The sequence below is a fragment of the Microbispora sp. H10949 genome (genome assembly GCF_014161435.1).
Classification (GTDB): domain Bacteria; phylum Actinomycetota; class Actinomycetes; order Streptosporangiales; family Streptosporangiaceae; genus Microbispora; species Microbispora triticiradicis.
Genome location: NZ_JABBWZ010000004.1, coordinates 57,672 through 173,014, shown reverse-complemented (window position 1 = coordinate 173,014; position 115,343 = coordinate 57,672). Strand labels below are relative to the sequence as shown.

At 71.0% G+C, this 115,343-nt stretch carries 96 protein-coding genes, 1 tRNA gene, 1 pseudogene and 2 CRISPR repeat arrays (2 of these 100 cut by a window edge); of the genes and pseudogenes, 54 read left to right on the top strand and 44 right to left on the bottom strand.

Features of this window, described 5'->3' with window-relative positions:
• Positions 1 to 835, top strand: partial view of an NAD-dependent DNA ligase LigA gene (gene ligA, locus HHX40_RS11230; RefSeq protein WP_182880510.1) — the 3' portion only. It extends 1,250 nt beyond the left edge of the window; the window shows 835 of its 2,085 coding nt (coding positions 1,251-2,085); the start codon falls outside the window, past its left edge; it ends in the stop codon at positions 833 to 835.
• Between the two features lie 228 nt (positions 836 to 1,063).
• Here ligA and HHX40_RS11225 read toward each other — a convergent pair whose 3' ends face one another.
• Positions 1,064 to 1,705: a hypothetical protein gene (locus HHX40_RS11225; protein ID WP_182880509.1), complete on the bottom strand. Its 642-nt coding sequence runs from the start codon at positions 1,703 to 1,705 to the stop codon at positions 1,064 to 1,066.
• Positions 1,706 to 2,306: 601 nt separating this feature from the next.
• Between HHX40_RS11225 and HHX40_RS11220 the strand changes: the two genes are divergently transcribed.
• The 5 genes from HHX40_RS11220 to HHX40_RS11200 all read left to right on the top strand — a co-directional run bounded on the left by HHX40_RS11220 (position 2,307) and on the right by HHX40_RS11200 (position 9,759).
• Positions 2,307 to 2,810, top strand: a complete 504-nt coding sequence (locus tag HHX40_RS11220) for a hypothetical protein (RefSeq protein ID WP_182880508.1) — start codon at positions 2,307 to 2,309, stop codon at positions 2,808 to 2,810.
• Positions 2,810 to 4,210, top strand: a complete 1,401-nt coding sequence (locus HHX40_RS11215; RefSeq protein ID WP_182880507.1) for a hypothetical protein — start codon at positions 2,810 to 2,812, stop codon at positions 4,208 to 4,210. Before HHX40_RS11220 ends, HHX40_RS11215 begins: the two co-directional genes overlap by 1 nt.
• A 278-nt stretch (positions 4,211 to 4,488) precedes the next feature.
• A complete protein-coding gene (locus HHX40_RS11210; RefSeq protein ID WP_396787854.1) occupies positions 4,489 to 5,823 on the top strand; it encodes a VWA domain-containing protein in 1,335 nt (444 codons plus the stop codon).
• Between the two features lie 10 nt (positions 5,824 to 5,833).
• The gene (locus HHX40_RS11205; protein ID WP_111697253.1) at positions 5,834 to 6,949 is read left to right on the top strand and encodes an ATP-binding protein; all 1,116 of its coding nucleotides are present in this window, start codon (positions 5,834 to 5,836) and stop codon (positions 6,947 to 6,949) included.
• Complete coding sequence (locus HHX40_RS11200; RefSeq protein ID WP_182880506.1) at positions 6,946 to 9,759, top strand: DUF5682 family protein; 2,814 nt, start codon at positions 6,946 to 6,948, stop codon at positions 9,757 to 9,759. The genes HHX40_RS11205 and HHX40_RS11200 overlap by 4 nt, the downstream gene beginning before the upstream one ends.
• Positions 9,760 to 9,874: 115 nt before the next feature.
• Here the strand turns inward: HHX40_RS11200 and HHX40_RS11195 are convergent, their stop codons facing one another.
• Complete coding sequence (locus tag HHX40_RS11195) at positions 9,875 to 10,528, bottom strand: hypothetical protein (RefSeq protein WP_182880505.1); 654 nt, start codon at positions 10,526 to 10,528, stop codon at positions 9,875 to 9,877.
• Between the two features lie 256 nt (positions 10,529 to 10,784).
• Between HHX40_RS11195 and HHX40_RS36500 the strand changes: the two genes are divergently transcribed.
• Complete coding sequence (locus HHX40_RS36500; RefSeq protein ID WP_182880504.1) at positions 10,785 to 11,117, top strand: BRCT domain-containing protein; 333 nt, start codon at positions 10,785 to 10,787, stop codon at positions 11,115 to 11,117.
• Between the two features lie 110 nt (positions 11,118 to 11,227).
• On the opposite strand, the gene HHX40_RS11185 is transcribed toward HHX40_RS36500, so the two are convergent.
• The gene (locus HHX40_RS11185) at positions 11,228 to 11,797 is read right to left on the bottom strand and encodes a TetR/AcrR family transcriptional regulator (RefSeq protein WP_182880503.1); all 570 of its coding nucleotides are present in this window, start codon (positions 11,795 to 11,797) and stop codon (positions 11,228 to 11,230) included.
• An 89-nt stretch (positions 11,798 to 11,886) separates the two neighbouring features.
• Here HHX40_RS11185 and HHX40_RS11180 point away from each other — a divergent pair, with 89 nt between their 5' ends.
• Positions 11,887 to 12,852 (top strand): ketopantoate reductase family protein, encoded by a 966-nt coding sequence (locus HHX40_RS11180; protein ID WP_182880502.1) that lies wholly within the window; start codon positions 11,887 to 11,889, stop codon positions 12,850 to 12,852.
• Between the two features lie 5 nt (positions 12,853 to 12,857).
• Here HHX40_RS11180 and HHX40_RS11175 read toward each other — a convergent pair whose 3' ends face one another.
• On the bottom strand, positions 12,858 to 14,006 hold the full coding sequence (locus HHX40_RS11175; protein ID WP_182880501.1) for a hypothetical protein: 1,149 nt from the start codon (positions 14,004 to 14,006) through the stop codon (positions 12,858 to 12,860).
• A gap of 297 nt (positions 14,007 to 14,303) precedes the next feature.
• Here HHX40_RS11175 and HHX40_RS11170 point away from each other — a divergent pair, with 297 nt between their 5' ends.
• The gene (locus HHX40_RS11170) at positions 14,304 to 15,137 is read left to right on the top strand and encodes a hypothetical protein (RefSeq protein ID WP_310738035.1); all 834 of its coding nucleotides are present in this window, start codon (positions 14,304 to 14,306) and stop codon (positions 15,135 to 15,137) included.
• Positions 15,134 to 15,511 (top strand): GntR family transcriptional regulator, encoded by a 378-nt coding sequence (locus HHX40_RS11165; RefSeq protein WP_111697243.1) that lies wholly within the window; start codon positions 15,134 to 15,136, stop codon positions 15,509 to 15,511. The genes HHX40_RS11170 and HHX40_RS11165 overlap by 4 nt, the downstream gene beginning before the upstream one ends.
• Positions 15,512 to 15,756: 245 nt before the next feature.
• Here the strand turns inward: HHX40_RS11165 and eda are convergent, their stop codons facing one another.
• The 3 genes from eda to edd are packed head-to-tail and all read right to left on the bottom strand — an operon-like array spanning position 15,757 to position 19,267.
• Positions 15,757 to 16,374 carry a bifunctional 4-hydroxy-2-oxoglutarate aldolase/2-dehydro-3-deoxy-phosphogluconate aldolase gene (gene eda, locus HHX40_RS11160; RefSeq protein WP_111697242.1) on the bottom strand — a complete coding sequence of 206 codons (618 nt, stop codon included), beginning with the start codon at positions 16,372 to 16,374 and terminating at the stop codon, positions 15,757 to 15,759.
• A complete protein-coding gene (locus tag HHX40_RS11155) occupies positions 16,374 to 17,429 on the bottom strand; it encodes a glucokinase (RefSeq protein ID WP_182880500.1) in 1,056 nt (351 codons plus the stop codon). Before HHX40_RS11155 ends, eda begins: the two co-directional genes overlap by 1 nt.
• Entirely contained in the window at positions 17,426 to 19,267 is a 1,842-nt protein-coding gene (gene edd / locus HHX40_RS11150) for a phosphogluconate dehydratase (protein ID WP_310738034.1), read from the bottom strand. The genes HHX40_RS11155 and edd overlap by 4 nt, the downstream gene beginning before the upstream one ends.
• Before the next feature lie 244 nt (positions 19,268 to 19,511).
• On the opposite strand from edd, the gene HHX40_RS11145 reads away from it, so the two are divergent.
• The 4 genes from HHX40_RS11145 to HHX40_RS11130 all read left to right on the top strand — a co-directional run bounded on the left by HHX40_RS11145 (position 19,512) and on the right by HHX40_RS11130 (position 24,164).
• Positions 19,512 to 20,663 (top strand): ROK family transcriptional regulator, encoded by a 1,152-nt coding sequence (locus HHX40_RS11145; protein ID WP_182880498.1) that lies wholly within the window; start codon positions 19,512 to 19,514, stop codon positions 20,661 to 20,663.
• Positions 20,664 to 20,979: 316 nt separating this feature from the next.
• Positions 20,980 to 22,395 carry a PQQ-dependent sugar dehydrogenase gene (locus HHX40_RS11140; RefSeq protein WP_182880497.1) on the top strand — a complete coding sequence of 472 codons (1,416 nt, stop codon included), beginning with the start codon at positions 20,980 to 20,982 and terminating at the stop codon, positions 22,393 to 22,395.
• 338 nt (positions 22,396 to 22,733) lie between these two features.
• Positions 22,734 to 23,522 (top strand): ion transporter, encoded by a 789-nt coding sequence (locus HHX40_RS11135; RefSeq protein WP_182880496.1) that lies wholly within the window; start codon positions 22,734 to 22,736, stop codon positions 23,520 to 23,522.
• Between the two features lie 45 nt (positions 23,523 to 23,567).
• Positions 23,568 to 24,164, top strand: coding sequence for an HD domain-containing protein (locus HHX40_RS11130; protein WP_182880495.1), 597 nt, complete (start codon positions 23,568 to 23,570; stop codon positions 24,162 to 24,164).
• A 29-nt stretch (positions 24,165 to 24,193) separates the two neighbouring features.
• Here HHX40_RS11130 and HHX40_RS11125 read toward each other — a convergent pair whose 3' ends face one another.
• Complete coding sequence (locus HHX40_RS11125) at positions 24,194 to 25,159, bottom strand: zinc-binding dehydrogenase (RefSeq protein WP_182880494.1); 966 nt, start codon at positions 25,157 to 25,159, stop codon at positions 24,194 to 24,196.
• Between the two features lie 126 nt (positions 25,160 to 25,285).
• Between HHX40_RS11125 and HHX40_RS11120 the strand changes: the two genes are divergently transcribed.
• A complete protein-coding gene (locus HHX40_RS11120; protein WP_310738033.1) occupies positions 25,286 to 25,882 on the top strand; it encodes a helix-turn-helix domain-containing protein in 597 nt (198 codons plus the stop codon).
• A gap of 49 nt (positions 25,883 to 25,931) precedes the next feature.
• Here HHX40_RS11120 and HHX40_RS11115 read toward each other — a convergent pair whose 3' ends face one another.
• From HHX40_RS11115 to HHX40_RS36490, 5 genes are all read right to left on the bottom strand, one after another.
• Positions 25,932 to 26,498, bottom strand: coding sequence for an AAA family ATPase (locus tag HHX40_RS11115; RefSeq protein ID WP_182880493.1), 567 nt, complete (start codon positions 26,496 to 26,498; stop codon positions 25,932 to 25,934).
• Positions 26,495 to 26,767, bottom strand: coding sequence for a hypothetical protein (locus tag HHX40_RS11110; RefSeq protein WP_307801173.1), 273 nt, complete (start codon positions 26,765 to 26,767; stop codon positions 26,495 to 26,497). Before HHX40_RS11110 ends, HHX40_RS11115 begins: the two co-directional genes overlap by 4 nt.
• A 57-nt stretch (positions 26,768 to 26,824) precedes the next feature.
• Positions 26,825 to 28,186: a S8 family peptidase gene (locus HHX40_RS11105; RefSeq protein ID WP_182880492.1), complete on the bottom strand. Its 1,362-nt coding sequence runs from the start codon at positions 28,184 to 28,186 to the stop codon at positions 26,825 to 26,827.
• A gap of 100 nt (positions 28,187 to 28,286) precedes the next feature.
• Positions 28,287 to 29,918: an LCP family protein gene (locus HHX40_RS37620; protein WP_182880491.1), complete on the bottom strand. Its 1,632-nt coding sequence runs from the start codon at positions 29,916 to 29,918 to the stop codon at positions 28,287 to 28,289.
• 473 nt (positions 29,919 to 30,391) lie between these two features.
• A complete protein-coding gene (locus HHX40_RS36490) occupies positions 30,392 to 31,339 on the bottom strand; it encodes a neutral zinc metallopeptidase (protein WP_310738032.1) in 948 nt (315 codons plus the stop codon).
• A gap of 1,276 nt (positions 31,340 to 32,615) precedes the next feature.
• Between HHX40_RS36490 and HHX40_RS11090 the strand changes: the two genes are divergently transcribed.
• On the top strand, positions 32,616 to 33,485 hold the full coding sequence (locus HHX40_RS11090; RefSeq protein WP_111697233.1) for a LysR family transcriptional regulator: 870 nt from the start codon (positions 32,616 to 32,618) through the stop codon (positions 33,483 to 33,485).
• A 120-nt stretch (positions 33,486 to 33,605) separates the two neighbouring features.
• Positions 33,606 to 34,487, top strand: coding sequence for a dihydropteroate synthase (gene folP / locus HHX40_RS11085; RefSeq protein ID WP_182880489.1), 882 nt, complete (start codon positions 33,606 to 33,608; stop codon positions 34,485 to 34,487).
• 48 nt (positions 34,488 to 34,535) lie between these two features.
• Here the strand turns inward: folP and HHX40_RS11080 are convergent, their stop codons facing one another.
• From HHX40_RS11080 to HHX40_RS11070, 3 genes are all read right to left on the bottom strand, one after another.
• Positions 34,536 to 36,005, bottom strand: a complete 1,470-nt coding sequence (locus HHX40_RS11080) for a pyridoxal phosphate-dependent decarboxylase family protein (RefSeq protein WP_182880488.1) — start codon at positions 36,003 to 36,005, stop codon at positions 34,536 to 34,538.
• Positions 36,006 to 36,025: 20 nt separating this feature from the next.
• Positions 36,026 to 37,390 (bottom strand): ATP-binding protein, encoded by a 1,365-nt coding sequence (locus HHX40_RS11075; RefSeq protein ID WP_182880487.1) that lies wholly within the window; start codon positions 37,388 to 37,390, stop codon positions 36,026 to 36,028.
• A 161-nt stretch (positions 37,391 to 37,551) separates the two neighbouring features.
• Positions 37,552 to 38,226, bottom strand: coding sequence for a response regulator transcription factor (locus HHX40_RS11070; RefSeq protein ID WP_111697230.1), 675 nt, complete (start codon positions 38,224 to 38,226; stop codon positions 37,552 to 37,554).
• Between the two features lie 135 nt (positions 38,227 to 38,361).
• Between HHX40_RS11070 and HHX40_RS11065 the strand changes: the two genes are divergently transcribed.
• Genes HHX40_RS11065 through HHX40_RS11055 form a run of 3 tightly spaced genes read left to right on the top strand, consistent with a single transcriptional unit; the run spans position 38,362 to position 41,556 of the window.
• A complete protein-coding gene (locus tag HHX40_RS11065; RefSeq protein ID WP_182880486.1) occupies positions 38,362 to 39,504 on the top strand; it encodes a LolA family protein in 1,143 nt (380 codons plus the stop codon).
• Complete coding sequence (locus HHX40_RS11060; protein ID WP_182880485.1) at positions 39,501 to 40,505, top strand: ABC transporter ATP-binding protein; 1,005 nt, start codon at positions 39,501 to 39,503, stop codon at positions 40,503 to 40,505. The genes HHX40_RS11065 and HHX40_RS11060 overlap by 4 nt, the downstream gene beginning before the upstream one ends.
• A complete protein-coding gene (locus HHX40_RS11055) occupies positions 40,492 to 41,556 on the top strand; it encodes an ABC transporter permease subunit (RefSeq protein WP_259403478.1) in 1,065 nt (354 codons plus the stop codon). The genes HHX40_RS11060 and HHX40_RS11055 overlap by 14 nt, the downstream gene beginning before the upstream one ends.
• Here the strand turns inward: HHX40_RS11055 and HHX40_RS11050 are convergent.
• Positions 41,493 to 42,512: a helix-turn-helix domain-containing protein gene (locus HHX40_RS11050; protein ID WP_182880484.1), complete on the bottom strand. Its 1,020-nt coding sequence runs from the start codon at positions 42,510 to 42,512 to the stop codon at positions 41,493 to 41,495. The two genes, HHX40_RS11055 and HHX40_RS11050, sit on opposite strands and share 64 nt — an antisense overlap.
• A gap of 109 nt (positions 42,513 to 42,621) precedes the next feature.
• Here HHX40_RS11050 and HHX40_RS11045 point away from each other — a divergent pair, with 109 nt between their 5' ends.
• Positions 42,622 to 43,650 (top strand): saccharopine dehydrogenase family protein, encoded by a 1,029-nt coding sequence (locus HHX40_RS11045; protein WP_182880483.1) that lies wholly within the window; start codon positions 42,622 to 42,624, stop codon positions 43,648 to 43,650.
• 103 nt (positions 43,651 to 43,753) lie between these two features.
• Positions 43,754 to 44,224, top strand: coding sequence for a hypothetical protein (locus HHX40_RS11040; protein ID WP_111701258.1), 471 nt, complete (start codon positions 43,754 to 43,756; stop codon positions 44,222 to 44,224).
• On the opposite strand, the gene HHX40_RS11035 is transcribed toward HHX40_RS11040, so the two are convergent.
• From HHX40_RS11035 to HHX40_RS11025, 3 genes are read right to left on the bottom strand one after another with little or no spacing between them, the layout of a single operon-like run.
• Complete coding sequence (locus HHX40_RS11035; RefSeq protein WP_182880482.1) at positions 44,154 to 44,954, bottom strand: ABC transporter ATP-binding protein; 801 nt, start codon at positions 44,952 to 44,954, stop codon at positions 44,154 to 44,156. The genes HHX40_RS11040 and HHX40_RS11035 overlap by 71 nt on opposite strands.
• A gap of 21 nt (positions 44,955 to 44,975) precedes the next feature.
• Entirely contained in the window at positions 44,976 to 45,764 is a 789-nt protein-coding gene (locus HHX40_RS11030) for an ABC transporter permease (RefSeq protein ID WP_310738031.1), read from the bottom strand.
• A 6-nt stretch (positions 45,765 to 45,770) separates the two neighbouring features.
• Complete coding sequence (locus HHX40_RS11025) at positions 45,771 to 46,565, bottom strand: ABC transporter permease (RefSeq protein WP_182875186.1); 795 nt, start codon at positions 46,563 to 46,565, stop codon at positions 45,771 to 45,773.
• Between the two features lie 235 nt (positions 46,566 to 46,800).
• Between HHX40_RS11025 and HHX40_RS11020 the strand changes: the two genes are divergently transcribed.
• Complete coding sequence (locus HHX40_RS11020) at positions 46,801 to 47,781, top strand: alpha/beta hydrolase (protein ID WP_182880481.1); 981 nt, start codon at positions 46,801 to 46,803, stop codon at positions 47,779 to 47,781.
• A 408-nt stretch (positions 47,782 to 48,189) separates the two neighbouring features.
• Positions 48,190 to 49,005 carry a hypothetical protein gene (locus HHX40_RS11015; RefSeq protein WP_182880480.1) on the top strand — a complete coding sequence of 272 codons (816 nt, stop codon included), beginning with the start codon at positions 48,190 to 48,192 and terminating at the stop codon, positions 49,003 to 49,005.
• 98 nt (positions 49,006 to 49,103) lie between these two features.
• Here HHX40_RS11015 and HHX40_RS11010 read toward each other — a convergent pair whose 3' ends face one another.
• The 4 genes from HHX40_RS11010 to HHX40_RS10995 are packed head-to-tail and all read right to left on the bottom strand — an operon-like array spanning position 49,104 to position 55,843.
• Positions 49,104 to 50,339: a DUF3322 and DUF2220 domain-containing protein gene (locus HHX40_RS11010; protein ID WP_182880479.1), complete on the bottom strand. Its 1,236-nt coding sequence runs from the start codon at positions 50,337 to 50,339 to the stop codon at positions 49,104 to 49,106.
• Positions 50,336 to 53,674, bottom strand: coding sequence for an ATP-binding protein (locus HHX40_RS11005; protein WP_259403504.1), 3,339 nt, complete (start codon positions 53,672 to 53,674; stop codon positions 50,336 to 50,338). Before HHX40_RS11005 ends, HHX40_RS11010 begins: the two co-directional genes overlap by 4 nt.
• Positions 53,675 to 53,676: 2 nt before the next feature.
• A complete protein-coding gene (locus HHX40_RS11000) occupies positions 53,677 to 54,348 on the bottom strand; it encodes a DUF4194 domain-containing protein (protein ID WP_182880477.1) in 672 nt (223 codons plus the stop codon).
• Positions 54,341 to 55,843: a DUF3375 domain-containing protein gene (locus tag HHX40_RS10995; protein WP_182880476.1), complete on the bottom strand. Its 1,503-nt coding sequence runs from the start codon at positions 55,841 to 55,843 to the stop codon at positions 54,341 to 54,343. The genes HHX40_RS11000 and HHX40_RS10995 overlap by 8 nt, the downstream gene beginning before the upstream one ends.
• A gap of 199 nt (positions 55,844 to 56,042) precedes the next feature.
• Between HHX40_RS10995 and HHX40_RS10990 the strand changes: the two genes are divergently transcribed.
• Positions 56,043 to 56,717 carry a DUF2637 domain-containing protein gene (locus HHX40_RS10990; protein ID WP_182880475.1) on the top strand — a complete coding sequence of 225 codons (675 nt, stop codon included), beginning with the start codon at positions 56,043 to 56,045 and terminating at the stop codon, positions 56,715 to 56,717.
• 285 nt (positions 56,718 to 57,002) lie between these two features.
• Complete coding sequence (locus tag HHX40_RS10985) at positions 57,003 to 57,524, top strand: hypothetical protein (protein WP_220499006.1); 522 nt, start codon at positions 57,003 to 57,005, stop codon at positions 57,522 to 57,524.
• Here HHX40_RS10985 and HHX40_RS38165 read toward each other — a convergent pair.
• Positions 57,418 to 57,963 carry a transposase gene (locus HHX40_RS38165; protein WP_396787766.1) on the bottom strand — a complete coding sequence of 182 codons (546 nt, stop codon included), beginning with the start codon at positions 57,961 to 57,963 and terminating at the stop codon, positions 57,418 to 57,420. The two genes, HHX40_RS10985 and HHX40_RS38165, sit on opposite strands and share 107 nt — an antisense overlap.
• Before the next feature lie 263 nt (positions 57,964 to 58,226).
• On the opposite strand from HHX40_RS38165, the gene HHX40_RS10975 reads away from it, so the two are divergent.
• Positions 58,227 to 58,718, top strand: coding sequence for a hypothetical protein (locus HHX40_RS10975; protein WP_182880473.1), 492 nt, complete (start codon positions 58,227 to 58,229; stop codon positions 58,716 to 58,718).
• Positions 58,702 to 59,244, top strand: coding sequence for a hypothetical protein (locus tag HHX40_RS10970; RefSeq protein WP_182880472.1), 543 nt, complete (start codon positions 58,702 to 58,704; stop codon positions 59,242 to 59,244). Before HHX40_RS10975 ends, HHX40_RS10970 begins: the two co-directional genes overlap by 17 nt.
• Before the next feature lie 101 nt (positions 59,245 to 59,345).
• Here the strand turns inward: HHX40_RS10970 and HHX40_RS10965 are convergent, their stop codons facing one another.
• The 3 genes from HHX40_RS10965 to HHX40_RS10955 all read right to left on the bottom strand — a co-directional run bounded on the left by HHX40_RS10965 (position 59,346) and on the right by HHX40_RS10955 (position 61,708).
• Positions 59,346 to 59,927, bottom strand: a complete 582-nt coding sequence (locus tag HHX40_RS10965) for a hypothetical protein (RefSeq protein ID WP_182880471.1) — start codon at positions 59,925 to 59,927, stop codon at positions 59,346 to 59,348.
• Between the two features lie 121 nt (positions 59,928 to 60,048).
• Entirely contained in the window at positions 60,049 to 61,407 is a 1,359-nt protein-coding gene (locus tag HHX40_RS10960) for a helix-turn-helix domain-containing protein (RefSeq protein WP_182880470.1), read from the bottom strand.
• Between the two features lie 94 nt (positions 61,408 to 61,501).
• The gene (locus tag HHX40_RS10955) at positions 61,502 to 61,708 is read right to left on the bottom strand and encodes a hypothetical protein (protein ID WP_182880469.1); all 207 of its coding nucleotides are present in this window, start codon (positions 61,706 to 61,708) and stop codon (positions 61,502 to 61,504) included.
• 310 nt (positions 61,709 to 62,018) lie between these two features.
• Here HHX40_RS10955 and HHX40_RS10950 point away from each other — a divergent pair.
• From HHX40_RS10950 to cas2e, 14 genes and pseudogenes are all read left to right on the top strand, one after another.
• Positions 62,019 to 62,276, top strand: a pseudogene (locus tag HHX40_RS10950) (heavy metal translocating P-type ATPase); the annotation flags it as partial.
• A 254-nt stretch (positions 62,277 to 62,530) separates the two neighbouring features.
• Positions 62,531 to 63,229: a CRISPR direct-repeat array (repeat unit 28 nt; unit sequence GGAGCATCCCCGCGGGCGCGGGGCCGAC).
• A 235-nt stretch (positions 63,230 to 63,464) separates the two neighbouring features.
• On the top strand, positions 63,465 to 64,145 hold the full coding sequence (locus HHX40_RS10945; RefSeq protein ID WP_182880468.1) for a hypothetical protein: 681 nt from the start codon (positions 63,465 to 63,467) through the stop codon (positions 64,143 to 64,145).
• Complete coding sequence (locus HHX40_RS10940) at positions 64,138 to 66,228, top strand: ATP-binding protein (RefSeq protein ID WP_182880467.1); 2,091 nt, start codon at positions 64,138 to 64,140, stop codon at positions 66,226 to 66,228. The genes HHX40_RS10945 and HHX40_RS10940 overlap by 8 nt, the downstream gene beginning before the upstream one ends.
• A 59-nt stretch (positions 66,229 to 66,287) precedes the next feature.
• Positions 66,288 to 68,321: a hypothetical protein gene (locus HHX40_RS10935; protein ID WP_182880466.1), complete on the top strand. Its 2,034-nt coding sequence runs from the start codon at positions 66,288 to 66,290 to the stop codon at positions 68,319 to 68,321.
• 314 nt (positions 68,322 to 68,635) lie between these two features.
• A tRNA-Leu gene (locus HHX40_RS10930) sits at positions 68,636 to 68,707 on the top strand.
• A 1,693-nt stretch (positions 68,708 to 70,400) separates the two neighbouring features.
• Entirely contained in the window at positions 70,401 to 73,241 is a 2,841-nt protein-coding gene (cas3, locus tag HHX40_RS10925) for a CRISPR-associated helicase Cas3' (RefSeq protein WP_220499005.1), read from the top strand.
• A gap of 301 nt (positions 73,242 to 73,542) precedes the next feature.
• Complete coding sequence (locus tag HHX40_RS38160; protein ID WP_182880465.1) at positions 73,543 to 74,010, top strand: transposase; 468 nt, start codon at positions 73,543 to 73,545, stop codon at positions 74,008 to 74,010.
• Between the two features lie 207 nt (positions 74,011 to 74,217).
• The gene (casA, locus tag HHX40_RS10915; RefSeq protein ID WP_182880464.1) at positions 74,218 to 75,894 is read left to right on the top strand and encodes a type I-E CRISPR-associated protein Cse1/CasA; all 1,677 of its coding nucleotides are present in this window, start codon (positions 74,218 to 74,220) and stop codon (positions 75,892 to 75,894) included.
• A gap of 7 nt (positions 75,895 to 75,901) precedes the next feature.
• Positions 75,902 to 76,495, top strand: coding sequence for a type I-E CRISPR-associated protein Cse2/CasB (casB, locus tag HHX40_RS10910; RefSeq protein ID WP_259403477.1), 594 nt, complete (start codon positions 75,902 to 75,904; stop codon positions 76,493 to 76,495).
• A 36-nt stretch (positions 76,496 to 76,531) separates the two neighbouring features.
• Entirely contained in the window at positions 76,532 to 77,656 is a 1,125-nt protein-coding gene (gene cas7e, locus HHX40_RS10905; protein WP_182880462.1) for a type I-E CRISPR-associated protein Cas7/Cse4/CasC, read from the top strand.
• Positions 77,641 to 78,450 (top strand): type I-E CRISPR-associated protein Cas5/CasD, encoded by an 810-nt coding sequence (cas5e, locus tag HHX40_RS10900; RefSeq protein ID WP_220499004.1) that lies wholly within the window; start codon positions 77,641 to 77,643, stop codon positions 78,448 to 78,450. Before cas7e ends, cas5e begins: the two co-directional genes overlap by 16 nt.
• Positions 78,451 to 78,457: 7 nt before the next feature.
• Positions 78,458 to 79,210, top strand: a complete 753-nt coding sequence (gene cas6e / locus HHX40_RS10895) for a type I-E CRISPR-associated protein Cas6/Cse3/CasE (RefSeq protein ID WP_182880461.1) — start codon at positions 78,458 to 78,460, stop codon at positions 79,208 to 79,210.
• 7 nt (positions 79,211 to 79,217) lie between these two features.
• Positions 79,218 to 80,249 (top strand): type I-E CRISPR-associated endonuclease Cas1e, encoded by a 1,032-nt coding sequence (cas1e, locus tag HHX40_RS10890; protein WP_182880460.1) that lies wholly within the window; start codon positions 79,218 to 79,220, stop codon positions 80,247 to 80,249.
• A complete protein-coding gene (cas2e, locus tag HHX40_RS10885) occupies positions 80,246 to 80,554 on the top strand; it encodes a type I-E CRISPR-associated endoribonuclease Cas2e (protein ID WP_182880459.1) in 309 nt (102 codons plus the stop codon). Before cas1e ends, cas2e begins: the two co-directional genes overlap by 4 nt.
• Positions 80,555 to 80,572: 18 nt before the next feature.
• A CRISPR array of direct repeats spans positions 80,573 to 82,794; the repeat unit is 23 nt; unit sequence CCCCGCGCCCGCGGGGATGCTCC.
• A 138-nt stretch (positions 82,795 to 82,932) separates the two neighbouring features.
• Here the strand turns inward: cas2e and HHX40_RS10880 are convergent.
• The 9 genes from HHX40_RS10880 to HHX40_RS10840 all read right to left on the bottom strand — a co-directional run bounded on the left by HHX40_RS10880 (position 82,933) and on the right by HHX40_RS10840 (position 91,944).
• Positions 82,933 to 83,931, bottom strand: coding sequence for a hypothetical protein (locus HHX40_RS10880; protein WP_220499003.1), 999 nt, complete (start codon positions 83,929 to 83,931; stop codon positions 82,933 to 82,935).
• 92 nt (positions 83,932 to 84,023) lie between these two features.
• Positions 84,024 to 84,851, bottom strand: a complete 828-nt coding sequence (locus tag HHX40_RS10875) for a thiopeptide-type bacteriocin biosynthesis protein (protein ID WP_182880457.1) — start codon at positions 84,849 to 84,851, stop codon at positions 84,024 to 84,026.
• An 18-nt stretch (positions 84,852 to 84,869) separates the two neighbouring features.
• The gene (locus tag HHX40_RS10870; protein WP_220499002.1) at positions 84,870 to 86,081 is read right to left on the bottom strand and encodes a lanthionine synthetase C family protein; all 1,212 of its coding nucleotides are present in this window, start codon (positions 86,079 to 86,081) and stop codon (positions 84,870 to 84,872) included.
• Between the two features lie 20 nt (positions 86,082 to 86,101).
• Positions 86,102 to 89,146 (bottom strand): lantibiotic dehydratase, encoded by a 3,045-nt coding sequence (locus HHX40_RS10865; RefSeq protein ID WP_182880455.1) that lies wholly within the window; start codon positions 89,144 to 89,146, stop codon positions 86,102 to 86,104.
• Between the two features lie 75 nt (positions 89,147 to 89,221).
• Positions 89,222 to 89,398: an FxLD family lanthipeptide gene (locus tag HHX40_RS10860; protein ID WP_150935661.1), complete on the bottom strand. Its 177-nt coding sequence runs from the start codon at positions 89,396 to 89,398 to the stop codon at positions 89,222 to 89,224.
• A gap of 59 nt (positions 89,399 to 89,457) precedes the next feature.
• Positions 89,458 to 90,666 (bottom strand): methyltransferase, FxLD system, encoded by a 1,209-nt coding sequence (gene fxlM, locus HHX40_RS10855; protein WP_182880454.1) that lies wholly within the window; start codon positions 90,664 to 90,666, stop codon positions 89,458 to 89,460.
• 267 nt (positions 90,667 to 90,933) lie between these two features.
• The gene (locus HHX40_RS10850) at positions 90,934 to 91,269 is read right to left on the bottom strand and encodes a hypothetical protein (protein WP_182880453.1); all 336 of its coding nucleotides are present in this window, start codon (positions 91,267 to 91,269) and stop codon (positions 90,934 to 90,936) included.
• Entirely contained in the window at positions 91,266 to 91,532 is a 267-nt protein-coding gene (locus HHX40_RS10845) for a hypothetical protein (RefSeq protein WP_182880452.1), read from the bottom strand. Before HHX40_RS10845 ends, HHX40_RS10850 begins: the two co-directional genes overlap by 4 nt.
• Positions 91,533 to 91,551: 19 nt before the next feature.
• Complete coding sequence (locus HHX40_RS10840) at positions 91,552 to 91,944, bottom strand: hypothetical protein (RefSeq protein WP_182880451.1); 393 nt, start codon at positions 91,942 to 91,944, stop codon at positions 91,552 to 91,554.
• A 437-nt stretch (positions 91,945 to 92,381) separates the two neighbouring features.
• On the opposite strand from HHX40_RS10840, the gene HHX40_RS10835 reads away from it, so the two are divergent.
• Complete coding sequence (locus HHX40_RS10835) at positions 92,382 to 93,269, top strand: phosphotransferase family protein (RefSeq protein WP_220499001.1); 888 nt, start codon at positions 92,382 to 92,384, stop codon at positions 93,267 to 93,269.
• On the opposite strand, the gene HHX40_RS10830 is transcribed toward HHX40_RS10835, so the two are convergent.
• Entirely contained in the window at positions 93,263 to 94,654 is a 1,392-nt protein-coding gene (locus HHX40_RS10830) for a hypothetical protein (protein ID WP_182880450.1), read from the bottom strand. The two genes, HHX40_RS10835 and HHX40_RS10830, sit on opposite strands and share 7 nt — an antisense overlap.
• A gap of 463 nt (positions 94,655 to 95,117) precedes the next feature.
• Between HHX40_RS10830 and HHX40_RS10825 the strand changes: the two genes are divergently transcribed.
• Both HHX40_RS10825 and HHX40_RS10820 read left to right on the top strand, forming a co-directional pair.
• The gene (locus HHX40_RS10825; RefSeq protein WP_182880449.1) at positions 95,118 to 96,704 is read left to right on the top strand and encodes a serine/threonine-protein kinase; all 1,587 of its coding nucleotides are present in this window, start codon (positions 95,118 to 95,120) and stop codon (positions 96,702 to 96,704) included.
• Between the two features lie 62 nt (positions 96,705 to 96,766).
• Entirely contained in the window at positions 96,767 to 97,567 is an 801-nt protein-coding gene (locus tag HHX40_RS10820) for an ABC transporter ATP-binding protein (RefSeq protein WP_111699508.1), read from the top strand.
• Between the two features lie 201 nt (positions 97,568 to 97,768).
• On the opposite strand, the gene aceA is transcribed toward HHX40_RS10820, so the two are convergent.
• A complete protein-coding gene (gene aceA / locus HHX40_RS10815; RefSeq protein WP_182880448.1) occupies positions 97,769 to 99,061 on the bottom strand; it encodes an isocitrate lyase in 1,293 nt (430 codons plus the stop codon).
• Between the two features lie 244 nt (positions 99,062 to 99,305).
• On the opposite strand from aceA, the gene HHX40_RS10810 reads away from it, so the two are divergent.
• Both HHX40_RS10810 and HHX40_RS10805 read left to right on the top strand, forming a co-directional pair.
• Complete coding sequence (locus tag HHX40_RS10810; RefSeq protein ID WP_259403476.1) at positions 99,306 to 100,778, top strand: helix-turn-helix domain-containing protein; 1,473 nt, start codon at positions 99,306 to 99,308, stop codon at positions 100,776 to 100,778.
• A 16-nt stretch (positions 100,779 to 100,794) separates the two neighbouring features.
• Positions 100,795 to 101,595 (top strand): inositol monophosphatase family protein, encoded by an 801-nt coding sequence (locus tag HHX40_RS10805; protein WP_182880447.1) that lies wholly within the window; start codon positions 100,795 to 100,797, stop codon positions 101,593 to 101,595.
• A gap of 25 nt (positions 101,596 to 101,620) precedes the next feature.
• On the opposite strand, the gene HHX40_RS10800 is transcribed toward HHX40_RS10805, so the two are convergent.
• A complete protein-coding gene (locus HHX40_RS10800; protein ID WP_111699506.1) occupies positions 101,621 to 102,220 on the bottom strand; it encodes a TetR/AcrR family transcriptional regulator in 600 nt (199 codons plus the stop codon).
• 140 nt (positions 102,221 to 102,360) lie between these two features.
• Here HHX40_RS10800 and HHX40_RS10795 point away from each other — a divergent pair, with 140 nt between their 5' ends.
• The 5 genes from HHX40_RS10795 to HHX40_RS10775 all read left to right on the top strand — a co-directional run bounded on the left by HHX40_RS10795 (position 102,361) and on the right by HHX40_RS10775 (position 108,843).
• Positions 102,361 to 103,566, top strand: a complete 1,206-nt coding sequence (locus tag HHX40_RS10795) for an MFS transporter (protein ID WP_182880446.1) — start codon at positions 102,361 to 102,363, stop codon at positions 103,564 to 103,566.
• Positions 103,567 to 103,600: 34 nt separating this feature from the next.
• Positions 103,601 to 104,566: a glucosyl-3-phosphoglycerate synthase gene (locus HHX40_RS10790; RefSeq protein ID WP_310738030.1), complete on the top strand. Its 966-nt coding sequence runs from the start codon at positions 103,601 to 103,603 to the stop codon at positions 104,564 to 104,566.
• A 56-nt stretch (positions 104,567 to 104,622) separates the two neighbouring features.
• Positions 104,623 to 105,834 (top strand): acyl-CoA dehydrogenase family protein, encoded by a 1,212-nt coding sequence (locus HHX40_RS10785; RefSeq protein ID WP_182875168.1) that lies wholly within the window; start codon positions 104,623 to 104,625, stop codon positions 105,832 to 105,834.
• Between the two features lie 116 nt (positions 105,835 to 105,950).
• On the top strand, positions 105,951 to 108,206 hold the full coding sequence (locus HHX40_RS10780) for a hypothetical protein (RefSeq protein ID WP_182880444.1): 2,256 nt from the start codon (positions 105,951 to 105,953) through the stop codon (positions 108,204 to 108,206).
• A gap of 133 nt (positions 108,207 to 108,339) precedes the next feature.
• Positions 108,340 to 108,843: a patatin-like phospholipase family protein gene (locus HHX40_RS10775; RefSeq protein WP_182880443.1), complete on the top strand. Its 504-nt coding sequence runs from the start codon at positions 108,340 to 108,342 to the stop codon at positions 108,841 to 108,843.
• Between the two features lie 2 nt (positions 108,844 to 108,845).
• Here the strand turns inward: HHX40_RS10775 and HHX40_RS10770 are convergent, their stop codons facing one another.
• Entirely contained in the window at positions 108,846 to 111,545 is a 2,700-nt protein-coding gene (locus HHX40_RS10770; RefSeq protein WP_182880442.1) for a DUF6493 family protein, read from the bottom strand.
• A 115-nt stretch (positions 111,546 to 111,660) separates the two neighbouring features.
• Between HHX40_RS10770 and HHX40_RS10765 the strand changes: the two genes are divergently transcribed.
• Entirely contained in the window at positions 111,661 to 112,188 is a 528-nt protein-coding gene (locus tag HHX40_RS10765; RefSeq protein ID WP_111699495.1) for an NUDIX hydrolase family protein, read from the top strand.
• Between the two features lie 36 nt (positions 112,189 to 112,224).
• Here HHX40_RS10765 and HHX40_RS10760 read toward each other — a convergent pair whose 3' ends face one another.
• Positions 112,225 to 112,815 (bottom strand): DUF4291 domain-containing protein, encoded by a 591-nt coding sequence (locus tag HHX40_RS10760; RefSeq protein ID WP_182880441.1) that lies wholly within the window; start codon positions 112,813 to 112,815, stop codon positions 112,225 to 112,227.
• A gap of 41 nt (positions 112,816 to 112,856) precedes the next feature.
• Positions 112,857 to 114,023, bottom strand: a complete 1,167-nt coding sequence (locus HHX40_RS10755; protein WP_182880440.1) for an MFS transporter — start codon at positions 114,021 to 114,023, stop codon at positions 112,857 to 112,859.
• A 142-nt stretch (positions 114,024 to 114,165) separates the two neighbouring features.
• Here HHX40_RS10755 and HHX40_RS10750 point away from each other — a divergent pair, with 142 nt between their 5' ends.
• Positions 114,166 to 115,152: an ArsR/SmtB family transcription factor gene (locus HHX40_RS10750; RefSeq protein WP_182880439.1), complete on the top strand. Its 987-nt coding sequence runs from the start codon at positions 114,166 to 114,168 to the stop codon at positions 115,150 to 115,152.
• A 6-nt stretch (positions 115,153 to 115,158) separates the two neighbouring features.
• Here HHX40_RS10750 and HHX40_RS10745 read toward each other — a convergent pair whose 3' ends face one another.
• A protein-coding gene (locus tag HHX40_RS10745) for a glycosyltransferase family 4 protein (protein ID WP_182880438.1) crosses the window boundary here: on the bottom strand, positions 115,159 to 115,343 show its end. The gene runs 991 nt beyond the window's last position; the window shows 185 of its 1,176 coding nt (coding positions 992-1,176); the start codon falls outside the window, past its right edge; it ends in the stop codon at positions 115,159 to 115,161.

Sequence of the window (115,343 nt, the reverse complement as noted above, 5' to 3'; positions counted from 1 at the left end):
CCCGACCTGCGACGGTGAGATCGACACCTCCCAGGAGCGGTGGAGGTGCGTGCGAGGCCGGAACTGCCGCGCGATCGCCTCGATCCGGTACGCGGTCGGCCGCGACCAGCTGGACGTGGAAGGGCTGGCCGACAACCGCGTCCAGCAGATGCTGGACGCCGGGCTGATCGCCGACTTCGGCGACCTGTTCTTCCTCACCCGCGAGCAGCTGCTGGGCCTGGAGCGGATGGGGGAGGTGTCCACCAACAACCTCCTGGCCGCCATCGGCAGGGCCAGGACCAGACCGCTGAGCCGGGTGTTCTGCGCGCTCGGCGTCCGGGGGACGGGGCGCTCCATGAGCCGCCGCATTGCCCGGCACTTCGGCACGATGGAGGCCGTCCGTGCGGCCGACGCCGAGGGGTTCCAGAAGGTGGACGGCATCGGCCCGGAGAAGGCGCCCGTGATCGTCGCCGACCTGGCCGAGCTGTCCGACCTCATCGACAAGCTCGTCCGGGCCGGGGTGAACATGGTGGAGCCCGATGCGGCGGCGCCCGCCGGTGACGAGGGCACGACCACCCCGACGTCGGGTGAGGACGAACCGGGTGCTCTGCCGCTGACCGGGATGACGGTCGTGGTCACGGGCGCGATGAGCGGGCAGCTGGCGGCACTGTCCCGCAACCAGATGAACGAGCTCATCGAGCGGGCCGGAGGCCGGGCGTCCTCCAGCGTCTCGGCGAAGACCTCGCTGGTCGTCGCAGGAGACAACGCGGGGTCCAAGCGGGCGAAGGCCGAGTCCCTCGGTGTGCGGATCGCTTCCCCCGAGGAGTTCGCCGAGACGGTCGCGCACCTGTTGTAGGCGACCCTGCTCGTCCGCCGGCGCCCCGGGGCTCGGGCTGGGACACCGTACGGTTGTCGCATGTCGGCGCCGCCGTACCACTGACCGGATCCGTCGCTCGCGGCCCGGAAACATCACATCCACAGATAGTTGATCTTCGGCACGCCTTGGACTGGCAGGTGATCACGTAGCGCCATCACGGGACAGAACCCGTGCACTGGACAGACCTGGGCGCACCTGCTGTACCCATCAAAGTGTCTTTACGGCCAGAGCGTGGGCCTGACGAATGGCGTCCTCAAGCACAACCTGCTGGTTGGCCAGATCGTCAGACAGCGGGAGCACGACGAGGCGGACCTCGATGAGGTAAGCACTGAGACGAGCAAGGGCGACCCACGTAGTCGGATTGGACCCTGACTCGTCCACCAGGCGGTAGGCCACGGCCCGTTCACTCGGCGGATGGGACAACGCGGTGCGCTGATATCGCGCGGTCCATGTGGTTCGTCCGTCACTGAGTCGCAGGGTGTGGCATTCCGCAGGTGGATCGGCGGACAGGTGGCGCAGGGTGGAGTCGGAGGCGTACACGATCGCCTCGCTCAGGATCGGCCCTCCGAATGCGCCTTTCGTCGTGTCGACCAGGAAAGCACCGCCAAGAATGCCGTCGAGCCCCTCATGGAGCGAGTCGGTGACGCTCCAGATGCCCTGCGTCCACTGACGGCACTCACGTTGATTCACGGGCGGGGCACCTACCTGGGTCTCCCCGATGGTGGCGATCCGCCCGGAGGTGAACGGCGCGGCCTCCGGAGGCAGTTGCTGCATGGTCTTCGCGTCGCGGAATCGGCGTAACAGCGCCCGTCGCACGAGGTCGCCGCGGCTACCCGTCGGCAACGTCACGCTGGCGGGCGGCGGAGTCTTGGGGATCTGCGGATGAAGCGACAGGCTACTTGGCCACACACGGGGGGCTGAGGATGTTGCCGGGTGGGTGCCGCCAGGAGTTTCCCCGCCACAGGCCATGACTGTGAGGCCGAGTGCGATCGCAGCGACCCTTACGCACCACCAGCCGCGCAAGGGTGCTGCGAGCTTGTGCGGCCTCATCGCAGGTTCCTTCCGCCGAACAGACCGTACCGAGCTACACGGACCATGCATTTGCCCTTTGCCCTTTTCGTTTGCTGGAGGGGCACGGGCCAGAGGGTGAGCGCCGTGGCACCCGCCCTCCGGTGCCCGGCACCTGACCACCACCCCAGAGCGATACCGGCAACACTTCTCGACCAGCGCAGCAACGTGACCGTCGCCACCAATCAGAACTCCCGCCGGCTCTTCTGCGGCCGCCGCAGCGACCTGCATGACCAACGATGCGATCGAGCGGCAACTCCGCACGCATCGCCACAGGTGCCATCGGTCGGCCACGGTATCCATCCGAGCCCGGCATGTGTCTTTTCGCAGGCCGGGTGAGGGCGTACCGGTTTTGTCGGGACCGGCCAGTACCTTCCGGATCATGAATGACCGTTCCCCCGACGGCGAAGCCGTGTGGGCGCACCGCAGCAGGCTGCGTGTGATACCGCCGGTCCAGCCCCGCAAGCTGGCGAAGGTCCCCTTCGTCGAGCTGGCGGACGGCCGGCTGCAGGGCGTGGTGTCGAGCGGCTCGGACATCAGCCGGGTCTACGTCTCCTCCATCGCCGCGGGCACCCACAACTACAACTGCAGCACCAACAACAACCGCCCCTGCGGCGGCCTGTACGGCTCGCCGTGCAAACACCTGCAGGCCCTCACAGCCGAGGCCGTGCTGCAGTACGGCCTCGATCGCGTGGCCACGTACCTGCGGGTAGAGGTTCCGGAGGGCGCCGACCTGATCGCTTGTCTGAGTGGTGGGCACGAGCCCGCCCCCGCCGCCATGGTGTTCAGCCGCTTCCTGCGCCACCTGGCCTATCTGGAGGTGCCGGCGACCACCCTGCCGATCCCCGAGATGCACTGGTTTCCGTCCGAGGGGGCGGTGCGCTGATGCTCGCCGTACAACTGGCCGGGCTGCTCGACGGCGACCCGGAGGGCACGAGGGAGGCGCTCGCCCTGGTCGACGGGTTCGACGACGCCCTGGTGCACGGCCTCGCCCGGCTCTCCGAGGAGCGGGCCGAGGCGCCGGCCGCCCTGGCCGGGGCGTTCAGCGCGACCCCGATCGGCGACCGGCTGGCGGAGGCGGCGGCCAAGGTCGCCTCGGGCTTGATCACCGAGGAGCACCTGACCGCGCTCGCGGGCGGCCGGGCCGCGCTCTTCGGAGCCGTCCACGACGCCCTGCTCGCCGATCTCGACGCGGCGCTCGGACGCGAGCGTGCGCCCTGGTACCCGGCGCCGCGGTCCGAGCAGGACACAGCCGCCAACCTGCTCGGTGGAGCCCGATCCTGGCTGCGCGAACTGGCCATCACCGGCTGGCGCGGCGTCGACCACGACCTTGTCTCCGCCGTCGACCGGATCACCGAAGGGCTGACGGTCGTGCCGGGACTGCGCAGGCTCGCCGTGCTCTTGGACGGTTTCGCCGCCGAGCTGCGCGCCTCCTGCCCCATCGGCACGATGGAGCATCTGCCGGTGAGGCGCTGGGCCGACCTGTGGACCCGCGCCCTGCTGCTGGCTCAGGACGGCGTCCTGCCCGGCGAGCCCCGGGCCGTGGCCACGGTGTCCGGCCGGCTGCTGATCCTCGGCGTCGACGTGCACGAGCACGGAACCGCGGTCCAGTTCCAGGTCCACGCCGTGCTGGAACCCGCGGACGGTGGTCAGGCCCGGCTGGTGCGCACGAGTGTCACGGCGGCCAAGGTCGACACCATCGTCGGGCCCGCGCTGTGGAAACTGGCACACGATCACAAGGTCCTGCTGGCCGCCCTGGCCGGCCACCTGTCCCTGGAGGTCACGGACCTGCCCCTGCTCGACGGCGGCGACGTGATCTGGCACGACGACCGGGCGTCCCTGGGCAAGCCGGCCGACCCGTTCACCACCGCGCGGCTGCACCTCGCCGGGGTGCTCGCCCCCGCGGCGCCGCCGCTGGAGCGGGTCCCGGTACGCATCGCCGAACCTGTGCTGATCGAGGGCTACGAGGTGACCGGCGACGGCTCGTTCGACCTGGGCGGATCAGTGCTCGCGGTGGATACCGCCCGGCTGCCCGGCTGCGGCCCGCTCGCCCCGAAGCTGGTCGCGGGCTCCTCCGCGTGCGTCGGCCTGGTCCGCTGGGACGGCGGGCGCTGGCTGCTCCAGCCGCTGGCCGTTCAGGCGAAGGTCAAACGGGAGATCGTCGCCGTGGGCACCGGCGACTGGGCGCAGGGCCCGACCGACCCCAAGGTGGTCAAGGCCGAGGCCAGGTCGGGAGACGCGGTCGCCGTGCTGCGCGAGCGGGCCGGACGGTTGCTGCGGCAATGAACGACCACAATCCTACCGACGACGATCTTCCCGTGCGGAACCCGGGTGAGCGGGACATAGCGGGCATCGAGGCGCCGGGCGACGACCGCGCGGCGAGTGGAGGTGTCATGACCGGTGACCGCGCTTCTCAGCAGATCGTGGCCGAAGGCGGCACCACGAACGGCCGTGCCGTGATCGACGGCGGCACGACGGACCGGAACCGGCGTCAGGTGCTGTACTGGCGGTTGCTCGCGCGCCTCTTCGCCCCCGAGGAACAGCCGGCGTTGGAGACGGCGAGCATGGCGATCGCCGGGGATCTCGGGCTGCCCGCCGCGGTGCTCGATCCCTCCGTCTCGATCGAATCGCTGGTGCAGCGATTTCCGGAGCTGGCCGCCGAGTTCCAGAACCTGCTCGCGCCGGGGGAGGACGCCCCCGGTGACGAGGTGCGCAGTGCCGCGCTGATCTCGAAGCTGCTGCTCAACGTCTTCGCCACCGGTACGGGCGACGTCACCGCCACGCAGCTCGCGACCTGGCAGCAGGACGCCGCCTGGTTCAAGCAGGCCATGTGCGGCGGACAGGGACCAGGCACGGGGACCGGGCAAGGGACGGGCTCCGCGGCGGGACCTGGCGCGGGGGCCGGCGCCGCGTCCGGAGCGGGCCCCGGATTCGGGGCCGGGTCGGGGTCCGGGGCGGGAGCTGGTGGCGGACCCGGGGCGGGATTTGGGGCGGGCGACGGGCTCGACCCCGAGCTGGCCCGCGCACTGGCCGACCTGGAGGGCGACCTCGTCCGCCGGATGCAGCTGCGCGAGGTTCTGGCCGACCCGGCCCTGGCCAGGCGGCTCACACCGAGCATGTCACTCGTCGAGCAGCTCCTGCGAGACAAGTCGAACCTGTCCGGCGTGGCTCTGGCCAACGCCAAGGCGTTGATCCGCAGATTCGTCGACGAGGTCGCCCAGGTCCTGCGCACACAGGTCGAGAAGGCCAGCGTGGGAGAGATCGACCGCTCGGTGCCGCCCAAACGGGTGTTCCGCAACCTCGACCTCGAACGGACGATCTGGAAGAACCTCACCAACTACAACCCCGAGGATCGGCGGCTCTACGTCGACCGGCTGTACTACCGGCGCACCGCGCGGCGTACCACTCCGGCCCGCATGATCGTGGTCGTCGACCAGTCCGGCTCCATGGTCGACGCGATGGTCAACTGCACGATTCTCGCGTCTATCTTCGCCGGGCTACCCAAGGTCGACGTTCACCTGATCGCGTACGACACGCGGGCGCTTGACCTCACCCCGTGGGTGCACGATCCGTTCGAGGTGCTGCTGCGCACCCAGCTCGGCGGCGGCACCGACGGCACGGCCGCCCTGGCCGTCGCCCACCCGAAGGTCACCGACCCCCGTAACACGGTGGTCGTGTGGATCTCGGACTTCTACGAATGGAACTGCGACGGCGTCTACGCCGGAATGGAGGCGCTGCACCGATCCGGCGTACGGCTCATTCCGGTGGGCTCGGTGAGCAGTGGCGGCCAGCAGAGCGTGAACCCGTGGTTCCGGCAGAAGCTCAAGGATCTTGGCACGCCCGTCATCTCCGGCCACATCCGCAAACTCGTGCTCGAACTGAAGAACTTCCTCGCCTAAGGAGACTTTGATGACCAATGAGATGCTCCGTGCGCCTGCCGAGGTGAAGTACGCCGAGGAGCTCGACTGGCTGGAGTCGATCGACGACGGCCCCAAGCCGTTCTCCTGGCGGCTCAGCCCGCGGATGGTCCGGCTGTTCGTGCTCGGCTCCGAGCGTTCCGACGGCCTGGACAGGGAGATTCCGCAGAAGTGGTTCGGCGACCGCAGCTTCGTCGAGCGCAGCATCGTCACACTCGCCTCCGACCGCGGCCTGCTGCTGATCGGTGACCCCGGGACCGGCAAGAGCTGGCTGGCCGAGCTGCTCGCCGCCGCGATCTGCCGCAACTCCACCCTGGTCGTGCAGGGTACGGCGGGCACCACCGAGGACCACATCAAGTATTCCTGGAACGTCTCGATGGTGATCGCAAAGGGCCAGTCGCGGGAGTCGATGATCCCCTCGCCGATCATGACGGCGATGGAACAGGGCGTGATCGGCCGGTTCGAGGAGCTGACCCGCTCAACCAGCGACGTGCAGGACGCGCTGATCTCGATCCTGTCCGAGAAGTACGTCTCCATCCCCGAGCTGGACACCGACAACACCGTGTTCGCCAGGCCCGGGTTCTCGATCATCGCCACGGCCAACAGCCGGGACCGCGGGGTGAACGACCTTTCCTCGGCGCTGAAGCGGCGGTTCAACTTCGTCCGCATCCCGGTGGTGACCAGCAAGACCAGCGAGGCGGAGATCGTCCGCTTCCGTACGACGGAGCTGCTGCGCCGGCACCGGATCGAGCTGGACGTCCCGCCCACGCTGCTGGACATCCTGCTGCAGAGCTTCGCCGACCTGCGCGCAGCCGCCGCGTCGGCCACCAGTGAGGACGAGAAGCTGGAGTCGGCTCTGTCCACCGCCGAGCAGATCGGCGTGCTGGAGGACGCCATCCTGCACAGTCACTTCTTCGGTGACCGCACGCTGCGTGCCGAGACTCTGGGCGGCTCCCTGGTGGGCTCGCTGGCCCGGCGGGCACCGGAGGACCTGGCGATCCTCAACAAGTACTGGCACGGTGTGGTCGAACCACGCAGCAAGAAGGACGGCGGCGAGTGGACGAGCTTCCTCGAGGGCGGCCGTCAGACCATCTCCACGCTGTCATGAGTACGTTCGACGCCCTGCGCGGGCAACTCCTCGCCGCCGCCGAGACGTTCTCCGGCGGCGCGGGCGCCCTGTCGGGCATCCTGACCGGCATGGTCGACGACGTCGACCGGATGCTGCGGGAGGACCTCGAGATTTTCCCGGTGTGTCACCACTCGCCGGCCTCCGCGCTGGCGATGGCTCTGCGGCTGCGGGACAAGCGGCCCAAGGTCGTCTACCTGGAGCTGTGCGAGGACCTGCGCCCGCTGCTGGAGGAACTGCGCAACTGCCGGCTGCCCGTGGCGCTACAGGCGTTCGCCACTCAGCTCGACGGCTTCCCGGCCGGCTCTGGACCGCTCAGCGTCGTGGCGCCGGTCACCGAGGCGTCCGCCGAATACCAGGCGATCGCGTACGCGCTCGACACTCCGGACGTGGAGCTGGTGCTGGTCGATCGCTCGGTGGACCACGTATTCCAGTGGGAGCCCGGCGCCTCGGACGGCCCGGCCACGTCCGGGAACGACGCCGGGAGCGAACCGGAGGACCTCGACGAGCACGGTGAAGAAGCGGCGCTGCACGGGGACTCCGTCGGCGTCGAGATCGGCGACCTGCGCCCCCGCTTCGCCGAGTTGGAGGCCCACCTGCTGCATCACGGCAAGGTCCGGCACTGGTCGGAATGGTGGGACCAGTACGTCGAGCAGCCGCTGACCGGTGCGGACTACGACACCTACCGGCAGGCTATGGCGTTGATCGGCAGCCTGTTCCGGCGGCTGCGCCCCGCGCAGGACGACCGGCTGGCGATCGACGAGGAACGCGAACGCTACATGTGGACGCGGATCCGCGAGCATCTCACCATCTCCGGAGCCGACCCGGCCGACTGCCTGTACGTATGCGGGGCCTTCCACGCCGTCAGCGAAATCACCGAGTTCGGTCTGACGTCCGACGCGGCCCCCTACACGATCACGCCGCGCACCGGCACCCGCTGGCTGTACGGGCTCATCCCATCCAGCCACTCGGCGATCGAGGCCCAGTTCGGCCTGGCCCAGGGATCGGTGTCGATCGCCGCCGCCACCTGGGCCAAGGCGATCCGGCGGGCCGGTGCCACGCCGTACCGGCTGAAGGGGCAGCAGGACAGGCGCGCCCGCGCCAAGGCGGTCAAGGCCGCGCCGCCCGACGTCGCCGGGCCGGCCCGCGACCGGCTCGCCGGGTTCCTGGCCACCCCGCCCGTGCTGGACGACCTGGACGAGGACGAGCTGCGTGGGTGGTGCGTCGACATCGTGCGGCTGGCCCGACGCAACGGCTATCTGGCCAGCACGGCCGACGCCATCGCCGTGTTCGAGACGTCGATCTTGCTCGCCGGCCTGCGTGGCCGGGCCAGGCCCGCGCCGTACGACTTCGCGGACGCGGCGGTGACCTGCATCGAGAAGGACGCCGTGCCGGGCCGCCGGGACGTCCGCCGCCTGTGCGAGATCCTGCTGGGCGGTGACCGGATCGGCGTGGTCGGCTACGAGGCGCTGCCTCCGCTCGCCCGCGACGTGTACGACCGGCTGGAGCCGCTAGGGCTGGACCTGAGCCGGCGTACCCAGCAGCGGGTGCTGCTCGACCTGAAGGCGGACCCGGAGCTGGAGCCGTGCTCGGACGTGCTGTGGAAGCTGCGCTACCTGCTGCCCGACGACGCGGTACGGCCGATCATGGGGGCCAGGCGGCTCGGCGAGCGGCCGATTCAGGAAAGCTGGGATCTGGCGATCGGCCGGCACCAGCGGTCGATCATCGAGCTGGGCTACGAGGGCGTCACTGTCGAGCAGGTGCTGGAGCAGCGGCTACGCCGCAAGGTCTGGGAGCCCCGTGCCACCGCCGGAGACGCACTCGCGGCCGTGGAGGACGCCATCCTCTACCTCGGCAGCCGCCGGTTCGCCGACGAGCTCGGTAACCGCGCGGTCGAGTTGCTGGCCGCAGAGCGCACGGTCGACGACGCGCCCGAGGTGCTGCGCCGGATCCGGCGGCTGCTGGCCCACTTCCGGGCCACGCAACCGGAACTGCCGACTTGGTGCGAGGCGTTCGTCACGGCCGGATACGCGCACTACTGCACGCTGCTGCCCACCGCCTTCGCGGACGACGACACCGGCCTACGGCAGGTCGGTGCCATGCTCGGCTTCCTGTTCACGCTGGAGAGCCTCGCGCTGGCGCTGGGCTGCGACCGGGCCCAGCTCGAACTCGCCATACGGCAGTCACACCCGGAGGCCCCCGCCAAAGTGGCCCTGCTCTGGGCGGCCAAGACTCAGCTGGGCCTGCTGCCGCGGGACGAGTTGCGCGCCAGGTGTGATGAACTGCTGGCCAACCCGCTCGTCGTTCCCGCCTTCCCGCTCTACCTGAGCGGGTTCGTCCAGGCGCTCGAACCGGTCCCGGCCCTCGCGCCGTTCGTGGTGGAGGCGCTGTCCAAGGCGTTCGCGCGGCTACCCGACTCCGTTCTGCTGCCGTGGCTGCCGACGCTGATCACGACGCTGCGCAGGCACGCGCAGGAGCTGGTGCCGGTGCTCGTCCGGGAGGCGGGCCGCACCTTCCCCGGTAACCTCGCCGAGCTGGACGGGTGGACGCCGCCGTGGGAACGGCCGGCCGTACCGGCCGGGCGGGCCCGCCCGGCCGCCGTACTGAGCGGGCCGGTCGCCGCGCTGCTGGCCCGGCACCCGCAGGCGTGCGACGCCGTGGCGGCCCTGCTCGTTTGCCCAGCCGAATGGCCCGACGTCGACGGCCCGGAGCTGGGAGGCGCCGAGGTGCGGGAGCTGCTCGCCCGTCACCCCGCCACGACCGACGCGATCGTCGCCCTGCTCTGCGACTGAGTCCCCCTGTGCCAAGCCGCCGCCTGGCGGTAGCGACCTGCGGCGGACCACCCGCACGTCACCCGCATCCTCCCGACGCCTATCGAGGTCTGGTTCCCGACAACCCGGACAGGCGTCAGTGCGCGCCGTCCGGGATCAGCGACGGCCTGGCCTCGACGAACCGGAGCGGGGCCGAGCCGTACCGCCGCCGCAGCTGCGCCGAGGCGCGGGCCACGGAAGTGGTGCCGACCTCCACGGCGGTGCCGTCGTGACGCGCGGTCACCGACGTGATGGGCACCCCGCGCCGGCCCCAGTAGGCGATGTCGCGGCGCACCCGCGCGGCCAGTGCGTCCAGCTCCCGCGCCGCATGGGGCGCGTAGCGCGTCTTGATCGGCGCTTTCGGGAAACGGGCGCGCAGCGCCGCGTCGAGGGCGGGCGACGGGCGCCGGTAGACGATCAGGCCGCCTCCCGTGGGCGCCAGGGCGACCCCGGCATACTGACGGGGGAAGTCGCGCCGCAGGGCCGCGTCGATGCGGTCGGCCAGCCTCGCGAGCTCCACCTGACCGGGGTGCGGCGCACCGGAGGCGGACGGGACGTCACCCGCGGCGGCGGGGCCCGTCGACGCGCAGGCCACCGCCGTGACAGCACCGAGGGCCAGGGTCCCGAGCAGGACGACTGCGATCCTGCGGGCTGCCTTCGCGCCGCGCCGCGCGGCCCGCGGCGCTTCACCGGCCCGGGAAAGCGCCGCGGCTTCGTCCGGCAGGCGGCCCCGCCGCTCATACAGGTCCATGTCCCCGCGCTCCTTCCCGGGCGGGCCGTCCTGCCCGCCTGTCGTCGTCAGCGTACGAGTGCGGCGGGGGCGGGGCCGGCGAAACGCGCCGGCCCCGCCCCGCGCGAGCCCCGTGCCGGGCCCGGAGGTGCGTACGGTCAGCCGACTTTGATCGCGATGCCTGGGAACGCGGTGGTCGCGTTGGCCCACGGCGCGTAGTAGAACCGCCAGGAGCCTGAGCGACCTCATCGACAAGCTCGTCCGGGCCGGGGTGAACATGGCCGAGCCCGATGCGGCGGCGCCCGCCGGTGACCAGGGCGGCACGACCACCCCGGCGTCGGGTGAGGACGAGCCGGGCGCTCTGCCGCTGACCGGGATGACGGTCGTGGTCACGGGCGCGATGAGCGGGCAGCTGGCGGCACTGTCCCGCAACCAGATGAACGAGCTCATCGAGCGGGCCGGAGGCCGGGCGTCCTCCAGCGTCTCGGCGAAGACCTCGCTGGTCGTCGCAGGAGACAACGCGGGGTCCAAGCGGGCGAAGGCCGAGTCCCTCGGTGTGCGGATCGCTTCCCCAAAGGAGTCCGCCGAGATGGTCGCGCACCTGTTGTAGGCGACCCTGCTCGTACGCCGGCGCCCCAGGGCGCGAGCGTCGCATGCCGGCGCCGCCGTACCACTGACCGGACCCTTCGCTCGCGGCATGCGACCTCGTGTCGCACCTTGTCACAGCGGGCGGCGCAGCCCGTCCAGCACGAGGGTGATGACATCGTCGGCCTCGGCCCGCCAAGCGGGGCGGTCATGGGCCGCACCGATGCCGTGCAGCGCCATCATCACGGCACCGGCATCCACGTCGTCGCGAACGGCGCCGTCCCGCACGGCGGCGGCCACCAGGCCGGTGACAGCCTGCTCCAGCGCCAGGCTGCCCTCGGCGAGGGCACCCGAGCGATCGGCCATGAGCGTGGCCAGCGTCCGGGCCAGGCCCTTGTGGGCACCTATGTGGTCGACCATGCCGCGCAGGAAGGTCGCCAGAGCCTCCGCCGCGGGCAGCGTGTCCTGTAGTCGGCGGGCGCGGTCGCACAGCGCGGCGACTTCCCCGTGGTAGACCGCCTCGGCCAGCGCCTCCCGGGTGGGGAAGTGGCGGTACAACGTGCCGGTGCCCACCCCGGCCAGGCGTGCGAAGTCGTCGAAGCGCAGGTCGAAGAACTCGCCGGCGTCGAAGATCTCTCGTGCCTTGGCGATCAGGACATCGCGGTTGCGTTGGGCGTCGGCCCGCAGTGGCTTGCCGGCGGTCATGGGCTACCTCGCGTTGACAAGTGGAGATGGTCTCCATATTTTGCAAGTGGAGATTGTCTCCGAATCGATCGTACCCCACGAGGTGCAGCGTGAAGATCCTGATGTTCGGCCGAGGCGTGATCGCCACCGTCTATGGTTGGGCCCTGCAACAGGCGGGACATGACGTCGAGTTCTACGTCCGGCCGGGCCGCGCGGCGACGTACGGAGACGCGGTGGACCTCGACCTGATCGATATGCGGCGCCGGGTGTGGGGGCGGCGCGTCGTCGAGAGGTGGCCGGTGCGCTGCCGCGAGGCGCTGGAGCCGGACCACGACTTCGACCTGATCGTGCTCAGCGTGCCGCACCACCGCCTCCCGGAGGCGACGGCCTTCCTGTCCCCGCGTGTCGGCCAGGCCACGGTGCTGGTCTTCGGCAACCTCTGGACCGAGCCGCCGGCCGCGATCGGCGCTCTCCCCGTCGACCGGATCGCCTGGGGCTTTCCGCAGGCCGGTGGCGGTTTCGGCGCGGACGGCGTGCTCCGTGGGGCGCTGCTGCCGTCGGTCGTCTTCGGCACTCTCGGCCGGCCCCCGACCGACCGTGAGCGGGCCGTGCGCCAGGCGTTTCGCGAGGCCGGGCTCCGGCTCAAGGAGCGGCCTGACTTCCGCGGCTGGCTGTGGGTCCATTTCGCGTCGGACGCCGGCTTGTTCTCGCAGGGCCTGCGGCTGGGTTCCCTGTCAAAGCTGGCCGGGGCGACGGGCGACCTGCGCGAGGCGCTGCTGGCCGGCCGCGAGCTTCTGCCGCTCCTCGAGGCGCGAGGCGTCGACCTGCGCCGTCACCGGGGCGGTGTGCTGCTGTTCCGTGCGCCCACCTGGCTGACGGCCCCCGCGCTCGCCTGGCTGACCGCTCATGTCGCGCTCTTGCGCGTGAGTTTCGCGGCGCACTCCGACCCCGAGGCCGAGGAACCGCGTGAGGTCTGCCGGGCCACCCTGGCCGAAGCACGACGGCTGGGCATCTCGGTACCGCGCCTGGAAGCGGCGGAACCGAACTTCGCCCGTGAGGGGACGAGCCTAGCCTGAAGGCTCTAGCCGTCGTAGCGGAAGACGACGTGGCCCTGGGGAGGTCGCCGGTTGAAACCCGCGGCCAGCGCCGAACCGGTACCCGGGACGGCGACGAGGTCCGACCACTCGAATCCGCTCGACACGGGAGTCACGGTCTGGCGGATCAGCTTCCGGCCGGTGTGGCGCAAGGAGTCGACGGACAAGGTGGTGTAGGCATAGGGATCCTGCCCGTCAGGCGTCGCCGTGATCGACTGCCGGTACGAGGCCGCGAGCACACCGCCCCGACCGTCGGGGGCGAGGTCTCGGATGACGTCGCCGGGCAGGCGGATCTGGTGCCATTTCGCGCCGTCCCAGTGGAGCAGGACGGCTCCGGGCTGGGACCAGTCACCCTGCTGGAACCCCGCGGCGACCCAGACGTCCTTCGCTCCCGAGGTGACCAGCGCGTCGAGCCGGAGCTTCACGGGCCCGTACGCCGGGGTGGGGGCGGCGGGCACGGCTGTCACGGGCAGTCGCACCCTGCTCCAGGCCAGACCGTTCCAGCGCATTACGGACGAGGGCCCGAAGCCCCAGATGTCGCCCGGCGACCGGACGCTGATGCCCTTCAGAGTGGCGGGGAAGGGCAGGCTCGTCCAGCGGCCGCTGTGGAAGCGCTTGAAGAACCCCTTCCCTGTGCGGTCGTCACGGCCCAGGATCCACGTGTGCGTCGCGTCGAGGACCTCCAGGTCGGTGATCGAAGTGCGGCCCGAGCCCATGAGCCGCCATCGGCTGCCGTCCCAGCGCGACAGCACCGACCGGGTGGCGGCCGAGACGTCGCCTGTCCCCGGGGCGACGGCCGTGCCGGCGGCCCACACGTTGACCGGGGATGAGGCCTCGACCAGCGTGACCTCTCGGAGCGGGAACCCCGTGGGCCCCGCGGGGTTCGCGGCCGTCGCCCACCTGCGCCCGTTCCAGTGCTTGATCAGGGGAGCCGTGAAGTAGGAGCCGTTCCTCGGGTCCAGCGTCCCGGTCCTGCGCGCGCCCACGGCCCACGCGTCGGCGGGGCCGGTGGCGGCGAGGTCGTCGACGATCGAGCCGGACCCGCCGCGCAGGCTCACCTGCCACCCCGGCGCCGGATCGGCGGCGGCCGAAGAGACCGGAGCGAGGCCGACGCCGGCCGCCAGCACGAGGGCCAAGAGGATGCGATAACCGTCCACACCAAGGAGACGGCGATCACGGGCCCCCGGTTGCGCCTCCGAAGGTGAACAGTAGGCGTCGAGCGCCCTCGGATACGAGCCAGGCCCCCCTCGACAGGAGACGCACCGGCCGGTGCCCTCGTGAGTGAACACGGTGAGCACGCGCGTAGGCGGCGTGGAACGCTCGCCGCACGGGACCTCAAGCCGGCGACGTCCCGGCGAGGGTCACGGGGCGTTGACTTTGTCTCAAGGCATGTCTCATGATATTGCTACAAACCTTGCGACAAAGGAGGAGTCGTGGCCCATGAACCGTTATCGGACACCAGCCCGTCGGCGCCTGCGACCGACCTGCGATTGGCGGACGCATGGCTGGCCCGGCACGGCCTGTCCGGTGCCCGCCCGACCCCGCTGCTGGCCAGCCGGCTGGCGGTCCGGAGCCGCGCCCGCCTCGCAGCTCACCTCATCCTGGCCGTGCTGATCATCGCGAGCGCGCTCGCCGCGGCCTACGACCGGCTCGCCAGTTCCGCCTTCGGCGGCTTCCAGCCGTATCGACCGCTGCCGCTGCTGGTCCTGACCGCGCTGGTGGCCGTGCTGCTGCTCGCACAGTCGCTGCTCGACTGGTGGGTGCGACGCGTCGATCAGCGGGCGGGCGCGACGCTGTCCCGCAGGGCCGCCCATCCGATCCAGCCCAGCTGGCGGGCCGTGCTCGGCCTGCCGTACGCCGTCTTCGCGGTCGCCACGTTCGCCGGTGCGATGGTGCTGGCCTGGAGCGCCCTGGCCGTTCCCGACCCCACCGTGCGGCAGCTGGCCGTCGTCCTGCTGATCGGCCTGCTCGGCGTGACAGCCATCACCGCCGTGCAACTGCGCCACCTGCTGCGGCGCCCGGTCGTGGCGGAGGACGAGGAGTCGCTGACCGCCGACGTCATCATGCGCGTCGAGGACGCCCGCGATCTCACCACGCCGAGCGTGCAGTGGTCGCTGCCCATGGTGCTGCTGTTCGGCACCGCGCCCGGCTGGTGGAGCGCCGCTGCGGTCGCCAACGTGATCGTGGGCATGGTCGTGTGCGTCGCGCTCCGTGTCAGGACGCCGTCGAGCGCGACGGTGGCCCGGCGGGTGACGAGCGTCCGATGATCGTCATCGATGCGGCCTCGCCGGTGCCGCCGTTCGAGCAGCTGCGGGCCCAGCTCGCCCGGCAGATTCAGGATCGCACGCTTGCCGTGGGCACCCGCCTTCCGACCATCCGCCAGCTCGCGGCCAACCTTGGCCTGGCCGTGAACACGGTCGGCCGGGCGTACCGGGAGCTGGAGGAGGCAGGACTGATCGAAACGCGCGGGCGGGCGGGTTCGTTCGTGTCGGCCGCCGGCGAGGACGGCCTGGAGCGGGCCCGCCGGGCCGCCGCCGACTACGCGGCCGTGATCGCCAGCGTGGGCATCGACACGGGCGAGGCGATCCGCATCGTGCAGGCGGCGCTGACCTCTGGGACGGTGACACCGGCCTCGTCATGACCGCGGCCCGGCCTTGAACGGAGAGGGCCCGCACGCCGCGGGTGAGCGGCGCACGGGCCCGGAGTCCATGAACGTGTGGCCGGGTCACGGTCCACGAGCATGGCCACCGGCGTCACCGAGGGAGGGTGGCTCGGCCGGCGAGCTTGTGCGGTCGGGCGCGGGAAGGCCCCGGGCCCCGGGGCCCGCTCGGGGTCCCGGCGCGGCCCGGAGGGCCGGTCGGGGGATTCCGTGCGGGCGAAAAGGGCTCAGGGACGCAGCGCCGCGGCCTCGGCGGCGAGCTTCTCGATCCTCGCGAAGTCGCCTGCGGACACCAGGCTACGCGGTGTCAGCCAGCTTCCGCCCACGCACCCCACGTTGGACAGGGCCAGATAGGACAGCGCGCTCGCGGGGGTGATCCCGCCGGTGGGGCAGAACCGGACGTCGGGCAGCGGGCCGCTCAGCGCCTTGAGGTAGGAGACGCCGCCGGCCGGCTCCGCCGGGAAGAACTTCAGCTCACGCACGCCGCGCTCGGCCAGCGTCATCGCCTCGGTGGCCGTGGCCACGCCCGGCAGGAACGGCACGCCCGAGGCGAGCATGGCCGCGAGCAGCCCGGGGGTGGTGCCGGGGGAGACGAGAAACCGGGAACCCGCCGCGACCGCGGACTCCACGTCCTCCGGCGACCGTACGGTGCCCGCACCGATCACGGCCTCCGGCACCTCGGCGGCGATCCGACGGATCGCGTCGAGGGCGGCCGGGGTGCGCAGCGTCACCTCGATCACCGGCAGGCCGCCCGCCACCAGCGCCCGGGCGAGGGGGACGGCGCTCTCCGCGTCGTCGAGGACGACCACCGGGACGACCGGCGCGAGGTCGAGAAGGTTGCTCATCACAGCTCCACTTCGGGGAATCGTTGGGCGAGCCAGGCGGCCGCACCCGTCAGCGCCGGCTGCTCGGCGACGATCAGCGAGGTCGGGATCGCGGCGGCGTAGTCCGTCAGCGCCGGAGCGGTCGTCTCGAACCGGGCCCGGAACGCGCTGCCCGGGATGCGCGCGGCCAGCCGGGGCAGCACGCCGCCGCCCAGGTAGACCCCGCCCCGCGCGCCGAACGTCAGGGCCACGCCGCCGGCGAACCCGCCGAGCAGCGCGAGGAAGACCTCCACGGTCTCGACGCACAGCGGGTCGTCCGACGAGGTGATCTGCGCCGCCGTCAACCCGGGCGCCGCGGCCCCGGCCGCCGTCGCCCGGGCTCCCGTCGTCAGGGTACCCGCCGTCCGGGGCGTCTCCCGGGCCGTCTCCTGGGGAGCCGTCCGCGCGTCCGGCGCGACGCCGCGTACGAGCGCGAGGCCGCGGTGCAGGCGCGGCAGCCCGGTGCCCGACAGCAGGTGCTCGGCGTCCACGTACGGCAGGCCGTCGGCGCGCAGCGCCCGCACGATCTCCATCTCCAGGTCCGTCACGACCGGGACCGCGACGTGCCCGCCTTCGCCGGCCACGGGCAGCCAGCCCTCCCGTACGGGGACCAGCCCCGCCACCCCGAGCCCGGTGCCCGGGCCCAGCACGGCCTTCGTCAGGCCGGGCGACGGCGGGGGGCCGCCGAGCGACACGAGATCATCGCCCGCGAGGTGGGGCAGCGAGATCGCGAGGGCCTCGAAGTCGTTGAGGAGCACCGTACGCGGGATGCCCAGGTCGTTCACGGAACCCGACCATCCCGCGTTCGTCAGCCGGTACCGGTCCCTGTCGACCGGACCGGCGATCGCCAGGCACGCGGCCCCCGGCCGAACTCCGCCCGCATGGTCTGCGAGATAGGCGGCTACGGCATCGGCAAGGCCGAGATGCTGGGAAACGTCGAGTACGGTTACCGCCTCCGGCTGCCCTCCGCGCCGGGTCACCAAACCGAACCGGGCGTTGGTGCCGCCCACGTCGGCGACCAGCCAGGGCAGGCTCACGCGGTGCCCCCGAAGACGCTCGCGCCGCGCTCGGCGGGACCGACCGTACGGCGGAAGGAGGCGAACAGGTCGCGGCCGGTGCCGGTCCACTGCTCGTCGGTCAGGGGCGCGCCCTCGGGCGTGCGTCCGGTGAGGTCGGCGAGCACGGTGAGCGTCCCGGCGGTGGAGTCGAGGCGGATCACGTCGCCGTCGCGCAGCAGCGCGATCGGCCCGCCGTCGGCGGCCTCGGGGGAGAGGTGGATCGCCGCGGGGACCTTCCCCGAGGCGCCGGACATGCGGCCGTCGGTCACGATCGCGACCTTCTGGCCGCGGTCGAGCAGCACGGCCAGCGGCGGCGTGAGCTTGTGCAGCTCCGGCATGCCGTTGGCGCGGGGACCCTGGTAGCGGACGACCGCGACGAAGTCCCGCCCGTTCAGCTCGCCCCGGTCGAACGCGGCGAGCAGGTCGAGCTGGTCGTCGAACACCAGGGCCGGGGCCTCGATGACCAGGTGCTCGGGCTTGACGGCGGAGACCTTGCTCACCGCGCGGCCCAGGTTGCCCGACAGCATGTGGATGCCCCCGTCGGGGGAGAACGGCTCGGCGACCGGCCGCAGGACGTCGGGGTCGGTGCTGGGCTCGGTCCGCTCCTCCCACACCAGCACGCCCTCCTTCAGGGCGGGAGCCGTGCGGTAGTGGCCGAGGCCGCGCCCGGCCACGGTCAGCACGTCGGCGTGGAGGAGCCCGGCGTCCAGCAGGTCGCCGATGAACACCGCCATGCCGCCCGCGGCGTGGAAGTGGTTCACGTCCGCCTGGCCGTTGGGGTACATCCGGGTGATCAGCGGCACGACCTTGGACAGGGCGGCCATGTCATCCCAGGTCAGGGTGATCCCGGCGGCGGCCGCCATCGTGACCAGGTGCATCGTGTGGTTGGTGGAGCCGCCCGAGGCGAGCAGCGCGACGACCGCGTTGACGATCGCCTTCTCGTCCACGACCTCGCCGAGCGGGGTGTACTCCGCGCCGTGCGGGGTGATCTCCACGGCCCGCCGCGCCGCCGCCCGGGTCAGCGCCTGCCGCAGCTCGGTGTGCGGGTTGACGAACGTCGCGCCCGGCAGGTGGAGCCCCATGACCTCCATCAGGAGCTGGTTGGAGTTGGCGGTGCCGTAGAAGGTGCAGGTGCCGGGGGAGTGGTAGGAGGCGGCCTCGGCGTCGAGCATCTCGCCACGGCCGATCTTGCCCTCGGCGAAGGCCTGCCGGGCCCGGGCCTTGACCTTGTTGGGCAGGCCGGAGGTCATCGGCCCGGCGGGCACGAACACCGCGGGCAGATGGCCGAAGCGTAACGCGCCGACGAGCAGACCCGGGACGATCTTGTCGCAGACCCCGAGCAGCAGGGCCGCGTCGAACATGTCGTGCGACAGCGCGATCGCGGTCGCCATGGCGATCAGGTCGCGGCTGTAGAGGGACAGCTCCATGCCGGCGCGGCCCTGGGTCACGCCGTCGCACATCGCGGGCACGCCACCCGCCACCTGCGCCACGCCGCCCGCCTCGCGGACCGCCCGCTTGAGCTCCGGCGGGTACGTCTCGTACGGCTGGTGCGCCGACAGCATGTCGTTGTACGACGTCACGATGGCCACGCCGGGCTTGGCCGCGCCCCGCAGGTCGAGCTTGTCCTCGGCCGGGGCGGCGGCGAAGCCGTGGGCCAGGTTGGCGCAGGCGAGCCGCCCCCGGGCCGGCCCCCGCTCGCGCAGTTCGGCCCCGGCGCGACGCACCCGCTCCAGGTAGGCCCGGCGGGTGTCGCGGCTGCGCGTGACGACGCGGTCGGTGACCTCGGAAACCACGGGGGAAACCACGGGGTCAGTCACGGAAGGTCCTCCTCGTGCCGGGCGCGGCCGCTGCGGCGGGTCCTGCTTCCGCCGGAGCCCCCTGGCGCCGGCGAGGTCGATCTCGTGCCCGGCCCGACGCCACGTCCGCTGACCGGGCGAAGGCGTCGATCCGGCACAGGAGGGACAGTATCGGGTAGTTATGCCAGTTATCAAGCCTAGTTTTGTAACTCGAAATGAATAAGTCATTGAACTTCGGTGAGCGCGTGTGCTTCACTTCTGCTTGATGTCACGTTTAGCCACTCCTGGTGAAGTCCTCCAGCTCATCCGCAGCGGGGAGGCGGTGACGCGCGCCGACATCGGCCGCGTGACCGGCCTGTCCCGGCCGGCCGTCGCGCACCGCGTCTCCGACCTGCTCCAGCGCGGGCTGATCGTGGAGGACGCCGAAGGGCCGTCCACCGGCGGCCGCCCGCCCATGCGGCTGCGGTTCCACGCCGGCGGGGGAGTCATCCCGGTGGCCTCGCTCGGCGCCCGCCGCACCCAGATCGCGATCTGCGACCTCGCGGGGGAGGTGCTGCACCGCACCGACATCGACATCGACGTCGAGGAGGGCCCCGGCGTCGTGCTCCCCCTGCTCATGGACACCTGGGAGAAGCTGCTGGACGGCCGCGGCGACGTGGCCGGCATCGGCCTCGGCGTCCCGGCCACCGTGGAGTTCGCGGCGGGACGGGTCGAAAGCGCCCGCGTCATGGCGAGCTGGACCGGCGTGGTGATCCCGCCCGTCATCGCCGAGCGGTTCGGCGTGCCCGTGCTCGTCGACAACGACGTGAACGTCATCGCGATGGGCGAGCACCGGAGCGTCTACGCCGCCGAGCTCGACGACCTGTTGTTCGTCAAGGTCTCCACCCGGATCGGCGCGGGAGTGATCTCCGGCGGCGGCATCCTGCGGGGCGCGCTCGGCGCGGCCGGAGAGATCGGGCACATCCCGGTGCGGGACGGCGGCGGCGTGCTGTGCCGCTGCGGCAACCTCGACTGTGTCGACTCGGTGGCCAGCGGCACCGCGATCCTGCGCGACCTGCGCGCCAAGGGCCGCGACGTCGCGTCCCTCGCCGACGTGACCGCCCTGGTGCGGGCCGGCGACGCCGAGACCATGGCCGTCGTACGGCAGGCGGGCCGCTGGCTGGGCGAGGTCATCTCCGGTGCGGTCAACCTGCTCAACCCCGCCGTCGTGGTCCTCGGCGGCGACGTCGCCGAGATGTTCCAGCCGCTGGTGTCGGGCGTACGCGAGATCGTCTACCGGCGTTCCACCCAGCTCGCCACCCGCAGCCTGCGCATCGAGCGCGGCCGCCTCGGGCCGGGCGCCGGGATCACCGGCTGCGCCCTGATGGTCCTCGACCACGTGCTGTCCGCCCAGGCCGTCGACGCCGCCGCCCGCTGACTCCGCCACCCGCTGAGCCCCGGCGCGCGCTGATCTCGGACGCTTCCGCCGGCATGCCGGGCCCGGCTCCTCCGAACGGCCGGTACGACTCCGCCAGGTGGCCCGTCCGGCTGACCCAGCAGGCGAGACCGGCCGGGCCGGGCGGCCACCATGACGCGCCCATGGACGGAGTCCGCGCACCCCGCTGATCCACCACGGTGGGAGTCGTCGTGAGACCGCCGTCGAAAGGTCATGCCGTGGAACACGCGGATCCTCCGGGTCAGCCACTTCGCCGGCCGCCGGGCCGTTCGTCCTCGCCGTCGCCGGGAGGTGCGAGATGTCCCCGGAGGTGAGGCGCCGCCGGTTGGCGCGGATCGCGGTCCGCGCCCTCCTCGCGCTGGTCCTGCTCGCCGTCCTCGCGACGGCGGGGGTCTTCGCCGCCGTCCGACGGGGCGGCCCGCCTCAGACGGAGGCGCGCCTCGGGGCGGATCCCCGGCTCGAGGAGCCGGACACGTTCCCCATCCCGAAGGTCGAGGCGCCCGACGTCGTGGGCTGGCCCGCCGGCGTGACGCCCACCGCGCCCGAGGGTTTCACCGTCACCCGGTTCGCGGGCGGGCTGGATCACCCTCGCTGGCTCTACCTGCTTCCCGGCGGCGACGTGCTCGTCGCCGAATCCGCCACCTCGCCGAAGCCCGCCGAGTCGATCGTGATGGGCGTGCTGTCCTGGTTGCGCCGCAACGACGGCGCGACGCGGGAACGGAGCGCGAACCGGATCACCTTGCTGCGGGACACCGACGGCGACGGCGTCGCCGATTTCCGCGGCACGTTCCTCGACCACCTCAACCAGCCGTTCGGCATGGCCCTGCTGAGGGCGGCGCCGCCGTACGCGGTCGAACCGGATGCTCCGCCGGGCACCGAGGCCATGTTCTACGTCGCCAACACCGACGGCGTGTGGCGCTTCCCGTACAGGCTCGGCGACACCCGGATCACCGCTCCGGGAGAGAAGATCCTCGATCTGCCGGCCGGCGGATACAACAACCACTGGACCCGCAACCTGTTCGCCGCCGCAGACGGCTCCAAGCTCTACGTCACGGTCGGGTCGGGGAGCAACGCGGGCGAACACGGCCTGGAGGCCGAGCGCGGCCGCGCCGCCGTGCTCCAGGTCGATCCCGGCGGAGGCGGCGCACGCGTCTACGCGTCCGGGATCAGGAACCCCAACGGTCTCGGCCTCGAACCGGCCACCGGAACACTCTGGGCGGTCGTCAACGAACGCGACGTGCTCGGCGACGATGTATCCCCCGACTACCTGACGAGAGTCCGCGACGGCGACTTCTACGGCTGGCCGTGGAGCTACTGGGGTCACCACGTCGACGACCGGGTCACGCCCGCACGCCCGGACCTGGTCGCCAGGGCGTCGCGACCGGACTACTCACTGGGTGCCCATACCGCCCCCCTGGGGCTCGCCTTCTCCACGGGGACCGCGTTTCCCCCGGCCTACCGGGGCGGCGCTTTCATCGGTGAGCACGGGTCCTGGAACCGCGGCGACCCCGTCGGATACAAGGTCGTCTACGTGCCGTTCGCCCATGGCATGCCCAGCGGCAGGCCGCGGGACTTCCTCACCGGCTTCAAGCCCGACCCCGGCGACAGCACGACCTATGGACGCCCCGTCGGAGTCGCCCTCGACAAGGCGGGAGGCCTCCTGGTCGCCGACGACGCGGGCGACACCGTCTGGCGCGTCGCCCCGCGCAGGTGACGAGATCCAATGAGCCGTCGCCTGGTTCCACGGCCGCCTGTGCCGGACCGGTGGCGGGTCTGTGCGGGACCGCGTCGATCGCCGGGGCGGCGCACGCGCCGAGGGGTGGCACGGCCGCCAGGATCAGGGCTCCGTGACGGGTCATCCGTCTCCGTCCTCTCCGTCCACCATGCGTGGACGTGACCTTCATCGTGGCCGCCGAGCTCTTCCGTACGCCGCGCACCGGCACCGGGACGTGACCACGAAAGCGGCCCGGCCCGGGCGTGCCGCGCGGAGACGGAGATGTCGGCCGGTGGCACTAGGCTCTGTGGCGATCTTCCCTCCCCCAGGAGTCCTTCGTGCGTGAACGTGTCCGCCGGGTGATCGAGTCGCCGCGGTTCCAGCAGGCGATCACCGTGGTGATCCTGATCAACGCGGCCACGCTGGGCGTCGAGACCTCTGCCGAGGCGGTCGCCCGCTACGGCACGGCCCTGCACGTCGCCGACCACGCCGCGCTCTACGTCTTCGTCGCGGAGATCCTCGCCAAGGCCTACGTCTACCGATGGCGCTTCCTCCGCGACCCCTGGAACGTCTTCGACACCCTGATCATCGGCGTTTCGTTCCTTCCCACGGCGGGCGGGCTGTCGGTGCTCCGGGCCCTGCGCGTGCTGCGGGCGCTGCGGCTGATCTCGGTGGTGCCGTCGCTGCGGCGGGTGGTCTCCGCGCTGCTCACCGCCATCCCCGGGATGACCTCGATCGTGGTCCTGCTCGGCCTCGTGTTGTACGTCGCCGCGGTCATGGGCACCAAGCTGTACGGCGCCTCCGCACCCGAATACTTCGGCGACCTGCCGACCTCGCTGTTCACCCTGTTCCAGGTCATGACCGGGGACGGCTGGTCGGACATCAACCGCGAGGTCATGGACACCCACCCCTCGGCCTGGGTCTACTTCGTCGTGTTCGTGCTGGTCTGCACCTTCGTCGTGCTCAACCTCTTCATCGCGGTCGTGGTCAGCGCGATGGAGGAGGAGAGCCAGGAGGAACGCCGAGCCGAGCGCCGGGAGGACGTCGAGGTGCTGGCCGAGATGGCCGCCCTGCGCGCGGAGATCCAGGGCCTGCGTCAGGCCATCACCGACCGCGTCCCCTCCTGAGGAGGGGTCTCAGGGCTCATGATCGTCGGTTGCTAGACTCCGCGCATGCGGCTTCCGACGGACGCTGAGATCCGTGCGCTGCACGAGAGACACGCGCCCTCGGAGGAGGCGTTCGACCTCGTCCACACGCACTGCGAGATCGTCTGCGCGATCGCCCTGCGACTGGCCGGCCGCGCCGGGCTCGACGTCGACGCCGAGCTGGTGCGGGCCGGAAGCCTCCTGCACGACATCGGCGTCTACCGGCTCTACGACGGGGACGGACGGCTCGACCACGCGGGTTACGTGCGCCACGGGATCCTCGGTCACGAGCTGCTCCGCGCGGAGGGCCTGCCCGAGAGCCTGTGCCGGTTCTGCTCCCACCACACCGGTGTGGGGATCAGCCGGGAGGACGTGCTGCGACAGGGGCTGCCGCTGCCGCCCCGCGACTACCTCGCGGAGTCGGCCGAGGAAGAGCTCGTGATGTTCGCGGACAAGTTCCACAGCAAGACCGACCCGCCGAGATTCGTCACGGCCGACGCCTACGCGGCCCATGTCCGCCGGTACGGCGAGGACAAGGCCGACGTGTTCGCGTCGATGCGCGCGGTCTTCGGCGTCCCCGACCTGGGGCCCCTCGCCGCCGCGTACGGCCACGAGATCGTGTGACCTGCGACGCGTGGACTACACGGTGAGGACTACGGGGTGAGGACGATCCTGCCGAACACCTCGCCGGCGTCCATCTTGTAGTGCGCCGACACGGCCTGTTCCAGCGGCAGCACCTCGTGCACCACCGTGCGCAGCTCGCCGCGGCTCGCGGCGGCGAACTGCCCGGTCCGCACGGCCCGCCGCTCGGGTGCGGCCACGGTGTCGGCGCTGAAGGTGGCGAAGGACGTCGACTTCCGGAACGCCGCCATCATCGTCGTGCCGAAGTCCGCGGGCGGCTGCCCTCCGACGGCGCCGACGACGACCATGCGGCCGTTCGGGTTGAGCATGGCGAGGAAGGAGGGCAGGTCCGGGCCGGCTACGACGTCGACGACGACGTCGTAGCCGGCGGGAGCAGCGTGCCTGCCGCCGTCGCCGGAGCGGTCCAGCACGTGGGTCGCGCCGAGCGCGCGCAGGCGCTCGCCGCGCTGGAGCGACGAGGTCGTGACGGCCACCGCGCCGGCGCCGCCGCGCGCCGCGAGCTGGACCGTCGCGATCCCGATGCTGCCGGCCGCGCCGCGCACCAGCACCGACTCGCCGGGCGCGAAGCGGGCATGGGAGAGGCCGAAGTGGGCCACCACACCGGAGCTGCCGAGCGTCACCGCGTCGACGGCGGACAGGCCGGCGGGGAGGGGGACGATCTCCTCGACCGAGGCGATCGCCTGTTCGGCGTAGCCGCCGCCCAGCCCGGTGAACGCCCACACCCGCCGGCCGATCCACGAGGCGTCGACGTCGTCGCCCACGGCGACCACGGCGCCCGCCACCTCACTGCCGGGGATGTGGCCCTTCTCGAAGCCGTAGGCGGCCAGGGCGCCACTCCGGATCAGGGCGTCGACGCCGCCGACGCCGATCGCCTCCGTGGCGATCAGCACCTGCCCGGCGGCGGGAGCCGGGGCCGTCTGGTCGATGAGCGCCAGGCCTTCTGGACTTCCGAACTCCCGGATCGCGACTGCCAACACTGTCGTCTCCATCTTCTGGGATGGGCCGTTACCGGCCGGATGCTGGGAATGCTCCACGACGCGCGGCGGCGTCCGTGCTCTCGGACCGTAACGGACGCCGCCGTCCACTTGACTAAAGTGAGAGCGGTGACCGACCCTCCGCCTCACATCCTGCGTTCCGACGCCCTGGACAACCGTGAGCGCATCCTCGGCGCGGCTCGCGCGCTGTTCGCCGCCGAAGGCCTGGACGTCCCGATGCGGGAGATCGCCCGGCGCGCCGGAGTCGGCCCCGCCACCCTGTATCGCCGTTTCCCGACGAAGCAGACGCTGGTCACCGAGGCGTTCGAGGACGAGATGCGCGCCTGCCACGCCATCGTCGACGAGGGGAGTGCCGACCCGGACGCGTGGCGCGGCTTCCGCCTCGTCGTCGAGAAGATCTGTGACCTGCACGCACGCAACCGAGGCTTCACCGAGGCCTTCATGGCGGCCTATCCCGGTCAGGTGGATCTCGCGGCGGGCCGTGAACGCACGCTGAACGCGATCGCCGGACTCGCCCGCCGCGCCAAGAAGACCGGTCACCTGCGCGCCGACTTCGTCCTGGACGACCTGATCCTCATGCTCTCCGCCCACCGGGGCATCCACGCGACGTCGGAGGCCGTCCGGATCGCGGCGTCCAGGCGCTTCGCCGCGCTCGTGATCCAGGCGTTCCAAGCCGTCCCCGGAACGATCACCGCTGACGCGTGACGCACCGCCGGCACCCGGAGCGCCGCTCGGGAACGGGTGAGGACGCCGCTTACCTGCTCACCAGGAGCCGGTCGATCTGGGCCTCCAGCGGGGGCGCGCCGAGGCGGTTGTCGATCTCGTCGTACGGCACGGCGGGCGGTTCGTCGACCCGGATGGCGCGCAGGTAGTCGGCGAACCTCTCCAGTTTCTGCCCGTCCCTGGCGAGACCCCGGCGCACCAGCCGCTCGCGCAGCGTGGGGCCGTCGGAGCGGATCCAGAGAAGGCGCACCTCCGGGCCGCCCAGGGCCTCCACCCACGCGTGCCAGCGCGCCGCGTCGTGCACCTGGGAGGTGAACGGACCGCCCAGCATGACCGGGCAGCCGTGGGAGCGGATCTCCCGGGCGGTCGCCGTCATGCCGTCGTACTCGAACCGCTTGACGTGCTCGTCGTACCACGGCCCTTCGCGCTCGCCCGGCGGCCTGCCGTACGCGGCGAGGGTCGCCCCGACGAAGCCGCCGTACATCGTGTCCTTGTCGAGCAGGGCGGGGACCGGGTCGAGGCGGGCCAGCAGCAGATCGCAGACCGTCGACTTGCCCGCCCCCGGCGGCCCCGACACGATCCAGATGGTGCCGGTCATCGCGGCGGGCCGTACGGCTCGATCGGCGGATCGGAGTACGGCCCGCCGTCCGCACGCGGACGGTCCCCGCCGCGCGGTCCGGCGCCGGTGTCGCCCACGCGCCGTCCCGCGCTCTCCGTCACCCGCAGGACGTACAGGTTCCTGCGGGGGTCGACCGGCACCAGCCCGTACGCGGTGTCGACCTCGTCCTCGGCGAGGTCGAGATGCCGCATGGCCGACTCCAGGGTCGCGGGTGCGGGCAGTCGCACGGTGATCAGCACATCGGCCACGGGTCCGCCTTCCCCTGTCGTGTACGACGCCGCCCGGCCGGGGCCACGCGGCGGCTCTCAGGCGGCCTTGGCCGCCCGGCGGCGCAGCGCGGCGATGACGCCGGCGGCGTCGACCACGCCGTACCCGTAGTCGTGGTCATACCCTACGGCACTGCGGTCGTCGGCCGTCCGCCGCAGCAGGGTCCTGAGCTGGGCCGGCGAGAGCGTGGACGACGGCCACCGGGTGCGGACGGCGGCGACCAGCCCCGCCGCGACAGGGCAGGCCGCCGAGGTGCCGGAGTCGGGCTCGGTGTCGCCGAGCGCGCGGGAACCGGTGAAGTGGGTGTAGGCGCACAGATCCGGCTTGCGCGCGGCCAGCCGCCCGGGGCCCTGGGAGGAGTAGCCGACGCGCGTCCCGCCCGTGTCGATCCCGCCGATGGACAGGGCACGCGGGTGGGAGTTGGCCCCGACGATGGGCCGGTCCGGGTAGGCGCACCTGCTGTCGCGGCACTGGGTGCCGCAGTTGCCCGCGGCGAACAGGATGTCCGCCCCCGCCTCGGCCAGGCTGCCCACGATCAGGTTGAACGGATGGGCGGGGTTGTCGGAGTAGTTGCCGGGATGGCCGGGCGGGAAGTCCCAGCGCGGCGAGAACGACCCCCAGCTGTTGGTCACGACGAGCGCCCGGGACTCGGCCGGCTGGGCGTCGAGGACCTCGCGCAGGTGCGCGTACGCGGCGATCGCGTCGGACAGCAGGCCGTCGAGCGTCGAACCGCCCTGCCGCCGCGACAGCAGCACGGGCACGTCGACGAGAGACGCCTTCGGCGCGGCGATGAGCGCGTCGAAGGCGCACATCGAACCGTGGTCGACCGCGAAGTCCCCCGGCGTTCCGGAGACGCTCTTGGGGTTCCAGCTGCGTTCGTGATCGACGGTGACCTCCCGGCCGCGCGCCGCGGAGACGTACGCCGCGTTGATGCCCGTGTCGATGACCGCGAGGGGGACGCCGGAGCCGTCCAGGCCCTCGGCCGCGAGATCGGGCAGGCACAGCAGCCGCTCGACGTCGTGCCAGTCGCCCACGGGAGGGTCGCCTGCGCAGGTGAGCGTGGTCTCGATGGCCGGGTCGGCGTACACCGCGACCACGTCGCGGCGGGTCGCGGGCAGCAGTGCGATCCTGCTGGTCAGCTCGTCGTCGGCGATCTCCCCGCGGACCACGACGGAGGCGTCCTGCGGCGCCATGGAGAAGATCAGGGGCTGGTTGAGCGACAGCGGGTCCCCGCCGGGGACCGCGGGCATCGGATGGGGCACGGCCACCGGGGCGTACGAGTGGTCGATGACGATCCCGGGCAGATCGTCGGCCACGTCGGAGGCCGAGGACGGGACCGACGGGTCGGCGACGGCGGCGACCACATCGGGGGACGGACGCAACTGGATGAGTACGCGCACGACGGTTCCACTTCGTGACGGGGTAGATACGTTACGTGACAACCCTGCTGCATACCGTCGGCGCCGTCCATGGCTTCGCGGGAAATCCTCAGCGGCGCGGTCAGAAGCCGCACAGCTCCGCGAGGGTCTTGGCGGCCTTGTCGTTCGGGGTGGGGGTCTTCCTGCCGCCCGCGTCGGCCACGATCGGCGTACGGGACGGCGACGGGGTGGACGAGACGGCGGACGAGGGGGACGCGCCGGGCGAACCGGAGGCGGACGCGGAGGCCGTGCCGGAGGCGCCGGCGGTGACCATGGGGGAGGCCGTCGCCGCGATGGGAACCTGGTCGGCCATGGACTCGCGGATCGCCTTCTTCGTGAGCTCCCTGATCTTGTCCCAGTCCGGGTTGCCGGTGTGAATGAGCGGCGGCACGAACTGGAGGCTGGTGATCTTGGCGCTGCGCACCTTCATGCCGAGCGGCACGAGGTGCTCCAGCAGGTCGCGGGGGATGTCGGTGCGGAACATGTGGCGGGCCGCGGCGGCGATCCTGGTGAAGTTCGCGAGGACCTTGGACGGGGTCGCCTGCTGGGCGAGCGCGCCGATGACGCACCGCTGGCGGGACATCCGGGCGAAGTCGTCGCTGTCGACCCGGGAACGGCCGTACCAGAGCACCTCCTCGCCGCTCAGCCTCCGGTAGCCGGCCCTGATGGTCCCGGCCGTGCCGAAGTGGCCGCCCCACTTGATGTCCCGCTCGACCCGGATGTCGAGGCCGCCCAGGGCGTCGATCATGGCCGCGAAGCCGAACATGTCGACCATCGCGTAGTAGTCGATGTGCAGGCCGAGCGTGTAGCCGATGGCGTCCTTCAGCGCCTGCGCGCCCCGGTTCTTGCCCCCCATGACCTGCGGGTTGTTGTCGGCGTAGTACCAGACCGAGTTGAGCAGGCCCTCTCCTTCGATGTTGAAGCCGTCGGGGAACACCTTGTGCAGGGGACTGCTCGCGGGGAAGCGGACGTACTGCAGGTTGCGCGGCAGGCTGAACAGGACGGTGTTGCCGGTCGCGACGTTCACGCTCGCCACGGTCATCGAGTCGGTGCGCACCCCGACCCGGTTGCCCGCGGCGTCCCCGCCGACCAGCAGGAAGTTGACGCGCTTGCGGCCGTCCCAGGGGTCCTCGGCCCGGATGGGGGAGGGGGTCGTGCCCTCGACCGGGGCCATCACCGCGTCGAGGGTCTGGCTCGCGGTCCTGATGTAGCCCGCGGTGACCGCGAACGGCGCCATCACCGACACGCACAGCACGCCGGCGACGATCCCCGCCACCACCTGCCCGGTCTGCGACAGCCGCTGCGGGCGGAGCGCCACGAAGGACAGGACCACCAGCGCGAACCAGGCGAGCGCGCAGACGGCCGCGCCCACCATGATGGCGGTGAGCGTGCTGGGGCGCACCACCGCGCCCGCGTTCCCCACCAGCCGCCAGGCCACGACCGCCAGGGCGGCCAGGGCGGCGCCGAACGTCACGAGCAGGGCGATCCCGGTCCGGCGCTTGCCCGCCCGCAGGTGCGCCGCGCCGGGTACGAAGGCCGAGAGTGCGGTCCAGCCGATGAGGGAGGCGGGGGTCAGCGGCGGCCCGAAGCGCGGCGCTCCGCCGCGCGGCCTCGGGGCCGGGTGGGAACCGCCCGGGGCTCCGTAGGGTCTGGGAGCTCTGGGCTCTGCCGGGGCCTGAGGGCTTCCGGAGGACTCGTCCCGGGTCCCTGGCACCGTGTCGTCCCGGGACTCCGCCCGGGCCGCCTGGGAGCCTGACGGAGGGCCCGGCGGGGAGCCTGGGAAGGCCTCGTTCCGGAGCCTTCTGGGGATGGTCGCGTCGTGAAGATCCTCGTGCGCTGCCCCGGGGGAGCCGTGAGGGGCTTCGCCGGGTGCCGGCGAGGGGCCGGGGGCGGCAGAGGAGCCGGAGGCCTCGGCACGCGCTCGCGAGGGGCCGCGGGAGTCCTCGCGCCGTCGCGACGAGCCGGTGGCCTCGTCGCGTGAAGGCGGCGGGCCGGGGGTTTTGCCGCGCTCCCCGTTCCCGCCACGCTGACCTTCGCGCCGACGCTTCCGGGAACCCCCGGCCGCGTCAGCGGGACCCCCGCCGCGCATGGCTCACCGCTCTTTCCTCCGTGGCTTGGCTAGGGATTCTAACCACCATATCCGGACAAGGTAGACGTAAACCTGGAGATAGGAGTCGGGGTCGACCGTCAGGAGACGGACGCGGAGCCGACTACCCAGGTGTTGCACTGGTAGGCCATCGGCCGGGTGTAGCCCTGGCGGAACCAGGCGGCGTTGCTGCGCGTGTTCCCGTGGTCGCGCGGCCCTCCCGGCGGGTCGCCCAGATGGCTGTAGGCCCACAGGAGCGTGTTGCGCCGGGTGCCGTCGATGGGATAGGTCGCGGCGACCGACCGCATGAACATGCCGCCGAAACAGGTCGCCTGCAGTTCGTGCCGCCGGCTGAGGGCCATCCTGCCGCTGCGGGAGCTCGAGTTGACCGTCTGCTGCCACCAGGAGTCGGAGATGCCCGACACGTTCTGGAGATGATGTCCGTACTCGTGGGCCATCATGCTGATGATGATCCCGTTCCAGGAGCCGAGCGGGCCGTACTCCCGGGCCATCGCCGAGGTGGACGCGTAGATCGTGCTGTTGCTCGGGCAGTAGTAGGGCACGTTGCTGCCCGGAGAGGGGTAGTCGCCGCAGGCGCCCCTGCCCTTCCGGGCCGCGATCATGTAATGCGGGGGAGTCCAGGGGATGCCCGCCCGGGTGAGCGCCGGCGCCCAGGCGTTGCCCATGCACCTTCCCGTCTTCAGGATCAGGGCCTTGAACTGGGCGTGGTTGTAGATGCTGGCGTTGCCGGCCGGGCAGTTCGTCCTGGCCGGCGAACCGGCGCGGTAGAGACTGTTGCTCTTGGCCGTACGGTTCAGCGTGGGCGTCGTCGGACGCCTCGTGGCCTGGGACGTCGGCTTGGCGGACGGCCTGGCCGGCGCCGCGGTGTCGTCCTCCCGGGGCTCCCGCGAAGGGAGCGGGGGAAGGCTGTAGGTGGGCAGCGCGATCGGGGAGACCGGGTCCTCGGCGCGGGAGACGCGCGCCATCGCGCTCGCGACCACGACCAGCACGAACACGAGCGCGAGCATGCCCATCAGCGCGACGATCACCGCTCCCCCGGACGACCGGCGACGGGGCGGCCGCCACGCGGGCGGCGGGTAGGGGGCGGCGGGCCCGCGCGGAGGCGGCGGAGGTTGCGGCGCCCATTGCGGTCCCGGCGGAGGCGGGGGTGCCTGCTGAGGCGGCGCCCCGTGGAAGGGTGCCCCTTGGGGTGGCGCCGCCTGGAAGGGAACCTGCTGGGGTTGTGGTGCTGCCTGGAACGGCGGGCCTTGGGGCGGTGCTGCCTGGAACGGTGCTCCTTGGGGCGGCGGCGCCCCCTGGAAGGGTGCTTGTTGCGGCGGCGCCCCGTGGAACGGTTGTCCCTGCGGCGGTGCGGCCGGGAACGCCGCTGCCTGCGGTGCTCCCTGGAACGGCGCGCCCTCAGGTGCTGGGTAGGGCGCGCCCTGAGGCGCCGGGTAGTAGGGCTGTCCCTGGGACGGCGCTCCCTGGGGCTGTGTCCCCTGGGGCAGGCCCTCTAAATGGTGGCCCGCGCTCTGTGTCGGTGACGGCGGAGGTGCTGCCGGGGATTGCGGATAGGACGGCATGGGGGGCGGGTTCCCATAGGGCTGCCGACCCTGACCGTAAGCGTGCGCGGCCGGGTCCTGCCGATCCTGACCGTAAGGGTGCGCGGCCGGGTCCTGCGGATTCCGCCCGGGGGCGTACGCGGCCGGGTTCGGCGGAGGCGCCGGGAAAGAACCGTTCGGAGGAAACCCGCCGGAGGCCGGGGGCTGCGGAACGGGTGGATAGGGGGCGCCCTGGGGCGGGCCGCCGTATGGGGCGGCCTGCGGGTGGCCGCCGTACGGGCCGGGCGGAGGATGGGCGCCCGGCGGATAGGCGACACCCTGATGCCGTCCGCCTTCCGGATAGCGAATGCCGTTGCCCTGTCCGCCTTCCGGATGCCGTCCGCTTTCCGGAAAGGGAATGCCGTAGGGCTGCGGGCCGTCCCAATCGCCCGTTCCGGTTGGCCCGGTCCAACCCCCGTTCGGGTAACCCGCGCCGATTTGTGCCCCGGATTCCGGTCCGGGGGTCCAACCGGCCGATTCCTCCGGTTGCGACCCTGATGGCGGGCCCGAAGGCGGCCCTGAATAGGGAGAAGACCCCCCGGGCGGCTGCTGGGGAGGGTACTGCTGCGCCACGACTTTGCCCCCTTCGTGGATTTGGGGCAGAAGGATACTCGTTTCTCATCCATCACGGATGTAGCAGATACCGGGCACAATCCGTAATCGGCCGACGTGATCTCTGCGATGTTCCGGAATCGCCGGGCTCGTCTGCCCTAGCGTTTTTGGCATGAATCTGCAGCAGCTCCGTTACGTGGTCGCCACTGCGGAGCACCGCACCATGACCGATGCCGCCCGATCGCTCTATATCGCGCAGCCCGCTCTGTCGCGCGCGATTCGCGACCTGGAACGTGAACTCGGAATGACGCTTTTCGCGCGTTCCGGCCGTGGGGTCGTCGTGACGGCCCAGGGCCGCCGGGTCGTGAAGCTGGCTCGCGAGGCCCTCGACGCGGTGGCCGAGATCGAGGCGTTCGCGACCCAGGGCCACTCCTCCGGGGCCGAGTTACGGATCGCGTCCACTCCGAGCCTGGAGCCCGGCCTCGCCGGGCGCCTGTTGCCCGCGTACGCCGCCGAGCACCCCGGGATACGAGTGCAGATCGTGCGGTGCGAGGGCCGGGAGGCGGTGGTCAGCGCGGTCCGCGAACAGCGTGCCGACCTCGGCCTGACCGACCTTCCGGTGCCCACCGACCTGGTGAGCCATCCCCTGGAACGCCAGGAGATCGTGCTGATCTCCCCGCCCGGCCTCGACCTGCCCGATCCCCTCCCCGTGACGCGGCTGAACGGCATGCGGCTGGTGCTGCCCGCTCCCGGCAGCCCGCGCCGCAGGGAGTTCGACCAGATCTTCGCCACACACGGGGTGCGCCCGATCCCGGCCGTCGAGTCCGACGAACGCCGCGGCTGGCTCCGCGCCGTACGGGAGGGCCGGGCCTCGCTGCTGTGGTACCGGGGCATGGCCGAGCAGGCGGTCAGGGCCGGACTGGTGGTCCGCTCACTCGACCCGTCGCTGCGTAAGATCATCGCCGTGGTGCACGCGCGGCGGCGGCTGCCCGCGATGGCGCAGGACTTCCTCGCCCTGGCCGAGGGCGGCTCGGCGGCGTGACCGCGCCTCTTCCTTTGTTTGGATCGTTCCACTCTTTCCGAACAGAGGGCGCGTGGACCGTGCCTCCGCCGCCCGGCGCCGGAGCGGAACCCGGGGCGCCGGTTTAGTAGGGTGACGGCGATGCCGAACTCGCCGAAACCCGCCGCGGTGCCCGGCCCGCCATCCGTACTGCGCCTGCGCGGCCGTGCCTTCGGTCCCGGCGACTTCGCGGTGATGGCCGTGGTCAACAGGACTCCCGACTCGTTCTACGACAGGGGGTCGACCTATGCCTTCTCCGCCGCCGTGGACGCCGCCTCCCGCCTCATCGCGGACGGGGCGGACATCGTGGACATCGGCGGCGTCAAGGCGGGTCCCGGCACGGACGTCGACCCGGCCGAGGAGATCCGCCGGGTGGCCGACGTCGTCGCGGCGGTACGCGAGCGGCACCCCGAAGTGATCATCAGCGTCGACACCTGGCGGTCGGAGGTCGCCAAGGTCGTCGCGGAGGCGGGGGCCGACCTGCTCAACGACACCTGGGGCGGCGTGGACCCCGGCCTCGCGGAGGTCGCGGCGGCGTACGGCGTCGGCCTGGTGTGCGCGCACGCCGGGCGGGTGGAGCCGCGCACCCGGCCGCACCGCATCGCGTACGGCGACGTGGTGGCCGACGTGATCGCATACACGACGGCTCTCGCGGAGCGGGCGGTCGCGGCGGGGGTCCGCCGCGACGCGATCCTCATCGACCCCGCCCACGACTTCGGCAAGAACACCTGGCACTCGCTGGAGGTCAGCAGGAGGCTCGGCGAGATGACCGCCACGGGCTGGCCGGTGCTCGTCGCCGTCTCCAACAAGGACTTCGTGGGCGAGGCGCTGGGCGGGCTCCCGGTCGAAGAACGGCACGCCGGCACCCTGGCCACGCTCGCGGTCTCCGCGCTGCAGGGCGCGCGGGTCTTCCGGGTCCACGACGCGGCGAGCGCGCGTACGGCTCTCGCCGTGGTCCGCCGCCTCGCCGCCGCCCACTCCTGAGCCGCCTGCTCCGCGTCGCTCAGCCCTGAAGGGGCCCGGCGACTCCGATCACGCGGGCGGGGAGTAGGTCACGGACAGGAAGCGGAGAAGGATCGCCTCACGGGTCGCCGCAGGCAAGGCGTCGAGAATCGCGTTCACCACCGCCATTTCGGGCGCCATCTCGGGCGCCGTCCCGGGCTGCGCCGCCGGGCCGTCCCCGGCCGGCAGGCCGAGGGCGATCCCCGCCGACGCGGCCAGCTCGGCGAACGTGGCGTCGTCCAGCGCGTCGAGATCGAGGGACGCGATGAGCTCGGGCAGACCCTCGGGCACCTCGGCGGGCCCGCGCCGCCGGGCCGCCTCGGCCGCCTCCTCGATCACTTCCAGCATCGCGTCCACCCCCGCCAGCGTCACGCCGGTGACCGTGATGTGGATGTTGGCCGGGATCCCGGCGTACGACAGCTGCGGCTGGAGGAACCAGCCCCGCCTGCGCGCCTCGTCGGCGAGCACGAACACGTCCACCTCCGGCGACCCGGCGATCGCGACCAGCGCGGCCTCCGGCTCGCCCAGCACCCGCAGGCCGGGGATCTTCCGCACGCCCTCGGCCAGCCGCCTCGTCGCCTCCAGCGTCCGGCGGCCCAGCTCCCGGTAGCCCTCCCGGCCGAGGGCCTCCAGGGTGGCCCAGGCCCCGCCGAGCGGCCCGGCGGAGCGCGAGCTCTGCACGGTCGCGTTGACGATCGTGTATCCGGGCCAGGCCGCCGAGGCGAAGTAGGCCCGGCGGCGTAGCTCCGCGTCGCGGAAGAGGAGCACCGACGCCCCCTTCGGCGCGTACCCGAACTTGTGCAGGTCGCAGGAGATCGAGGTGACGCCGGGCACGGCCAGGTCGAACGGCGGGATCGCGGCCCCCGCCTCGCGCAGCCACGGCAGCAGCCACCCGCCCACGCAGGCGTCCACGTGGCACAGCACGCCGCGCGAGGCGGCCAGCGCGGCGATCTCGCCGACGGGATCGACCACGCCCTGGGGGTAGGACGGCGCCGAGACCACGGCCAGCGCCGTGCGCTCGTCCAGCGCGTCCCCGAACGCCGGGACGGAGGCGCGGTAGGTGACCGGATCCACCGGCACCGGCACGATCTCCATGCCAAGGTAGTGCGCGGCCTTGTGGAACGCGGGGTGGGCGGTCACGGGCAGCACGACCCGGGTGGCGCCGGGGCGGGCGTCCCGGGCCGCCTTCACCGCCAGCATGATCGACTCGGTGCCGCCGCTGGTGAAGATCCCGGGCGCGCCGGGCCGTCCGAGCGTCTCGGCGACCGCCCCGACCACCTGCCGCTCCAGTGCGACCATGCTGGGGAAGGCCGTCGGGTCGAGCATGTTGACCTCGAGCATCTCCGCGTACGCCCGGTGCGCCGCCTCGTGCACCTCCGGCAGGCCGGTGTCGTAGACGTAGGCCGTCACCTTGCCGCCGCGGACCGGCAGGTCGGCGGCCCTGAGCGAGCTGAGTTCGGCGAGCAGTTCGGCGGCGGGCCTGCCGTGGTCGGGAAGCATCGGTCTCCTATCGGGCGGTCTCAACGTGCCAGGGGGAGCCGCACGACGGCACGCAGTCCGGGGGAGGCGTCCTCCAGGTGGACCGTACCGCCGTGGGCCTCGACCGTGGTGCGCACGATCGCGAGACCGAGCCCCGCGCCGCCGTCGTCGCGGCTGCGCGCGTCGTCGAGCCGGGTGAACCGGTCGAACACCCGCTCCCGGTCCTCGGGCGGGATGCCCGGCCCGTCGTCGGTGACGGTCAGTTCGGCGACGCCGGCTCCCGCGGCTCCTCCGGTTCGCACGCCGAGCCGGACCGCCGAGGCCGCGTGGCGCAGCGCGTTGTCGACCAGGTTGGTGAGCACCCGCCGCAGGTCCAGCTCGTCGCCGAGCACCACGGGCGCCGGGCCGGGCGCGGCGTCGGAGCCGAGGTCGAGATCGAGGCCGAGGTCGTACCGCTCGGCGGTGCGGCGGGCCAGGACGCCGAGGTCGACCGGCTCCCGCCGGCTCAGCCGGCCCTCGTCGAGCCGCGCCAGGGCGAGCAGGTCCTCGGCGAGACGGGACAGCCGGAGGGTGTCCTCCAGCACGCCCTCCGCCGTCTCGGTCCAGTCCTGCCCCTCCGGATGGCTGAGCGCCACCTCCAGCTGGAGCCGGATGCTCGCGAGCGGGCTGCGCAGCTCGTGCGCGGCGTCGGAGACCAGCGCCCGCTGGCGGGCCTCGGCCTCCTCCAGCCTTCCGAGCATGTCGTTGAGGGTCGTGGCGAGCGCGTGCACCTCGTCACGCGCCTCGGGCACCGGCAGCCGCCGCGATCGCGCCGTGCCGCCCACCGCGGCGGCGCCCCGCCGCAGCAGCGTGATCGGCCGCAGCGTGCGCCCGATGACCAGCCACGAGGCCGCCGCGAGCAGCGCGAGCAGGAGCGGCATCCCGACCAGCAGCACGTGCCCGGTGGTCACCAGGCTGCTCTCCACCTCGGTGAACGACCGCGCCACGATCACCGTGACGCCGTGGTCCGCGCTGAGCACCCGCACCCGCAGCGGCCCCGGCAGCGCGTACGGCCGGCCGTTCACGAACTGGGGGGCGCCGGTGCGCGCGGCCGACTCCCGCGCCCGCGCCGGCAGCAGCGGGACCAGGCGGTCGGTGTCGGACGTCGCGTCGACGATCCGCCCGTCCGGGCCGAGCACCTGGACGATCGTGTTGTTCACCGAGGTCACCGGGTCGGGCAGCCGGCCGGCGTCGGACAACGCGACGATCTCGCGGCCACGCTGGTAGACCTGGTCGTCGATGTTCCGGATCAGGGACTCGCCGAGCACCACGACGAACACGTACGCCGACACGGCGAGGGCGAGCGCCAGCACGGCGGTCGCGGTGGCGGTGAGCCGGAACCGCAGGCTCCGCCGCCGCCACCACACGAACGGGCCGCCCGTCCGCCCCGGTTCCCCGGGCCGAGCGGGCTCCGATGCCCCGGGCCGAGCGGGCCCTGATTCCCGGCGCCGCGCGGGCCTGGTGGCGGCCGGCGTCGCCGTGGCGGACGGGCCGGGTGCGAGCGGGTGTGCGGATGGATCGGGCACGGTCAGCCTCCGTCGCCGGAGAGCCGGTATCCGGCCCCCCGCACCGTCCGCAGGGCGGCGCGGCCGAAGGGCGCGTCGATCTTCCGGCGGAGATAGCCGACGTACACCTCGACCACGTTCGGATCGGTGTCGTAGGTGTCCCACACGTGCTCCAGGATCTCCGGCTTCGACACCACCTCGCCCGGCCGCCGCATCAGGTACTCCAGCAGGGCGAACTCCCGGGGCGTCAGCTCGATCGGGGTGTCGCCCCGGGTGACCAGCCGGACCGCGGGGTCGAGCGACAGGTCGCCCGCGCGCAGCACCGCGGGCCTGCGTCCGCCGCCGCGGCGCAGCAGCGCCCGGATGCGGGCGACCAGCACCACGTAGGAGAACGGCTTGGTGAGGTAGTCGTCGGCGCCGAGGTCGAGCCCGTCGGCCATGTCGTACTCGCCGTCCTTGGCCGACAGCATGAGGATCGGCACCCAGTTCTCCTCCGCGCGCAGCTGCTTGCACACGTTGTAGCCGGACAGACCGGGCAGCATGATGTCGAGCACGACCGCGTCGTAGTCGCCGGCGCGGGCGAGGTGCAGGCCCTCGTTCCCGTCGTGCGCCAGGTCGACGGCGAACCCCTCCGCCTGCAGCCCGCGGCGCAGCGCCTCCGCCATCCGCCGCTCGTCCTCCACCACCAGAACCCGCATTGCCCCATAGTGGACCATTTCGCCGATGGCGCGGGGCGGCGCCTGAGAGGGCTCTCAGCCGGTCTCAGCGTCGGCTCAGGAGTGGTCCGGCAGTCTCGGGCTGTCAGGTTTTCCGCGCATAGTTGGAGATGTGAGATGGCGAAGAAAGCTCGTGTCGTGAGGTGGGGGATTCCGGTGGCGGCGGCGGCCGTGGTGGCCGCGGCCGTGGGGGCCGGTCCGGTGATCGCGTCGGTGGGCGGCGAGCCGTCCCTGCCGGACAGGACGGCGGAGCAGTTGCTGGCCGATGTGGCGCGCACCTGGCAGCACGGCCCGATGCCGCAGATGTCCGGCACGATCGTCGAGACCGCGTCGCTCGGCCTGCCCTCGCTGCCCGGCCTGTCCGGGCCGGGGCCGTCCGGGGCCTCGCCGGTGTCCCTGCTGTCCGGGTCGCACCAGCTCAAGATCTGGTACGCGGGGGAGAATCGGTTCCGCATCATGCTGCCGGGGGAGATGAGCGAGACCGACCTCATCGCCGACGGCGACAAGGTGTGGCTGTGGGACAGCGCGGCGAACAAGGCGACCCGCCTGACCGCCCCGGCCGCCCCCGGCGGGACGGCCACCCCCTTCCCGCTGCCGTCCCGCCCCGCGTCGCTGCCGACGACGCCGGAGCAGGCCGCGCGGGAGGTGCTGAAGGCGGCCGGGACCGACACCGCGATCAGCGTCGGCGACGACGTCACGGTCGCCGGGCGGGGGGCCTACCAGCTCGTGCTGACCCCGAAGTCGTCCGACTCGCTGGTCAGGGACGTCCGGGTGGCCCTCGACGGTGAGACGATGATGCCGCTGCGCGTCCAGCTGTACGCCAAGGGGGCCGCCGAGCCGGCGTTCGAGGTCGGTTTCGAGACGCTGTCCTTCACCAGCCCCGCCCCGGAGAACTTCGCCTTCACGCCCCCGCCGGGGGCGAAGGTCGAGCAGGGGGTGGACGTCCCCGCGGCGGGCCACCGCCCCGAGACGCTCCCCGGCGCACACGACGGGACCCGCGTCGTCGGCTCGGGCTGGGACGCGGTGCTCGTCGCGCCGCTGCCCGCCGCCACCGACGAGAAGCGGAACGAGCGGAAGGGCGGCGGACCCGACGTGGCGGCGCTGCTCGGCGGCGTCCGCTCCGTGGCCACGCCGGTGAGCGGAGAGTGGGGCAGCGGCCGGCTGCTGCGCACCAAGGTCGTGTCGATCCTGCTCACCGACGACGGCCGGCTGCTGGCCGGCGCCGTGACGCCGGACGCCCTCTACCGGGCCGCCCGGTGACGGTGGGCACGCGCGCGGGGGCGCCGCGGAAGGACGCGGCGGCGCCCCCGCCCTCTCCGGAGGGCGGCGCGCACGCCGTCGTCACCACCGGTCTCACCAAACGCTTCCGGGGTGGTCAGCTCGCCGTCGACGGCGTCGGCCTGGCCGTGCCGCGGGGATCGGTCTACGGTTTCCTCGGCCCCAACGGCTCGGGCAAGACGACGACGATCCGCATGCTGCTCGGCCTGGTGACCCCGACGTCCGGCGCCTGGTCGTTGCTCGGGGCGCCCATGCCCGGCGGGCTGGCCCGCGCGCTGCCGAGGGTCGGCGCGCTGGTCGAGGGACCGGCCTTCTATCCGTACCTGTCCGGTGAGGCGAACCTGCGCCGCTTCGACGCGGCCGACCCCGGCGCTGACCCCCGTACGGCGCGGGCCAGGATCGGCGCCGCGCTGGAGCGGGTCGGGCTGACCGCGGCGGCCGGCAAGCGCTACCGCGCCTACTCCCTCGGGATGCGCCAGCGCCTGGCCATCGCGGCGGCGTTGCTGGGGCCGCGCGAGCTGCTGATGCTCGACGAGCCGACCAACGGCCTCGACCCGCAGGGCACCCGCGAGGTCCGCACGCTGATCAGGGAGATCGCGGAGGACGGCACGACGGTCTTCCTCTCCTCCCACCTGCTGGGGGAGGTCGAGCAGATGTGCGGCCACGTGGGCGTCATGCGGGCCGGCCGGCTCGTCGCGCAGGGCCCGGTCGCCGCCCTGCGTGAGGCGGGCGCGGCCCCGCGCCTGCGCGTGGAGACCCCGGACGTCGCCGTGGCGGCGGCCGCGCTGTCCCGGGCCGGGCTGGACGGTGTGCGCGCCGGGGACGGCGAGGTCACGGCGCACGCCGGGGAGGAGCCGCCCGAGCGGATCTGCGCGCTGCTCGTCGGCGAGGGCGTGGCGGTGCGGGGGTTCGGGGTGGTCCGTCCCACGCTGGAGGAGGTCTTCGTCGGGCTGACGGGGGAGGGGTTCGATGTCGAGGCATGAGACCGGGACAGCCGCGCCGGAGGCACGGCCGGTGGCGCGGCCGGTGGTGGAGGAGCGGGCGCCGCTCGACGAGGCCGCGCCCGGCACCCCGGCCGGCGCGTCGGCCGGCGCGTCGGACGGCGGGCCGGGCATGGCGTTGGACGACGGGCTGGGCACGGCGTTGGACGGCGGGCCAGGCGATGGGTTGGGCGGTGGGTTGGGCGGCGCGTCCGAAACGGGGGCCGCGCCGCGCCCGTCGTCCGTGCGGCACATGGCGCGGCTGCTCGCCTCTGAGGCCGGGCTGACGTTCCGCCGGCCGCGCAACCTCGCGATGCTCGGGGTGCTCGCGGTCGTGCCGGTGCTGATCGGCGTGGCGGTGCGCCTCGCGTCGGACGACGCGGGCGGCTCGATCGTCGGCCAGATCGCGGGCAACGGGCTGATGCTGACGTTCGCCGCCTTCGCGATCATGCTGCCGATCGTGCTGCCGCTCACGGTGGCGGTCGTGGCGGGCGACGCCGTGGCGGGCGAGGCCGCCCAGGGCACGCTGCGTTACCTGCTCGTCGCCCCCGTGGGACGGGCCAGGCTGCTCGCGCTCAAGTACGCCAACGTGGTGGTCTTCTGTCTCGCCGCGTGCGCGCTGGTGGCGCTGTCGGCGCTGGCGGCGGGGCTGGTGCTGTTCCCGGCGGGGCCGGTGACGCTGCTGTCGGGCACGACGGTTTCGGCGTCCGCCGCCCTGCTGCGCATCGGGGTGGTCGTGCTGTACGCCGCCGCCGGGATGGCGGCCCTCGGCGCCGTCGCGCTCGCGGTCTCCACGCTGACCGAGGCGCCGATCGGGGCGGTGGCGGCGAGCGTCGTGACGGTGGTGGTCAGCCAGGTCCTGAGCGCGGTCCCGCAGCTCGCCGCCGTACGGCCGTTCCTGCTCACGACCTGGTGGGGCGCGTTCGACGGCGCCCTGCGGGCGCCGATGGACGTCGACCGGATGGGGCAGGGGCTGCTGGCGTTCGCCGCCTACGTCCTGGTGTTCGGCTCGGTCGCCTGGGCGCGCTTCACGAGCAAGGACGTCACCGCCTGACCGGTGCCCCCGCGAGCGGTCGTAGGTGATCGGAAGGTACGGCGGTAGGCGTCCGGAGGCACGCCCACCGTGCGGTTGAAGTGCCGGCGCAGGGTCGTCGCGGTGCCCATGCCGGTGGCCGCCGCGATGGCGTCGATGGTCTCGTCCGTGGTCTCGAGCAACTCCTGGGCGTGGCGGATCCGCTGGGTCAGCAGCCAGCGCAGCGGGCTGGTGCCGGTCACCGACCTGAAGTGGCGGGCCAGATTGCGCGAGCTCATCCGCGCCTGGCGGGCCAGGTCCTCCACAGTGAGCGGCTGGTCCAGCCGTTCGATCACCCAGGGGAACAGTGCGGCGAGCGGGTGGTTGCCCGGGGCGGGCACCGGGGTGGTGACGAACTGGGCCTGGCCGCCGTCCCGGTGCGGGGGCACGACCAGGCGGCGGGCGACCGCGTTGGCGATCGACGAGCCGTGGTCGAGGCGGACGATGTGCAGGCACAGGTCCATGGCCGCGGCCTTGCCGGCGGAGGTGAGCACGCTGCCGTCGTCCACGTACAGGACGTCCGGGTCCACCCGCACCTTCGGGTAGCGGGCGGCCAGGTCGCCGGTGTGCGCCCAGTGCGTGGTCGCGCGCTTCCCGTCCAGCAGGCCGGCGGCGGCCAGCACGAACGCGCCCGTGCACAGGGAGGCCACGCGCGCGCCCGCCTCGTGGGCCGCGCGCACCGCGTCGACCAGAACGGCGGGCGGCTCGACGTCGACGTCCGCCCACCCCGGGACGATCACGATGCCGGCGTGCCGGAGCCGATCGAGCCCGTGGTCGGGTTCCAGCAGGAACCGCCCGGCCCGCACGGCGCCGGGCCCGCAGACGACGAGGCCGTACCAGGGATCGGCCAGGCCGGGGTCTGTTCCGAAGACCTCGTACGCCAGGGACAGCTCGAAGTGCAGCATTCCGTCGGTGACGGCCAGCGCGACAGTGATCACGTCCGAAATTGTACGGATGACGGCGTTCCGGACACTCACGGTGGCATGCCCGCCATCGTCAGGATGTTCCCGACGGATCGCAGCGGATCATGAAATAGAGGGAGAAGCCGTGGAGTCGGGACTCAGGGTGGCGGTGTTCGGCGCGTACGGGCACACCGGACGGTTCGTGGTGGCACACCTGCTCGAGCGCGGGTTCGTGCCGGTTCCGTCCGGGCGCGACGCCGGCAAGCTGACGAAGCTGGCCTCCGAGTCCGGGCTGGAGACCCGTCAGGCGTCCGTCGACGACCCCGCCTCGCTCGACCGCGCGCTGGCCGGCGTGGCGGCGGTGATCAACTGTGCCGGTCCCTTCGCCACGACGGCCGCCCCCGTGATCGAGGCCGCGCTGCGCGCGGGGATCCCGTACGTGGACGTGGCCGCCGAGATCGAGGCCAACGCCGACACCTTCCGGAACTTCACAGACCGCGCCCGCGCCGCGGGAGCGTTGATCGTCCCCGCGATGGCCTTCTACGGCGGCCTCGGCGACCTGCTGGCGACGGCCGCGATGGGCGACTGGAGCGCGGCCGACGAGGCGCACGTCGCGTACGGGCTGAGCGGCTGGCACCCGACCGCCGGGACACGTGCCGCGGGTGCGGTCTCCGGGCAGCGGCGGGCCGGCCGGCGCGTCCGTTACCGGAACGGCCGGCTGGAGTACCACGACGACGACCTGCCGACCCTGGAGTGGCCCTTCCCCGGCCCGATGGGACCTCGAGCCGTCATCGGGGAGTTCACGATGGCCGACGTCGTCACCATCCCCAGCCACCTGTCCATCCCCGATGTGCGCACCTACATGACGGTGGAGGCGGCCAGGGACCTGTCGGCCCCGGAGACACCGGCGCCGGTTCCGGTGGACGAGCGCGGGCGGTCCGCGCAGACCTTCCTCGTCGACGTCGTCGTACGCTCCGGCGGGACCGAACGGCGTGCCGTGGCGAGCGGCCGGGACACCTACGCCGTCACCGCGCCGCTCGCGGTCGAGGCGGTCAGCCGCGTACTCGCCGGACAGACCCGGGCCGTCGGCGTCGCCTCCGCCGGCGAGGTCTTCGACGCCCCCGGTTTCCTGCGCGCGCTGTCCCCGCACATATCCCTGGAACCGCGTCCGTAGCGAGCAAATCGTCCATGTCGGCGTCATCGCCGCTCACAAGTGATGACCTTGACCGCTCTTTGTCGCTAGTGTTGCCGCGGACCTCTCACCCAAGGTGGTGTTCATGCGGCACTTCTTCGGGCTGCTCCTGGGCGTTGTCGTCGCGGCGGCTCTTCTCGTCGGTGGTGGATGGGCGTCTCAGGAGGCGGTGCGAGGGGCCGTGCAGAACGTGGACCCCGTCAGGGACACGCGGATGCTGATCGCCCTGGGTGTCATGGTCGTCGTCGGCCTGCTGCTCGGGCTGGTGCTGGTCACCCGCGTGTCGCCGCTGTCGACGTTCGTCCCGTCGATGGCGCTGCTGGCGTGGACCGTGGTCTACCTCCTCGACGTGTCGCGCGCCGCGAGCCTGGTGCCCACCGGGCCCTCGGTGCACGCGGAGCTGCTGCAGGCCGGCCGGGGCGCGCTCACGCTGCTGTCGACCGGCGTGTACGCCCTGCTCGGCATCGCGTTGTTCCTCCCGGTCCTCATGCCGTCCCGCTGGTCCCGCCCGGAACGGGAGGAAGAGGAGGAGTACGAGGAGACCCTCGGCTACTGAGGTAGAGGTCGGTCACCACTTCCTCGATGGACGTCCGGCCGGGGACCAGCGCCCGCAGGTCGTCGAGTGTGCCGTCGAAGGCCAGGCTGCCGTGGTCGATCAGCAGCACCCGCCGGCACAGCCGCTCCACGTCGCCGAGGTCGTGCGTGGTCAGCAGCACCGTCGTCCCGTGCTCCGCGTTGCGGCGCCGCAGGAAGTCGCGCACCTCCGCCTTGCTGACGACGTCGAGCCCGATCGTCGGCTCGTCGAGCACCAGCACGGCGGGGTCGTGCAGCAGGGCGGCGGCGATGTCGCCGCGCATCCGCTGCCCGAGGCTCAGCTGACGCACCGGCGTCGTGAGGAAGCCGCCGAGATCCAGCAGGACGCAGAGCTCGTCCAGCCGGTCGCGGAACACCTTGCGATCTACTTTGTAAAGGAGCCGGTTCAGCTCCAGGCTGTCTCTCAGCGGCAGATCCCACCACAGCGTGGTCCGCTGGCCGAAGACGACTCCGATCCGGCGGGCGAGGGCCGTACGGCGCCGGGCCGGGTCGAGGCCGTCCACCCTGATCCGGCCCGAGGTGGGGGCGAGGATCCCGGTCAGCATCTTGATCGTGGTGGACTTTCCCGCGCCGTTCGGGCCGAGGCAGGCGACGAACTCCCCGGGCGCGACGTGGAAGGACAGGTCCCGTACGGCGTGCACGACCTGGCGGCGCACCCGGAAGACCCGGCCGAGCTCCGCCGCGTCGATCACTGGTCCACCTCGGTCATCTGGTCAGCTCCCCGTTGATCGGTATCGGCGGATTCCCGCCCGCCAGGCGAGCGCGGCCACGGCGGCCAGCGCGAGCGCGGCGGCGGGGGACAGCAGGCCCGTCCAGGACGGCAGGCCGAGGGGGTCGGGCCGGTCGAGCACGTAGAGCCCCGGCCGCCAGTTGACGAACGCCAGCGGCAGCACGTACGTGAGGCCCTGCACGATGCGCGGGTCGTAGACGCTCAGCGGATACTGGTTGAGCATCGCCCCGCCGTAGGTGAACGCGTTGGCCACCTCGGGCGCGTCGGTGAGCAGGAACTGCAGCGCGCCGCCGAGGGTGAACATCGACGTGAAGATCACGATGCCTGAGACGACCATGACGGGCACCATCCAGGCCCTGCCGAGCGGTATGTCCAGCCGGGCCAGGGCGACGCCGAGCACCGCCGCCGCCATGACGATCCGGCCGATGCGGTGCGGCCCGAAACGGTCGGCGGCCACCTGCGCCCAGGTGGCGACCGGCCTGACCAGCATCACGTCGAGCGTCCCGGCCTTGATGTGCTGACTGATCCGGTCGACGTTGCCGAAGAGCATGTCGGAGGTCGCAAAGGCCAGTTCCGACGTGCCGTACAGGAACATGACCTCGGCCGGTCCGAACCCGGCCAGGGAGTCGGTGTTCGCGAAGATCACCCAGATCACGGCGATGTCGAGGCCGCCGATCACGAAGGCGCCCGCGGCCATGAGCGCGAACGAGACGCGGTACTGCGCGGCGGCGCGCGTCCAGGCCCAGACGAGCAGCGCGTACGTCCTGATCACCGGCGCTCACCCACCCTGGATCACGACCTTCCTGCGGGCGGCCCGCGTCAGCAGCGCCCCCAGTGCCAGCAGGACCGTCGCCCACAGCGCCTGGAAGGCCAGGGCGTGCACCGGCTCGGCCGTACCGAGGTAGACGTCGGAGGGCGCCTGCGCCATCGCCGCCCACGGCAGGGCGCGGGTGAGCGAGCCGAACCATCCGGGAAAGATCGTCAGGGGCAGCATGAGCCCGCTGAAGAACGTCGTGAGCACCAGCGAGAGCGTGGCGAGACCACGGTCGTCCATGACCCAGCAGGACGCCAGCGCGACCAGGTAGCGCCACCCGAAGCTCACCACCACCCCGAGCGTCACGCTCGCCAGGAACGCGGCCGGGGCGCGCGGGGCGACGATGCCGAACAGCGCCGCGCCCGCGAGGGCGGGCGGGACGCTCCGGGCGAGGAAGAGGAACGCCGCCCGGCCCAGGTCCTCCGACAGGCACCACAGTTGCAGGGGCGCCGGCCGGACCAGGTCGAGCGCGACGTCGCCGCTGCGGATCCGCTGCGGCAGGTCGAGCCCGACGCCGAACAGCTGCATCGGGCCGATGCACGCCTGGGTGAGGAAGCAGAAGGTCACGGCGTCCGCGACGGAGTACCCCCCGAGGCCCGGCCGGGCCTGCCACAGCGCGATCAGCACGTACGCGCGCAGCACCCCGAAGACGGTGTTGGTGAACGCCCCGGCCAGGGCCGCCGGCCAGTAGGCGGCATGCCTGCGGAAGCCGTACCAGGCCAGCCGGGGATAGAGGGGAAGCGCCGCGCCGCTCGTCAAACTCGCCTCCACGCCGCGCGTTTTGCGAAAACTTTACCGGGAGTCCGCGATTCCCGTGGACTGAGGGCGTGAGCGTGGGGCAGCGGACCGTTTTCGAGCCGTTTTCGGGATCTCCGCATGGGGAACCCATGACCTGCTGATGTTACCTTGTCGTAACATTGTCGCAATGGGGATGAAACCTACCTAGCGGTAGAACAGATTGCCTAACTGGGAATATCCCTTTTAGGAGGCTTGCATGGTAGATGAGCTTAATGTTGATATTCATCCGGAATATCCGGTCAGCTGGCAGGCGGCCGCGATCAACGGCGTGCTCCGCGGCACCATGAAGCCGATCTCGACCCTACTCGTCCGCAACACCACGGGGATGGCGGTGGCCAGCCGGCTGATGTGCCTCGGCGAGCGCGTTCCCGGCATCCTGCCCGGCCACGTGTCCGTCGTCCCCGACGGCTTCGGCTCGTGCACGGGCGAGTGGGTGCACGGCGGGCCGTACCTGGACGAGCGGAAGGTGGTGCTCTACTTCCACGGCGGGGCCTACTTCGTCTGCTCCCCGGCCACCCACCGGCCGATCACCTGGCGGCTGTCGGCCGCCGCGGGCAGCCCGGTCTTCTCCCTCGACTACCGCCAGGGGCCCGTCCACACCCTCGCCGAGTCACTGGCCGACGCGCTCCAGGCGTACGAGTGCCTGCTGGACCTCGGGTACGCCGCCAAGGACATCCTGCTGGCCGGGGACTCCGCCGGGGGCCACCTCACCCTGGCCACCCTGCTGGCCCTCCGCGACCGGGGCATGCCCCTGCCCGCCGCCGGCGTCTGCCTCTCCCCCTGGACCGACCTCAGCGAGAGCCGCCGCCGCGTCAACGTCTGGTCCGACCCCATGCTCCCCGCGGGCCGCGTCGACTGGCTGGCCCGCCGCTGGACCGACGGCCTCGACTGCCGCGACCCCCTCGTGTCCCCCGTGTACGGCGACTACACCGGGATTCCCCCGCTGATGATCGTCACGGGCTCCACCGAGGTCCTGCGCGACGAGGCCCGCCGCGTCGCCCTCAGCGCCCGGGAGAACGGCGTGCAGGTCACCTACGAGGAGTGGACCCGCATGCCGCACATCTTCCCCCTCCTCGCCGACGTCCTCCCCGAGGGCCGCCTGTTCTTCGAGCACGTCTCCCGCTTCCTCGACGCCGTCCGCGACCACCACGCCACCGCCGCCCCCGAGGCCGCCTGACCAGGGGCCAGGGACTCCAGCGATTGGCGGCCTGACGTCCGGAAGGCCGCCGTGGTCATTCCCGGTTGTCCGAGCCGTGCCCGTTCCCCGATGATCCGTACATCGGGTGAGGCGCGCCGAAGGGCAACGATGAAGGCATTGCTGATTTTCCGAGGACCCGCGGCTGCTCACCCACGACGGCCTGACGATCCGTACGACGATCGACCAGCGGCTCCAGCGGGCGGCCCAGCAGGCCGTCGACGCCTATGTCGATCGCGACGACCCGCAGCTCGCCACGCAGGTGATGATCGTGCCGGGCGAAGGCGCCATCAGGGCCATGGCCGCCAGCCATGACGCCGGCAACGGGCCTGCTTTCCAGCAGGGCACAACCTCGATGCCCACACCCTGGCCGCGGCGCTCGCCGCCGGCATGCGGTACGGCGACGGCTTCGCCGTCTCCGACGAGTACCAGGCCCAGGGCTACGCGACGGTCAAGAACTGCGCGGACCAGGGCGCCGCCGAACCGACTGTCGTCATCCACAATCGGGAGAAGGGCGGGAAACGGTTCGTCACCCTGCGGTCGGGCACCCGAGGCGCGGTCAACACCTTCTACATGCGCGTGCAGGAGAAGGTCGGCCTGTGCGAGACCGTCAGGATGGCCGAGGGGCTCGGGCTCAGGAGCGCCGACGGAAAACCGCTCCGGCAGATAGAGACGTTCACGCTGGGTCCCACCGAGGCCGGTCCCGTCTTGGTGGCCAACTCCTACGCGAGTCTCGCCGCTCGTGGCCGCTTCTGCGAGCCTATGGTGATCGCGGAGATCCGTGACGGCTCGGGCACCACGCGCTCCTTCCCGCCGCGCTGCCGGCAGGTCCTGGAGCCGGCGGTCGCCGACGCGGTCACCGGAGTGCTGTCGGATGTCCTGGCGAAGAGCAGGCTCAAGGGCATCGGCCGAGAGGCGGCGGGCATGCCTGGCGAGGGCGACGCGCACCGATCCGCCTGGTACGCCGGTTACACCCCTGATCTGGCCGCGGCCGTCAGCCTCGGCGACCCTCGCGGCGCTTACCGGTACCCCCTGGTCGACGTCACCATGGCCGGGCGCCACTATCGACAGGTGGGCGGTACGTCGGTTCCCGGCCTGATCTGGAAGCAGGCGATGACCGAGGCGGCGCGGGGGACACGGGAGACCCGCTTCGCCCGCCCGGACATGCGGCGCTTCGGCGGCTGCCAAGACGCCTGCCCGAACTGACCGCCGCCCGGGCCGCGCTACGGAACAGCGGCAAAGCCGGAGGACATCGTGTCGCCGAGGCATCGGCGGTCACGGATGAGTGGCACGGGTCGCAGTTCTCAACGTCCCTGGCTTTTCACTATCTGCAGCAGCCGGCTTACGGCGTGGGTGAGAGGGATGGCTTCCTGTTCGATCCGGCGGAACGGGGTGGAGCCTGCGGTCGCGATGGTGTCGTACGCGACGCTCTCGGCTTCGGTGAGGTGCGGGAGGTCCGCAGGTGACGGCTTGATGGGGCGGCCTGCCCTGTCGTGGTTGACGCCGTGCTCGGAGTAGTGGTGCAGGTCGGTGGCGTCCATGAGGATGGAGGCGACGGGCTTCGGCGGTGCGCCGTCGGGGGCGGGCTCGGCCAGTGCGGCGCGGAACCGGTCGAGGATCGTGTAGCCGTCCGCGTCGATGTCGCCCCAGTAGACGACATGGTCCGCCGCGCGGATCCACGGCACGTTCGCGAGCAGGGGAGCTGCGGCCTTGCCGCCGCCCTCGACCACGATCGTGTCCTTGACCGGCGGGAACCAGAGGCGGGAGTCGCGGTTCTCGACCACGAGGACCACGCGTGGGCGGTAGGCGATGTCGTGCACGTCACCGGTGGTCCAGGCGTCGTGCTTGCGGCGGCCGGACGCAGCGTGGTCAGGGTCGACGTAGGTCAGGTGCATGACGGTCGGCCGGGGCCGGACTTCCCCTCGTACATCGCGCCCGGCGACGTCGCGCAGTAACGCGCCGTGGGTGTCGAGCCATTTGGTGTGCATGCCGGGGACCGGGAGTTGCCGCAGGGTCCACGTGCCGGCGTCGGGGTGCCGGCGTAGCCAGGTCACGGCACTGACCAGAACCTCCATGTCGACGGCCGCAAGACGGCAGACGGCCCGGAGCGTGGCCGGGGTGAGGATCGCCCCGGCGGACCGCAGCGCCGACGCGAGCGCACGGGCATGGTCGATGTCCACGGCCAGAGGTTCGGCACCGGTACGGGTGTCGGCCACGAGCGAGACGGCGCCGTCCAGGTCTGCGGTGAGCGTGGCGGGGAAGTCGCCGGCGACTCCTCGGATGGTCACCGCCCTAAGGACGAGTTCCACACCGGTGGGGAGCCGGCCGGCGAACTCGCGCCACTGCATGTGCCACTCGTGCCAGGCGGCGTGCCCGAGCCGCTCGACGGCCTTGCCCGTCGACACGCCGGGGCGGAGCGGAACGGAGAACACGACCTGGTCGCCGACACCGAGGCCCGCGCACACGGCTTCCGCCCACTTCTGGTCGATCCTGCGGCGGACGGCCTCCACGGCGTCCTTCGGGGTGACGAGTACGCTCATGCGTCCGGAACACCGACCAGGGGTTTCGCCCAGGACCGGCCCTGGGAGTTCTTGAGAATCAGGTACTCCGCGTCCACATGCGGCTCGATCGCGCTGTGCTTGTCGTTGGGGGCGCCGATGACGAGCTGGAAGCCGAGACCACGCCACGCGCCGATGGCCCGGCCGGTGAAGTGCGCGTCCGCCTTGATCAGCGCCTCGTCGAGGAAGACGGGGGCGTAGCGGGGGCGGTCGGCACCCGCGTCGCCCAGTTGGTACCGCAATGCGGCCCCGACGATGAACGCGACCAGCTCCTGCGATTCGCCGCCGGACTTCTCGCCGATGTGGTCGTACACGGCGACGTGCCCACCCTCGAGATCGCGTTTCTCGGCACTGATCCGAACGTGGTTGCGCACGTCGACGAGGTCGGCGAAGTCGGGCGCGGTGCGTCGGATGCGGTCGATCACCTTGGCCATCCGGTGATAGGCGCGCTCCCGGTCCTCGTCCGTCGCCGCCTGGTCGATGAAGGCGCGTACTTCGCGCAGTTCCTTGCGGAACCGGGCACGCACCGTGGAGTGGCTCTCCTGCGGGTCGATGCGCAGCCGGTGCCTGTCGTCAGCGAACGGCAGTTCGGCGAGGATGCGGTTGACCGGGTCGATCCGGTCGCGGATCTCCCGGACAGCGGCGGCGAGCTCGCTGTCCAGGCCGGTCAGGTCGTTGCCGGACAGTTTGAGCAGGCTATCCCGCCACTCGATCTCCAGTTCGTGCAGCCCGCTGGTCTCCAGGTCGGTGAGCAAGCGATCGAAGTCGCGGTACGAGTCGTCCGCGTCGATGCCGAGGTTCGGGTTCGGCCAGCGCTCGACGAACGTCGAGAACGTGTCGAGCAGCGCCTTCTTCGACCTGCCGATCGCCTCCGCCGCGGCCTGCCGGTCGGCGCGGAGCCGCTCGGTGGCCCGTTTCACCGCCGCGTCGAACTCCGCGAGCGCCCCCGCCGGGGCGGTGCCGTCCGGGTCGCTGTCGAACAGCGCCTCCAGGTAAGCCCGATGCTCCTGACCGACATCGGCGCCTGTCTCCGCGGCCGTGTCGAGGGCCTGCTGTGCGCGGTCCACCTCGTCGACGGTCGCCTGCCAGGACTCACCGAGTATCCGCACGTTCTCCTTCTGCCGGCCGACGCGTTCGGTCAGTTCCCTGGCCTGCTCCTTGAGTTCGTCCACTTGGCGCTGCATCTGGTCGATGCGCGGATCGCCTGCGCGGATTTCGTCGACGATGCGCTTCCAGCGGTCCCGTTCCGCCGTGACGGACTCGACGTCCACCTGGTCCCAGGACAACTCGGTCAGGATCTGGTAGGCCATGCGTCTTTTTTCGACCGAGTCGAGGTCCTCCTCCGCCTTCGTCGCCCGGGCGACGGCCTCGTCACGGCGTTCCCGCGCAAGGCTCATCCGGTTCTCAAGGTCGGCGAGCAACCTGGTGTTGGTGAAACCGAGCAGGTTGGCGCGGCCGTGGCCGCCGTGCGCGCCCCGACCGCTCTCCGACGTCTGGCCAGTGATCGTGAGTGCCTTGGGGTACTGCCCCAGCAGCCTGGGTGTCTCGACGCAGACGAAGTCGAACCGACGGGCCAACTCGCTCTTGAGCCAGGAGGTGAACGGCGACGGCCGGTAGTCGAGCCGGCCGGGGAGCGTCTTGTCGTTCAGCCCGACCTCGTCCCGCAGACCGGTACGCACGCCCTCGAACTGGATACGCCGGGCGGTCGGCACCGCGTTGATCGCTTCGCGGAACGAGTTCAGCCGGCCGATGTCGATCAGCATCCGCGTGGCGAATCCGCCGAGCGCCAGGTTGAACGCCTCGCGCCACGGCTCGAACTCCGTCCGCACCTCGATCAGCTCGCCGACGAACGGCAGGTCGTCCGGGCTGAGCCCGGCGGCCTCGGCCAACGCCGCGCGAGCCACGTGCAGCTCGGTCGGGATGTTGCCCCGCCGGTTCTTGACCGCCTTGTGCTCGGCGAGCAACCCGGCCAGCTCGCGGTCGGCGTCCTTCTTCTCCGACCTCGCGTCGGCGAACCGCTCATGGACGGCCCTCCTGGCGTCGGCGTCGGCCAGCGACCGATGCGCCGTCTCGACCACTGAGGCGAAGTCATCACCGTTCGACACGCCGGCGCCGATCGTGGCGAGCGCCCGGTCCAGCCGCTCCCGCGAGCGTTCGACATCGGCCAGTCGCTGCTCCACGCCGCGGATCTCCCGGAGTGCGGTGTCCAGGCGATCACCACCGGACGCGCGAAGCGTGTCGGCCACCCCGTCACGCTGTACTTCGATCGCCTTGACCAGGGCGGTGGTCTCCGACAGTTCGTCCTCGGCTCGGTGGTGCCGCTCAACCAGGTCCTTCTCGGCGGCGCGCAGCAGGTCGAGCCGGCGTTCATGACGCCACAACGCGGCAGGGGACGACGTGTCGGTGAACGATCCGACCTCGTCGATGAGGCGCGACCGGTCCACTGCCTCGTCGATGGCGCGCCGGTGTTCGCGGATCGGGGTCAACGCCTTCACCTGCTGGCGGGCTGTGATCATCCTGGTCCGGGTGCCGGACAGTTCGTCGAACTGCTGTACCACCGCGTCCGCCGTGGCCAGCGTGGACGGCTCCTCAAGGACCATCGTCTTGTAGAGAGCGTCGACGGTGGTGATCTGCTGACCGGCCTGGATCCGGCCCAGCAGCGCGACCGCCTTGTGCCCGTCGCCCGCGGCGCCGATACCGAGGGTGGTGTGGAGACGCGCGGTGAAGTCGCGGTCGGTGTCGAAGCACTTCAAGCCGGTCGCCTCGACCTCGGCACGGGCGAGCTTCCTGTTCGCCGGGCCTTCCAGCGTGCGCAGATCGTACGAGTGGTCACAGGTGGCGCGCACCGGGATGACTTCGTCGAGGCTGCGGGCGGCTGACGGGACGTACCAGGCCCGGAGCGCGGTGAACTCGGCGCCGGTGCGGTCGGCCCACGTCATCGCGATGGCGGACCAGGTGTCGCGGCCGTCCCCACGCAGCACCCTTGACCTGGTCTCGCCGTCGCTCCGGGACTCGTCGAGCTTGCCGCGCGCGTAGGAGAGGATGTTCCGCTGGTCCTTCCCCCGTGGCCTGCCGACGACACCACCGTTGGAGGCCCCGTTGAAGGGAGTCGTGTGCGGCATGAGCAACGCGATGTAGGAATCCATCAGCGTCGACTTGCCGGATCCGGAACCTCCGCTGAACAGGGTGGCGCCGGGTGCGAGCCGCAGGTGGTGATATCCGTCGTAGCCGCCCCAGTTGACCAGTTGCAGGTCCCGCGCCACCCACTGCTGACCGCGTGACGCCGCCGGGATCAACCCGAACAACGTGTCGATCATGCTCACGTCGTGGCCTCGTTCTGTTCGCGCAACCACTGCTCCAGTTCGGCGAGCCTCGCGGTACTCAGCACGACCTCCACCATCGGGGTGATCCGATAACGGCCTGCGGACTCCTCCGTGAGCAGACCTTCGGTGACCAGCCGCTGCACCGCGTTGCGGATCTCCTGCTGGCCGCGGGCCAGATTGTGGTCGTTCGGATCGAAGTAGGTCAGCACGGTCTGCTCCAGCTCCTCGATGTCCACCCTTGCGGACACCTCGCCCGTGCCGCGCTCCCGTTGGAAGACGGTCCGCAGGTGCACCAGCACCAAGGTCTCGGCCCGGGTGTAGGGGTCGTCCTTGAGCAGGATCGGCACGTCCAGTTCCACCGAGCGCACCTGTTGCTTGTAGGCGACGCCTCGGTCGTGGTCGACCACGAGCCGGACGAACAGGTCGTGCATCCGCGATTCGATGATCTGCTGGTTCTCCAGCAACGTGCGCCACTGCGCGGGGTTCTTCTCGGCCAGCAGGAACTTGCGCCGCAACAGCTGGACCAGCACCCGCCGCACGTCCGCGTCCAGCGTGCCCGCGTCGCCGGCGAACAATCCGGCTGGATCGTCCTCCATCGAGATCGGGTCGATGAACCCGGTCCGCGTGCCCGCCGACCAGCCGTCGTCGGCGCCGTCCGGCTCACTCATCGCCATCTCTCCTGTCCGCGCTCGCCGGGTTCGCCGCCACCACACCGCCGAGAGCGAACCGTCGCCGGGTCCGGTCGGGCCGGACCGTGTCGACCACCGCGACCTCGGCCGTCTCGGTCATCCCTGCGTCGTGGGCGATTTCCAGCAGGCCGAGCAGGTCGACCGGCCGCCGGATGTCCTCGCCCGCAGCGCGGAACGCGGCCATGACGTCCACGCTGTCCGCGTCACCCGCGAACGACGCCAGGTGCGCGCGCAACTCGGCGTACCGAGGGCCACCCCATGCCCGGGTGTCCGCGGCCGGCATGTCCTCGGCCTCGTCCCATTCCGCCAACGGCGCGGGCGGCTGTGGTGGCCGCAGGTCGCTCGTCCGCTGCCGCAGGTTTCCGACATCGGCCACCGGCAGGCGACGGAGCGGCTCGACGGCCTCACCGCGGCGTGAACCGGGAACCCACTTGTGGAGACCGGACATCACGTCCCTCAGGAGCTCGTCCACCTGGCGATCCCGCATCGGATCGTGGTTGCGGACCTGAGTGGTGATCACATGGGATGCCTGCCGCTGCGCGGTCAGCACCTCCTTGACGCCCTGCTCGATCCGGCGCGAGATCTCGGTGAGCTCCCGCCGCTGCTGCTCCGGCAGCAGACCGGTGAACCGGTGCCGCAGCACCGTGCGCAGCTGGTTCCACAGGTCCTCGATCTGCGCCGGGTCGCCGATCAGACGCAACGCCCCCGCGAACGCACGGCCCTCCGGTGTCGCGTCCAGGATGCGCCGGCCGCGGGCCAGGTACTCGCGGAGCACCTCACCGGTCGGCCGCGCGTCGTGCCGCAACTCGGCGACGACGTCGCGCTGGATGGCTTTGATCGACTCCGCCACGCGGGCGAAGTCCGCAGGCAGTTCCCGAGCCAGGTGCAGCACGTTCTCGGCCGCCTCAAGCAGCTGCTCGTCCTCGACGGTCTCGACGACGCCACCCTGCTCAAGCCGGGTGAGCTCCTTCTGACGGTGCCGGATCTCCTCGTGGAGGCGCGCTATCCGGGCCGTCTTGTCCGGATCGGCGTCCTGCGCGAGTCGCTCGATCGCCTCCAGCAGGGTCCTGACCCGGGACTCCGACACCCTGGTCCGCGCTCCGCCGACCCGCCCGGCGACCTCGAGCGCACCGACGCCGTACGCGGACAGCCGGTACACCTCGACGTCGTCGTCGGACACCTGCCGTACCAACCAGCCGGCCTGCACCCACTGCCTGCACAGGTCCCGTGCGTTCCCGGTGGGCAGCGGCTGGTTGTCCTCGTCGCCGTAGCCCGCGGCCCGCAACTGGTCAAGAGCGTCGTTGATCTCCGCGTGCGAGTCCGCCACCGCCACCCTCGGCCGCTCCGCGGTGAAGACCATCGCCAGCACCGTCACGACGAACGGCGCGTGCGTCTGGTGGAGCAGGGCGAGCATCGGATTCTGGAACGCCCGGAGCGCGCCCTGGTAAGCGCCTTCTACACCTCGTGTACCCATCGCCATGTAGCGTACGACCGGGGTACGACAAGGGGCGCCTGCGCCGAGATTCGGTACGTGCCCCCGGCGAGGGACCCAGAAATAGGGAAACTGGAGACACCTCCTCTGACCAGGTAGTTCGTGCTCGACAGCTCACCATTGAGACGGTCCGGCCCCTCCCGAAACGTCGTGTCCGTACCCTCCGAGTGGTAGCGGAGGGATGAACACGATGCCGTCGTCTCCCAACCGCTGGATTCGGCGTACGTCGACGGGCGGCGTGCTGCTGGTCGCTTTGATCGCCGCGATCGTCTCGTTCCGTCACATGCACGAGCTCTGCCTGCGCCACGGGGAGGACCACCTTGCAGCGGTACTCATCCCGCTCGCCGTCGACGGCCTGATTGTCGTTGCCTCGATGTCCATCCTCCTGGCCAACCGGTGCGGCTCCTGCGGCGGCCTGCTGGCGTGGAGCCTGCTCGTGGTCGGAAGTCTCGCCAGCCTCGGCGCGAACGTCGCCGTTGCCGAGCCGAGCCTGATCGGCCGCATCATCGCGGCCTGGCCGTCACTGGCCTTGATCGGCAGCTATGAGCTCCTGATGTCCCAGATCCGCCGCTCTGCAGGAGGACGGGCAGAGATTCAAGATCTGCCGGTTCTCAGCCCTGATCCTGATACCGATGCTGACCCCGCGGACCAGCAAGATGCTCGGGAAGACGCCATGCCCGCTGAGCACAACGCGAACGGCCGGGTCCTGCAGCGAGAGGCCTGGAGATGGGCCCAGCAGAACCGCCATGCAGACGGAGACCTACCTAGCGGCGTTTCCATCGCTCGGGCCTTTGCCCGTAGCCCGCGTTGGGGCCGCCTGGTTAAGAAGGCGGGACTTCTCGGAGAACTGAATTGACACGGGGACGAGCCTGACCGTGATGCTATCGGGGGCGCGTACGAGGCCGTCGGACCGGTACTGGCGCCTGAGGATAGGTCCAAGCTTCGTCAAGGATCCAACTTCGCTTCGGCGCAACTCTGGTCCGGACTCACACGGCGACGATGTCCGATGTACCGACCACCGCGACTAGGGCGCGTATCGGGTTGTGATCAAGAGGTGGCCCGGGTGAGGTCTCTGATCCAGATCATCGCGGCGCGGAGGTGGAGGCCAGCGAGATAGCTCGTAGGGGTCTTGTCGTAGCGGGTGGCGATGCCTCGCCAGGCCGGCCTGAACCGCTACCTGCGCATCACCCCCGCCGGCAAGCTCCGCATCGACAACGCCAAGGTCAAGACCGAGGCCAACCTCGACGGCAAGTACCTGCTGCGCTGCAGTGACCCTCACCTGAGCGCCGAGGACATCGCCTTGGGCTACAAGCAGCTTCTGGAAGTCGAGCGCGGCTGGCGCGACATGAAGCAGATCATCGACCTGCGGCCGGTCTATCACCGGCTCGAAGAACGCATCCGTGCCCACGTCATCTTGTGCTGGCTCGCCCTGCTGCTCATCCGCATCGTTGAGACCCAGACCGGTATGACCTGGCCTCAGGCCCGCCGCGAGCTCCAGCGCCTTCACGTCGGGACCTTCACCGGCCCCACGGGCACCTTCCGGCAGGTCACCGGCCTCACCAAGGCGCAGAGCGACCTGCTCGCCAAGCTTGGCATCCCCCGCCCCAAGCAGGTCCTCGACCTTCAGCCCACCCCGCTGACCAGCCACAACATCGCCGCCTAGAGAAACGCCCTCCAGGCGGCCAAACCCATATCCTCGCAGGCCACACCCCGAATCCGGTCCTCCAGGACACCGAATTACGTCGAACACGGGTCTTGGCGAACCCGGTCGGGTCGGCGATCAGTACCGCGCGTTCGTCGGCGAAGTGCTCCATCGCGTAGGCGCGCACCTCATCACGCAGCCCATCGGCATCCCACGGGGTCAGATTGATGAACCGCTGAATCGCCGTGGGCCTGCACTCGCCGGTGAACTCCGAGATCGTCCAGGAGTTCTTACGCGCCAGCGGGGCCAGCAGTCCCCGCAGATACTGGCGGAAATGCTCACGCGACTCCGTCCGGAACCACCGGCCCTCGAAGCGCGTACACACCCGTTCGAATTCCGACTGCCATGCGTCCAAATCCGCGGAGGTCACCGCGCCTGTGCTCTCGTGAGGCTGGGGCATGCCGATACCGTCACACACCCCAACCCTGTCACGCAGAGAAATCAGACGATCGCCACGAGCGATCTAGGCATGTAGTACTAGAAGGCTAGGTGCCAGTTCAGAGGTGTCTTTGCGCGCTAGCCGCCCCGCTAGGTCTAGCGGGGCGGGCCGCTAGGGCAGGCCGGTGATGACCCCGTGAGGCAGGTCGCGCATCCCCTCCTGTATCCCGTCGAATCTTGCAAGTGGGGCGCCAGCCGACGGTCTTCTCGTAAATGCTGACCCACATGAGCGACATCCCCCCGGCCGAGCGTCGACACCTGATCCCCGCACACGGCTACACAGCAGGCTTCAACCCCGACCGTGGGGGCTCGGGAACCAAGATCTACTACGAGCCCGTCATCGCCTTCGACGACGAAGGTGAGCCCCTCATTGCAAGCGAACGGAAACTGATCCGCGCCCGTGACAAGGCGGGATTCGACGGCCTGAGCCGGCATAGCGAGGAGTTCATCGCGTTCGTCCCGGGAGACGGATGGATGATCACGAATCACGACGACGCTGACTGGGTCCAGCGGGTCGTCGCCTGGGGGATCGACCGGCACGGATCGGGCCGGCCCCTCACAGTTACCAGCGACGGCGAGCTCGGCGTCGCGAATAGAGAGATCGCCGCTTGGCATCCGGACCTCACACCGCCGGCCTTCCCCGGCATGCAGCTCTCTGGGGGCGACCCCATGACGATGCGTCCTAAGACCGGGAGCGACGGTGCCCAAACTCAGTGATCCCCAATGGACTGACGTCGCTGCGGTGTACATCGCGGGTGGCGCCTTCGTCGTGGCGCTCGCCGCGCTCGTTGTCTCTTGGCTGGGATTGAGTCACCAGCGGACCGCTGCCGAGGCCGCTGAGCTTTCCGCAGAAGAGGCCAAACGGTCTGCGGATGCCGCCGTGCGTGCGGCGGAGTCGGGCGACCGTTCAGCCCGAGCCGCCGAGCGTTCCGCTCTGGCATCTGAGCAGCTCACCGAGATCGAAGCGATCAGGGACATGAGGCCCACCATCATGTGGGAGCTGGAACGCCTGTCGAAGGAGCGCGTGCAGCTCAGGAACACGGGGACGGAGACGGCGACCGGGGTGACTGTGGCGCCTGTTGAGAACATCCTGGTTGACCCTCCCCACGACGTCACGATTCAACCGGGGGCGTCGGTGCCGTTCGGCTACGTTGTGGGCGGGCTCCAGGTCGCCCCACGCCAGCTTTCGGTGACCTGCAACGAGCTGGCTGAGCCTATCTCGGTCGAGGTCCCTGCTTGGTAGTGGCACCTCTTCGTGGCACCTGGGGTGGTACGGGCGTGGCACCCGTGGCAGAGAGTCGGGCGCGCACCCCACGCCCAGCGGTACGCGGAGACCGCCAGGTCCTAAGGCCGGCCGACGGTCTTGCGCTCGAGCTGATTCAGGCGAGTGAGGGCGTCCTCCACCGCGTCGAGCCCAGCGCGCGCATGCTCCCCCTGCTTCTCGAATCGGGGCCCGTCCTGTGCACGGTCCACAGCGGTTCGAGGCGTAACTGGTTCGGCATCGCCCTCGTACATCGCCCAGAAGCCATCCGCGCCGGGGGCCGACGCGAATGCCGCATCCCAGGCGCCGGAGGCTTTCGTCAGCTGTGCTCGAAGCTTCCGGTCGTCGAGGCGACCTGCGAGATCGCGGAGCGTCTGAGCCGTCTCGCGGCGGTCCTCGTCAATGAACCACGGGCTCCGCCGTGGCTCTACCACGATGTCCTGCAAAGCCAGACGCGTCGTGTGAAGCGCCGCACGGAGGTCTTGAGCGGGCCCCATAGCGCGGCGGACCCGCCGGACCTTACGTCGCCACCACCACGCGATCAACGAGCCGAATACGGTGATCAAGGTCAAGGTGAGCCCGAGCCACGCGGGCACCGGCCCCCACTCCGCCTTGGACCAGTCGATCGTGTTCCACCAAGCGATCAAGCCGCCGAAGACGCCCATCCCTCGATTCTTCTCGCGGTTACCCGTCGGTAAGGCCGTCGGGCCCTGGCGACACGATTCCTAGCCGCAGCCCAGACGGGAGCCGTCAGCACCAGATGCGACGCCGCGATGAATGCCCCCGCTACGATCCAACCGCCGCGTTCGTAACCGCCACCCCTGCCTGCGCCGCCCATACCTGCACGGCTTCTAGGCGTCCACGACTCCAGTAACCCTTTCGGATCTCTCCCTGAGCGGTGAACTGGGCTATCTCGGCCATGGAGAAGACCTGGACGAGCCCAGAGGCGAGGATTCCTGCCGCCGAGACCAGAGGCGGCCCATCGTCCGCAAGGTCATCGAGAGGCGCGGCGACCTCGGCGGGCAGCAGTTCACCAGCGGGCACGATCTGTCCTATCTGTATCCGGTTGCCGTGACGGCTGTGGCCTACACGAACCGGTCTGCTGTGGTCGATGTGATGGAGGTAGGCCCGGACGGTCGCGCCGCCGGCCGCCGCTGTGACGTCACGCGCATGCCGCGCGAGCAGTCGTAAACCGGACAGTATGTCGATGGCGATTGCCTCGTCACTGACCATGTCAGGGTCTTGGCGCTGTAGTTCGCTCTGAGGATGGATGATCGGGGCTTGGGCTGCGAAGACTCCTGCTCCGTCGGTGTGTAGTTCGGCCTGGAAAGAGTTGGCCAGGCGCTCGCTGAGGTCCCAAGTCCCGTCCAGCCGGTAACGACGAGGGCCCACCAGCACGCGGGCCCACTGACTTCCTCCAACGATGAGGGTTGGTGTTTGCAACTGCTCCTCGCGGTAGGCCTGATAGGCCGAGTTGTCGATGGTCAACGCCCCGGGTATGTCGGGCACGAGCGACATGACCAGCCAGATATCTGAGGGGCCACGACGCTGGGCCGCTTCTCGTTCGATCTGCTCCGCCCGTTCCTTCTGCGCGACCGCGGCGGCCCACCTGGCGCGGTACGCGGTCTCGATGTCCGGCTCTGACAGGTAGCCGATGGTGGCGCCGTTGCGGAACGGGTAGCGGTAGCCGTCGTTGATCGCTACACCGATGGGGTAACGAGGACTGCGTGGCACGATGATCAGGTAGCAGCCGAGGCCGGGCCGGGCGGGGTCGGGCACCGGGACGATCTCGTAGGCAGGGAACGGGGCCAATCCTGTGCGAAGGATGTTGAGCATGCGGCTGGTCTCATTCTCGGACAGAGCAACCCCCGGGATATCGGAGGCTACTCCGAGTCCGTCCTGCTTGATCTCGTCGACGCCGAGGACGATGAGACCGCCACGCGTGTTGGCCTGAGCAGCGACGTCACCACAAAGATCGCGCTTGTCTGTGCTGCTGTTGCCGTACAGCGTCTTCTTGAAATCCAGATCTGTGGCTTCGGGGATCTGGCCAGCCTTCAGGCGCTCAACGTGCGCGTACGTGATGGCGTCGGCCTCAAGTTGTGTGCCGAGGATGTCCTCTAAGCGGCGGGAGCGGAAAATCGCCATGGTCCGCCAGCGTAGAGGCGCAGATAGAAGGCGGCAGGTGTTCTAGCCTGCCCGTTCGGTATAGCTAGGCAACCGCTGGCCCTGTGAGCGCATCCTACGACCCGTCCGCTGGAGTCCCGCCGATGCGTCGCGTGCTCTCCCTGGCCGCTCTGGCGGCCGCGCTGAACGCCTGCAGCACCACGCCCAGCCCCAGCCTGGCCGCCGCCGGCACGCCCGCGCCCGCCTCCGTCACGAGCGCCGCGGCGTCGCTGGCGCCGACGGAGTCGGTCGACCCCGCCTGCAGCATCAAGCAGCTCGACATGTACTTCCGCGAGGTCGACGCCTACACCCGACGCGGCGCCTGCCGAGCGCAACAAAGCGCTGGGCGTCTGGGCTGCTCTGGGTGGCATCGGTTCGGCTGCGGGGGTCATCCTGGGCGGTGCGCTGACGGCCGGCCCGGGTTGGGAATGGGTCTTCTTCGTCCAACGTCCCCGTCGGCGTCGCGGTGCTGGTCGCCCTGCCGTTCGCCGTGCCGGCCTCAGCCCAACCCGCTCGGCGGGGCCGGATCGATCTGCCCGGGGCGCTTTGCCCTTGATCGTGCGCAGCGTGCGCCGCGACAGCCGGATCGCGTCGACCTCTCGACCCCCGAGGAGTTCGCCAACGTTGAGGGGCTGGGCGTGCAGGGGATCGTCGGGGGACACGCCGTCCTGGTCGGCCGCCCGGCGCTGCTCGCTGAGTGGTCCCAGTATCTGACTCCCGACCTCGGACGAGCCCTTGAGGAGGCCCAGACGGCGGGTCGTACGGCAGTGGCGGTCGGCTGGGACGGCTCGGCCCGCGCGGTGCTGGTGGTTGCCGACACCGTCAAACCCACCAGTTCAGATGTCCTTGCGGGGGAAGCGGTCCGCGAGACCGGCGTAGCCATCGCCCGGGTCTCCGCACGCAGCCCTCGATGGGGCCGCCTGGTCAAGAACGCCGGTCTCGCGGGCGAATTTCACTTGAGCCCATCGGTGTGCTCCGGCTGAGGGCAGGAGCATCCAGTGGACAGGCAGTCTTGATCTCGTGCAGCTCTCGGCGGGCGTAAGTGAGATCACCTCTGCAGGCGTGGGCCGACGACAGCGACGGTCACTTCCGTACCCGCCGCAGTGGAGTATCCCCGCGGGTGCGGGGCCGACCGGGAGGGTGGCGCGGAGGACCTCGTGGGGGTCGGAGGATCCCCGCGGGCGCGGGGCCGACTCCGAGGACCCGGCGCCCATCTTGGCGCCGTCCGGAGCATCCCCGCGGGTGCGGGGCCGACGACGTCGCGGTGATCCTCCGATGCCCAGCCGAAGGAGCATCCCCGCGGGCGCGGGGCCGACCACTCGGCCACACCAGTGACCGCCTGGTAGCCCGGAGCATCCCCGCGGGCGCGGGGCCGACGCCAGGATCGTGAAGTTCGCCGCGGCCCCGAAGGGAGTATCCTCGCGGGCGCGGGGCCGACCGCGCCGGAAAGCGAAGGCAATCCAAACCGTTGGGAGTATCCCCGCGGGCGCGGGGCCGACCACTCCATCGTCACCGTCCCGGCCACCGACGGAGGAGCATCCCCGCGGGCTGGGGGCCGACTACGAGCACTCCAGCGGGCAGCCGACAATGTGAGGAGCATTCCCGCGGGCGCGGGGCCGACTCACCCGACGTCCTGCACACCCCCGCCTACGTGGGAGCATCCCCGCGGGCGCGGGGCCGACGCCGCCGCGGCGCGGAACTCCGCCACCGACGTCGGAGCATCCCCGCGGGCGCGGGGCCAACAGCTCCTGCAACGCCGACCGCAGGGTCTGCACCGGAGCATTCCCGCGGGTGCGGGGCCGACGCCCTGTCCCCATGTGCCGATCTCGGAGTTGCTCGCGGTTCTCTTCCCTCACCTGGCCTGTCTGCAGATCGACGGTGCCTGCCAGTCGGGGATGTCGGTGCGGACAGTCGGCAGAGCAGGCGGCGGCGTCCTGGCGACCGGCCGCGCGGCGGCCCCGGATCTCCAATGTGTACCTTTCATACCGGGGTCGCTGCAACCGGTTGATCGCCTGCACCGCCGTGGCTACGTTGTGTGAGTGTCTGCGGATTCTGAGGGCGATCGATTTTCTGACGCGATCCGACTGCTGCTGCTCATCGCGGCCGTGGCCGATCCTGTCGGCACTCCGGTTGGGCCTGATGTCCCGGCGAACGCGGTGGCCGTCGTGCACGCGGAGAGCCGTCTGCAGAAACTCGACTTCTGGCTGAGAAACCCCGACTACCTCGCTGATGAGCTGTTGAACGACTACGAGCGCAGCGGCGAGATGATCCTCCTGGACCTGGCGGGTCAGATCCTGGATTCCGACGAGCCCGAAGTCTGCGCGATCCCGATGCTGCGGTATCTGTTCGGAGCGTTCGAGTATCTGGATCGGGCATTGAGCGTGCTGGCCGCCCCGCGCCTAGTGGTCGTCCGGCAGCGCCGCAGCCAGACCCGCGTCATCCAGGACAGTTACTACCTGACCGGCAAGGGCCGCCAAATCGCCGATCAGGCCACCGCCCAATTCCCCGAACTGGCCTGGTACACCGAACGGGCACTGCTGGTGCGCGCCTTAGCCGAGGCGACCGGCCACACGGCGCTCGCGCTGCGCAATCGACAGTACCTGCAGCGTGACTACGCCCAGACGCCGCTGGGAGAGATCATCCCATCGATCGCCGACCGGGCGCGGGAGCGGCTGACCGCGCTGCGCGAAGCGACCTCGCAGGGGGCCGTCCATGAGTGAGGACCTGTCTGTTCCGTCGGAGAGCGAGCTGCACCGGCGCATTACCACCAGGCTAGGCGACGCCGACCTCGAGGAGGTCACTGCGATCCTCGCCGCACATGGCCTCGATCTGACGCCCCCGCTGCCGGCCCGCCGTGAACTGGTGGTGCACCGCCTGTACTGCGAAGGGGTCAAGCGCACCGGGACCGCCGCTAAGGACGGCCCGTTCACCCTGGATATTCCGCTGGGGCCGGGGCCGTGGGTGATCGCCAGCGAGATCAACTCCGCGGGGAAGTCGAGCATCCTGTGGGCGTTGAGCTTCGCTTTGCGCGGCGAGGGTTTTCCGGGGTTCCGGCGGCCCGAGACGGTCGGCTGGTTCCACTACGTACGCGCTGACGTCGAGGTCGGCGGGGTGGCGGGGTCGGTCCGGCTCACCTTCGAACGGCCTGGCCGCCCGCACGCCCGTCTTCTAAGCGCCGACAGTCTGCCTGCTCTGCTGGCCCTTGAGGGCCGCAGTGAGGAGGGGCCCGGTGTGCGTGTGGTGTCGGAGGCCGAACCGCCGGAGGTCGAGGCGCTGATCAGCCGTTTCATGATGGACAGGCTCGGCCTGCGCCCAATCTCGGTGTGGAGGGCTGAACCCGGCGCGCCGAAGGGCGAGGATGGGCAGCGCGACAGTATCGAGGATGTGCATGGCTGGTCGAGCTTCTTCTACGCGCTGGCGCTGAACTCGGCCAACGATACGATCCTTCTGGGGCCCACGACGGTCGGCCAGCTGCCAGTGCGGCTCATGCAACTGTTCCTGGACGTCCCCTACGCGTCAGAGCTGACGCGCCTGGTCACCGCGCGCAAAGCGGAACTGCAGGAGGAGAGCAGGGTTGCGCGACGCGCCGACGAAGACACCCGGGCCCGGGAGCAGAAGGCCGAGCCGCTGCGCGCCGCGCTGGCCGACGCCCAGCAGCGGCTACGCGGCCTGCGAGACGCACAGCCGGACATTTCCGCGTTGCTGCAGGCCGTAGAACGCGCGGCCACCAAGGTCGTCTCCTGCCAGGAAGCTCATCAGATCGCGGCCGACCAACTCGAGGCCGCCCGCAAGAACAGGCTGATCGACCAGCGGGCGGCCCGGCGCGCCCGGCAGAGCAGCGCCGCGCGGCTGCTCCTGGGTGCCCTGGATCCTGAGGCATGCCCGCGCTGCGACCACGACATCGATGACGCCCGCCGGGCCATCGAGGACACGGACCACCGGTGCTCCGTCTGCGCCAACCCGCTGCCGGACAAACCAGACGATCCGGAGGCGGCGCAAGCGGCCCTTACTCGCATCGACAACCGTTTGGCCGCCTCACAGGCCGCCGAGACCCGCTTCAAAGCCGCGGCGGATCAGGCCGCCCGCGTGCTGGAGCGTGCCCGCACAACCTATGCGGAGGCGACCGCGGCCCTGACTGCGGCGCGGTCCGATGAGGCGTTCACCCTGCTGGAACAGACCCAGAATGAGGTGTTCCAGCTGCAGGGCGCGTTGACGCTGGCGGCCGGCGAGACCACCAGGGCGCTTCCCGCGCTGGCCGCGATCTTGTCGGAGCGCGCTCAGCCGGCCCGGTCGGCCGGGCCGCAGCCGCTCACCGACGAGCGGGTCCTGGCCGTAGCCACCGAGGTCGTCAAAGAAGTTGTCGACACCCACAGCCGGGCCCTGTTCACCGAGCTCAACGGTGAGATCCTCGCCATCGCCCAAGCGTTGGGCGTGACCAACCTCGGCAGCGTCAACCTCAACCTGGCCGGCCACCTGAACGCCATCAAGTCCGGCGCAAAGCACCCTTATGCGTCCTTCAGCCCCGTCGACCGGCTCCGGATGAGGATCGCGGCGGTCGTCGGGATGGTCCGGGTCGGACGCCGCCGGGGCATCGCCTCCCATCCCGGGCTCCTGCTCATCGACGCCCCCACCGCCGATGAAGTTGTCCCCGAAACCGCCCATCAGGTCATACAGACTCTTTACGACACTGGCAACGACATTCCCGGCATGCAAATGATCATTACTTCGATCGAAAGCGCCGTCTGGGACATCTTCCCCAGGGACCGTATCGTGACGGGCGTCGACGGCCGCGAACTGTTCTAGGGCTACAACGCCACTAGGCCCGGCGGGGCAGGACGGTAGGGAGGGACAGCATGCATCCCATGGACCAGCGCATCACCATGTGGGCACGCAGCGTCCCGGCCGAGGCCCGCCGCAACGGGCCGACCCTGACCGACCTGGGAGGCAAGGACGAGGTCTTGGCCGCTGCGGCCTACTTCACTAACGGGCCCTTCCTTGACCACCTCGTCCTGGCACTCGCCCACCAGCTGGAGCATGAGCCGGGAGACGAGGCGGAACTCCACGACCTCCTCCTCGCGGGCCTGGCGGCCACGACCCAGCACGCGGCCTTCGCAGGCGCCGTCGACGCCCTCACCCATCGCCCCGCTCTGGCCCGCACCCTGGGCGTCCGGCTGACCAAGATCCTTGTGCGCCGCCTCACCGACGCCCAGGACGCTGGCGACGACCCCGCTGCCGCTCTTATCGGAGCTGAGGCTGCCGACTTCCTCGTCCAGCTGGCGCTGTCACAGACGATTAGTCCCGCCCGGTTGCTGGGCGCCATGGACGAGGTCACCGAGGACCCCGCCGTGCTGCCGGTCGAGTTCGCCGCCCGCCTGCCCCGGCTGCTGGGCGTCTTGGACGCCCACCACCCCGCAGCCGGCCTGTACGAGGCCCTCGAGCGGTGCCTGCCCTTCGACCACCTCTTCCGTGACGCGGCCTTCGAGCTCGCGCTGGCCGATATCCGGACCGCGCTGCAACAGCCGGACTATGCCACGATGGCCGACCGGCTCCGCGACTGTCGGCAGCGGTTTACCGACCTCACCGCGGTCGACCCTGACCGCATCGATGCCCAAATCTACCGGGCCGGCATCGACGGCCTGCTGGGCCTGTCCGCTCCGGACGGCCCGCAGCGGGTCGCCGCCGCGGCAGACACGCTGCGGAAGAACCTGCAGCGGTACCGTTCATGGCGATTGCGCACCACGACACCGTCCTGGGCCAGCGGCCGCCAAGACGACATCACCGCCTGGGCCCAGCTGACAACGCTTCTGGACCAGGCGGCCCGGCATATAGGCCACGACGACCCCTGGTATGGCGACGGGCACGACATTCTCACCGCCTTGCTGGCCGCCTACACAGCCCACCACACCGTGCTCGTCCTTACCGACACCCCGGCCATGCCCGTCGTGGAGACCCTCGTGGCTCCCGTCATCGAGGACACCTTTCTGCAGCAGGAGAACCGCAGACGAACTCTCGAATACGCCCTTACCCACGATGAGGACCTACGCGACGATCCCGCCGCTCAGCGCCTGTACGCCGCCCTGTCCGCCCGGTCGACCGCCCCCAGTGGAAGCGACCCTGCCCTTCCTCCGGCCGACCGGGGAAAAGAACGCCGCTGGCGGCAACTCGCGCGCCAGCTCCCCGATTACTTCCTGATCCTCGCCCACCAGACCCCTGACGATGTCCTGGACAAGCTAGAACTCGCGCTGCGTGACAGCGATGATTTCGCCTCCTCAATCGCCGATGCCAAGTACGTGCGATTGATGAACGGCCTGATCACCCGGCTCCAGACCTCCCCGGACTGGATACCCGGAATTGCCGAGCCGTTCCAGAGCCTGCTGGACGCCACCGTCCGCTACGCCTACCTGTGCTACGACATCGGCCGGAAGATGGGCGGTGGCTACACCGAGTACTTGCGGTTGCGCGACAAAGACGGCAAGAAGCAGAAGGTCGACGAAGCGCTCTTCCACCAGCACTACCGGGAAGTCCTCACCTTCTCCGCGCTGTTCAGGCAGGTGCACTCCGAAGTCATCGACAAAGGCGGCGGCCGCGCTGACATCCTGTTCACCTTCAACACCGCGCAGTTCAACGTCGAGTGCAAGATCGAGGAAGACGACGCGAGTAAAACCGGGCTTCGCGCCTACGTGGCGCAAGCAGCCGAATACCAGAACACCAGCGCCGCGTTTGCCATACTTCTCGCCCTGGACAAGACCGTCGCCGCCGAAGGCGCCATCAACCTGTTCGACAGCATCTGGATCGAAACCGTCCAACGGCCCGGCGAGACCACACCCTGCCACGTCATCATCGTGCGCGTCCCCGGAGGCCGGGACAACCCCAACCTGCTTCGCCCAGGCCCCTGACGGCCAGGCGACGTCGACAGCGCACTGCTGTCTGGCAGCCCGTACAGTTACACCGCGTTGGGCGATCACAGGCCACCGTGCGGGACGTCACCGCTGAGCTTCGGCCAGGCTTTGGCTTTCCTGGGATCAAGGTTCAGTGGCTTGGGCGGGACGATAGCCGACTTCGGTTCTCGCCGTACAGGGGTTGGGCGATCGGCTGCCGCAGCCTCCTTCGTCGGGCCTTGCCATCGGGGGCCAGGGGTGAAGTGACAGCAACGTCCCCATACGGGAGCATTTTTCGCCAGCCGTCCACACTCCTCTGACCGCGTTCGCTGGTATCCCAGCAGGGGTGTTGTTCCGGCCTGAGAAGCGGAAGGTCGGCAGTTCGACCCTGCCCCTGACTACCACCCTTGAACAGCCCAAACGCCCCGAGTCGATCACGGCCGGGGCGTTTTTGTTTGGCTTTGATGACAACAGGGATAGTTGAGGTGCTGGAGCGGGGCCGCGAGGATTGAGCAGTGGGCCGCACCGACAACACGATGCCGCCACGTGTCCAGGAGCAAGACGGCCGCCGCGCCAGCGCGTCCGCCTGATGCTCCTACGAGGTGCGGAACCGGAGCCGATAAGGCACCACCACAGCGAGAAGTGGCTCTGTTGATGACCAGCAAAAGAAGCGCCCCGACAAACCAGAGCGCTTCTCGGTTACAGACGAGATCAGCCCAGAGCCTCGCCTAGCTTGCTGAGTGCCTTGTGTTTGTCGTCGAGGGAAGCATGGGCGTAGATGGTCATGGTGACCTGATTGTCGGAGCGTCCGAGGATCTCCCGCAGGACGGTGTGGGATCAGCGCGGCCAATGCGGCGAGGCGGCTGGAGGCCACGATCACGGTCGTCGATCCCGAGGAGTTCCTTGACTAGGTTGACCCCTTCGGCGAGGAGAGCATGGCCCTCGTGGGTCTCACTGACGTGCCCGGCGGCAGCCTGGGGGATACACGCCGCAGACGCCCGGTGCCACTTGGGCAGGAGCATCCCCGCGGGCGTGGGGCCGACCGGGCGAGTGGCCGTTGATTCCGTTCGTGCCGGGGAGTAACCCGCGGGCGCGGGGCCGACATCTACAACGCCACCATCGACCGCACCCTGGCGGGAGTATCCCCGCAGGCGCGGGGCCGATCCCTTCAGGTCCGTGGCGTTCGGCTGCCACCAGGGAGCATCCCCGCGGGCGTCGCGGGGCCGACCGTACCAAGGATTTGGTTCTCCGGAGAGATGGTGGAGCATCCCCGCGGGCGCGGGGCCGACTGCGACGATCCCGAGGGGGTCATAGCGGTTTGAGGAGCATCCCCGCGGGCGCGGGGCCGACAGCCAGCTCGTGCACAGGGACTACGAGCAGGAGGGAGCATCCCCGCGGGCGGGGCCGACTACAACGGCGTCCTGTGGGGTCCCGGCACCGCGGGAGCATCTCCGCGGGCGCGGGGCCGACCCCAGTGTCAGCGTGCTGAGCAAGCCGAGGTATGGAGCATCCCCGCGGGCGCGGGGCCGACTCCTGCCACAAACCAAACGGGGTGCCCGACTCCGGAGCATCCCTGCGGGCGCGGGGCCGACCTCATCTCCGACGTGTCGCCCGCGGGTGAGGTGGGAGCATCCCCGCGGGCGCGGGGCCGACGCGCCGGATCGAGCGGCGACAGTGTGAAGCGTGGGAGCGTCCCCGCGGGTGCAGGGCCGACGGTGCTGCAACCGGTGTGTGGAACCGCTTCCTCGGAGCATCCCCGCGGGCGCGGGGCCGACGGCGCGGCCGGGGGCTGGTCGAGCCGCTTGTAGGGAGCATCCCCGCGGGTGCGGGGCGACACCAGCGACACGACGTGGCAGGCCTACAACTGTGGAGCATCCCCGCGGGTGCGGGGCCAACTACAGCGCCCATTGCACGGCGATCCTGAGGCGCGGAGCATCCCCGCGGGCGCGGGGCCGACACTTGCTGACCTGGAGGTTTCCGGCTGAGAACGTCGTTTCTCATTCACTTCGATTCAACGCCGTTCGTATCTCACCGGACCCTATCTGACGGTCGTCTGTTCCTGTCGGTGGCGACTTCTAATGTTCTGACCAGCCGGTGATGAAGGAGGAGATGGTGGGCGAGTACGAGTTTGAGTTCGCGGACCCGGACGTGATGCGTCAGTTAGGTGTTTTGTGGGGTAAATCGGCCGCGAGGGCGGCGGGCCGTATGAATCTGCTGATGTGTCATCTTCTCGACACGGCTGCGGTCGCCGAGCAGATCTGGGATCACTACCTCGCTCCATCGACGAAGGCGTGGCTGGAGGACGCGGCGGGAGGTCCTGGGTGTGGGCGCCGGTTCTTCGGCTGGATCTGCGGCGTTCATGACTGCGGGAAGGCGACCCCCGCCTTCCAGCAGATGGACGAGGCCGGGGCGCGGGCTGTTCGGGAGACCGGGCTGACCTGGGTGTCCACGGGCCGGCAGCGTTGGCGTCATGATCGGGCTGGCGGGAAACTCATCCGGGATGTGTTGCATGCGTCCGGGTGGGCCGAGGACCACATCTCATGGGTATGGCCGTTAATCGCCGGGCACCACGGCAAATTTCCTTCTGTAGGACAGTTGCGCGAACCATCCCTCGCGCGGGGCCACCTTCATGGCAAGGGGCCCGAATGGCGCCGGGTGCAGTCGGCGGTGGTCGAGGTCTTCACTCGCCAGATGGGCTTCGAGGGGCTGAAAGAGGTTCAGCCCTTACGGGTGCCCAGCCGCGCGGATCAGCTGCACCTAAGTGGCCTGGTGGTGATGGCTGACTGGATCGCCAGCGACGAACGCTACTTCCCGGGGATCGATCATCTCCGCGACGTCGGCCTGAGCGTGTCACGCGATCGCGCTGTCAAGGCGTGGGAGGAGTTGGGGTTGCGGGGTGGCTGGAGCACGCTCGCAGTTCCCGGCAACGAGGCGTTCCACGACCGTTTTGGCCATGGGCCCCGCTCCTCACAGTTGATGGTGATGGACGCCGCCCGGCGCATGGGCGGCCCGGGTCTTGTGATCGTCGAGGCGCCGATGGGGGAGGGAAAGACCAAGACAGCTTTGCTGGCGGCGGAGATCCTGGCCGCGCGGTTCGGGGCGGATGGGGTGTTCGTCGGCATGCCGACCCAGGCGACCAGCGACCCGATCTTCTCACAGGTACGCGAGTGGGCGGGCAAGGTCGCGCCGGGCCTGGAGTCGCAGGTGGCGCTGCTGCATGGCAAACGCCGTTTCAACCGGGAATGGCAGGAGCTGCTAGAGCAGGCCGGTGACAGACCCGACGACATCTACGGAACGGTCGACGAGGACGCCATGTACGGGATGTCGCCGTTCGACACCGGTGAGGTCCCTGAGCGGAGGGCACCCGCGGAATGGTTCCTGGGGAGCAAACGAGGGCTGCTGACCCCGCTGGTTGTGGGAACGATCGATCAGCTGCTGTTCGCCGCGACCCGCACCAAGCACGTGATGCTGCGGATGGCCGGCCTCGCCGGCAAAGTCGTGATCCTCGATGAGGTGCACGCCGCCGACGTGTACATGGCCCAGTTCCTGCTGGAAGGGCTGCGCTGGCTGGGGCAAGCCCGCGTGCCGGTCGTCCTGCTCTCGGCGACCCTGCCACCCGCCCAACGGCGCGCCCTGGTCGACGCCTACCTCGCCGGCGCCGCCTCGCGCGAGGACCCCCCGGCACTCGACCTGCCTTCGCCTACCGGGTACCCAAGCGTGACCGCGGCCTGGGCGGAGGAATCAGGTCCTCAGCGGCTCGTCGACCACTGCGCGTCCTGGCGGGAGGACCTTTCTGTACGGGTCGAGGTGCTCCCCGAGCCCTCCCCAGCCGCCTCCGCTCCTGCTGCTGGCATCAATGCGGTCGTCACGCTCCTCGCCGACCGTCTGCACGCCGGCGGCTGCGCCCTGGTGATCCGCAACACCGTCGACCGTGCCCAGGAGACCTACCAGGCGCTACGTACCGCGTTCGGGGATGACGTTCTGCTCTTGCACGGACGGTTGCACGCCGCTCATCGGGCAGACCGTACGGAGACCGCTCTGGCCCGGCTCGGGCCATCACAAGAGTCCCGCCCGCGGACGATTCTGGTCGCGACGCAGTTGGCCGAGCAGTCCTTCGACGTCGATGCCGACATCCTGGTCACTGATCTGGCTCCGATCGACCTGCTTTTGCAGCGGATCGGCCGGCTCCACCGCCACAGCGGCGTCCCACGCCCGGCAGCGGTGCAAGAACCCTGCGTCGTGATCACAGGATTCCGGGACTCCGGCTTGGACGCTCCGTGGATCCTCTCAGCCAGCGAGGCGATCTATGACCGCTACCTGCTGCTTCGGACCGCCGCGCTCATCTGCGGGGCCGACACGTCGTCGTGGAACATCCCCGGCCAGGTCCCCGCTCTGGTCGCGGACGTCTACGGCAACACGCCGCTCGTGCCGGACGCGTGGGCCGAGGCCGAACGTGCGGCGTACGCCGAGTGGGACGCAGATCAGCAGGCCCGCGCCGACAGCGCGCAGAGGTTCCTGCTGACGCGCTTCAAGGAACACGAGAACACGACCCTGGAGGGCCTGCACTACGCCGAGACCAAGGGTGCCGATGAAGTGGTTCAGGCGATCGTCCGCGACGGCGACCCCACCATCGAAGTCGTCATCGTCCACGAGGACGTCAATGGCTTCACCACCTGGACGGGACGGCGCCTGGGCGTCAGCGGGGAGGTGCCGGTCGATCTGCTTGATGAGGTTCTGGGCGGTACGGTTCGCCTGCCCGCCAAGCTCGCGGCTGTGGCCGAGAACGAGCTCCAGCCGTTGGACGGCTGGCGCGATCACCCGTGGCTGCGCCACAGCCGCGCCCTCAAGCTCGACACCCAAGGGCAGGCCAGCCTCGACCGCTGGGTCATCAGTTACGACATTCGCCTAGGGCTGGTCACCACCAGGTGCCTGCAGTGACGTACCCGTCGTCAGCTGTAGGAGTGCAGCCGCTCGTGAGGTCAGTGGCTGATTGATTCGCGAATAATTCGCCCATACAAGATGGTGCGACTGGTGATCCCCGCTACTGCGGGGCCGACAGCGTACGGCGCGTCAATCGTGGGAACATCCCCGCCTTAGCGAGGCCGCCGCGCATCCAAGTCCCGTATCACACTACCGCCAGCCATCCAAGTCCGCCACACGACAGCGCTGTTGAAGCGAGCGAGGCGAATCTATCGATTCGCTGCGGACGGAGTGTCCGGACTCGCTAAAATTCCACGACATGAGCGAAGAAGAGCCAAACAGGTTGTCTGCTTTAGGTGCGACTATCGTGTTCATCGGTAGTCGCACCGACCTCTGGCAGGCAACAGAGAAGGGCTCCTTCGGTAGCGGACCTGGCCCTTCGCGTTCTAGTGGCCGCCGGTACCCGTCCGAAATCAAAGATCGGGCCGTCCGCATGGTCCGAGAGCGCTGTGAGACTTCCTCGTCTGTTCACCAGGCGACCGTCCTCGTGGCACGTCAGCTCGGGATTCCTCCTGGAACGCTTCGGAACTGGGTCCGTGATGCCGGGATTAGATCTTTCCCGTCGACGAGGCCTATGAGTGACGATGCGCACCGTATTGTCGAACTGGAGCGAGAGGTGCGGGATTTACGCAGGGCCAACCAAATCTTTGCGGCAGCGTCGGCCTCTGTCGTAAGCCAGCTCGAAGCGGCACGAGTCGCTGCCGACACTACTCAGGCTGAGAACTAAGGCCAGGTAGGAGGATCTTCGATCCTGAGTGCTCTGGGCGAGTAGATCAAGTACAAGCCGCGAATCCGGCACTGTTTCGTCTATTGAGCACCGAACTGTGCGATTTTGGACAGGCACTTTACCGCTGTCGCGGAAAATGTCGGTGGCTACCTCTACGCTCACCGCTAACTTTTCTTGCTACGCCACATCCCCGAAGGCAGGCCATAGATGGATCGGTTCGACCTGGTACACGACGGCTGGTTGCCGCTGCGGCGGCAGGACGGCGCTGTGGTCGAGGCGGGGATCGAGCGTGCCCTGATCGAGGCGGACACGTTCGCCGAGCTGGTGGTCGAGCTTCCGACGCAGGTGCCCGCGCTGCTGCGGCAGGTGTTGTTGCCGGTCGTCGCGGACGCCGTGGGTTTGCCGGCCGATCGGGCGGAGTGGCGCAGACGCTTTGAGGCGGCGGCGTTCACCGAGGACGAGCGTGACCGGATCCGGGCGTATCTGGCGGAGCACGGTGAGCGGTTCCAGGCTTTCGGTGACACCCCGTTTGCTCAGGTCGGCGCGCTGGAGGCGGTGAGCGGGGAGACCAAGGGCGCCGGTTTGCTGGTGGCGACGGAGTCCACCGGCAACAACGTGCCGCTGTTCGGGGCGCGGACGGAGGCCGAGCCGCCCGCCTTGACGCCGGCGGAGGCGGTGCGGTGGCTGGTGCACGCGCACTGCTGGGACACCGCGGCGATCAAGACCGGCGCCAAGGGCGACAGCAAGGTCAAGGCCGGCAAGACGACGGGGAACCCCACCGGTCCGCTGGGCCAGCTCGGCGTGCTCCTCCCCACCGGCCGCACCCTGTATGAGACGTTGCTGCTGAACCTGCCGATTGGGCCGAAGTCGCTGCTCGGTTCCCCGCACTGGCGGCGTCCCCCGGCGGGCGCGGTCTGGTCCGCCGCCGGGCACCCGGACGGACTGCTGGAGCTGTGGACGTGGCAGTCGCGCCGGATCCGGCTCGTCCCGGAGGACACGCCGCAGGGTGTGCGGGTCAGGCGAGTCATCGTGGCGGCGGGGGACCGCATGCGGGAGCTTCCGGAGTGGGAGCCGCACACGGCCTGGAAGTACGACAAGCCGGCGGCGAAGGCCGAGGCGGCCGATCGCAAACCGCGTCGGTACGTGCCCGGCAAGGCGATCTGGCGTGGCCTGGAGGCGCTGCTGTCCGTCCACCTTAGTGACCTGGACAGCGGGTCGGTGGAGACGAGCAGCCTGCTGAGGCAGGCCGCCGATCTGCGGGCGGTTGGAGCGCTCCAGGAGGACTACCCGTTGCGGGTCGAGGCGTTCGGGATCATGTACGGCACCCAGTCAGCCGTCATCGAGGATGTCTACCACGATCGGATCCCGTTGCCGGTGGCCGCGCTGCAGGCCGACGCCGAGCTGTACGGCGCGCTGGTGGAGATGACCAGCCAGGCGGAGCGGCTTTCCCGGGCGGTCAACCACCTGTCGGCGGATCTGCGGCGGGCTGCGGGGCTGGACCCGATCCCCTGGGACAAGGGGCAGCGTCCCGGGGAGCAGTTGCTTCACCGCCTGGATCCCGTGGTGCGCCGTGTCCTTGGACACGTGGGCGGGCTCGATGACGAGCGACTGGAAGCGGTGCTGCTGGCCTGGGAACAGGCCGCCTTCCGGGTCACCCGTCAGATCGCCGATGACGTGTTCGCCGCGGTGCCGGAGTCGGTGTTCGCCCCGCGCCGCAGCAGCGGCGATCAGGAAGCGTCAGCTGTCAAGGCCGGGCTCGGCCATGTCGAGGGCAACCTGCGACGTGACCTGGCGGTCATCTTGCCGCGCGCCGCCGAGCAGCGGCGTGCCGCCGGAGCAGTCCCCTCAAAAACCCTTCCCCTTATTCAGGCTGTTGGAGCGTGATATCGCGATGGCGACCCCGTACTGGAACCGTGCAGCCGCGGACGGGACCTGGCTGACTGACACGCGAAATCGGCGGCCGCTCGGCCCGCCGCCGGGGGAGGACCTGGCCGCAATGCGGGCCGGTCTTGGCCGGGGCTTCGGCGAGGTGCCGAAGCTGTGGCCGTACTACACGGTGGAGATCAACGATGAGCTGGCGCGTCGCGGCCAGGCATCGGTCGAGCAGAAGGCCGAGCACGCCGCGCTCGCCCTGTATGGGCTGCACCAGCAGTCCAAGAGCATCTCGATGCACCGCCCGAACGTACGGCTCGGCACGGCCCTGGCGCGGCTGCGCGCCAGCGGCAGGTTCAGCGAAAAGGCGATCGACGATCGGGTGGAGGCCGCGGCCACGACCACTACCCCCGACGCGCTGCTGATCCGGCTACGCGGGCTGGTCGACCTGCTCCGCGTCGTCAACCAGCCGCTCGACTACAGCGAGTTGATGCGGCTGATCCGCGACTGGCACTACGACGACGGCCGCCGAGCCGCCCGCCGCGCCTGGGCCCTGGACTACCAGCTGTGGAAGCAGACCGCGTCGCAGGACGAGCCCATAGTGGCGTCCTGACCCTCCCCATAAAGACCGGAATGATCGGAGACAACGATGTCTAAGCGCCAGTATGTCGACTTCCACATCATCCAGACGGTTCCCCCCGCGAACCTGAACCGGGATGACCAGGGCAACCCGAAAGAGGCGCAGTTCGGCGGTGCTCGCCGTGCCCGGGTGTCGTCTCAGGCGTGGAAGCGTGCCACCCGTCGGGCCTTTGACGACAAGCTGCCCAAGGCCGACCACAGCACCCGCACCAAGCGCATCGCCGGGCAGCTGGCCGAGCGCGTCGAATCTCGTACCGGTGTCGAGGCTGAGGCGGCGGCGCGGATCGCCGGTGCCCTGCTGGAACCGCTGGGCATCAAGGCCGGCAAGAAAGCCGGTGACACCGCCTATCTGCTGTTCTTCGGCTACCGGCAGCTGGACGACATCGTCGACCTGATCGCCGACCAGGCCAAGACCCTCGCGGACCTGGACGACGAGCAGCTGAAGACGGCAACAAAGGACCTGCCGGTGGCCGACCGGCTCAAGAGCGGTCACCCGATGAGTGTGGCGTTGTTCGGGAGGATGGTCGCCGACATCCCCTCCTTGAACGTGGACGCCGCCACCCAGGTCGCCCACGCCATCTCCACCCACCCGGTGGAACTCGAATCCGACTACTACACCGCCGTTGACGACGAGAACGAGGCCGACGAGTCCGGCGCTGGAATGATCGGAAACGTCGGATTCAACGCCGCCACCCTGTACCGGTACGCCACGGTCGGCGTTCACCAGCTCGCCGGCAACCTCGGCAGTGTGGACGCTGCGATCGAGACGGTCAGCCGGTTCGCCGAGGCGTTCGCGCTATCGATGCCGACCGGGCACATCAACTCCTTCGCCCACCGCACCCGCCCCAGCCTGGTCGCGGTCGTGGTCCGCGACGACCAGCCGGTCAACCTCGTGTCCGCCTTCGAACGGCCCATCCGCGACACTGACGGGATCGCCTTCACCTCCGCCGCCCGCCTGGCGCGGGAGTACCAGCGCTCCACCCAGCAGTGGGGCGACACGCCCGCGCATGTCGCGGTCTCCCACGCCTTCGACAACGACGGCCCCCTCACCGCGGCGTTCGGCCCCAACCAAAGCTTCAGCCAGCTGCTGTCCGGTCTGAACCAAGCCCTGACCACGTCGTGGAAGACGAACTGATGCCCAGCCCCGAGCAGGCCGTTTTGCTGCTGCGGCTGGCCGGGCCGCTGCAGTCCTGGGGCGACCAGAGCGCCTTCAACCGGCGCGACACCCGGCCCCAACCGACCAAGTCCGGCGTCATCGGGCTGCTCGCCGCCGCCGCGGGTCACCCCCGTCATGAACCCCTCGGCGACCTGCTCGGCCTGACCATGGGCGTGCGGGTCGACCAGGAGGGCACGCTGCTGCGGGACTATCACACCGTCAGCGACTACCAGGGCCGTCCGCTGCCCCAGGCCGGGGTGTCGGCCAAAGGCGTGCAGAGGCCGACCTCACCCGCCAAGTACACCCACATCACCCAACGCTTCTACCTCCAGGACGCGGTGTTCGTCGCCGCCGTCGCCGGCCCCCGACCGCTGATGGAGTCTCTGGCCGAGGCCGTGACCCGTCCCGCGTTCCCGCTGGCGCTGGGCCGGCGCTCCTGCGTCCCCTCCCAGCCCATCCTGCTCGGCGTCACCAGCGAGCCGATCCCGGACGCGCTGACCAGCCAGCCGTGGCAGGCCGGCAACCCCGCCCGCACCGCCTGGGAACGGCGGCACGGGCGGCTGGCGTCCATCGACCGGATGGTCACCGTCGAAGCCGTCGACGGTGACCAGATCCTCAACGACGAGCCGGTGTCATTCGACCCGCACGACCGCCGCTACGCCACACGCCGCGTCACCCACCTGTGGCGTTCCATCCCCACCGGGTTCGACAACCCGGTCCCACCGGCTGATGACTCCTCCGCCCATGATCCGTTCGCCCTGCTGGGCTGGTGACCATCCGATGACCTACCTGTCCCGCGTCAGAATCAACCCGCTGCGCGCCCAAAGCCGCGCCATGCTGGCCAGCCCCCGCGTCATGCACGCCTACGTCTGCGCCGGAATCCCCGGCACCCCCGACAGCGAACGGATCTTGTGGCGGCTGGACGTCGACAACCCGCACCGGCCTCAGCTGTTCGTCCTCACCCAGTCCAAACCCGACTGGACCCACATCGTCGAGGCCGCCGGCTGGCCTGAGGCCGACGACGAACACGTCGCCATCGGCGACTACACCCCCCTGCTCGCCCGCGTCGCCCCGGGCCGCGAATTCGCCTTCCGGCTCACCGCCAGCCCCGTCCAGAACACCAACCGCCCCGAAAAACCCACCCCCGCCCAGGCCGCGCGGATCGCCGCCGGAGACAACCGCTCGTTCCGGCTCGCCCACCGCACCGCGAGCGCCCAACTCGACTGGCTGCTGAACCGCACCACCCGGAACGGCTTCGAGATCCCCTCGGCCCGTACCGGCCCCGCCATCGCCGACCTCGCCGACGACAAGGCCCTACCCGCACCGGATGTGCGGCTCATCGCCCGCGACCGGCGCGAGTTCAGCAAGGGCGACCGGGGCAAGCGCATCACCCTGCACACCGCCACCTTCGAAGGCCGCCTCCGCGTCACCGACAGCGCTCTGCTCACCAGCGCACTGCTGCAGGGCATCGGCCCGTCCAAGGCCTACGGGTGCGGGCTGCTCACCCTCGCCCCCCTGCCTAGCGGCCAGTGAGGGGCCGATGGCGGACATCTGGTGGAAAGCCCACCCCCATGACCTGCATCGCGTCTCCGACCGCGTCTCCAGCGTCTACGTCGAACGCAGCCACATCGACCGGGACGAGAACGCCGTGGTCATCATCAACAAGCGCGAGACGGTCCGTGTCCCCGCCGCGATGGTCGCGGTCATGCTGATGGGACCCGGAACCCGCGTCACCCACGGCGCGATCAACCTGCTCGCCGACTCCGGCACCACCGTGTGCTGGGTCGGCGAGCAAGGCGTCCGCATGTACGCCGCCGGCCTCGGCCCCGCACGAGGCGCCGCCCTCCTGCAGCGCCAAGCCTGGCTCGTCACCCGCAGCAAGGAACGCCTCAACGTCGCCCGCGCCATGTACGCGATGCGCTTTCCCGGCGAGGATGTCTCCACCGCCACCATGCAGCAGCTCCGCGGCCGTGAAGGAGCACGCATCCGCAGGCTCTACCAGGCACACTCCCAACGCACCGGCGTCGCCTGGAACCGCCGCGAATACCGCGCCGGCGACGCTCACGCCGCCGGCGACGACCTCAACCGGCTCCTGTCGGCCGCCAACGCCGCCCTCTACGGCATCTGCCACGCCGTCATCGTCGGCATCGGTGCCAGCCCCGGCCTCGGCTTCGTCCACACCGGATCCGCCATCTCCTTCGTCTTGGACATCGCCGACCTCTACAAAGCCGACTACACCATTCCTCTGGCCTTCGACCTGGCCGTCAAAGGCCTCACCGAGGAACGCGACGCCCGCATCGGCCTTCGCGACCCCATCGCCCAGACCCGCCTCCTGGAACGTATCGTCACCGACATCAAAAACCTCCTCGCCCCCGGAGAATCAGACGTACTGGATGAGGACGTGAATCAGCTCTGGGACGAAAAACACGGCGCCGTATCGGGCGGCATCAACTGGGCCGATGAATCCGACCTGGCCATCAACCTCGGCCTGGACCTCGTGCAGCCGAGCATGGGTGAGGACCACATCGCCGTCATCGGCCCCGAATTCGACAGCCCCGGCCCCACATCATGACCGTCGTCGTCCTCATCGCCGCTCCCGAAGGGCTACGCGGTCACCTGACCCGCTGGATGGTCGAAGTCAACGCCGGAGTCTTCGTCGGCAACCCCAGCCGCCGAATCCGCGACCGGTTATGGGATCTGCTCGCCGCCCGCATCGGAGACGGCCAAGCCATCCTCGTCGAACCCGCCGCCAACGAACAAGGCTGGGCCGTCCGCACCGCAGGCAAAGACCGCTGGCACCCCACCGACTTCGACGGCCTCATCCTCTCAGCCCGCCGCCGAATCCAACCGAATGAAAACCGCCCCCACACCCGATAAACCAGCAGCTCGGCAAGTGTCGCCCCCGCGCCCGCGGGGATGCTCCTGACCATGACTGACTATCTCCGTGGGGAGGGCTGTCGCCCCCGCGCCCGCGGGGATGCTCCCTGCGCCCCGACCGTCGTGATTCGGGCCAGGCCGTCGCCCCCGCGCCCGCGGGGATGCTCCGTGGTCGGGTCTGGTCACCGGGCACCGTCCTTGGTCGCCCCCGCGCCCGCGGGGATGCTCCGCGCTGTGCCGTGGCCTTGATCAGGCGGCAGATGTCGCCCCCGCGCCCGCGGGGATGCTCCGGGCAGCGCCACAGCGGCGCCGGGCACGTCGAGGTCGCCCCCGCGCCCGCGGGGATGCTCCCTCTAGGTAGCCGGTCTGGTGCGCTGACGATGGGTCGCCCCCGCGCCCGCGGGGATGCTCCCCGGCGATGGACGCGATGAACGCCAGAAGCGCCGTCGCCCCCGCGCCCGCGGGGATGCTCCCGGGTTCGTGGTGCCGTAGTCGAGCGACAGGACGTCGCCCCCGCGCCCGCGGGGATGCTCCGCCGTGGCGGCGGCTCGTGCAGCGCGCCGCCGAGTCGCCCCCGCGCCCGCGGGGATGCTCCGCATCACGGGCCGCCGAAGCCTACGGAAAAGATGTCGCCCCCGCGCCCGCGGGGATGCTCCGTACTCGGCCAGCGCCTCCTCAGCCCTACGAATGTCGCCCCCGCGCCCGCGGGGATGCTCCTCGACGACGTACTCGGCGAAGGTGAGACGGGACGTCGCCCCCGCGCCCGCGGGGATGCTCCAACTTTACGAGAGTGTTGCCGCTGTAGTACGTCGTCGCCCCCGCGCCCGCGGGGATGCTCCCTGGGCGTCGGCCATCGGGACAGGCATGACCCGGTCGCCCCCGCGCCCGCGGGGATGCTCCGGAAGGAGCACGACCCGTGACCTCCATGATGGCGTCGCCCCCGCGCCCGCGGGGATGCTCCCCCGTGGCGGCGGCCGTGCATCAGCGCCTCGGCGTCGCCCCCGCGCCCGCGGGGATGCTCCCCGTCGTGACGCTCGCCACCGGCCGCCCGCTGCGTCGCCCCCGCGCCCGCGGGGATGGTCCGCTCTGAGCGCGCTTCTGACGGTCCGCGAGCCAGTCGCCCCGCGCCCGCGGGGATGGTCCCTGGGTGGCGCCCGCGCTCCGCGAGCCGCTGTTGTCGCCCCCGCGCCCGCGGGGATGGTCCCGCCTTGGCGGTCTTCTCGCGCTTCTTCGCGTGGTCGCCCCGGCCCGCGGGGATGGTCCCCGACAACAGCAGTAGCGTCGTCACGGATAGAGGTCGCCCCCGCGCCCGCGGGGATGGTCCGGTCGGGGTCTCCCTGCGCACCGTCCAGAAGTGGTCGCCCCCGCGCCCGCGGGGATGGTCCCGTCCACGAGGGGTCGGCGTCGCCGTCGAGAGCGTCGCCCCCGCGCCCGCGGGGATGGTCCTGTCAGTCACCGGTCGTTACCTCCGGAGTGAGTGTCGCCCCCGCGCCGCGGGGATGGTCCGCCCGGTGGGGCTTCGTGGTGGGACGTCGGCAAGTTGCCCCCGCACCCGCGGGGACGCTCCAGGGAGCGGGCGAGGATGCGGGCGCTGGAGGTCGTCGCCCCCGCACCTGCGGGGATGCTCCCGCCAGGGCCTCCGCTTGAGGGACCTGTCCGACGTCGCCCCCGCTCCCGCGGGGGTGCTCCACTGATCAACGTGGCGTCGATGATCGTGGTCGTGTCGCCCCCGCGCCTGCGGGGATGCTCCGTTCAGCGCATGCGTGAGCAGTGGGAGCGTGAGGTCGCCCCCGCACCCGCGGGGATGCTCCGTAGAACGTCCGGATCATCTGCGGTTCGCTGCCGTCGCCCCCGCGCTCGCGGGGATGCTCCCTCGGTCAGGCCCCGGACCGGGGTCCATGTCGGGTCGCCCCGCGCCCGCGGGGATGCTCCGCCACCCCTATACGGGCTAACTCAACAGTGGAAGTCGCCCCCGCGCCCGCGGGGATGCTCCGCGTCGATCATGTACTGGACCGGCGTTCGGACCGTCACCCCGCGTCCGCGGGGATGCTCCGGCGAGTACCGGACCTACACCGTGCAGACGGGCATCGCCCCCGCGCCCACGGGGATGATCCTGTCCCGTCCTGCGTATCGCGCGGTGAGCCCCAGTCGCCCTCGCGCCCGCGCGGATGCTCCCTCTACATGGGTCCGAGCGTGGGGTATGGGGCGGTCGCCCCCGCCGCGCCCCGCGGGGATGGTCTTCTGGGTCCGCCTGGCGTCGACCTCGATGCCATCGCCCCCGCATCCGCGGCGGTGGTCCCTGTGGGACGAAATTCAAGGCTGCGTTGTTGAAGACGCCCCGCGCCGCTGGGTGACCCGACTACCAAGACCAGGCGCGACTAGAGCGAACTGCTGGCGATCAGTGAGCTACTGTTGGCCAGCGCAGCTCCGAGCTTGCTCATGAGCGCCTCTGGCAGTCGTCCGCATTCCAGCCCGCTCAGATGAAGTATGTGCGTGAGAGCGACGCTGTCATTCTCTCCCAGCGACGTCGCGAATCCGGGGCGTCTGAGCAGTTCCCGGGCGGCGTAGCCGTTCTGGGACGTCACCACCCCTGCGATCAGTGCGTCGGCGACCGCGCGTCCCTGCGGGCATCCTATTCCGCCGATGGCGTCGATTACTGACAGGCCCAGCCGGGTTCGGAACACGACCAGGCCGGGCGCGGCGTGGTCAAGCCTCTGGTAGCGATCCAGCATCACGGAGAGGACCTCGCCACTCGAACGTCCGGGTCGGCAAAGTGCGGCCAGGCACGCGGTTACCGCGTCCTCCCACGGCTCGCTCGGCTGGGTGGCCTCCAGCAGTTCCCTGGCCGTGACCAGGTCGCAAGCCACGGTGTGTGCGATGACGGCGACTTGGCGGCCGTCGAGCATGCGCTGGCCGATGCCATTGCGGTGGCGCAGGTGATCGAGGGCGTCCTGCCATCGGCCTGCGGCCGTCAGGGCGCGTGTGCCGTCGGCGAGATGGACAGTCCACAGCCACCGGAGGAGCTCCCCATGATCGTCGGCGGTGGTGGTGGTGAGCTCGGACACGGGCACAGGCAGCCCATCGATGACGGTATCGGTGCTCGTCGCGACAGCTTCGTACAGGCTGTTGAGCATCTCGAACGCGTCGGCGCCGTCGCCAGCGCGGATGCGTAGACGGACGAGGTTGACGAGAGGTTCGAGGGCATGGCGGGCGGCGGTGCCGTCGAGCGGACGCATACGCAGGTAGATGTCGGCGTGCCGATGACACCAGTCCCGAGCCAGGTCGGGCAGGCCGAGGTCGCTGGCTAGGAGAGCAGCCTGGTTGAAGACGGCCGAGGCCGTCGATCGATCGTTGCTGCGTTCGGCTGAGCGGGCCAAATCGCACAGGTCACGAACGCGTGCTTCGAGTGGGGCGCAGGCCGGGCGTGGCCGGGCGACGAGCGGAAACCGAGCGAAGGTCCCTGTGGGATTCATCCGCGCCTATCCCCATCATGGGAAAACCCGTTAAACACCGTGTGGACCGCGAGCGCGGCGATGGCCGATTGGTCGCTGCTCGGAAGGCCCGCACGGTTGGCATGAAAGATCACATGGTGAGCGAGAACGGCGCGGAGGCCGCGCAGCAGCCGGCCCTGAGCGGTGAGGTCGGCCAGGGCTTGCCCGGCTTCTTCAAAGGCGGTCACCCACGGGCGGTAGGCGGCGAGCGGAGCGTTACCCGCAGCGCACATGACTTGCATGTCCGCGGTCAGTAGGCGGTGCATGGCCTGGGACAGCTTGGCCTCGCGCTCCGGCGCCCAGACAGCCTTGCCGGGCCGGTGCTCGGCGACCTTGACCCAGACGTCGCCCTGCTCGTACCAGTCGAGGCCGGCGGCGCGCATCAGCACGGCGGACAGCAGAATCGCCGTCTCCCGACGTCCGAGCGCGGGGGAGGGTCCGACGGCACGAGCCAGTACATGGCGGCTGTCGCGATGAAACAGCTCGTGGGCGATCCGCATGGCCTCTGGTCCGCCGAAGGCATGCGTTTCCGGTTCGTAGACGAGGTGCCTGACGTCGTCGATGTGCCGCTTGCTCTTGAGGTCCTCAAGGTGACGACGCAGGTGGGCATCGGCCTGAGCAGCCTCAGGGCCGGGCAGGTAGCGCAGGCGCCAGCAGGGCGCCTTACGGATGAAGAACCAGGCGATGATGAGTCCTTCGGTCTCCGCCTCGGTCATCAGGGGAGCGAGGTGTGCTGCGGCGGTCTGTTTGGCCGTGTCCCAATAAGGGAAGGCGAGGTTGACCTGACGCCAGGGGCAGGGGTCCATCGGGGTTGGCTCCAGTGTTCAGGCCAGCGAGAGGAAGGCGTCCCAGTTCGACGCCACGGCGTTGGTGCCGACGGTGTACAGGGCGAGTGCGGCCCCTGCAGCGCCGTCCAGGAGTTCGGGGTCGGGCAGGGAGCGGGCCAGTTGTGAGGCGAGCTGGTCCGTCAGGTGGGGGAGTTCGGCAGCGATGCGTGGGGTGTGGGCGTCGGAGGCTATCCGCCAGGCGGCTTGAAGTAGCCCGGCCTTGCCGTGGCAGAGTCCGATCTCGGGGAGCAGATCGAGTTGTGCGGGATCACGCAGCGCGGCGAGCATCGCGTCCTCCGCGGTCTGCTGTCGCGCGGTGTCTCCGAGTGCCATGCCGGCCAGTTGCTGAGCGCGGGCCGTACCGGCGACTCCGTAGCACCAGGAGGGCCGGGGCCGTAGCGACGGACTGACGTGCTGCTCGCGGACCTGGTCCATGATGATGAAGCCGGGCCACCACGGTCCCGCATCGTCCTGCTGTCGCCAGAGATCCGTCCACTCGCAGATCCGCTCGATCGCGTCGGTCATTCCCGCCACGGGCACGTTGCGCAGCACCGCCAGCGACAGCAGGGCCAGGACCGAGCCGATGCCGTGGGACAGGCCGAAGTTCCCGTGTCCCTGCGGGTATTCCGGATCCGGCTCGCCATTGGGCGCGACGTTCGTCCACCACGGCGGAAGCCAGGTCCCCGAGGGCAGCGGTTCGGTCAGGCGCACCAGGTAGGACAGTACGTCGTGGGTGATCGGGTGGTCTGGGTGGCGTCGCAGATGGTAGGCGCCCAGGCCGGTCACTCCGCGGATCAGGTCGAACTCCTCCATCATGGGCTGGTCGCCTCGGTCGATGCGTGCGTACGCCGCAGCCAAGCGCGTACGGGTGATGGTGATGACCGACTCGTCCAGAGTGGTCAGCGCGCGGCGGTATCTGCCCGAGGAGTCGGCGGCTGTGTGCATGACGAAGGCGAGGGCCGGGACGCCGAAGAACAGGCCCGCGTTGGCCGCCGCGGTCAGCTCGCCGGAGGCGGCCACCGACAGCCATGCATGAGCGGTGCTCCAGTCGCCCAGGCCGGCACGAGCGCGTTCGATGTGCAGCAGGGCGATACCCGCCGCGCCGCCGGCCAGTGACTGCGGCCACGCCCGCCCCCCAGGCGGCGAGGCAGTGGGCCACACGTTTCGCGGATCCGACAGCGCGTCGGCGACGGCCTCGGCTACGGCCAACACTTCAGGGTCGGTACCAATCACGATCCTCTCCTTGCTCGCGCCGTCCAGCTCAGTGCGGCGGCACGGGTCAGATGCAGGCAGACGCGCTCGTTCTCCAACGAGGTCCCGGTCATGCGGACGTGGTGCAGATGCAGCAGCTCGGGAAGCAGAACGCCCATATGGCTGCCGGTCTCATTGAGTACGCGCCGGTAGGCGGTCAGTGCTTCCCGCCTCCGGGACCAGCAGGAGAGGACCTGTGCGCCTCCGGGCTGGGCGGCCAGGTTCTGGTGATCGTGAGGGTTGGCCAGCAGGAGGGCCTGGTCGTAGAGCACGCGGGGCGGGGCAGAGGGCTCGGACACAGCGTGTTCGATCAGCCAGCGGAGCGCCTCCGCGGTGTCCCCGATCATGGCGGTGACGATGTCGAGCATGCTCGCCGCGGTCAGAGCGCGTACGTCGGGGCCGCTCTTCTGGCTGCTGGCGGCGAGTTGCGCGAGGGCCGCGGCCGAGTCCGTGGCGAAGTACGTCTCTGCTGCGGCCAGTGCCGTCTGACCGCCGAAGCGGGCCGTCTCCGGGAAGTCGGTGTCCCACTGCACGCGCCCGATCAGACCGGCGCGGCGAAGCGTACGGGTCCAGTCGCCTACAAGCGCGAAGCTGTCGGCGGGCACCGTCAGCCGCAGACGCAGATGCTCTTCAGGGTCCTGGTAGCGCAGGAACCACCATTGGGCCTGGTCACCGAGCTCTTCGAGCAGGCGCGGCAGGTGGTGGATGAGGACTCTGCTTTGCCGGTCCTGGTGCCCGTACAGCTTGAGGTAGAAGCGCCCCTCGCAGCCGGGCAGGTATCCGTGGTCGCGAGTGACCACCTCTGCTCTGCGCAGCCAGTCCGGCGCCCTCGCGGGCTTCCCGACGGAGACCAACGGCACGACGATCTCGTGGACGTGCCCGCCGATCCATCCCGCCGCGTCAGCGTCGGAGGTGGCGCGAAGCACTGCGGTGCCGGTTCTATCCAGCTGGGCACGCAGCAGTGCCCGGTGGGCGGGTTCGGACAGGTCCAGACCGAGGCGTTGGTCGCCATCGCCGAGGTAGACCCTCTGCGGCAGGCCGACCTCGTCCCGCCAGGCGGCCAGAGCCGCCTCCCACTCCGGCCCTTCACGCAGGTCGGCGGCTGTGAGCAGCCACCGAGCGGGAGACAGGATCGTACGTCCGTAGCGCAGTGCTGGGAGGAACGGCAGGCCGGCGGCGGCTCCCCAGTCGAACGAGGCGCACGGAACGCTGAGCGCGTTCGGGACCTCGGCCAGGAACCGGACCAGCGGATGAGTGCGCTTGACGGGTTCCACCGCGTTGAGCACGACGGGTTCCACCGGTCGACGCTGGGAGCGAGAGACAAGGTAGAGACGATGGATGTCCGCGGTGAAGGCGAGGTCTTCCAGCGCTATGAGCCCTTCGCCGCCGTCGTGGTACTCACCCAGAGCAAGCAGGGGTGTCGCGACCCGGGGGGCGCGGGCGACGTTCTCTGTCCCTATGTGCAGAGCCGGAGAAGAGATCTGCGCTCTGAGCGCGCCGCGGACCGCGGTGGGCAGCTCCGCATAGAGCGCGGACATTCGCGCGCGTTCCTCGTCGCCGAACAGGTGCAGGAACCGCCCGGTCGTGGTGCCGGCCGTACGCGACACCCCGACGATCGCCAGGGTGAACTCCCCCTCGCTCAGAGAATGAACGCTGGACGTGTGGACACGAATGGTCAGTTCGGTGGTGGGCTGGATTGGCGCCTCAGAATCCGCGGCCTCCAGATCTGCCACCATCGATTCATCCAGCAGGATCTCGCGCTGGCCGCGCAGCGCGGCCCTCTGCGCCAGCGCCAGCAGCTTCACGTCTCGCTCGGACAGCGGGCTCGAAGGCGGTGACGGTGCGCCGAGGTAGCCGGCCGGGTATCCGAGCCCGATGTCGGGATCGACGGCGTCGAGGACCGGCACCAGGGCCCGCGGCCCGTAGCGCTCCAGGAAACGGCCATGCCAGGCAACCCAGCCGGAGCCGAGGTCTGAGCGACGGGCGAGCCGTACGAGCACACCCGCGGCTTTCGCCGCCTCGACGGCCACTGACTGCGGCACCGCGAGGTCGAGGTCCATCCGCAGATCGACGCCGAGCGCGGACCCCTTCACCGGGGCGACGGCGGCCATGTCGGCGGCAAGGCGCGCACGACGGCTACGCGCTATCGCGGAGGTGGGGGCGTCGTCGTGCTGGGTCGATTGCTGAGCGATCCGGCGTAGACGCTCGACAGTCTCGGCCTTCTGAGCGAACTCCCCGGCTGCCATCTCCTCGATTTCAGACAGGAGATGGCCGAGGGGATCGATTGCGGTCATCGGAGGGCGCAAGCTGGTGACGAGCAGGCGTTGCGCCACCAGGTCCGCCAGCAGCCGGTCTATGACAACGGCAGGAACGCCCGGGAAGTCGGCCGCGAGCTTCTCCGCCAGCTCCCCCAGCCGGATCGGGCTGCGGGACATGCTCACAGCCGTCCGGATCGGCGCGGTGGCCCGTACGCTCACATGCGTCGGCTGGCCGTGAGCCGCTCCGGCGGGACGGTGCTCCAACACCAGCTGGCCATCACGCTCGACTACGAGGTTGTTGGCCATGACCTTCAAACGCGGTCGCAGCGCCGGTTCGGCTTCCAGGCGCCCGATCACCTCCGCGAGCCACCCGGCGTCAACCTTGGGCATGGCGCGATGGGCGCAACCGACGCGGGCCGTTGGCAGGGCGGCGATGCGAGCCGGGGCGACACCGGCGAACAGGCCGAACGGCGTCGCCCGTCCTGAGGCGCGAAGCAGGTAGCGCAGGACCGAGAGCACTGCCCGGCGCATGGCCGACTCAGAGACGTCCCGTCCTCCACAGATTTCGCAGACTCGGCCGGTCAGGACCGGGCTGGCCTGCTCCAACGCGGCCAGCAAGCCAGGCATCCGCATGGTGTCCCGCAGCCACTGCCGCCAGGAATCCGGTCCGGCCGCTTCTTCGCTCAGGTCCGGCCACGAACTGGGTGCCCGGTGCACCTGCCAGACGGCCGTTCGCACCACGACAGCATCGAGATACTCGTACATGTGCCGCTCCCGGAGACGGAAAGCGCCCGGCCGGCGCGGCGACCGGGCGCGTTCAAGGGGCCGAGGCGTCAGCGCCTACGGGCAGGTGGCGGGGCAGGCGGACTGACACGACGTCCCGCAGCCGTCGTCGGTCATCCGGATGAGCTTGTCCGCCGCCGGACCGGACTCGACGATCGAGACGTCCAGGTCCCACTCCCCGAAGTCCTCCTCCCCGGCCTGCGTAGCCGGTGCGTTCTCGATCTGAATGGACATGAGAACCTCCTTGGTGGTGGTGCAGGGTTCCCGGTTCTCCCTGTTGGGAGCCGGGCGCTTCAGAGCCAGGAGACGACGACGGCTCCGTGCCGTTTCCTGATGAGCCCTCGGGAAGGGAGGGCCGTTCGGGCGGCCTTCGGGACGTACTGAATGCGCGCGGTGCCGCGGCGCCGGTGGTCGCTCGCCCACCGCCGTAGCAGTTCCACGTACTCCGCCGCGACGGCCTCGGCTTCGGGGCCGTGAGCGAAAACCCCGCTCTCGAAACCGCCGGTCTCCTCGTTCGGCCGCTTCGTCCGGTAGGCGAAGCTGCCGCCGCGGATCAGGGCAGGAACGCCCCTCGTCACCGACGGGGCGAAACGCCCCTGTGCGACCAGTTCCTCGCTCGCGTGCAGCATGGCGACCTGCGGCATGTTGGTGAGGAGGAACAGCTCAAGCTCGTCGGGCAGGTCGAAGGCCGCACCTGACCAGAGTTCCAGCCTGGGGGAGTCCAATGCCTGCCGCAGCGCCTCACTGTCGAACCGCTGCGGCTCCTCATCGACCCGCAGCGCGACCCCTTCAGCGAGCGGCACGACGTGCTCGCTGAACGAACCGGACCCCTGCATCGGCACGAAGCCCGACAGGCAGTAACTGCGGCTCACCAGGACGTCACCGCTGCGCTCGAAGGCGATCGTGCGGGTCAGCCCCTTCATCCGCAGCGGGACGACGATTCTGCCGGCCTTGGAGAGCTGGTCCACCCACGCTGAGGGAATGTCCCAGGCTCCGGCCGTGACGATGATCCGGTCGTACGGCGCTTCCTTCGGCACACCGTTCTCGGCGTCGGCCAGCACCACCTCGACACGGTCGTAGCCAGCTGCCTTGAGGCAGTCGCGAGCGCGCTCGACGATGTCGGGGTCGATGTCGACCGAGACGACCTTTCCCTCCGCGCCGACGAGCTCCTGAATCAGAGCGGCGTTATAACCACCCGAGCCGACCTCCAGGACCCGCATCCCGGGTTCGATCTCGGCCTGCTCCAACATCACCGCCTGGATGTGGGCGGCCGACAGAGAACTCAGCGCCAGGCCGCTCGCGTCCCGCTTGATCACCAGGGCGCTGTTCGCGGCGTACGCAGCCTCCAGCGGCTCCCCCAGAGCGAACAGGTGCCTGGGTACGGTGGCGAGGGCCGCGGCCACGGGCTCGGATGTGACCGCGTCCATCTCGCGCAGCTCGCTCACCATCGCGGCCCGCAGCGAGGCTGCGATATGGGCCGCGTCCATGTGCGGTGTAGTCATCAGCGCTTCCTTCGGAGGTTGACGGGGCGGCGAGGTCGCCGCCTCGGTGATCGTGGTCCCTCGGCAGAGGCCGTGTGGCCTCCTCGCTAAACTTTGCGGTCGTATACAGCCGGTCTTGCAGGGTGCCAGTACGAGCCGACGCCGCGTCGTCAGCGGCCCGGCCCAGGCGTTGCATGCGGTAGGTCCTGGGCCGGGCCGGATGCTCGACGGTGCGGGAGTCGGGGGCTGCCCCTGTGGGCGAGGGGCACTCGACCACGCCGCCGAGGGCTATGAGGTGGCGATCCGGCTCGTCGGTGCTTGGGTGGATATCGACGCGATGTCGACGTTCACGCCGGTGAACTCCCAGCCAGTGCTGGTCAGCTCCTGCACGCGCAGGTCGCACCACTGCGTCGGGAGGTCGTCCATGAAGGCGGCTTCGTCATGGAGTACGTCGTCGCCCTGTGTCCATCGTTCGCGTGCGCCGGCATCGGCGATGCTCAGCCGGTATTCCTGCGGCTGGCCGTCGGCCCCCACCCGCCGGAACCTCAGGGTCGTGGTGGCACCCGCCCGAGGTGGCCAGATGCCCTTGAGGCACAGCACAAGCCATAGCAGCGACATCGTCACCCGATCCGTACCGCGTGAAGGCCCACGTGCCCACGGAGTTCCCGGTAGTGTTGGGCGATCTTGGCGGCCGCCTGTGCGGTCTCGTGCAGGAGCAAGGCGGCCGTCTTCGGCTTGCCGTCCGTGCCGAGCTCTCCAGTGCTCCAGGAGATCTTCCCCGCACGGAACCAGACGGACACGTCGCCGAGGCGAAGCAGCGCGACCCCTCGGTACGTGCGGATCTGCCCACCACGGATGTTGTGCGGGGCCGCGAGGTGGGCGTCCACCTGCCGAGCGGCGGACTCTTCACGACTCGATGGTCTCGAGGCGGTCAGGTATGTCATGTGGTTCTCCTGGACAGGAACGGGTGGGTGAGGCGGGGACTTCGGGGGCGTCGGCTCCTGGCGTGCCGCCGGTGTTCCGGCCGACTTCGGCGAGGACGCGTTCGATGCGATCGGCCGCTGTGGGGATGTCGTCGACAGCAGCGATGAGCGTCGGCCACGGGAACCAGTAGTGCCAGGCTCCGTGCGAATCGGGCTTGGCGAGAACCTGTTCCGTAAGCGCCGGAGCTGCGGGGTTCATCACCTGCAGTTGGGGGATGCGATTGAGAGGGATGACGATCCGGGTGGAGAAGTTCCGGCTTCGCAGCTCCTCAGCAAGCGCCTCCAGGGGCTCCGTTGCGGGGTGGGACGTTGACATAGACGATCTCCGGATGCGCGTGTCAGCCAGGGGCAGGCTCTGCTCCCGTCAGGGTGGGGGTGCGGATGGCGACGGGCCGGGGGAGCCCGCCGCGAGGACAGCAGGAGCGGCGCCTCGCCGTTCTCGTCCAGTAGCGAGCTGCTGTGCATGCTGTCCATGACCGATAGCCAACCGCTCGGGAACGGCGTCCGGGAGCGCTCAACGGCTCTGCATCTGTGCAAACCACTGTGCATTCCGATTTGCTCGTCACCATGGCCTTACTGCAGGGATGGAGCCCCAACTACGCTGCGACTTATGGAGCGTCAGTCCAACGCTCGGACTCGCCAACGTCATCGACCAGGCCGGCGTCTCTCACCTCGACTTGGCCGGCCGCATCAGTCGAGTGGTGCGGTGAATCGATGGCCGGCGCGTGAAGACCGAGCGAAGGAAAGCACTTGATGCGTCAGCCCCTGTTGTTCGCTGATATCGCTCTCGAGGCTGCACGTGAGGCTGCGCAGCGTGCTGGCGTTGGCGATCAGAATCCGGAAACTGTGCGTATCGGGGACCGCGCCGTGTTGCGGCTGGCCGAGGGGCGCATCATCGCCCGCGTCGCCAGGAGCCTTGATCGGCTGGATTCGTCTCGCCGTGAGGTCGAGGTCGCTCGGTGGCTGACGGCTGAAGGGCTCACGGTTACTCGGCCCTTGGAGGGTGAGCAACCGTGCATCGCAGCCGGAACGGTGGTGTCTCTGTGGTACGCGGTGGAGGGCGATTGGACTGTCCCGGCTGACCTCGCCGTGGTGTTGCGACGCCTACACGCCCTCCGGCCTCCACCCGACCTCACGTTGCCCGAGCTGGAGCCGTTCGAGCGACTGGGTCAGCAAATGGAGTCCGCACCTGCGCTGACCGCAGCTGATCGTCTGACGTTGCGGACGCTGATGCGTACTCTGCGCGAGGAGCTTGCCGATGTGGTGTACGAGCTGCCGCGAGCGGTGATCCACGGTGACGCCAACATCGGCAACGTGCTGAAGACATCCTCTGGTGAGGTGGTGCTGTTCGACCTGGAGGGGCTGTGCTGGGGGCCACCCGAATGGGATCTGGCGATCACGGCGGTCTACCGGGATCTGGGGTGGCACACCGACGCCGAGTACGAGCGGTTCTGCGAGGTGTACGGATTCGACGTGACGCGACTGCCTCGCTACCAGGTGCTGCGTGCGGTCCGGGAACTGCGCATGACCTGCTGGCTGGCGCAGAAGGCCGGCGACAGCGAAGAGATCGCTGCTGAGGTGCGCCGCAGGATCGCCGACCTGAGGGAGCCGGACAGGCCGCGGCACTGGCACCCCTACTGACTTGGACGGAGCCGACGTCCTTGGAGCACGGGCCGGGCCTGCTCAGTGAAATCGATGACCGATGGATGATCGCTGTGCGAACTCATGCGGCTGTGCAGGTCACGAAGGTACGTGGTACAGCGGATCGACGCGGTTTCTTGGATCCGGGGCAGGACCCGCACGGCGACGTGGCATGCCTGCTCCACATCACCCTGATCGACGAGGCTGGTGGCGAGCACGATCCGCGAGAAGATCCGGCTGCGTGCGTACCCTCCTGCGGCCGGACTGGCCTCGGCAACTGACAGGCAGTGGGTGGCCTGGCGGTATGACTCCCTGGCGTCACCTAGGTCCCGGAAGCAGTGCGCGTGCTCGTCCGCCAGCTCGGACTCGTCGAAGTACGCGATCCACTCCGGCTCCTCGCCGGGCCTGTGCTCGTTGAACGCCCGCGCGGCGGTATCGAGAGCCTTGAGGCACTCTGCGGATCCGTCGGGGAGGTTGGCGGCGGCGCGGGCTTCCATCGCGGCGAACTGCGCTCTGAGCAGTGCGGGAGCCCGGCCTTTCAGATCTTGCTGCGCGGCGCGAGCAAGATGGAGGGCCTCGCGGTATTCCCCGAGGTAAGTGGCCTGATGGGACATCGCCGACAGCACACTGGCGCCGAGCATCCTGTCGTCCGCGTGATGGGCCAGAGAAAGCGCCTGCAGGAAGTAGCGGCGGGCGAGACCGTGCCAGCCGCTGTCGTAGGCCATCCAAGCCACAGACAGGCAGAACTCGGCAACCGCGCTGAACAGCGACCGCCCGACGGCTGAGGCGTACGTGCCGTTCAGCAGCGGGACGATCTGGTCCAGTAGGTATTGAAGGGCGGCCGAGCGAGCGTGTGCGCCACCGAACCGGTTGTCCAGATCGGCGAACATGGCCGTGGTGGAGCGGATCGCTTCGACGTCGCTCATCCCCACCCTGCGACCCGCCGATCCATCCGGAGGCCGGGCCGGACTGGAAAGCAGCCATCCGAAGGCCGCCTGGGTGAGGGCCCCTACATCCACCGTGCTTCGCAGGAACTCTCGCCGCTGTGCGTCAGCGGTGACCAACTGAGCCAACGTGTCGACGAGATCGGCGGGGACATCAGAGAAGTTGAGCCCGATCTCGGGTGAGACAGTGCTGCCCTCCAGCCCTATGTCCGTCAGGGTGACCCGGCGACCGAGCTTGCGGCTGAGTGCTTCAGCGATCAGAGCAGCGGTGATGCCTCGTGGCTTCTGGCCTTCGATCCACCGTGCGATCTGCGTATGCGAGGGCCGCACAGGCACGCGCCATTCCTTGGCGACCTGGCCGATACGGCTGGCCAGACCGAGGTGGGAGACACCGGCCTGGTCGACGACGTCGGCGAGCCGGGCGTTGGGCTGACGCTCCATATAGCGCAGCGTAGTTGCGCGCCGCCTCTGCGGTAAGGCCATGGCGGTGAGCAGGGCGGAATGCACAGGGGTTTGCACAGATGCAGACCCGGTGAGCGCTCCCCGAGGGCGTCGCCGCACGGTTGCTATCGCTCATGGACGGCGCGGGTAGTAGCGCTGCTGGACAAGCACGGCAGGCGTGCCGGCCCTGCTGTTCACGTCTCGGCCTCACGCCATCAGGGCACTGTGGCCTCCGAGAAGCCTTGACTGGCCGCCTCTGTGGCGAATGGGACCGGTGTGACCTGGGACTTTGCTCGCGCCTTACTTTGGGGTGCCATTGGGCTTACCTCTCATGCCGCTTGTGGTCAGTTGACCGCATGGCGCGTTCCAAACGGCCACAGTTGCTGTGCGGCACTTCCGCGAGAGAGGGAGCTTCCGTATGGCACGTGGCGGAACGGGCCCCCGGAACGGTATGCCACCCGGGGTGCGCCCGCTGACCGTGGGCGATCCGGTGATCATCGGGGCCTACCTGCTCCTCGGCCGGCTCGGCGCCGGTGGCATGGGCGTGGTCTACCTCGCGGAACATCCCGGCGGCGGATACGTCGCGCTGAAGACGCCGCACCCGGTCCACCTGTCGGACCCGACGCTGCGGGCCCGATTCGCCGAGGAGGCCGAGTTCTCCCGGCGGGTGGCGCCGTTCTGCACCGCCGCCTTCGTCGAGGACGGCCTCGACGGCGACCGGCCCTACATCGTCACCGAGTACGTCCCCGGCCCCGCGCTCTCCCAGGTCGTCTCTGCGTACGGCCCGCTCACCCCCGACCTCGCGTACGGCGTGGCACTCGGCGCGGCCGCCGCCCTGGCGGCGACCCACGAGGCGGGGCTGGTGCACCGCGACCTCAAGCCCGGCAACGTGCTGCTGTCCCCGCGCGGGCCGTTCGTCATCGACTTCGGGATCGCCCGCGACCTCGACGTCGCGATGTCGCACACGCAGGCCGGCCAGATCATGGGCAGCCCGGGGTGGGTGGCGCCGGAACGGCTGCGGGGCCGTCCCGCGATCCCCGCCTCGGACGTCTTCTCCTGGGGGTGCCTGGTCGCCTTCGCGGCGACCGGGCTGCATCCGTTCGGCGCGGGCGACCCCGAGACGCTGACCCGGCGCATCCTGGTGGAGGAGCCGCGGGTCTCGCCGGTGCCGAGGCTGCTGCGGGACGAGGTGGCGGCGGCACTGCGGCGTGACCCCGCCGAACGCCCGGACGCCGCCCGGCTGCTGGCCTCCCTGCTCGCGGCGGGCGGCGTCCACACGACCGCCGACCCGCGGCGGGCGGTCGCCGCGGTGCTGGAGGAGATCTGGCAGCCCGTGGCCTACCCGGCGGGCGCCCGCGGAACGGCCGCCGTAAACAGTCAGGACGGCCGGCCGGATGAGCGCGGCGAACGACCGCCGCCCGGCAGGGCCGGGCGGCGGCGGGCGGCCCAATCGACAGCGCGGTCGACGGCGCGGTCGAGGGCACAGGCGGGGGCGCAGGCGTCCCACGCGGGGTTCGCGGCGCTCGCGACCGTCGCGATCGCCGCGGTGACGGTGGTGGCGGCGGGCACCGGCGCGGCCCGCATGGACCGCACGGCGGACCCGCCGCCCGCGCGGCCCGTGGTGATCCCCGAGGACGGCGCCACGCCGCCGCCGGACGTGCTCAGCACCTCCAGGCCGCCGGTGCTGCCCGTCAGCGCCCGCCGGCCGAGGGCGACGGTGACGGCGACGCGGACGATGCCGCCGTCCGCGCCGGCGACCCCGGACGAGCAACGGGCCACGGCGGTGCCCTCGCCGCCGTCGGACGGCGGGACGCTGCGTCCCCCGCCGGAGGGGCACTGCGCGCCCGGGCGGCACGGGGACTGCGGTCCCGGGCGGCCCTCCCCGCCGGAGCAGCCGAGTTCTCCGCCGCCGTCGCCGGGGATCACCACCGAGCCGCAGTGGGGGGACGGGGAGTCGCCCCAGCCGAGTCCGGGCCAGCCGACGGTGAGCCAGTCACCGGCCGGTCAGCCGCCGGGGGTCGTCGCCACCCCCGCGCCGTCTTGGCCCTGAGGCCGTCCACTTCCTGGGACGGCGTCGTGAGCAGGCGCGTCCATGCCCCATGCTTTGGGGTCATGGACGCAGCTCTCGAACTCGACGACGTGACCGTTCGCGTGGTCGGCCGCACCCTCGTGGCCGCGGCCGACTGGCGGGTGGAGCACGGCCAGCACTGGGTGATCCTCGGGCCCAACGGCGCGGGGAAGACCACGATGCTCTCGGTCGCCGCGGCCGTACGGCACCCGTCCTCCGGGACCGCGACGGTGCTCGGGCGGCGGCTCGGCCGCACCGACCTGCGGGAGCTGCGGCGGAGCATCGGCCTGGTCGCCGCCAGTCAGCGGCTGGTGGACGAGACGCTGCTGGAGGAGGAGGGCGCGACGGCCCTCACCGTCGTCCTCACCGGGCACACGGGGACGAGCGCGCCGCTGTGGGACCGGTACGGCGACGAGGAGCGCGAGCGGGCCCACCGCCTGCTGGCCGACCTCGGCTGCAAGGACCTCGCCGACCGGAGGTTCCAGGTGTGCTCACAGGGGGAGCGGGCCCGGGTGCGCGTCGCCCGGGCGCTGATGGCCGACCCCGCGATCCTGCTGCTGGACGAGCCGTTCGCGGGCCTCGACCTGCCGGCCAGGGAGGACCTGATCGAGGCGCTGGAGGACCTGGCCCGGGCCCGGCAGGGCCTCACCACAGTGATGGTCACCCACCATCTGGAGGAGGTGCCCGCCACCACCACGCACGCGTTGCTGATGCGGGACGCCCGGATCCTGGCCGCCGGTCCGGTCGGGGAGGTGCTCACCGAGACGCACCTGTCGGACTGCTTCGGGCGGCGGCTGCGCATCGACTCCCTGGACGGCCGCTGGTACGCCCGCGCGCCGCGCTGAGCCGTGCCGGTTCAAGGCGTGCCAGTTGAAGGCGTGCCGGTCGTGGGGGCGGGCCCGCCGCGGCTCCTGCCCCCCGTACGGGTCCTCGTGAGGGCGCTCGTACGGAGGTGAGAGAGTCCACGGCGGGCCCCGGCTGCGGCACGGTGCGGGCCCGGTGCGGGTACGGGTGCGGGCGCGGTGTGCGCCGGCGCTCCGCTTCCGTCAGCGGGTCGCGGCGAACTGCGCCTCCTCCGTGGAGCCCTTCAGGGCCGTCGTGGAGGAGTCCGGCGCGACGGCCGTGCTGACCAGGTCGAAGTATCCGGTGCCGACCTCCCGCTGGTGGCGCGTGGCGGTGTAGCCGCGGCGCTCGGCGGCGAACTCCGCCTCCTGTAGTCCCACGTACGCCGTCATGCCCTCGTCGGCGTAGCCGCGGGCGAGGTCGAACATCGAGTAGTTCAGCGAGTGGAAGCCCGCCAGGGTGATGAACTGGAACTTGTATCCCATGTGCCCCAGCTCGCGCTGGAACTTGGCGATCGTCGCGTCGTCCAGGTGCCCCCGCCAGTTGAACGACGGCGAGCAGTTGTAGGCCAGCATCTGGTCGGGGTACTCCCGCTTGATCGCCTCGGCGAACTCGCGCGCCACGTCGAGGTCCGGGGTGGAGGTCTCCATCCACAGCAGGTCGGCGTACGGCGCGTAGGCGAGGCCTCGGGCGACGCAGGCGCCGACCCCGTTGCGGACCCGGTAGTAGCCCTCGGCCGTGCGGTCCCCGGTGGTGAAGGCCTGGTCGCGGGGGTCCACGTCGCTGGTCAGGAGCGTCGCGGCCTGGGCGTCGGTCCGCGCGATGACCAGGGTGGGGACGCCCGCCACGTCGGCCGCCAGGCGGGCCGCGTTCAGGGTCTTGACGTGCTGGCCCGTCGGGATGAGCACCTTCCCGCCGAGGTGGCCGCACTTCTTCTCGGAGGCGAGCTGGTCCTCCCAGTGCACGCCCGCGGCGCCCGCCTCGATCATGGCCTTCATCAGCTCGAACGCGTTGAGCACGCCGCCGAACCCGGCCTCGGCGTCGGCCACGATGGGCGCGAGCCAGTGCGGCGCGTCCTCCTCGCCCTCGGCCCAGGAGATCTGGTCGGCCCGCAGCAGCGCGTTGTTGATCCGGCGGACCACCGCGGGAACCGAGTTGGCCGGGTAGAGGCTCTGGTCGGGGTAGGTGTGACCGCTCAGGTTGGCGTCGGCCGCCACCTGCCAGCCCGACAGGTAGACGGCCTTGAGGCCCGCCTTCACCTGCTGCACCGCCTGGTTGCCGGTCAGCGCGCCGAGGGCGTGGACGTAGTCCTCGCTGTGGAGCAGGCTCCACAGGCGCTCCGCGCCGAGCCGGGCCAGCGTGTGCTCCTCCCGCACCGATCCGCGCAGGCGGACGACGTCCTCGGCGGAGTACGTCCGCCGGACGTCCCGCCATCGCGGGTCGGTGTCCCATTCGTGCTGTAGCCGCTCGGCGGCCGAGGTGAGCCGATCCGACATCCCGTTCACTCCCTTGTTGCGTACTCCGTCGTCACCTGGGGCTTGCTTCCGAGTTTGTGTCGATATCAAGAGACCAGGCAAGACGACTTGCGCGGAAAGAGCGAGAATTTTTCTCGTTGCGATGAAACTGGCGAGTATTCCATTGCGAAGAAGTGGCAAGTTTTCCCTATGGACTAGACCAATCCGCGTACGGAAGATCACTTCGGCGTGGAAGAATCGCGGATTTTCCGCGTAGGATCGGGGCATGACCTCCGCGCTGGGTGAAGAACCGCTGTCTTTGACGCATGAGCTCGATCTGCTGGCCTTCGGCCAGCGGCTCAGGCACCTGCGCAAGCAGCGCGGCCTGACGCTCTCCGAGCTCGGCGACCGCGTCGGCCGCGCGCCCAGCCAGCTCTCCCTGCTGGAGAACGGCAGGCGCGAGCCGAAGCTGTCGCTGCTGAAGTCGCTCGCCGCCGCGCTCGGCGTGCCGGTGGAGGAACTGCTGCGCAGGCAGGCGCCGAACCGGCGGGCGCAGCTGGAGATCGCCCTGGAGGAGGCCCAGCGCGACCCGCTGTACGCGAGCCTCGGGCTGAGCCGGCTCAAGGTCTCCGCGCGGGTGCCCAACGACGTGCTGGAGCACATCCTCGGCCTGTACGAGGAGCTGCGGGCCAGGGAGGCCAAGGGCACGGCGACGCCGGAGGAGGCGCGGGCCGCCAACGCCGAGCTACGGCGGACGCAGCGGGAGCTGGGCAACTACTTCGAGGAGATCGAGAAGGCCGCCGCCGACGCGCTGACGGCGGTGGGCTACCGCACCGGCGCGTTGTCGGAGAGCACCGTCCAGGCGCTGGTGTCCCACTTCGGGTTCACCGTGCGGTCCGCGCCCGATCTGCCGAGGTCGGCCCGTTCGGTGACCGACCTGCGCAACCGCCGCATCTACGTCAAGCGCCAGCAGCTCGGCATGCACACGCCCCGGACCGTGCTGCTGCAGGCACTCGGGCACATCGCGCTCCAGCACCACCGGCCGCGCGACTTCGCCGACTTCCTGCGCCAGCGGGTGGAGGCCAACTACTTCGCCGCCGCCGTCCTCGTCCCCGAGACCGCGGCCGTGCCGTACCTGCGCGAGGCGAGGCAGGACCGCGCCCTGTCGGTGGAGGACCTGCGCGACGTCTTCGCGGTGTCCTACGAGATGGCCGCCCACCGGTTCACCAACCTCGCCACCCGCCATCTCGACCTCGTCTGCCACTTCGTGCGCAACGACGCCGGAGGGATCATCTACAAGGCGTACGAGAACGACGGCATCGTCTTCCCCGCCGACGAGCAGGGGGCGATCGAGGGCCAGCGGCTGTGCCGGCAGTGGTCGGGCCGCCAGGTGTTCCACTCGCCCGACCGGTTCTCGCTGTACTACCAGTACTCCGACTCGCCCACCGGCACGTACTTCTGCGTCGCCCACGTGGACCCGTCGCAGGAGAAGGACTTCGCCATCACGCTCGGCGTGCCGTACCGGGAGTCGCGGTGGTTCCGCGGCCGGGAGACCACCCACCGCACCAGGTCGAACTGCCCGACCGGCGAGTGCTGCCGCCGCCCGCCCGCCGAGCTGTCGCAGCGCTGGGAGGGCTACGCCTGGCCCTCGGCCCGCGCCAACTCCCACGTGCTGGCCGCGCTGCCGCCGGGCTCGTTCCCCGGTGTCGACGAGGCCGACGTGTACGCCTTCCTCGAACGCCATGCCACCCAGGTCTGAGCCGTACGCTGCACGAATGATCACGGACGGGGAAGTGGCCCTCACGGCGGCGCAGGAGGGGGCGGCCGTCGTGCGCGCCATGTACGGGACGTCGCTGACGCGCTTCGACAAGGGCGGGGGTGACTTCGCGACGGCGGCGGACGTCGAAGCGGAGAAGGCGATCCTCGGAGTCCTGCGCGGCGCCCGGCCGTACGACGGCGTGATCGGCGAGGAGAGCGGACGCGCGGGCCCGCAGGGCGCGGAGCGCGTGTGGCTGGTCGATCCCCTGTGCGGCACGCTGAACTACAACGCCCGGAGCATGCTGGTCGCGGTGAACGTCGCCCTGCGCGCGGGCTCCGGGGTGACGGCGGCGGCCTCTGCGGACCCGTTCGCCGGCGAGGTGTTCTGGACGGACGGCGTCGACGCCTACGCCCGCCGGGACGGCGTGGACCAGCGGCTGACGCCGTCGCCCGGCTCCCGGCTGGTGGACGTCAACCTCGATCCGCCGTTCCCGAACGCACCGGGCTTCCGGGCGGCCCTGCTGCTCGCCGACGCCGGTTTCGCCGAGCGTTTCCACCCGCGCGTCGTCTCCACCACCCTGGCGGTGGCGTGGGTCGCGGCCGGCCGGAGGGCCGCCTACGTCACCGACGGTCACCTGCGGGACAGCGTGCACTTCGCCGCGGGGATCGCGCTGTGCCGGGCCGCCGGGTGCGTGGTGACCGGGTTGCACGGTCAGCCACCGCATGCCGGGGCGGGCGGGCTCGTCGTGGCGGCCGACCGGGAGACGCACGAGTCGTTGCTGGAACTCGTCGGCAGGCAGGTCGCACCGGAGCGGTAGCGGGATTCCCCTGGGTCGACTGCCGTCAGTCCCGGACGGCGGCGCGGACGAACGCCATGAGGTGCCCGCGCAGCGCCTCGCGGCCCTCGGGGGTCGTCGCGTCCTCGCCGGCCGTGATCCTCGCGAGCTGCGGCATGGCGCTCGGCCACATGGCCATGCCGATGAGCGTGAACAGCGTGCGGGCCATCGCGGAGTCGGGCTCCCGGCCGAGACCCGCGGCCAGTGAGACGGTCTTCGACCGGCACTTGTCCACCCGGCGCTCCTGGCCCGGGAGCAGGGCGTCCTCGCTCCGGTAGTGCAGCGCCTCCCACATCATCAGCCGTACGACGTCGGGGTGGGCGGCGTAGTAGTCGAACAGCCTGCTCACGTAGTCGGCGGGGTCGTCGCCGGGCATCGCGACGGCCTCGGCCATCTCGTCCAGCGCCGCCGCGACGACGGTGTCGAACAGCTTCTCCTTGCTGCCGAAGTGACCGTAGATCCGCTCCTTGTTGACCCCCGCCCGGTCGGCGATGCGGTCCACCCGGGCGCCCGCCACGCCGTACGCCGCGAACTCCGCGCGCGCGGCCTCCAGCAGGGCGGCCTTGGTGGCGGCCGTGGGGTCCTTGACGTCTTTGCGGGGCGGCATGGGCCTTCCTCCGTGTTAACGAGCGGGATGGACGGGGCTCAGGGAGTGGGGGGTTCGAGGGCTGACGCGCCCAGCATACCGACCAAGCCACCAACTAGTTGGTTGACATCCAACTGGTTGGTTGGCTACCGTCCCCGGCCATGAGCACATCGGCGTCCGCCCTCCGCCCACCCGCTGCCGCCGCCGCGGCCTACGCGCCGCCGCGACGCACCGTGGCCGCGTTCGTGCCGGCCGGGCTCCTCGCCACCGGGCACCTCTACGTCGTGATCCCCCTGCTGGCCCGGATGTCGGCCGAGTGGGGCGCCCCCGCCGCCGTCCTGACCTGGCTCGTGAGCGCGTTCGGCCTCGGCTACGCGGGCGGGTTCCTGCTGTTCGGCCCGCTGTCCGACCTGTACGGCAGGCGTCGCGTGATGACCTGGGGCATGGCGGCCACGGCCGTGACCACCGCATCGGTCGCGTTGAGCCCCGGACCCGGGGCGGCGCTCGCCCTGCGGGTGGCCGAGGGCGTCACCACCGCCGTCTTCGCCCCCACCGCGTTCGCGTACATCGCCGAGCGCGTCGAGCCCCGCCGCCGTGCCGTGACGATGACCTCCGTGGTCAGCGCGCTGTTCGCCTCGGCCGTGGTGGCCCAGCTCGCCGGCAAGGCTCTCGCCGACCTGCTCGGATGGCGGCCGGTGTTCCTGCTCGGCGGCGCCGCGTTCGCCGTCATGACCGTGGTGCTGCGGCGGGTGATGCTGCCCGACACCGCCCATGGAGCGGGAGGCAACCCCTACGCCGCCGTGCCGGTCCTGCTGCGCGACCCGCGCCTGGTGCTGATGTACGCCGCCACGCTGACGGTGCTCGGCGCGTTCGTCGCCCTCTACACCGCTCTGCAGCTGGATGGCCCCGTGGGCATCGCCGGCGACCCCTCCGCGCTGCTGACGTTGCGGGCCACGGCGCTGCCGGCGATCGCCGCGATCCCGTTCGCGACGCCGTACCTCACGCGGTTCTCCCCGGCCCGCCGGGCGGCGGTGATGCTCGGCGCCGCCGCGGTGATCGCACTGGTGGTCGGTCTCACCGCCCCCGGCGTCGCGGCGCTGGCGGTGCTGCTGGCCGCCTTCGCCTTCGCGATCGGCGTCACCGCCCCCGCCGTCATCGAGACCGTGGGACTGCTGGCCGGCCCCGCGCGGGCCACCGCCGTCTCCCTGTTCACGTTCTTCCTGTTCACCGGGGCGAGTCTCGGCCCGGTCGCCGCCTCGGCCGCCGCGCCGTACGGCTTCGCCGTCCTCATGTACGGCGTGGCGGGGGTGCTCGCGCTGGGAGGAGGACTCGTCCTGATCGCGTCGTCCGGCCGCCGCATAAGGTGAGCCTTGTCGGATGCGGCGGACGGGGGGAGAGCGCGTGCTGCCTGAGGTGGAGGCCTGGCTGGCCCGGCGTACCTCGTCGGCGGCGGACTGGCCGGTCCGCGCCCTGCTGTCCGCCAAGGGGGACAGCAGGATCTCGGTGGTGCTGCCCGCCAGGAACGAGGCGGAGACGGTCGGGGAGATCGTCGCCGCCGTCCGCCGCGAGCTGGTGGAGGCCGTCCCCCTGGTGGACGAGCTGGTCGTGATCGACTCCCGGTCGGTGGACGACACGGCGGTGCGGGCGTTACGCGCCGGCGCGAAGGTCTTCGCGCAGGACGAGATCCTTCCCGAGCTGCACGACCCGCGCTACGACGGCAAGGGCGAGGTGCTGTGGAAGTCCCTCGCCGTGACCACCGGTGACCTGGTGGTGTTCGTCGACGCGGACCTGCGCGAGTTCCGCACCTCGTTCGTGACCGGCCTGCTGGGGCCGCTGCTGGCCGACCCCTCGGTCGCGTACGTGAAGGCGTGCTACGACCGGCCGCTCCTCGGGGCGGCCGAGCCGAACGCGGGAGGCAGGGTCACCGAGCTGGTCGCCCGGCCGCTGCTCAACCTGCACTGGCCGCTGCTCGCGGGGTTCGTGCAGCCGCTCGCGGGCGAGTACGCCGGCCGCCGCGCGGTCCTGGAGCGGGTGCCGTTCGTCACCGGATACGGCGTGGAGCTGGGGCTCCTCATCGACCTGCTCGACCAGGTGGGGCTCGACGCGCTCGCCCAGGTCGACCTGGGCCGCCGGATCCACTCCCACCAGTCGACGGAGGCGCTCGGCCGGATGGCCGGGCAGATCATGCACACCGCCTGGGCCCGTCTGGAACGCCAGGACCGGATCATTCCGCTGCACGAGCCGTCTTCCCGGCTGGTGCAGTTCGAACGCGGCCACGCCGGGCACCGCGCGGTCACGCGTGACGTCGCGGTGGCCGAGCGGCCGCCGATGGCGACGGTCCCGCAGTACGCGTCCCGCCTGCGCTGAGTGGTGCCCCCTTGGAGTGTTACCGTTGGTAACACTGTGGAGAGGAGAGGCCCCCGATGACCTTCTGCCCCGAGTTGAGCGACGACGTCCGCGAGGTGCGCGACTGGGTCCACGAGTTCGCCCGGGACGTCATCCGGCCCGCCGGCGCGGAATGGGACGAGCGTGAGGAGACACCCTGGCCGGTGATCCAGGAGGCCGCCAAGATCGGGCTGTACTCGCTGGACTTCTTCGCCCAGCAGTGGTTCGAGGAGTCAGGGCTCGGCCTGCCGGTGGCGTTCGAGGAGCTGTTCTGGGGTGACGCCGGGATCGGCCTGTCCATCGTCGGCACCGGCCTGGCCGCCGCCGCCCTCGCCTCCAACGGGACCCCCGAGCAGATGGGGGAGTGGCTGCCCGAGATGTTCGGCACCCCCGACGACGTCAGGCTCGGCGCGTTCTGCTCCTCCGAGCCGGACGCGGGCAGCGATGTCGGCGCGATCAGGACGCGGGCCGTCTACGACGAGGCGACGGACGAGTGGGTCCTGAACGGCGTGAAGACCTGGGCGACCAACGGCGGCATCGCCTCCGTCCACGTCGTCGTGGCCTCGGTCGACCCGTCGCTGGGCACGCGGGGTCAGGCGTCCTTCGTGGTCCCGCCCGGCGCTCCGGGCCTGTCGCAGGGCCAGAAGTTCAGGAAGCACGGCATCCGCGCCTCGCACACGGCCGAGGTGATCCTGGACGACGTACGGGTGCCCGGCCGGTGCCTGCTCGGCGGCAAGGAGAAACTGGACGAGAGGCTGGCCCGGGTGCGCGCCGGCGCGCGGGCCGGCGGGCAGGCCGCGATGCGCACCTTCGAGACCACCCGCCCCACGGTCGCCGCGATGGCCGTCGGCATCGCCCGCGCCGCCTTCGAGTACGCCCGCGACTACGCGGGGGAGCGCGAGCAGTTCGGCCGCAAGATCGGCGAGAACCAGGCCGTCGCGTTCCTGCTCGCGGACATGGCCACCCGGGTGGACGTCGCCCGGCTGATGACCTGGCGGGCCGCCTGGATGGCCCGCCAGGGCCGGCCGTTCGAGCAGGCCGAAGGATCGATGAGCAAGCTGGTCGCGAGCGAGACCGCCGTCTGGGTGACCGAGCAGGCGATCCAGATCCTCGGCGGCGCCGGCTACACCCGCGAGCACCCGGTCGAGCGCTTCCACCGCGACGCCAAGATCTACACCATCTTCGAGGGCACCTCCGAGATCCAGCGCCTCATCATCGGCCGTGCCGTCACCGGCCTCCCCGTCCGCTGACCGCGTTCGCCTCCCGTGCGGCTCGTGTCGCCTCGGCAAGGTGACGAAGGACCGGAGGGGCGGTTCCCGCGTGGATCCGGCTTGACCCGCACGCCACCGCCCCTCATGGTCGTTCTGTGCGCAGCCCTGATCCCCTGAGCGCGGACACGATCCTGTTCGAGAGGTACCTCGCCGCGATCAGCGAGACCTTCCGGGATCCGGAGATCCGGGACGCCTTCGATGGCGTCTGGGTGACGCCGCTCAGTGTCCGCGTCGAGATGGTGCGGAACGCGGCGGACGTGCTGGCCGCCACTCCGCAGGAGTACACCGACTATCTGGAAGCCCGTCGTGGCCTGCTGGAGGGGCTGGAGGAGCTGACTGAGAACATCCGCACCACCTTGAAAGAGGGCACGCTGCGCGTGCCGTTACGTGGCAGGTCCCTCATCACGGCGGCGGTCGGGCTCGGGACGGGCGCTCTCGGCCTGCTCAGTGGCATCTGGACCGGATCCGCCCTGCTGACCTGGCTGGGAACACTGATCACAGCCGTGGGCGGCCTCGGCCTCCTCGCCTCCCGCTTCCTGGGCAGCGCGAGGGCCCTCCACTGCTTCGAGCGTGTGCGGAGGCTGCTCGTGCCGGCCCTCACCGAGTTCGTGTTCTCGCCCGCTTCCCGGGAAGTGCTGCTCGCCGCACTCAGGGAACACGAACTCGCCGCTCAGGTCCGTCTGCACATCAACGAGCTTCGCCGCGACCGCTTCACCCACGCCTTCTCCGTCTCCGCGAGCCTGGGGCTCAGCGAGGCGTTCGACAGCACCTATCACGTACCGACCTCCGTCGCTCGCGATCTCGACGAGCTGCTCGGCCGCGTGTCGGGGGCGAGCATCGGCATCGCCGGCCCCAGGGGCTCGGGGAAGTCCACGCTCATCCGCCGCTTCTGCGAGGACCCGCAGGGCACGACGGAGCGGGGCGACCTCCGCTGCCTGGTGTCGGCTCCCGTGCAGTACGCGCCGCGGGACTTCGTGCTGCACCTGTTCGCCACGTTCTGCCGCACGACCCTGCGCTACCTCCAGCGGCCCGACAGGACCGCGCCGGGCCGCGGGTCACGTGTGCGTGCCCTCGCCGGCTATGCCGGCTGCGTCATCGCGTACGGCGGGCTCGCCGGTGCGCTCATCGGGTCGCCTCAGACGTTCGTGAAGCTCGTGGGGGTCCTGAGGGACTTTTTCACCCGCGCGGCCGGTCACACGGCCATCGACGCCGTCGCCCGCGTCGCCGGGGGCACCGGCGTGAGCACCGGATGGGTGGCCGCCGGGACACTGGTCGTCGGCATGGCGCACATTGTCGCCATCCGTCGGCGGCGGAGGCGGCGGAAGGCCCGGGAGACGGAAGCGACACTGATACGGAAGGCACGGCGTCACCTCGCGCAGATCCGCTACCTACGGACTCACACCTCAGGGTGGTCGGGCACCCTGAAGCTCCCGGTGGGTCTCGACACCCAGGGGACCCGGGGGCTCTCCCGGGCCGAACAGCCGCTCAGCTACCCGGAGATCGTCGCGGCCTTCCGCGCCTACGCTCAGCAGGTGGCGGCCTTTCTGCCCGGCCACCGCATCTTCATCGGCATCGACGAGCTCGACAAGCTCGGTTCGAGCGCGGAGGCCGAACGGTTTCTCAACGACGTCAAAGGCATTTTCGGGCTGAGCCACACCTACTTCATGATCTCCGTCTCCGACGACGCCATGAGCGCCTTCGAGCGCAGGGGCCTCCCCTTCCGAGACGCCTTCGACAGTTCGTTCGACGAGATCATCCAGGTGGGTCCGCTGGCGTACGAGGAGTCCCTGCGCTTGCTGTACCGGCGAGTGGTCGGCCTCAGCGAGCCGTACGTCGCCTTCTGCCACTGCCTGTCGGGAGGGCTGCCCCGGGACCTCATCCGTGCCGCTCGAAGGGTCATCAGGGCCGGGCGGACGTTGACGGACGGCGTGGCGACCCTGGGGCCCATCTGTGTGGCGATCGTACGGGAGGAGTTGCGGCACAAGGCGCGGGCGATGCTGGACGCGGCGGCCGCCCGACCGATGACGCCGGAGATGCTGAGCCTGCTGCACGAAGTCGCCCGTGGGAGCGGCGTCCCCGAGAGGACACCTGCCGACGTGCTGGAGGCCGGCCTGGTGCACGGGCCGGACGGCCTGGCCGTCGACTTCCTGGCCTACGTGTACTACTGCCGTACCCTTGAGGACGTCTTCACCGCCGGCCTGACGGCGGAGCGTATGGGACGTACGGCCGAGTTCGACGCGCTGGCGGCGGCCAGGCATGCTTTCGCGATAGATACGCGCCTGGCGTGGTGTGCCGTCTCCGGGGTCCGCCGCAGATGGGGTCTCGGCACATGGGAGCTGCCGGGCGCGTGACATCCGGCGGCGACGGATGAGCCCTGACCGCCAGGCCACACCTTTGCCCTCCTGTTGAGGCGGCGGAAGGCGGCGCATGGGCTCGTACGGGTAGGAAGGGAGACCGGGCCGGGGGAGTGTGGGGAAGCGGCCGATGACGACGGCGTTCATCCTGTGGGGCGGCGGCAGCCTGGGGGCCGCGCAGGTCGGCCTGCTCCGCGCGCTCACCGCTCATGGCATCCACGCCAACATGGTGGTCGGCGCCTCGATCGGGGCGCTCAACGGCGCCTACTACGCCTCCCGCCCGGATGCCGAGGGAGTGGAGGAGCTTGCCCGGCTGTGGCTGTCGGTGAGCGGCCACGACGTCTACCCGGTCAGCGGGCCCGACGTGCTCCGCACGCTGGTGGGCAACCTGCCCTTCCACCCCCTGCGGGGAGCTCTGCAGGCGCTGGGCGTACTCAACTACACCTTCCCGCTCAATCCGGCCACGCTGGCCGCGGCCGTGCTGGGCCGTCGACTTCCCGCCACGGCCGACATGATCGAACGTGCCACCCTGTCGGCCACCCACTGGCTGGAGCGGCGTGAGCCGCACCCCGCTCTCGCCCGCCCGCTCGGTCCTCCGCACGAAGCGGATCACGGCCCGTACCGGCCCGGCTGAATCTACGACGTAAAGGCGGGGACGTTGTCGCTACCCGAAAGCTGCCCGTGCAGCCGGCGCGCCTGACGGACCAGTTCGCTCACCCGGCGACGACCGGCCAGTTCGGCGACGACGGGGAGATCGCCCCGGGCGTCCGCCCACTCGGCCACGTCGGCGGCGAACCCCATCAGCCGGGTGTGCACGGGGGTGGCCCGCTCGCCGGGGCCCGGCAGGTAGCCGGGCAGCAGACCCCGCATGATCTCCCACACCTCCCGGTGCGCCCCACGCTCGGCCGCCGCCCGGAGCGCCTCCACGAGCCCGCTGAGACGGTCGGGCCCTCGTTCCAGCAGAACGGCGAGCTGCCTGCCGAGTTCCTCGCCGGGCAGGCCGCCGGTGGCGGCCAGGCGCAGCAGCGGCCCTACGGCTCCGCCGACCGGGCCCGCGAGCAGGTAGTGCGCCATGATCAGCGCGACGCCCTGCCCGGCGGGACCGTCGGCCGTGACCAGCAGTTCGAGGTCGGCGAGCGTGGGCTTGTTCAGGGGCCAGGACGAGTGCAGTGTCCAGGCCGACCGGGCGGCGGCCAGTTCGCGGTGCCCGGCGAGCACCGCGAGCAGCCGTTCGCACGACTCGTCGTGGAACCGGGGCGTGAGCAGATCGCCCAGCACCTCCCCGTACTCCGGTCCGCACACGAACTCCGAGAAGACGCGGACGTCACCCTGGTGGGTGCCCCAGCGCAGGATCACCTCCGGTTCGGCGGGCCGGCCGGTGAGCCACCGGGCGACCGTCCGCCCCGCCGGGCTCGTCAGGGCCGCGGCCCGCGCGGCGACCTCGCCGGAGACGGTACGGCCCACCCTGAGCAGGGCCTGCCGCAGGTCCAGCGGCAGCGCCTCCACGCCGTCGCGCTCGTAGCCCTCGATCCGCTCCACCAGCGCTTCCGGATCGAGGAGCCCGTTCGCGCGGGTGGGCGTGCCGAGCAGGTACGACGGCAGGCGGCCTTTGAGTTGGGCCTGGTAGACCTCGGCGTACCGCGTGAGCGTCCACACCCTCGCGCCCGCGCCGTGCTTCATGTCCGGGAGCCGCTCCGTGACGGTCTCCGTGCCCTGCGGGTGCGCCCGGCGCCATACGCCCGGTTCGGTCAGCTCCTTCGCCATCGCCGCGGCCCAGTCGGCGGTGTCCCACCAGGGTGTCCACGGGTGGCTGCGGATCCAGTGACGGGCGAGCGGCGCCAGCGCGGCGAGCAGCCGGTCCCGCTCGGCGCCGGTCCGGTGCCGGGCCGCCAGCCGTACGAAGCCGTCCAGCCATCTCTCGTTGGCGAGCCAGTCGTACTCCGACAGCGTGATCCGGGCCAGTTCCTCCGGCGTCCCGGGGGAGGGCGGCATGCGCGCGGGTTCCCGGACCGAGGGGAGCGGAACGGGGACGAACCGAGCGGGCTCCGGCTCCGCCGCCACCTCGCCGCCGAAGACCGCCGCCAGCCGTGCTCCCTGGTAGGCGGGCAACGCCGCGACCGCGTCCCTGATCATCTCGGCGCCCACCGGGGCGAACCGCCCCGCGTGCTTGGTCGCCAGCTTCACGGCCCGCTCCCGGGCGTCGCCCGACGCGTTGCCCAGTGCGGCGGCCAGCGCCATGGCCAGCGCGGGCGCGTGAGCGTCGAGGTCTCCGGCGGGGTCCTTCAGCAACCGGTCGAGCCAGATCAGCCCGGCCCGCACCAGCCTGCCCTCGGCGCGGAACAGCAGCGCTTCGACGGCCTCACCCGCCTGCTCGGGCGGGATCGGCCCCAGGCGGCGGATCTGCCGGAGCGCGAGGTCGGCCACGTTGGCCGCGGCGGCCGGGAGCAACGCCAGATAGTCACGCGCGTACGGCGCGATCTCCTCGGGTGAGGGGTCGAGCCGGTCGTGCAGGAGGACGAAGAAGCGCTGGTCAGCGGCTTGCCCGCCGCGCAGAAACCGGCCGCGGCACCCGTCGAGCAGGGCCTCGCGCTTGATCCGGCCGTCGCGGGCCAGGGCGGCCAGCGCGGCGGGCCAGTTCCGGTGGGCCCGGAGCAGCCTGCCCACGCCCTCGGCCTCGAACAGCCTCGGCAGCATCGCGTCCAGCAGCGGATCGGCCCGCAGATCGCCGGAGGGGGTCACCGCGACCCAGGCGAGGGTGAGGGGGTCGTGCTCGGGGGGCTCGGCTCCGCTCTCGCGCAGCAGCCGCAGGGCCAGCCGTACCCGCCGGTCGGGCCGCGGGCGGACGCCGCGCAACCGCCGCGCCAGCCGTACGGCGAGATCCCTGCGCCATTCCAGCGGCCTGGCCGCCACGACCGCGGCGATCAGCGGGACGTCGTCGGTGTCCGCGGGCTCCCACCCGCGGTCGAAGTCGCGCCTGTTCAGCCAGGTGGCGACGGCCGCGGCGCCGGGGAGTACCGCGGCGCCGGCGACCCGCATGGGCTCGATCCAGCGGTTCCCCACCTCTGGTTCGTCCATGGCGTCGGCCTCGGCGAAGTCGTAGACCGATCGGCCCGCCCGCGCCGCCCGCTCGTACAGCTCCTCCCACAGAGCCTGACGCGCCTGCTCGCGTTTCCTCTCCTCGCGCACCCCGGCCTCGCGGGCGGCGGGAAGATGTCCGGGCAGTTCCCGCGCCACCTCGCGGCGCGCGTCGTCGTCGAGGTCCAGCACGGCGGCCGCGACGGCGGAGGCGTCTCCGGCGGCTATTCCGGCACGGACCGCGTCCCAGGGGTTCGTCATGATCGGCACCCTAGGAGCGGGCACCGACAAGATCGGTTCGCGGCGCGCGGCCACAAGGTCGCCGATGTGGGGAACCACCCCTCGCCTGGGCAAGTACGATCGTTCCGTGACCGAAATGACCGAAACGACGCCAGGCTGGCTCGCCCCTGAGGACATCGAGTCGGTGCGGGGCCGCATGCCGATCCTGTACGTGGACGCCGTGCCCGTGCGTGTGGACGACACGGGCACCGTCACCCGTGTCGGCCTGCTGCTGCGGATCGGCCCCGACGGAACCGTGAGCCGGGCGCTGGTTACCGGCCGGGTGTACTACCACGAGCGCATCCGCGACGCGCTCCTGCGTCACCTGGAGAAGGACCTCGGGCCGGTGGCGCTGCCGAGCGTGCCGGTCTCCCCGGCGCCGTTCACGGTGGCCGAGTACTTCCCCACGCCCGGGGTCACGCCGTTCCACGATCCGCGCCAGCACGCGGTCTCGCTGGCGTACATCGTCCCGGTGCGCGGCGACTGCCGGCCCCGGCAGGACGCGCTCGACCTGGAGTGGTTCACGCCCGAGGAGGCGGCCTCCCCGATCGTGCAGCAGGAGATGACCGGCGGCCAGGGCGTGCTGCTCAAGCAGGCCCTCGCCCACGTCGGCCGGCTGACCTGACGCGGAAGCCGCGGCGCCGGCCGCCCGTACGAGTGATCAGCGACGGCCGGCTCTGCCGGCGTCCGGCGAGGCGCCGATGACGCCGGCGAGCCCGGACGGCAGCGGATAGGGCCGCTCGGCGGGCGGCGCGGCCGCACCGGCGCGGATCGCGCCGACGGCGGCGGTGATGTCGGCGATGGAGACGATCCACTCGTCGACGTAGCGGTCCACGGCCTCCCCGGACAGGCCGATCTGGATCGACCGGTACGGCAGCGGGTGCAGCCGCGCGTCGCGCTCGGGATCCCATTGGATCCGGACGGGACTCTCGCGAAGGCGGGTGGCCCACGTCCTCTGGTCCTCGCTGGGACCGGGATGGCTGGGACAGGAATGGGCGAGCGCCCACTCGAACCCGTCCCGGCTGACCTGTATGGCGAGCACGCGGGTCTGACCCGGTTTCGCCGCCCAGCCGCTGCGATACATCATCCAGTGGAACGATGGTTTGACCCAGGTCATCCGCTCGCGCTTGAACGGCGGCACGAACCGCTGCGCGGCGACCGCCCGGTCGGCGACGGCGGGGTCGTACGCCTGGTAGACGGTGACGGTCTCCTCGGTGTAGGCGGCCCGGATCTGCCGGTAGGGAACGTCCATTCCGCCGAGTCTCGTCAGTCCCGGCCGAGGTGGGCAACCGGTTATCGCCGGTGGGCGAGGGCCAGGAGATGGCGGGCCAGGGCGAGCGCGCCGAGCAGCGCGACGAGTGCGCAGACGCCCGGCCAGCCGGCCGCGCCCCAGACGCGCACGCCGAGCCAGGACCCCGTGCTGCCGCCGAGATAGGCGCAGGTCATGTAGGCGGTGTTGAGCCTGCCGCGGGCATCGGGACGCAGGGCGTAGACCCGGGCCTGGTTGGCGACCATGCCGCACTGCATGGCGACGTCGAGCAGCAGCGTGCCGAGAGTCACCGCGGCCAGGCCGGGCACGCCGCCGAGCGACCCGGCGGCGAGGACCGCCGCCGACATGAGCACCCCGAGCATGCAGACGAGATTCACCGGGTCCGGTCCCACGCGGTCCACCAGGCGGCCGGCGACGGGAGTGCACAGCATGGTCGCCGCGCCGACCAGGGCGAGCATCCCGACGGCCCGGGCGTCCAGGCCGTACGCCGGGCCGGTGAGCAGGAGCGCCAGGCAGGTCCAGACGGCCGAGAAGCCCGCGAAGACGGCCGCCTGGTAGACGCAGGAGCGGCGCAGCTCCGGCTCGGTGAGGAGCAGGCGCAGCGGTTCGGCCAGGAGCGCGGGGTACGGCTGGCGGGAGGACGCGGCCGTGACCGGCACCGTGACGGCCAGCGCCGCCGCGAGGAACAGCGCAAGGGCCGCGGCGACCAGGTACGGCGCCCGCCAGCCCAGCCATTCGCCGAGGCCCCCGCTGAAGGTGCGGGCCAGCAGCATGCCGCCGGTCGAGCCGCTGAGCAGGGTGCCGATCACCGCTCCCCGGCGGCCGGCGGCGGCCAGACCGGACGCCAGCGGGGCGACGACCGGCGCGGCCACGGTGGTGAGGCCGACCAGAGCGCTCGCGGCGACAAGGGGCGGCAGGGCCGGCGCGCAGCCCGCGGCGAGCAGGCTGAGGCCGGTCAGCGCGAGCAGGGAGACGAGCAAGGGGCGGTGCGGCACACGGTCGCCGAGCGGCACGAGCAGGACTATCCCGGCCGTGTAGCCGGCCTGGGTGGCGGTCACCACCAGGGCGCCCGCGTCGGGGGGCAGGCGCAGCCCGGCGGCGACCAGCGGCCCGATCGCCTGGGGGAAGTAGACGTTGCCCACGGCCACCGCGCAGGTCACGGTAAGGACGACGAGGATCCGGCGGCTCATGCCCCGGCCACCGGCCTGCCCCGCCGCCGCCCGGTCGCGTCGCTCACGGCGACGGCCGCAGGTGGTTCAGAGGGTGTGGAGGTCATGGACCGAAGTCCACGCCGAGGGTCTTCCCCCGCCAATCGATGTAGCGTATGGCTTAATGATCAGTTTCGTGCTCGGCGTGGAGGACCTCGCGGACACCAGGTTCGCCCTCTCGCCTCTCACCGAGACGGTGCTCAGCCTGCGGGTGCTCCGCGATCCGGGCCTGTCTCCGATGCATCTCCCGTGGCGCGGGTCGGTTCTCGGCAGGATCGGCGGGCTCGACACGGGCCTGCTGATGTCGCTGGTGGCGAAGAGGCACACCCTTCCCGGCTTCCTGACGCCGAGGCCCGCGACCTTCGCCCCGGACTTCGAGGAGGAACTGGCGGTAGTCGGCCGGACCTCTCCCGATCTGGTCCGCCGTGACCTGCTCGCCGCGCACGCGCCGGATCCGCTGCCCGGGCCGCTGCGCGACGCCGCCGCCGGTGACGACGCGCCGGTCGCCCGTCTCAGGGACGCCGTCTGTGAAGTCCTGCGCCGATACTGGGAGATCGCGGTGAAGCCGCTGTGGCCGCGGGCGCGGCTGGTGCTGGAGGCCGACATGACCTACCGGGCGCGGCAGCTGGCCGTGGGCGGCGCCCGCCTGCTGTTCGCGGGCATGCACCCCAACCTGCGATGGGAGGACGGGGTGCTGCACGTCGACAGGGTGATCAGTAGCTTCCGCGTCGCGGCGGCCGGCCGTGGGCTGCTGCTCGTCCCCTCCGTGTTCGCGCACAAGCCCGCGCCCCCGGTCATCCCGGAGGAGCCTCCCTCGCTGGTCTATCCCAGCCGTGGCCTCGCGACGCTCTGGGCGCCGGAGCCCGTCCCCGCCGGCGCGGCTCTCGTGTCGCTCGTCGGCGCGCCCAGGGCGCGGCTGCTCGGCCTCCTCGGCGAGCCGCTGCCCACCGTCGAGATCGCCCGCCGCCTCGGGGTCACGCCGAGCGCCGTGTCCCAGCACCTGCGTGTGCTGTACGCCACGGGCCTGGTCACCCGGGCCCGCGACGGGCGGAAGGTCCTGTACCGGCGCAGCTCCCTGGGAGACCGGCTGACCGGCGCCGTCCGTCCGTGAGCCGGGTCATCGCCGCGCGTGCGCGTCGCTGCCCGTCCTGGTGTGGAGGAGTTCGGTGAACAGGTCGTCCCACAGCGGCATGACGTTCTCCGGGGCGTACTCCCGGGCGGTGGCCGCGGCGGCGGAGCCCATGCGCAGGCGCAGGTCGCGGTCGGCGATCAGCCGGTTGAGCGCCGCGGCGAGGGCGTCCA

Bases quoted from the DNA above. Each gene is read 5' to 3' on its own strand.
- HHX40_RS11220 (WP_182880508.1), top strand. From the start codon at position 2,307: ATGAATGACCGTTCCCCCGACGGCGAAGCCGTGTGGGCGCACCGCAGC.
- HHX40_RS11215 (WP_182880507.1), top strand. From the start codon at position 2,810: ATGCTCGCCGTACAACTGGCCGGGCTGCTCGACGGCGACCCGGAGGGC.
- HHX40_RS11210 (WP_396787854.1), top strand. From the start codon at position 4,489: ATGGCGATCGCCGGGGATCTCGGGCTGCCCGCCGCGGTGCTCGATCCC.
- HHX40_RS11205 (WP_111697253.1), top strand. From the start codon at position 5,834: ATGACCAATGAGATGCTCCGTGCGCCTGCCGAGGTGAAGTACGCCGAG.
- HHX40_RS11200 (WP_182880506.1), top strand. From the start codon at position 6,946: ATGAGTACGTTCGACGCCCTGCGCGGGCAACTCCTCGCCGCCGCCGAG.
- HHX40_RS11195 (WP_182880505.1), bottom strand. From the start codon at position 10,528: ATGGACCTGTATGAGCGGCGGGGCCGCCTGCCGGACGAAGCCGCGGCG.
- HHX40_RS36500 (WP_182880504.1), top strand. From the start codon at position 10,785: ATGGCCGAGCCCGATGCGGCGGCGCCCGCCGGTGACCAGGGCGGCACG.
- HHX40_RS11185 (WP_182880503.1), bottom strand. From the start codon at position 11,797: ATGACCGCCGGCAAGCCACTGCGGGCCGACGCCCAACGCAACCGCGAT.
- HHX40_RS11165 (WP_111697243.1), top strand. From the start codon at position 15,134: ATGATCGTCATCGATGCGGCCTCGCCGGTGCCGCCGTTCGAGCAGCTG.
- eda (WP_111697242.1), bottom strand. From the start codon at position 16,374: ATGAGCAACCTTCTCGACCTCGCGCCGGTCGTCCCGGTGGTCGTCCTC.
- HHX40_RS11145 (WP_182880498.1), top strand. From the start codon at position 19,512: ATGTCACGTTTAGCCACTCCTGGTGAAGTCCTCCAGCTCATCCGCAGC.
- HHX40_RS11140 (WP_182880497.1), top strand. From the start codon at position 20,980: ATGTCCCCGGAGGTGAGGCGCCGCCGGTTGGCGCGGATCGCGGTCCGC.
- HHX40_RS11130 (WP_182880495.1), top strand. From the start codon at position 23,568: ATGCGGCTTCCGACGGACGCTGAGATCCGTGCGCTGCACGAGAGACAC.
- HHX40_RS11115 (WP_182880493.1), bottom strand. From the start codon at position 26,498: ATGACCGGCACCATCTGGATCGTGTCGGGGCCGCCGGGGGCGGGCAAG.
- HHX40_RS11090 (WP_111697233.1), top strand. From the start codon at position 32,616: ATGAATCTGCAGCAGCTCCGTTACGTGGTCGCCACTGCGGAGCACCGC.
- folP (WP_182880489.1), top strand. From the start codon at position 33,606: ATGCCGAACTCGCCGAAACCCGCCGCGGTGCCCGGCCCGCCATCCGTA.
- HHX40_RS11080 (WP_182880488.1), bottom strand. From the start codon at position 36,005: ATGCTTCCCGACCACGGCAGGCCCGCCGCCGAACTGCTCGCCGAACTC.
- HHX40_RS11070 (WP_111697230.1), bottom strand. From the start codon at position 38,226: ATGCGGGTTCTGGTGGTGGAGGACGAGCGGCGGATGGCGGAGGCGCTG.
- HHX40_RS11065 (WP_182880486.1), top strand. From the start codon at position 38,362: ATGGCGAAGAAAGCTCGTGTCGTGAGGTGGGGGATTCCGGTGGCGGCG.
- HHX40_RS11055 (WP_259403478.1), top strand. From the start codon at position 40,492: ATGTCGAGGCATGAGACCGGGACAGCCGCGCCGGAGGCACGGCCGGTG.
- HHX40_RS11040 (WP_111701258.1), top strand. From the start codon at position 43,754: ATGCGGCACTTCTTCGGGCTGCTCCTGGGCGTTGTCGTCGCGGCGGCT.
- HHX40_RS11020 (WP_182880481.1), top strand. From the start codon at position 46,801: ATGGTAGATGAGCTTAATGTTGATATTCATCCGGAATATCCGGTCAGC.
- HHX40_RS11015 (WP_182880480.1), top strand. From the start codon at position 48,190: ATGCGGTACGGCGACGGCTTCGCCGTCTCCGACGAGTACCAGGCCCAG.
- HHX40_RS11010 (WP_182880479.1), bottom strand. From the start codon at position 50,339: ATGAGCGTACTCGTCACCCCGAAGGACGCCGTGGAGGCCGTCCGCCGC.
- HHX40_RS11005 (WP_259403504.1), bottom strand. From the start codon at position 53,674: ATGATCGACACGTTGTTCGGGTTGATCCCGGCGGCGTCACGCGGTCAG.
- HHX40_RS11000 (WP_182880477.1), bottom strand. From the start codon at position 54,348: ATGAGTGAGCCGGACGGCGCCGACGACGGCTGGTCGGCGGGCACGCGG.
- HHX40_RS10995 (WP_182880476.1), bottom strand. From the start codon at position 55,843: ATGGGTACACGAGGTGTAGAAGGCGCTTACCAGGGCGCGCTCCGGGCG.
- HHX40_RS10990 (WP_182880475.1), top strand. From the start codon at position 56,043: ATGAACACGATGCCGTCGTCTCCCAACCGCTGGATTCGGCGTACGTCG.
- HHX40_RS38165 (WP_396787766.1), bottom strand. From the start codon at position 57,963: ATGCCCCAGCCTCACGAGAGCACAGGCGCGGTGACCTCCGCGGATTTG.
- HHX40_RS10975 (WP_182880473.1), top strand. From the start codon at position 58,227: ATGAGCGACATCCCCCCGGCCGAGCGTCGACACCTGATCCCCGCACAC.
- HHX40_RS10965 (WP_182880471.1), bottom strand. From the start codon at position 59,927: ATGGGCGTCTTCGGCGGCTTGATCGCTTGGTGGAACACGATCGACTGG.
- HHX40_RS10960 (WP_182880470.1), bottom strand. From the start codon at position 61,407: ATGGCGATTTTCCGCTCCCGCCGCTTAGAGGACATCCTCGGCACACAA.
- HHX40_RS10955 (WP_182880469.1), bottom strand. From the start codon at position 61,708: ATGTCGAGCTGCTTGATGCTGCAGGCGGGGTCGACCGACTCCGTCGGC.
- HHX40_RS10940 (WP_182880467.1), top strand. From the start codon at position 64,138: ATGAGTGAGGACCTGTCTGTTCCGTCGGAGAGCGAGCTGCACCGGCGC.
- HHX40_RS10935 (WP_182880466.1), top strand. From the start codon at position 66,288: ATGGACCAGCGCATCACCATGTGGGCACGCAGCGTCCCGGCCGAGGCC.
- cas3 (WP_220499005.1), top strand. From the start codon at position 70,401: ATGAAGGAGGAGATGGTGGGCGAGTACGAGTTTGAGTTCGCGGACCCG.
- HHX40_RS38160 (WP_182880465.1), top strand. From the start codon at position 73,543: ATGAGCGAAGAAGAGCCAAACAGGTTGTCTGCTTTAGGTGCGACTATC.
- casA (WP_182880464.1), top strand. From the start codon at position 74,218: ATGGATCGGTTCGACCTGGTACACGACGGCTGGTTGCCGCTGCGGCGG.
- casB (WP_259403477.1), top strand. From the start codon at position 75,902: ATGGCGACCCCGTACTGGAACCGTGCAGCCGCGGACGGGACCTGGCTG.
- cas7e (WP_182880462.1), top strand. From the start codon at position 76,532: ATGTCTAAGCGCCAGTATGTCGACTTCCACATCATCCAGACGGTTCCC.
- cas6e (WP_182880461.1), top strand. From the start codon at position 78,458: ATGACCTACCTGTCCCGCGTCAGAATCAACCCGCTGCGCGCCCAAAGC.
- cas1e (WP_182880460.1), top strand. From the start codon at position 79,218: ATGGCGGACATCTGGTGGAAAGCCCACCCCCATGACCTGCATCGCGTC.
- cas2e (WP_182880459.1), top strand. From the start codon at position 80,246: ATGACCGTCGTCGTCCTCATCGCCGCTCCCGAAGGGCTACGCGGTCAC.
- HHX40_RS10875 (WP_182880457.1), bottom strand. From the start codon at position 84,851: ATGGACCCCTGCCCCTGGCGTCAGGTCAACCTCGCCTTCCCTTATTGG.
- HHX40_RS10865 (WP_182880455.1), bottom strand. From the start codon at position 89,146: ATGTACGAGTATCTCGATGCTGTCGTGGTGCGAACGGCCGTCTGGCAG.
- HHX40_RS10860 (WP_150935661.1), bottom strand. From the start codon at position 89,398: ATGTCCATTCAGATCGAGAACGCACCGGCTACGCAGGCCGGGGAGGAG.
- fxlM (WP_182880454.1), bottom strand. From the start codon at position 90,666: ATGACTACACCGCACATGGACGCGGCCCATATCGCAGCCTCGCTGCGG.
- HHX40_RS10840 (WP_182880451.1), bottom strand. From the start codon at position 91,944: ATGTCAACGTCCCACCCCGCAACGGAGCCCCTGGAGGCGCTTGCTGAG.
- HHX40_RS10835 (WP_220499001.1), top strand. From the start codon at position 92,382: ATGCGTCAGCCCCTGTTGTTCGCTGATATCGCTCTCGAGGCTGCACGT.
- HHX40_RS10830 (WP_182880450.1), bottom strand. From the start codon at position 94,654: ATGGAGCGTCAGCCCAACGCCCGGCTCGCCGACGTCGTCGACCAGGCC.
- HHX40_RS10820 (WP_111699508.1), top strand. From the start codon at position 96,767: ATGGACGCAGCTCTCGAACTCGACGACGTGACCGTTCGCGTGGTCGGC.
- aceA (WP_182880448.1), bottom strand. From the start codon at position 99,061: ATGTCGGATCGGCTCACCTCGGCCGCCGAGCGGCTACAGCACGAATGG.
- HHX40_RS10810 (WP_259403476.1), top strand. From the start codon at position 99,306: ATGACCTCCGCGCTGGGTGAAGAACCGCTGTCTTTGACGCATGAGCTC.
- HHX40_RS10805 (WP_182880447.1), top strand. From the start codon at position 100,795: ATGATCACGGACGGGGAAGTGGCCCTCACGGCGGCGCAGGAGGGGGCG.
- HHX40_RS10800 (WP_111699506.1), bottom strand. From the start codon at position 102,220: ATGCCGCCCCGCAAAGACGTCAAGGACCCCACGGCCGCCACCAAGGCC.
- HHX40_RS10795 (WP_182880446.1), top strand. From the start codon at position 102,361: ATGAGCACATCGGCGTCCGCCCTCCGCCCACCCGCTGCCGCCGCCGCG.
- HHX40_RS10785 (WP_182875168.1), top strand. From the start codon at position 104,623: ATGACCTTCTGCCCCGAGTTGAGCGACGACGTCCGCGAGGTGCGCGAC.
- HHX40_RS10775 (WP_182880443.1), top strand. From the start codon at position 108,340: ATGACGACGGCGTTCATCCTGTGGGGCGGCGGCAGCCTGGGGGCCGCG.
- HHX40_RS10770 (WP_182880442.1), bottom strand. From the start codon at position 111,545: ATGACGAACCCCTGGGACGCGGTCCGTGCCGGAATAGCCGCCGGAGAC.
- HHX40_RS10765 (WP_111699495.1), top strand. From the start codon at position 111,661: ATGACCGAAACGACGCCAGGCTGGCTCGCCCCTGAGGACATCGAGTCG.
- HHX40_RS10760 (WP_182880441.1), bottom strand. From the start codon at position 112,815: ATGGACGTTCCCTACCGGCAGATCCGGGCCGCCTACACCGAGGAGACC.
- HHX40_RS10755 (WP_182880440.1), bottom strand. From the start codon at position 114,023: ATGAGCCGCCGGATCCTCGTCGTCCTTACCGTGACCTGCGCGGTGGCC.
- HHX40_RS10750 (WP_182880439.1), top strand. From the start codon at position 114,166: ATGATCAGTTTCGTGCTCGGCGTGGAGGACCTCGCGGACACCAGGTTC.